This window comes from Marichromatium gracile (assembly GCF_004343155.1).
In the GTDB taxonomy this organism is placed as follows: domain Bacteria; phylum Pseudomonadota; class Gammaproteobacteria; order Chromatiales; family Chromatiaceae; genus Marichromatium; species Marichromatium gracile.
In genome coordinates this window covers 1-114,567 of sequence record NZ_SMDC01000002.1, presented here as the reverse complement: position 1 = coordinate 114,567, position 114,567 = coordinate 1, and the positions used below count along the sequence as shown (strand labels likewise).

The window sequence follows — 114,567 nt, the reverse complement described above, 5'->3', positions numbered from 1 at the left end:
CTTGGCGACACCGTCGGAGTTGAAGCTGCGCACATGGCTGCCGGCGATCCCGGCGTGCACCGAGTGGATCTCGCAGCCGGCCATCAGCTCGGCCTCCTCCACCGCACGCTGGATCGACTGCACCGTCGACTCGATATCGACCACCACCCCGCGCTTGAGTCCGCGCGAGGGATGGGCGCCGATACCGATGATCTCGATCTGGTCATCATCCTTGAGCTCGCCGATCAGGGCGGCGACCTTGGAGGTCCCGATGTCCAGGCCCACCAAAAGATTCTTGTCGTTACGTCGCGACATCCGGTTCTATCCTCGATTGTCGGGCCACTCCGGGCGACCCGAGTTCGCGCGGACCTGCGCCTGTCTCTCGTCCGCCCAGCGCACGGCGAACCCGTTGCTGTAGCGCAGATCCACGACCAACAGTTGTCCAACCGCCTCGAGCTGCGGGGCGTTGGCGATGAAACGGGCGAGCCGCTCCTCGACCTGCTCGGAACCGAGCCGCAGCTCGGTGCCCATGACCAGCTCGACGCGCCAGTCGCCGCGCGGATCGACCGCCAGGGTCTGGATCAGATGACCGACCAGCATCAGCCGGTCGCGCCAATCCTGATAGCGACTCGCCAGCTCGGCGGCACGCGCCTCCTCACCCACGAGCACCGGCAACCCCGCCGGCAGGGTCGCGGCACGCGGCCGGAACACCACCCCCTCGGCGGTCACCAGACCGTCGTCGTTCCAGCGCGCGATCGGTCGATGCTCCTCGACCAGCACCAGCAACCGATCGGGCCACACCCGACGCAGACTGGCGTGACCGACCCAGGCCAGCGACTCGGCCGCGCGCTTGAGCTCGACCAGGTTGGCGGTCAGGATGCCGCCGTCGAGCCGCTCGGTCAGGGTCTGGCTGAGCAGCGCCGAGGAGTGATGGTGCAGCTCGCCCTCGACCTCGACCACCCGCACCGGCAGCAGAAAGGGCTCCCAGCGCAGGAACAGCCAGCCGCCGACCGGCATCGCCAGCAGCAACAACACCCCGAGCAGCGTGCGCCAGCGCGAGCGCCCCAGCCGCTGCGACAGCGGACGCTTCCTGGTAGCCCCGCGACGGCGTCGTTCAGCCACGGTCGAAACTCGTCTCCAGGATGCGCCACACCAGCCGATCGAAGTCCATCCCCGCCGCCCGCGCCGCCATCGGCACCAGGCTGTGATCGGTCATCCCCGGCACCGTATTGATCTCCAGCAGGAAGGGGTCTCCTGCGGCGTCGAGCATCAGGTCGACCCGCCCCCAACCGCTCGCCCCGGCCTGTTCGAAGGCGTCGAGCGCGAGCGACTGCAGCGCGTGCTCGCGCGCCGGCTCCAGTCCGCAGGGGCAGAAATAGCGGGTGGTGTCGGCGCTGTACTTGGCCTCGTAGTCGTAGAAGACGTTGGGCGTCTCCAGCCGGATCAGCGGCAGCGCCTCCTCGCCGAGGATGGCACAGGTGTACTCCGCCCCGGCGATCCAGCGCTCGGCGAGCACCAGGGCGTCGAAGGCACTCGCCGCACGCCAGGCGGCGGCGAGCCCGGCGACGTCCTCGACCTTGGCCATGCCGATGCTCGAACCCTCGTGCACCGGCTTGACCATCAACGGGAAACCGAGCGCCGCGGCCGCCGGCAGGTCGTCCTCGTCGCGCAGCAGCACGGCGTCTGCGGTGGGCAGACCGCCCCCCGACCACAGCAGCTTGCAGCGATGCTTGTCCATGCCCAGCGCCGAACCGAGCACCCCGGAGCCGGTGTAGGGCATGCCGATGCGCTCGAGCGCGCCCTGGATCTGGCCGTCCTCGCCGCCACGTCCGTGGAGCACCACGAAGGCGCGCGCGAAGCCCCCGACCCGCAAGCGCTCGAGCACGTCGGCGCCGGGGTCGAGCGGCTCGGCGTCGACGCCCTGACGGCGCAGCGCCTCGAGCACCGCACGCCCGCTCCTCAGCGAGATCTCGCGCTCGGCCGCCTCGCCACCGAGCAACACCGCGACCCGGCCGAACTCGGCCGCGTCCTGAACCCGATGCCTGGTCATGACTCCCCCCCGACGACCCGCCGCACCTCGGGCATCAGCCGGACCCCGCTGGCGCGTTCGACCGTGGTCTGCACCAGCGCGATCAGCTCGGCGATGTCCCGGGCGGTGGCATCGCCCGTGTTGATGATGAAGTTGGCGTGACGCTCCGAGACCTGGGCCCCGCCGAGTCGTCGCCCCTTGAGCCCGTTGGCCTCGATCAGTCGCGCGGCATGGTCCCCCGGCGGATTGCGGAACACCGAGCCGCAGCTCGGCTGACCGATCGGCTGGGTGGCGGCGCGACGATCGAGCAGGGCGCGAATCCGCGCCATCGCCGCGGCGCCGTCGCCGGGTTCGAGCGCCAGATCGGCGCCGACGAACCACTCGCCCGCCGGCCCGCGCACCTCGCGATAGCCCGGGGTGAAGTCGCTCGCCGGGCGCTCGCGGACCCGCCCCCGGCGATCGATGGTGCGCACGCGCGCCACCCACGGCCAGGTCTCGCCGCCCCAGGCCCCGGCGTTCATCGTCAGGGCGCCGCCGAGGGTGCCGGGGATACCGGCGAGGAACTCGATCCCGACCAGGTCGGCGCGCGCGGCAACGCGGGCGAGCTTGGCGCAGGCGACCCCGGCGCCGACCCGCAGGCCGTGCTCGCCGTGACGCTCGAGCCCGTCGAGACAGCCCAGGGTGTGGATCACGGTGCCGGGGAACCCGGCATCGTCGATCAACACGTTGCTCCCCAGCCCCAGCCACAGCAGCGGCTCGTCGGGGTCGAGCGCGGCGAGGAAGACGGCGAGGTCGTCGAGATCGGCGGGACGGTAGAGCCTTCGCGCCGGACCGCCGACCCGCCAGCTGGTGTAGCGGGCCAGCGGCTCGTGTTCGAGCAGGGTGCCGCGCCAGGGTGTCGTCGTCTCGCTCATCGGCCCTGCTCCAGCAGCTGCGGCAGTCGCGCGGCCAGCCGACCGATGTCGCCGGCCCCGGCCACCAGCACGATATCGCCGTCCTCGAGCAGGTTGGGCAGCAGCTCGGGCACGGCCTCGGGGCCCTCGACGAACACCGGATCGCACTCGCCCCGGGTACGGATGGCGCGGCTCAGTGCACGCCCGTCGGCACCGGGGATCGGCTGCTCGCCGGCCGGATAGACCTCGCAGAGCACCAGGGCATCGACCCCCGAGAGCACCGCAACGAAATCATCGAACTGCTCCTGGGTCCGTGAATAGCGATGCGGCTGGAACACCAGCACCAGCCGCCGCCCCGGCCAGCCCGCACGCGCCGCCTCCAGGGTCGCGGCGAGTTCGCGCGGGTGATGGCCATAGTCGTCGACCACCAGCAGGTCGCGCCCCCAGGCGTCGCGCAGCTCGTGGGAGACGAAGCGCCGCCCCACCCCCTCGAAGCGTGACAGCGCGCGCGCGATCGCCGGCTCCTCGACGCCGAGCTCGAGCGCCACGGTGATCGCCGCCAGGGCGTTGAGCACATTGTGTCTGCCCGGCAGGTTGAGGGTCAGCTCGAGCGGTCCGTCGAGCGCGTCGCTCTCGACGCGGAAACTGGTGCGCATGCCGCACTGGCGCAGCGCGCTGGCGCGCACATCGGCCTCGGGGTGGGTGCCATAGGTCCGCACCGGCCGGGGGATGGTCGAGACCAGCTCGCGTACCACCGGGTCGTCGATACAGAGCACCGCCAACCCGTAGAAGGGCAGGTGATGGAGGAACTCGACGAAGGTGCTGCGCAGCCGCGAGAAGTCGTTACCGTAGGTGTGCATGTGATCGGCGTCGATATTGGTGACGATCGACACCATCGGCTGCAGATACAGGAAGGATGCGTCACTCTCGTCGGCCTCGGCCACCAGATACTTGGTGGTGCCGAGCTTGGCGTTGGCCCCGGCGCTGTTGAGCCGCCCGCCGATGACGAAGGTCGGGTCGAGCCCGCCCTCGGCGAGGATGCTCGCCACCAGACTGGTGGTGGTGGTCTTGCCGTGGGTCCCGGCCACCGCCACGCCGTAGTAGAAGCGCATCAGCTCGGCGAGCATCTCGGCACGGCGCACGATCGGGATGCGCGCGGCACGGGCGGCGCGGATCTCGGGGTTGTCCTCATCGATCGCCGTCGAGACCACCACCGCGTCGACGTCGACGACCTGCTCGGCGCGATGGCCGACATGGATCTCGACGCCGAGCCCGGCGAGCCGGCGGGTGACCTCGCTCTCGCGCAGGTCCGAGCCGCTGACCTCGTAGCCGAGGTTGGCCATCAGCTCGGCGATCCCGCTCATCCCCGCCCCACCGATACCGATGAAGTGCAGACGCCGGACCCGCCCCATGTTAGCGGCGGTATGTTGCAGATGTGCGTTCATCGACCGATCTCCTCGAGACACCGGGCGGCGATCCGCGCCGCCGCCTCCGGTCGGGCGCGCCCGCGCGCGGCCTCGGCCATCGCCAGCAGCGCGGCGCGATCACCGAGCAGCTCGGCGAGCAGCTCGCCGAGGCGTTCAGCGGTGAGCTCGGTCTGCGGCAGCAGCCGCGCCGCGCCGGCCTCGACCAGATAACCGGCATTGGCCCGCTGGTGGTCGTCGACGGCGTGCGGATAGGGCACCAGCACCGCGCCCACGCCGGCGGCGGCGAGCTCCGAGACGGTCAGCGCGCCGGCGCGACAGACCACCAGGTCGGCCCAGGCATAGGCCGCGGCCATGTCGTCGATGAAGGGCACCACCTCGGCCTCGACACCGGCCTCGCGATAGGCCGCGCGCGCCTCCTCCAGGGTGCGCGTGCCGGCCTGATGGCGGACCAGCGGACGCATCTCGGGGGCGAGCCGGGCGAGCGCCGGGGCCAGCGTGCGATTGAGCGCGAGCGCCCCGAGCGAACCGCCGAGCACCAGCAGCCGCGCCGCGCCGTCACGCTCGCGCCAGCGCGCGGCCGGGGTCGGCAGCGCGGCGATCTCGGCGCGCACCGGATTGCCACTGACCTCGGCGCGACCGGGGGCGAAGCTCCCCGGGAAGCCCTCGAAGACCCGGCGCGCGATCCGCGACAACCACTGGTTGGTCAGCCCCGGCACCCGGTTCTGCTCCTGTACCACCAACGGGATGCCGAGCACGCGCGCCATCACCCCGCCGGGACCCGAGACGAAGCCGCCCATGCCGAGCACCAGCGCCGGGCGCCGCCGGCGCAGGATGCGTGCGGCCTGCCACGAGGCGCGCGCCAGCCGCCAGGGGGCGAGCACGCGGGAGCGCCAGCCCTTGCCACGCACCCCCTCGATGCCGAGCCACTCGATCTCGAAGCCGTGCTCGGGCACCAGCCGCGACTCCATGCCGCGCCGGGTACCGATCCAGAACACCCGCGCGCCCTCGGCGCGCAGCCGCTCGGCCACCGCCAGCGCGGGAAACACGTGCCCACCGGTACCGCCGGCCATGACGCCTATGCACGGACCCATTTCAACCCCCGTCTTGGTCCCGCCTCGGACTGCGTCTGACGCACCGTGGCATCGATGCGCAGCAGCAGCCCCACCGCCATACAGGCGACGATCAGGCTGTTGCTGCCGTAACTGAGAAACGGCAGGGTCAGCCCCTTGGTCGGGAGCAGCCCCACATTGACCCCGATGTTGACGAATGCCTGCATCCCGATCCACAACCCGATGCCCTGCGCGGCATGAGCGGCAAAGGCCTTGCCCAGCGCCTGGGCGCGGGCGCCGATGGCGAAGGCGCGCCAGGTGACGAAGGCAAAGGCGGCCACCAGCAGCAGGGTGCCGAGCAGACCGAACTCCTCGCCGATCACCGAGGCGAGGAAGTCGGTGTGCGCCTCGGGCAGGAAGAACTGCTTCTGGATGCCGTTGCCGAGGCCGACCCCCAGCCACTCGCCGCGACCGAAGGCGATCAACGCCTGGCTGAGCTGGTAGCCGCTGTTGAAGGGGTCATCGAAAGGATCGAGGAAGGAGGTGACGCGCTGCATCCGATAGGGGGAGACGAGCACCAGGGTGATCAGCCCGGCACCGACCACCGCGATCAGCAGCACGAAGGGCAGCACGCTCACCCCGCCGAGGAAGAGCATCCCCATCACCGTGGCGAGCATCACCGCGGTGGTGCCGAAGTCGGGCTGCATCAGGATCATCGCGCCGGCCACCCCGACCAGGATCATCGGATGGATGAAGCCCGAGATCCGGTTGGCCACGGCATCGGCGTGACGCACCAGATAGCCGGCGACATAGACCACCGCGAACAGTTTCATGAACTCGGAGGGCTGGAGATTGAAGGGACCGAGCGGGATCCAGCGCGTCGCACCATTGACCGAGTAGCCGATCCCCGGCAACAGGACCAACATCAGCGAGGCCATGCCGAACAGGAACAGCCAGACCCCGTAGCGCTCCCACCACAGCAGCGGCAGGCGATAGGCGGCGACCCCGCCGATCAGCCCGAGCACGAGCGCGATGGTGTGACGGATCACGTAATAGAAGGGCGTGCCGCAGCAGCTCTCGGCGATCGACATCGACGCCGAGGCGACCATCACCAGACCGAAGCCGAGCAGCGCGAGCACGCAGATCAGCAACGCGTGGTCGAATGCGGGCAGCCGCTCGCGGCGACGACGCGGGTTGCGCACTGGACGGGCGGCGACGCTCATTGCGACAACCCCCGCACCGCCGCGGCGAAGACCCGGCCACGATGGGCATAGCCCTCGAACATGTCGAAGCTCGCACAGGCCGGCGAGAGCAGCACCCGATCCCCCGGCTGCGCCAGCTCGGCGGCCAGTCGCACCGCCTCGGCCATGTCGGCGGCATGGCACACCGGCACCACGCCGGCGAGCACCGTCTCGATCAGCGGCGCGTCGCGCCCGAGCAGCACCGCCGCGCGCGCGGCGCGCGCCACCGCCGGGCGCAGCGGCGTGAAGTCCGCACCCTTGCCGTCGCCGCCGGCAATCAGCACCACCCGAGCGGGGTCACCCGCGCCGACCAGCCCGTCGAGCGCGGCCACGGTGGCGCCCGGGTTGGTGCCCTTGGAATCGTCGTACCAGCGCACCCCGTCACGCTCGCGCACCAGTTCGCAGCGGTGCGCCAGCCCGGGGAAGTTGGTCAGCGCCTTGCAGCAGGCCTCGCGCGGCAGCCCGCAGGCCTCGGCGAGCGCCAGCGCGGCGAGCGCGTTGGCGAGGTTGTGGCGTCCGGCCAGGGCGAGGCGCGCGCACTCGAGCAGTGGCGTGTCGCCGCGACAGATCCAGTCCTCGCCGCGATGACGGCGTACCCCGTAGTCGTCCGCACCGGGCTCGCCGAGGGTGAAGCCGATCAGCGCGCGCGCCGGCTCGGCGGCGACCATCGCCATCACCTCGGGGTCGTCGCGGTTGACCACCGCCACCCGCGCGCCGCGGTAGATCCGCGCCTTGGCCGCGGCATAGCCGGCGAGATCCGGGTAGCGGTCCATGTGATCGGGCGAGAGGTTGAGCACCACCGCGACCTCGGCGCCAAGGCTGTGGGTGGTCTCGAGCTGGAAGCTCGAGAGTTCGAGCACATAGAGCTCGGCGCGCGCATCGAGCAGCTCCAGCGCCGGCTCGCCGAGGTTGCCGCCAGCCGCCGCGCGCCGCCCGGCCAGCCGCGCCATCAGCCCGACCAGCGAGGTCACCGTGCTCTTGCCGTTGGAGCCGGTGATGGCGCAGATCGGCGCGCGCGCGGCGCGGGCGAACAGTTCGATGTCGCCGACCACCTCGACCCCGCGGGCGATCGCCGCGGCGATCAGCGGCTCGGCGAGCGCCACCCCTGGGCTGACCACCAGCTGCTCGGCGGCCTCGAACACCTCGCGCTCGAAACCGCCGACGAACACCGCCAGCTCCGGCAGCGACTCGCGCAGCGCATCGAGCCCGGGGGGCTGGGCGCGCGAGTCGGTCACCGCCGTCGGCACGCCCTGGGCATGCAGGTAGCGCGCGCAGGACAGCCCGGTCTTGCCGAGGCCGACGACCAGGGTCTTGGGGGCTGGGGGCTGGGTGAGTCGCTCAGTCATGTCAACGGATCTTCAGGCTCGCCAGTCCGATCAGCACCAGCACCACGGTGACGATCCAGAAGCGCACGATCACCCGCGGCTCGGGCCAGCCCTGCAGCTCGAAGTGATGGTGCAGCGGCGCCATGCGGAAGATGCGCTTGCCGGTGAGCTTGAACGACATCACCTGGAGCATCACCGAGATGGTCTCGACCACGAACACCCCGCCCATCACGAACAGCACCAGCTCCTGACGCACCGCCACCGCCACGGTGCCGAGCGCGGCGCCGAGCGCGAGCGCGCCGACATCCCCCATGAACACCTGGGCCGGATAGGCGTTGAACCAGAGAAAACCGAGCCCGGCGCCGACCAGCGCGGCGCAGAAGATCACCAGCTCGCCGACGTCGGCGACATAGGGGATCAGCAGATAGTCGGCGATCTCGGCATGACCACTGGCGTAGACGAAGAGACCCAGCGCCCCGGCCACCAGCACCGTCGGCATGATCGCCAGCCCGTCGAGCCCGTCGGTGAGGTTGACCGCGTTGCTCGAGCCGACGATGACGAAATAGGTCAGCAGGATGAACCAGGGACCGAGCTGGATCGAGACGTTCTTGAGATAGGGGATCAGCAACGCGGTCTCGGCCGGGGTGGCGGCGCTGACATAGAGGGCGACGGCGGCGATGAAGCCGAACACCGTCTGCCACAGATACTTCCAGCGCGCCGGCAGCCCGCGCGGGTCGCGCTGCACCAGCTTCTTGTAGTCGTCGACCAGGCCGATGGCGCCGAAGGCCAGGGTGGTGAGCAGCACGATCCAGACGTAGTGGTTGCCGAGATCGGCCCACAGCAGGGTGCTGATGGCCACCGCCACCAGGATCAGCGCGCCGCCCATGGTCGGGGTGCCGGACTTCGACAGATGGCTCTGCGGGCCGTCGTCGCGCACCGTCTGGCCGATCTTGTAGGCGCGCAGCCGACGGATCATCGGCCGCCCCACCAGCAAGGCGATCGCCAGCGCGGTCAACACCCCGAGGATGGCGCGCAGGGTGAGATAGCGGAATACGCTGAACCCGCTATCGAGCCCGGCGAGCCAGTCAGTCAGATACAGCAGCAAACTCGTCTCCTCCAGCGGCGCAGAGCGCCTCTACGATGCATTCCATTCGCGCGGTGCGCGAACCCTTGATCAAGACCCGGTCATCCTCCCCCAACTCGGCGCGCAACGCGGCGATCAGCGCCGCCTGATCGGCGAAGTGCTCGCCCCCGGCGCCGAAGCTGTCGACCGCCGCGGCGCTCAGCGGGCCCACCGCGGCGAGGCGCTCGATGCCGGCGGCGCGCGCCTGCTCGCCGATCTCGCGGTGCAGCGACTCGGCCTCGGGACCGAGCTCGCCGAGATCCCCGAGCACCAGCCAGCGCCGTCCGGCAAAGGCCCTCAGCACCGCGATCGCCGCGGCAATCGAGTCGGGGTTGGCGTTGTAGGTGTCGTCGATCAGATGCAACCGCCCCGCCCCGCACAGCCGCGGGCAGAGTCGGCCGGGGACCGGGCGCAGCGCGGCCAGCCCGTCGCGGATCGCCTCGCCCTCGACCCCGAGGGCGAGCGCCACGGCGATCGCCGCCAGGGCATTGCGCACGTTGTGCTCGCCGGCGAGCGGCAGCGCGAGTGCATGCCTCTCGCCACCGTAGTGCGCGACGAAGCGGGTGCGGAATCCCCGCGCGTCCCATTCGGCGGTGATCTCGGGACGCTCGGCGCGAAGCGCCGGGCGCACCGTCGCCGCGGTACGCGGTCCGTCGTCGATGGCGAAGGTCGAGACCCGCTGGGCAAACGCCAGCTCACGCCACAACCCGGTGTAGGGCGAATCCTCGGGCACCACCAGGATGCCGTGCGGGAGCAGCCCGCGGGCGATCTCGCCCTTGGCGCGGGCGACCCCCTCGAGCGAGCCGAAACCCTCGAGATGGGCGCGACCGGCATTGGTGATCAGCGCCACGTCGGGGCGAGCGAGATCGGTCATGTAACCGATCTCGCCGGGGTGATTGGCGCCCATCTCGAGCACCAGGAAATCCTCGTCGCGCGCCCCGAGCAGGGTCAGCGGCATGCCGATGTCGTTGTTGAGGTTGCCGCGGGTGGCGTGCACCCGCCCGGCCTGGCCGAGGATCGCCGCGACCATCTCCTTGGCGGTGGTCTTGCCGTTGCTGCCGGTGATCGCCACCACCCGGGCGCGCAACCGCGCCCGCCAGGCATGCGCCAGCCGGCCCAGCCCGAGGCGGGTGTCGTCGACCACCCACTGCGGCAGATCGACCGCCACCGGATGATCGACCAGCGCCGCCACCGCGCCGGCGCGACGCGCCGCCTCGACGTGTTCATGACCGTCGAAGCGCGGCCCGCGCAGGGCCACGAACAGCTGGCCGCTGCAGTCGACCCGGCTATCGGTCCCAACCCCGTCGAAACGGCAGTCAGCGCCCTGGAGTCGGCCCCCGGCCTTGGCCACAGCCTCGCCTAGCGTCCACATCAGTGATGTCCCTCCCGCCACTCGCGCAACGCCTCGACGGCCTGTGCGCGATCGCTGAATCGTCTCTTCAAGTCACCCATGTCCTGATAGGTCTCGTGTCCCTTGCCCGCGACCAGCACCGCGTCGCCGCGACCGGCGAGCGCGATCGCCAGCCGGATCGCCAACCCTCGCTGGTGCTCGACGCGCACCCGCTCGCGCTCGCCAACGCCCTCGAGGATGTCGGCGACGATGGCCTCGGGCGACTCGGTGCGCGGATTGTCGTCGGTGAGGATCAGGCCGTCGCTGAGACTCTCGGCGATCGACCCCATCAGCGGGCGCTTGCCGCGATCGCGATCGCCGCCGCAACCGAACACCGTGATCAGCCGACCACTGATGTGTTCGCGGACGTTGACCAACGCCTTCTCGAGCGCGTCCGGGGTATGGGCGTAGTCGACCACCACCAGCGGCGCATCCCCGCCGCCGAAGCACTCCATCCGCCCCGGCACCCCGCGGATGCGCGCCAGCTCGCGCACCGCGCGCTCCAGCGGCAGCCCGCGCGAGCACATCACCGCCAGCACCGCAAGGAGGTTGGCGGCGTTGAAGCGACCGATCAGCCCGACCTCGAGCTCGGCGCGCTCGGTGCGTCGGGTGGTGCGCGACTCGACATGCAGATAGAGGCTGTGCGGACGCGGCTCGATGGCCAGGGCGCGCAACCGCAGCGCACAGCGCGACGGGGTCGGACCCTCGGGGTCGGTGCCGTAACCGGCGACCTGGACCTGCGGGGCCAGGGTCTCGAGCAGACGTGCGCTGAACGGATCGTCGAGATTGAGCACCGCCCACTGCAGTCCCGGGCTGAGGAAGAGCCGGCGCTTGGCCTCGCCATAGGCGGTCATGTCGCCGTGATAGTCGAGATGGTCGCGACTGAGGTTGGTGAAGACGGCATGGCTGAAACGCGCGGCGCTGGTGCGCCCCTGAGCGAGCGCGTGCGAGGAGACCTCCATCGCCACCGCACGCGCGCCCTGGGCGCGCAGCGACTCGAGCAGCGCCTGCAGCGAGATCGCATCCGGGGTGGTGTGGGTCGGCGAGCGCAGCGCCCCCGGGAAGCCGTTGCCGAGGGTGCCGATCACCGCACAGTCGAGCTCCGGAGCGAGCGCCTGGGCGAGGAAGTGGCTGACGCTGGTCTTGCCGTTGGTGCCGGTGACGCCGAACAGTTCGAGACGCTCGCTGGGCGCACCGTAGAAACGCGCGGCCAGCGCGCTGGCGCGCGCCGCGAGCCCCTCGACCGGGATCACCGGCAAGCCGAGACAGGCGCCGAGATCGAGGATGGCATCGACCGGCCAGTCGGCCGAGACCTCGGCGAGGATCGCCGTCGCACCACGATGCTTGGCCTCCTGGGCGAAGGCCAGCCCGTGCAGGCTGCCACCCTGGCAGGCGAGGAAGAGCCCGCCCTGCGACAGCAACCGGCTGTCGAGGGCGATCGAGCACACCGGGCGATCGGCGGCATCACCGGCCTCGGCAAAGCCGTCGATGAGATCACCCAGGCGCCAGGCGCAGGCCGTCGAGGAGAGCGCGATCACAGCCCCAGCCCTCCTCGTCCACTCAGCAACATCGATGGAGGCGGATTATCCGGCGGCACGTTGAACAGCCGCAGCGCACCCTCCATCACCTTCTGGAACACCGGGGCGGCGACGACCCCACCGTAGTAGGACTTGCCGCCCGGTTCATCGATCATCACCACCATCACCAGTCTTGGTCGGTCCACCGGGGCGAAACCGGCGAACACCGCCTGATAGCGCCGACCCGCATAGCCGTTGGGACCGGCCTTCTTCGCCGTCCCGGTCTTGCCCGCCACGCGATAGCCGGCGATCGCCGCGCGCCGGGCGGTCCCCTTCTCGGACACCACCTGTTCCATCATCGCGCGCACCATGCGCGCGGTCTCGGCACTGAGCACCCGGGTCCCCGGCACCGCCGCCCCGGGCTCGCGTCTGAGCAGGGTGACCGGGCGCTTGATGCCGTCGGCGGCGAGTGCGGCATAGGCCTGGGCCAGCTGCAGCGTGGTCACCGACAGGCCGTAGCCGAAGGCGAGCGTGGCGTGCTCGAAGACCCGCCAGTCGGAGTAGTGGCGCAGGTTGCCGGGGCTCTCGCCGGGGAAGCCGACCCCAGTGACACGACCGAAGCCGAGATGGTCGTAGAGGTTCCAGAGGTCGGCGTACTCCATCATCTGCGCGATCTTGACCACGCCGACGTTGCTCGACTTGGCGATCACCCCGGTGACATCGAGCAGACCGTAGTCGTGGACGTCGCGCACCAGGTTGCGCCCGACCCGGAAGTAGCCCGGCTCGGTGTCGATCTCGGTGGTGGGGGTGATCAGCCCGCGCTCGAGCGCCGCGGCCACCACCAGCGGCTTGACCGTGGAGCCGGGCTCGATCACATCGGTGACACAGCGGTTGCGGCGGCGCTCGCTGCCACCGTCGCGCAACGCATTGGGGTTGTAGCCGGGCTGGTTGACCATCGCCAGCACCTCACCGGTGTCGACGTCGAGCGCCACCAGGGTGCCGCCGACGGCCTTGTGCTCGCGCACCGCCGCCAGCAACTCGCGATAGGCGAGGAACTGCAGCCGCCGATCGAGACTCAGCACCAGATCGGTACCCTGACGCGGCGGGCGCAGCTGCTCGACCTCCTGGACGATGCGCTTGCGCCCGTCGCGGATCACCCGCCGCAGCCCCGGCTCGGACTGGAGCTGGGCGTCATAGGCGAACTCGATGCCCTCCTGGCCGCGGTCCTCGATGTCGGTGAAGCCGATGACGTGCCCGAACACCTCGGCGCCCGGATAGAAACGCCGGTACTCGGTCTCGAAGTCGACACCGCCGAGACGCTCGCGTGCGATCAGCTCGCGCACCGCACGCGCCTCGTCGAAGTCGACCCGACGCTTGAGATAGATGAAACCGCGATCGGATTTGGCCAGCACCCGCTCACGCAATGCCTGCGGATCAAGGTCTAGCGACGCCGCCAGCTCGGGGAGCACGTCGAGCCGCTCGACGAGCTTGCGCGGATCGGCCCACACCGTCTCGACCGGGGTGCTGACGGCCAGCGGCTCGCCGTTGCGGTCGCTGATCATGCCGCGGCGCGCGGCGATCTCGGCCACTCGCAGATAGCGCCGCTCGCCCTCGGTCTGGAGGAAATCGGTCTCGACCACCTGACGATAGAAGACCCCGGCGCCGAGCAGCACGAAGGCCCCCACCAGTGCCATCAGCAACAGCCGACGGCGCAACCCGATGTCGGGACGACGGGGCTTGACGGGTTCGAGCGGGCGGCGGGGGCGACGGCTAGGGTTGGCCATGGCCGGTCTCCTCGAGCAACAGCACGTCGCCGGGGCGCGGCGAGAACATGCCGAGCTGCTCGCGCACGATCCGCTCGATCCGCGAATGGGTGGAGAGCGCCGCCTCCTCGAGTCGCAGCCGGTTCCACTCGACGTCGATGGCGTCGCGCTGGGCGCGCAGGTCCTGGAGCTGGGCGAAGTGCACCCGGGTCAGATACTTGGTATGGACCACGGCGATGGCCGAGACCACCACCATGAGCCCCAGCACCGCGGCGACCCAGAACTCAGCTCGCGCCATCGGCTGGGCTCCGCTCGGCCACCCGCATGATCGCGCTGCGCGCGCGCGGGTTGGACCCGGACTCGATCGCCGAGGGACGCTGCGCCTTGCCGAGCAGGCGCAGCCGCCCCGGGGCCGGGGCGCCGGTCACCGGCACGCCCTTGGGCAACACCGCGCCGCGCGACTCGCGACGCATGAAGTGCTTGACGATGCGGTCCTCCAGCGAATGGAAGCTGATCACCACCAGCCGCCCGCCGGGGGCGAGCAGCTCGCAGACCTGGTCGAGACAGCGCTCGATCTCGCCGAGCTCGTCGTTGACCTGGATGCGCAGCGCCTGAAAGGTGCGGGTGGCCGGGTGCTTGCCCGGCTCGCGCCGCCCCGGCTGGGCGCGATCGACCAGCGCGGCAAGCTCGGCGGTGGTGCGCAGCGGGGCCTCGGCGCGACGCTCGCAGATCGCACGCGCGATCCGCTTGGCGAAGCGTTCCTCGCCGAACTCGCGCAATACGCGCGCGATCTCCTGCTGTTCGGCACGCATCAGCCAGTCCGCGGCCGACTCGCCCCGGCTCGGGTCCATGCGCATGTCGAGCGGCCCGTCGGCGCTGAAGCTGAAGCCGCGCTCGGCGGTATCGAGCTGCGGCGAGGAGACGCCGAGATCGAGCAGGATGCCGTTGAGCGGTTCGCTCTCGCCGGCCTCGGCAAGCGCCGCACCGATCCCGCCAAAGGCGCTGTGGAGGATGCGAAAGCGTGGGTCGTCGAGCGCGCGCGCGGCGGCGATCGCCTCGGGATCGCGGTCGAGCCCGATCAGCCGACCCGTCGGAGCCAGGCGCGCGAGCACGGCGCGACTGTGCCCGCCACGCCCGAAGGTGGCGTCGACATAGCGCCCGCCCGGTTCGGTCACCAGCGCGTTGACCGCCTCCTCGAGCAGCACCGAGCGATGAATGGTCTGGGAGTCCACGGGGACAGGGCGTGCAAGGGGCATGTGAGGGCTCACAGGGTGAAGGACCCGAGTCCGGCCGCGGCGGCCAGCTCGTCGATCGCGGTGTCATTCAGTGCCGCAGCGGTACGCGCGTTCCAGGCGTGCTCGTCCCACAGCTCGAACTTGGCCCCCTGACCGACGAAGGCGACCCGTTTGTCGAGCGTGGCGAAATCACGCAAATGCTGGGGCAACAGGATTCGACCCTGAGCATCCATTTCCACGTCTTGTGCATTCCCGATATAGAGGCGCTGGATGGCGCGTGCCGTGGCATCGAAGGCGGGGAGTGCGGCGAGTTTGTGCTCGATCGTCTCCCACTCGGGCTCCGGATAGAGCAACAGACAGCGGTCACGATCGACCGTCACGACCAGATGGGAATCACAGGCAGCACGCAGCCGTTCACGGTACCGGGCCGGTACCGCGAGACGCCCCTTGGCATCGAGATTGACGAGACTGACCCCCCGAAACACCGAGCGCCCCCGCGGCGAACCGCCTGGTTCCTGCTCCCTGATTCCCCACTCCCCCCCACTTGGCTCCCATGTTAGAGAGGGGTCTGGGGCCAGTCAAGGAAACGGTGGAGTTTATTCTTGGACAGTCAGCAACTTACGCCGGCAAGCTCGACCAGCGCCGAAGACCCGGTGAAAGGTTTTGATATCAAAAGGCTGGAGAATAAACTTCAGATCACGCTTTACCTTTCGACCAGGTCGAGCGCGAGCACTGAATGGGGACGGAGACGTAGATCGATGGAAGGAAGGGAGTCGGCCGATAAGCCGGGTTCTGTCGTGGACAGTCATTCATCTGGGACGCGCGTCGCCGCACGCCTCTAGCGACCTACCCGGGAACACGCGCGGGCCGCGCGCTGCGGTCGAAGCCGCGAGTTCCCCTATTTGGTCTTGCTCCGGGTGGGGTTTACCCTGCCACTGATGTTGCCACCAGCGCGGTGCGCTCTTACCGCACCATTTCACCCTTACCTCCCGTCCGAGGACGGGATCGGCGGTATCTTTTCTGCGGCACTTTCCGTGGACTCTCGCCCCCCAGGCGTTACCTGGCACCCTGCCCTATGGAGCCCGGACTTTCCTCCCCCGTCACCAGGACGGAAGCGACTGTCTGGCCGACTCCCAAGCAAGCAGTATACCCGAGAACCATGCCTTAGGTCGCGCGGGATCGAGCGATCAGCCGCCAGCCCCCAGCTCTCAGTCACCAGCCCCCAGTGGGCGCCTGCCCTCACCATCGGGGGCCGAAGACAATCCGCTGTTGGCTGTTGGCTGTTGGCTGTTGGCTGGCGGCTGGCGGCTGGCGGCTGGCGGCTGGCGGCTGGCGGCTGGCGGCTGGCGGCTGGCGGCTGAAAGCCGCCCCCTACCCCTTCCCGCCCAGCTCCAGTTCGACGCCGAGACGGTAGAGGGCGTTGGTCTTGGCGCCGGTGATCTGCGCGGCGAGTGCGGCGGCGCGGCGCAGCGGCAGGGCCTCGGCGAGGATGCGCAGTACCCGCTCCTGTTCGGCGCGATCCGGGGCGGCCTCGCCGCGCTGGCCCTCGACCAGGATCACCAGCTCGCCGAGACGCTGCTCGGCGTCGGCCTCCAGGCGCTCGGCCAAGGCCGCCGGGGTGGCCGAGAGGAAGGTCTCGAAGCGCTTGGTCAGCTCGCGCCCGACCACCGCCCGGCGCTCGCCGAGCACCGCGGCCAGGTCACGCAGCGTCGCCACCGCGCGTTTGCCGCTCTCGTAGAGGATCAGGGTGCCGGGCTCGGCGAGGAGCGACTCGAACAGCGCCACGCGCTGCGACTGACCGCGCGGCGGGAAACCGAGGAAGAGGAATCGATCGCTCGGCAGCCCGGCAGCCGAGAGCGCGCAGATCAGTGCGCTCGGACCCGGCACCGGCACCACCGTGAAGTCGGCCGCGCGTGCCGCATTCACCAGCTCGTAGCCCGGATCGCTCACCAATGGGGTACCTGCATCCGAGACCAGTGCGACATCGCGGCCCTCGCCGAGGGCCTCGAGCACCCGCGCGCAGCAGCCCTCGGCGTTGTGCTCGTGACAGGACACCAGGCGTGCCGAGATCCCCAGATGAGCGAGCAGCCGCCCGCTCTCCCGGGTATCCTCAGCGGCGATCAAATCGACCGCATTCAAGGTGTTACGCGCACGCTCCGAGATGTCGGCAAGATTGCCGATCGGCGTCGCCACCACGTATAGTACTCCGCGACCTCGTTCCATATCCCCCCACCTCCGCCGGCCACCGAGCGCAACGGAATCATGCAAAAGAACAAGAATCGCGCCCACCCCTCCCTGCTGTCCACCCCTGGCTTCCTGACCCTCCTGATCTTGCCACTGTTGCTCACCGCCTGTGCAGTCGATCCGATCTGGGAAGAGGGGCAGACGCTCTCCGAGGTCAGCGCCACCGAGCTCGGCCAGGCCAAGGCGCTGGCCGCCTCGGGGCGCTCGGCGCAGGCCGCCGAACGCTATCTGGCGCTGGCCGCCGAGTCCGAGCCGCCGGCCCGCGCCCAGCTGCGTCTCAAGGCCGCGCGCATCCTCCTCGCCGCCGGCGACACCGGCGCCGCGCGCAAGGCGCTCGCAGCCATCCGCCAGAGCGAGCTGAGCGCCGCCCAGCGCGAGCTGTTGCTGCTCACCGAGGCCGACCTGGAGCTGCTCGAGGGCCGACCGCGCGAGGCCGTCGCCCGGCTCGAACGGGTCCGTCACCGTGCCCTGCCCGAGGCGCTGCAGCTGCAGTACTACGGCATCCTGGCCTCGGCCGAGCGGCTGCTCGATCACCCGATCGCCGCGGCACGGGCGCTCGACATGATCGACACCCTGCTCGACCGACCGCAGGCACGGCTGGTCAACCAGGTCTCGCTGCTCTCGACCCTGTCACAAGCCGCCCCCGATCGGCTCGACACCCTCGCCCGCGAGGGCAAGGGCCGGATGCGCGGCTGGGTCGAGGTGCTGCGCCTGAGCGAGCGCTGGGGCAACGACGCCTCCGCGCTCGCCCGCGAGTACCGCGCCTGGCGCGCCGCGCACCCCAAGCACCCGGCACTGCCCGAGCTGGCCACCGCCTACGTCAGCCAGCTCGCCAGCGGCTATGCCAAGGACGACGTGCTGACCGTGCTGCTGCCGCGCGGCGGTCGCTTCGCCGGGGCGGCCACGGCGGTGCGCGACGGCATCGAGGCGGCGCGCGCGGCCGATGCCAGCGGACGCCGACCGGCGCTGCGCTTCGTCAACAGCACAGATCCCGGCGCGGTGCGCAGGCTCCATGCCCGCGCCGCCAAGGGCGGCGCCGACTATGTCATCGGTCCGCTGCAGAAGGCGAGCGTCGACGCGCTCTCGCGCGGCGGTCGGCTGAGCGTGCCGACCCTCGCGCTCAACGAGACCACCCATCGCGAGGGCCATGCCAGCGGCCTCTACCAGTTCTCGCTCTCGCCCGACGACGAGGCCGCCGAGGTCGCGCACAAGGCGCGCGGTGCCGGTCTCAGACGCGCCCTGGTGCTACGCCCCGAGGGACGCTGGGGCGAGCGTCTGGCGCGCGCCTTCAGCCATCAGTGGCAGGGACTCGGCGGCATCCTCGTCGCCGAGCGCACCGTCGACGCCAGCGACGCCGGCTATGCCCGACAGGTCACCGAGCTGACCCAAAACACCGCCGCCGATCTGGTGTTCCTGATCGCCACCCCGGATCTGGCGCGGCTGGTCAACCCGCTCATCACCAAGGCCAGCGCCGGACGGTTGCCGGTGATCGCCACCTCGCACGTCTACTCCGGCGGCTTCGAGCGGGTGCGCGACCGCGACCTGGTCGGGCTCTATTTCGTCGACATCCCCTGGATGCTCGGCGTCGGCGGCCAGGGACCGCTGTCGCGCTACCGGATGATGGCCGGGCTCGACAACACCCCGGACCCGCTCGCCAGGCTCTATGCCATGGGCATCGACGCCTACCGCCTGGCACCGCGCATGGAGGACCTCGCCCGTCATCCCGGCAGCCTCTATCCCGGCCAGACCGGCGGGCTCTCGGTCGACGCCTCGGGACAGATCCGCCGTCGTCTCAGCCTCGCGCGCTTCACCGTCGACGGGCCGCGCCCGGTCGAGGTCGAGGCCCTGCGCGCGGCGCGCTGAGTCCCCGATGGCGCTGCTCCCGGGCAGACTCGGCGCGGCCAAGGAGCGGCTCGCCGAGCGCTATCTGCGCGCTCGCGGACTCACCACCGAGGCCCGCAACCATCGCTGCCGCTACGGTGAGATCGACCTGGTGATGCGCGACGGCGACACCCTGGTCTTCGTCGAGGTGCGCTATCGCCGCAGCGAGCGCTACGGCAGCCCGGCGGCGACCGTCGACGCGCGCAAGCAACGCCGTCTGGCGGCGGCGGCCGCGCACTACCTGCAGCGTCATCCGACCATGCTATGCTGCCGCTTCGATGTGGTCGCCATCAGCGGCCAGGACCAGATCCAGTGGGTGAAACATGCCTTCTCGCTCGACGCCTGAGCGCGCGCGCACGAGGCGCGCGGCAACCCTAGCGCTCGTTCTCGCCAGCAGCCTGCTCGGCGGCTGTGGTGCCCTGGTGGTCGGCGGCATCACCGTCGGCGCCGCCGCGCTCTACGACCGCCGGCCCTATTACGTGGTCATCGACGACCAGCAGATCGAGATGAACGCGATCAGCGCCATCCAGCAGGACCGGGAGCTGCAGGACCACGCCCGCATCTCGGTCACCAGCTACAACTACACGGTGCTGCTCACCGGTCAGGCCGAGCGCGCCGAACTCGCCCAGCGCGCGGCCGACAAGGTCCGTCGTCTGGCCAAGGTGCAGCGGGTGGTCGACGAGATCACCATCGGCCCGCGGGTGAGCCTGGCGCGCAAGTCCGAGGACGCCTACCTGACCTCGCGGGTCAAGCTGGCGCTGACCAAGGTCGACCTCAAGGACTTCGACGCCACCCGGGTAAAGGTGATCAGCGAGGACGGCGTGGTCTATCTGATGGGGCTGGTCAGCCCCGCCGAGGCCGATGCCGCGACCGAGAAGGCGCGCTATGTGCGCGGGGTCAAGCGCGTGGTGAAGCTCTTTGAATACCGTCCCACCGGCAACTGAACTGCCGCGCACGCTGCGCGACCGGCTCGCCGCGATCGCCGGTCCCGGCAACCTGCTCACCGCCCCGGCCGACTGCTGGCCCTACGGCTACGACAACAGCCGCCGCCACGCCCTGCCCCAGGCGGTGGTGTTCGCCACCGACGAGGACCAGGTCGCCGCACTCGCCCGGCTCTGTCACGACACCGGCACGGTGCTGACCGCGCGCGGGCGCGGCACCGGCACCTCCGGGGCCACGGTGCCCGATCACGGCGGCGTGGTGCTGTCGTTCGAGCGCATGGACCAGATCCTGCAGATCGACCCCGACAACCGCCTCGCGGTGGTCCAGCCCGGGGTGACCAACGGCGCGCTGCAGCAGGCGCTCGCCGCGTCCGGCTTCTTCTGGCCGCCGGACCCCTCCAGCGCCGCCACCTGCACCATCGGCGGCAACCTCGCCTACAACTCCGCCGGACCGCGCGCGGTCAAGTACGGCACCCCGCGCGACAACACCCTGGGACTGCGCGCCGTCGACGGTCGCGGTCGGGTGCTGCGCACCGGGGTCAAGACCACCAAGGGCGTGGTCGGCTACGACCTCACCCGGCTGCTGATCGGCTCCGAGGGCACCCTGGGGCTGATCACCGAGGCGACGCTGCGTCTCACCCCGCTGCCCGAAACCAAGCGCACCCTGCGCGTCACCTACGGCGACATCCACGGCGCCGCGGCGGCGGTCTCGGCGATCATGGCGCAGCCGATCACGCCCTGCGCGCTGGAGTTCATGGACGCGCGCGCCCTGGAGATGGTCAGCCGCTACGCCGGACTCGAACTGCCGGCGGGCGCCGGCGCGCTGCTGATGATCGAGGTCGACGGCCCCGAGGCCGGGATCGAGGCCGCGCTCGCGGCGGTGGCCGAGGCCGCGCGCGCGGGCGCGCCGATCGAGCTGCGCCGGGCCAACGGCGCCGCCGAGGTCGCCGCGCTGTGGAAGACGCGCAAGGCGCTGTCGCCGGCGCTGCGTCATGTCGCGCCGAAGAAGATCAACGAGGACGTGGTGGTGCCGGTCTCGCGCATGGGCGCGTTCATCGACGGGCTCGACCGGCTCGGGCGCGAGCACGCCATCACCATCGTCAACTTCGGCCACGCCGGCAACGGCAACATCCACGTCAACCTGCTGATCGATCCCGACGACCCCGACGAGGTCGCCCGCGCCGCAACCTGTCTGGACGCGGTCTTCGCGCTGGTCATCGGGCTCGACGGCACCCTCTCGGGCGAGCACGGGGTGGGGCTGGAGAAGCGCGATTTCGTCGACCGCGAGCTCGACCCGGTGGCGCTCGCGCTGATGCGCGAGATCAAGCAGGTCTTCGACCCCGCCGGCATCCTCAACCCCGACAAGGGGCTGCCGCCCGTCGACTGAGCGAGACCGCTCAGACCTCCTCGATCGGTGCGGTCGCGACACGGTCGATGTCGCCCTCGCCGTCCGCGTCTGCGGCCGCCGCGCCGCCGGTCTCGTTCAAGACCCGCAACAGCACCTCGCGCTCGACGGCATCGAGACGCGTCTCCAGGGTCTCGAGATCGGCCGCGGCGCGCGCCTTGCGACAGACCGCACCGTGCAGCTCGATCAACAGTGCCTCGGCCAGCGGCGAACCACAGGCTGCGGCCTGACTCAGCCACAGCACCCCGCCGGCGTCATCGCGCTCGCCGCAGCGCCCGACCAACAGATCCCGCGCCAGCCAGCACATCGCATCGGCATACCCGGCACGCGCCGAGCGGGCGAACCAGTCGCGCGCGCTCCCCAGACGCTCGAGTTCGAGCAGCCGCAGCGCCAGGTCGCACTGCGCCTCGGCATCCCCGCGATCGGCGGCCAGCACCAGCGCCTGGGCCTCGGCATCGAGCACGCGGTCGGTCAGGGCCACCACCTCGGCCAGCGGCACCGAGGTGCGTCGACCCCGGCCCTCGCGAATCGCATGCAAGCGTCCGTCCTGGATATAGCGCCACAGGGTGCGCTTGGTCAGTCCGGTAATGGCGCTCGCGGTATCCAGACATACCGACGGCACAGCCCCTCCAAAACCTCAATTCAATAAACAAGGCGACCAGTTTAAATCGCCGACACAGAGGGGCGCCAACTCACCATCAGAGTCACACTTCGCAATAGCGACATCACCAGATGTCACACCTTTGAGTAGTGACAGGCACGATCCCGAAAAACCTCAAAATCCGCCAGCGACAATGGCAGACAACCAGCAAAAAAGCCATCAATCCATAGCGTCAAATAACAGATGAAGAGCAATTCAAACGACTCCTCATGAAAAATCACAACAACCAGGAACAGCCCTCTAGACAACCATAGAAACCAAATCCAATCATTCGAATGAAAATTCACAGCGACCACAAGGCTTAAAAACCCCGCCGACCAAGCCATTCGCGCTTCCCGCTCGCGAACGGTGACGCTCGATCGACTGTCTCACCCCGCACCCGGACATCGTGACATCGTCTCACCCAACGGCGATGACAGGCCGAGCAGCGAATACACGCAATCAATCGCTTAAGGCATCATTGGAACTGGCCCGAAAGTTGTCTTGCATGGAGCAGATGCCAAGGCTTGTCGAGCACGCATCGCAGAGCGAACTCAACCCACAGAATGGAGAGCAGGAATGAAAAGACAGCAGTCGGGATTCACGCTCATCGAACTGATGATCGTCGTGGCGATCATCGGCGTCTTGGCAGCGATTGCCATGCCCGCCTATCAGGACTATGTCGCCAAGTCCCAGGTCGCAGCCGGGCTTGCGGAGATCACCCCCGGCAAGACCGAGATGGAGCTGATGGTCAACGAGGGGCGCACCCCTGACTTTGGCGATGTCACCGACCTCGGTCTCAAGGCCACCACCTCGAGCTGCACGGTCACGGCGGCCATCGCCGACACAGGGGTCGGCACTATCACCTGCACCCTGACCGGCAACCCCAAGATCATCGGCGAGACCATCGTCTGGAGTCGTAGCGCAGACGGCGAGTGGAGCTGCGAGTTCAGCGGTGAGAAGAAGTTCGCCACCAAGGGTTGCCCGGCCAAGACCGAGACCAAGACCAAGACCTGACACCACACGCGTTAGAAGATCAGGTTCAGGGTTCAGAAGACACGCCCGCCTCGACCGCTCGGTCGAGGCGGGCGTCGTTTCAGCAAGCTCCCGTCTCCCCAATATGCACAGCCAACCACACACAGGCCAGATCGGCCGAGGTGGACTCGACCCGGTGCGGGGTCTGGGCGGGGATCAGTCGGTAGTCGCCGGCGCGCAGCCGCACCCGTTCGCCGTCGATCCACAGCACGGCCTCGCCCTGGAGCAGGCAGACCCACTCGTCGTGCGGCTGATCGTAGTCGACCGGCTCCGGGGTGGCGCTGCTGACGATACGCTCGATACGCGCCCCGGGACGGGCGAACAGGGTCTCGAAACGCTCGCCCTCGGCAGGAACCCGCAGGTCCTCGAGCAGGTTGCCCGCGCCGCTCACCCGCCGAGCACCATGGTCGCCAGCGCGCGCTGAATGGCGGCGACGTTCTCGCCGCCGCGGATCTCGCGCACCAGCGGCGTGGGGTCGCTGCCGATCCACAGCTTGAACTCGGCGTCGAGGTCGAAGTGGCCGGCGGTCTCGACCGCGAAGCGGGTGATCGAGCGATAAGGGATCGACTGATACTCGACCTTGCGCCCGGTCAGTCCCTGCTTGTCGATCAGGATCAACCGCGCGTCGGTGAAGACGAACTGGTCGCGCACCAGCTGGAAGGCCAGCTCGACCCGCTCCCCGTCGGCGAGGATCGGCGCCAGCTCCTCGCCGACGGCCTCGGCATCGCGACTGGCGGCATTGCCGGTGATGGCACTCAACAGCCCCATGATCTGATCTCCCCCTTGGATGCGTGCTACCGACCCGGACGCACCAGTGCGCCGAGCCCCATGGATTCGAGTTCGTCGAGCAGCAGTCGGCGCACCGAGGCGCCGTCCTCGCACTGCAGCGTCATCTGCAGCACCTCGCGCGCGCGGGCGCGACTGATGCTGCGGATCACCCGCTTGACCCGCAACAGGCTGCCCGCGCCCATGCTCAGGCTGTGCACGCCCATGCCGAGCAGCAGGAAGATCGCCAGCGGGTCGCCGGCCATCTCGCCACAGACGCTGACCTCGCGCCCGTGCACCCGCGCGCCGGAGACGATCTGCATCAGCGCGCGCAGCACCGCCGGGTGGAATTCGTCATACAGCTCGGCCACATGCGGGTTGTTGCGATCGACCGCGAGCAGGTACTGGGTGAGGTCGTTGGTGCCGACCGAGAGGAAGTCGACCCGGCGCGCCAGCGAATCGATCAGATAGACCGCCGCCGGCACCTCGATCATCACCCCCACCGGCGGCATGTGCACCTGGTAGCCCTCCTCGCGCAACTCGTCGTGGGCGCGATGGATGAGCTGCAGCGCATCCTCCAGCTCGGTGATGGTGCTGATCATCGGCAGCAGCAGCTGCAGGTTGTCGAGCCCCACGGCGGCGCGCAGGATGGCGCGCACCTGGGCGAGGAAGATCTCGGGGTGATCGAGGGTGATGCGTACCCCGCGCCAGCCGAGGAAGGGGTTGCTCTCCTGCATCGGGAAATAGGGCAGCGGCTTGTCGCCGCCGATGTCGAGGGTGCGGATGGTCACCGGGCGCGGCGCGAACAGCTCCAGCACCTGACGGTAGTTGGCCATCTGCGCCGCCTCGCCGGGGAAACTGTCGCGCACCAGGAAGGGCAGCTCGGTGCGGTAGAGCCCGACCCCGGCCGACTCCTCGATGCCCAGCGGACGGCTCTCGGAGACCAGACCGGTGTTGAGATAGAGCGGCACCTGATAACCGTCGGTGGTCTCGGCCGGGAGGTGGCAGAGCGCCTTGAGTTCATTGGTGAGGGCGACGTCGTCCTCGGCCAGACGCAGGTATTCGGTGCGCACCGCCGGTGTCGGCGAGACATAGACGCGACCGCGATAACCGTCGACGATCATCTCGCGCCCCTCGACCCGGCTCACCGGCAGGTCGGAGACCCCCATCGCCGCCGGGATGCCCATGCTGCGGGCGAGGATGCCGACGTGGGACGAGCCCGAACCCTTGGTCGAGACGATGCCGGCGAGGCGCTCGCGCGGCACCTCGGCGATCTGCAGCGCGCTGATCTCCTCGCCGACGAGGATGGTCTGCTCGGCATAACGCAAGGGATCGACGGTGCGGTTCTGCAGGTGCATGAGGATACAGCGCCCGAGATCGCGGATGTCCGAGGCGCGCTCGCGCAGATAGGCGTCATCCATGGCGTCGAACACCCGGGTGTGCTCGGCGATGGTCTCGCGCAGCGCGCCCGGCGCCCAGTTGCCGGCGCGGATGCGCCCGATGGTGCCGTCGACCAGGGTGTCGCTCTCGAGCATCAGCCGCCAGGCATCGAACAGCGCCATGTCCTCGGCGCCGAGATGACTGTGGGTGTGGCTGGCGAAGCGGTCGAGATCGGCCGCAACCTGATCGAGCGCCTCGCGGAAGTGGTCGATCTCACCCTCGACGCCCTCGGGGACGCGATCGGGCACGGCGTCGAGATCGGCCGGTGGATAGACCACCACCGCCTGCCCCAGCCCGACCCCCGGCGAGGCGGCCAGCCCGGGCAGGAAGCGCTGCGGGATGCCGTCGTCCTGCAACCGCGCCAGTTCGCCGCTGGTGCGGGCGAAGGTGATGGCGCCGGCGAGCTGCGAGGCCAGGGTGACGACGAAGGTGACCTCGGCGTCGTCGAAGTGACGCTTGTCGCGCTGGCGCAGCACCAGCACCCCGAGCACCTTGCGGTTCTGGATGATCGGGGCGCCGAGGAAGCCGTGATAGCTGGTCTCGCCGGTATCGGTGATGCACTGATAGCGCGGGTGGTTGAAGGCGTCGTCGAGGTTGATCGGCTCGGCGCGCTCGCTGACCAGACCGATCAGCCCGCGGCCCATCTCCAGGCGCACCCGACCGACCGCCGCGGCGCGCAGCCCGTCGCTGGCCTGGAGCACGTGGTGGCGTTTGTCGAAATCGTTGAGATAGACCGAGCAGACGTCGGCCCCGACGGCCAGCTTGACCCGCTGTACGATGATCCCCAGCGCCTGTTCGAGATCCCGGGCGTTGTTGACTTCCTGGACGATACGGCGCAGGGCTTCGAGCATAGAGGGAGCGGGACTCTAGAGAGATGGATGGATGAATCCGGGTCGGCAGACCCGTCGGCCGGGGTTGCAGAGACCTCCGGCCATGCCGCGGCCGACTCAGCGGCGTCGCTGACGCAGCAGCGCGCCGCCGGCCGACTGGCGCGGTCGCTGACGCAGCTCGCGGGTCGGCGCGCCCTCGGGGTAGAGCGCGGGGGCAAGCTCCTCGAGCGCCTGCAGATAGACGTGGCGCTTGAAGTAGACGACCTCGGTGAGCGGCTGCCAGTAACGGACCCAGCGCCAGGCGTCGAACTCGGGCTTGTCGGAGTGATCGAGGCGGAAGGCGCCCTCGTCGCAGTCGACGCGGAGCATGAACCACACCTGCTTCTGACCGATGCAGGTCGGGCCGCAATGACGGCGGATATAGCGCTTGGGGAGGTGATAGCGCAGCCAGCCGCGGGTGCTGCCGAGGATGGTGACCTGGTCGTGGTCGAGCCCGACCTCCTCCTGGAGTTCGCGGAACATCGCCTGCTCGGGGGTCTCGTCGGAGCGGATGCCGCCCTGCGGGAACTGCCAGGCGTTCTGTCCGATCCGCCGGCCCCAGAATAGACGGCGCTCCCGATTGCTCAGGATGATGCCTACGTTCGGTCTGAAGCCGTCGTGATCGATCACGTCACTCTGTCCCACTGGATCGCGCCTTCGCATTCTTCCATACCCCGTTGATAGCGGCAAGCGAAGACCCGAGTAAGCGTCTGCAAACCAAGGGCTTTCCCGTATACCGCGCACCGCCTCCCGGCACTGGCGCGGTGCGTGCTTGCAAGCATCCGGGGAATCCCGGACCATCGAGCGGCGGGCTCGCGCCCAAGGGGCGTCCCCTCTCCCGCCGCCCGCCCAACCCATCCACACCAACAGCCATCAGGATTCACCGCCCGATGCCACTAGCGATCTTCGATCTCGACAACACCCTGCTCGCCGGGGACTCCGATCACCTCTGGGGCGAGTACCTGGTCTCCCAGGGCATCGTCGACGGCGAGCATTACGCCCGTGAGAATACCCGTTTCTACCACGACTACCGCAACGGCACGCTCGACATCGACGCCTTCCTGCGCTTCACCCTGCGGCCACTGAGCGAGCTGCCGCGCGAACGCCTCGAGGCGCTGCGCGCCGACTTTCTCGACACCTGCATCGCCCCGATCATGCTCGAGCAGGCGCATGCGCTGATCGCGCGTCACCGCAACGCCGGCGACACCCCGATGATCATCACCGCCACCAACGCATTCATCACCGCGCCGATCGCCGCGCGCTTCGACATCCCGCACCTGCTCGCCACCCTGCCGGCCGAGCGCGACGGGCGCTATACCGGCGAGGTCGAGGGCACCCCGACCTTCCGCGAGGGCAAGGTCGAGCGACTCACCGCCTGGCTCGCCGAGCACGATCGCGACCTCGCCGGCAGCCACTTCTACAGCGACTCGCACAACGACCTGCCGCTGCTCGAGCAGGTCGAGCACCCGGTCGCGGTCGATCCCGACCCGCAACTGCGCGCCACCGCCGAGGCCCGCGGCTGGCCGGTGATCTCGCTGCGCGACTGACCCACCAAAGTCGTCCGGCGGTCTTCATGCTGGCGTCATCTCACCCACACCGCCCCGCAACAGTCGCGACCTACCATCACCCTCTCAGTCAATCAGGGAAACAGCAGAGGGTCTGCAATGGTCGCATCCGCGTCTGCGTCGGTCGTCAAGCGCACCGAACGTCTCTACGTCGAACTGGCCTCGTCCACACCAGAAATCCGCGAGGCCCTGGCCCTGCGTCATCGGGTGTTCGCCGGCGAGATGGGAGCGACGCTCGACAGCCTCACCCCAGGGCTCGACGAGGATGCCTTCGATGCCTATTGCCAGCATCTGCTGGTCCGCGAGGGGCGCACCGGACGCATCATCGGCTGCACCCGACTGTTGCTCGACAACCAGGCGGCCCGGCTCGGACGCTTCTACTCCGAGGGCGAGTTCCGGCTCGACCCGGTGTTGGCGCTGCCCGGGCGCAAGCTCGAGATCGGGCGCACCTGCATCGACCCGGCCTATCGCCAGGGTCCGGCGATCGCGGTGTTGTGGTCGGGACTGGCCGGCTTCATCCATCTCCATGGGGTGGACTATCTGTTCGGCTGCGCCAGCGTGCCGCTCGGCGAGCACGATCTGCAGGCGGCGGCGATCATGAACCGGCTGCGCCGCCAGGCGCTGGCGCCGGAGACGCTGCGGGTCACCCCGCGCGCGCCGCTGCACACCGAACACGCCTCGGACGACAACCTCGACGCCCCGCTGCCGGCGCTGCTGCGCGCCTATGTCAGGCTCGGCGCCAAGGCATGCGGCGAACCCTGTCGCGACCCCGACTTCGGCGTCGCGGACGTACTGATGCTGCTCAATGTCGATGAACTCAACCCAAGCTACTCCAGACACTTCCTCGAACGCGCCGCGCAATCCTGAGCGGGCCGGCGTGCTGACGACCGGCTGGCGCCTGCTGCGCCTGATCGAGCACCTGATCACCGGAACCATGATCGGTCTTTGGATCCATCTACTCGATCGCCTCGGCCATCCACCGGCCTGGACCGCGCGCGCGGTGCGCTGGTGGAATCGGCGGCTGTGCCGGGTGCTCGGCCTCACCCTGGAGGTCAGCGGCCGGGTCGCACCGGGCGCGCTGGTGGTCGCCAATCACGTCTCCTGGCTCGACGTGCCGGTGCTCGGCGCCCAGGGCGAGATGGGCTTCCTGTCGAAGTCCGAGGTGCGGCGCTGGCCGCTGATCGGCTGGCTGGCGCGCCTCGCCGGCACCCATTTCATCGTCCGCGGCGCCCACCAGACCGAACAGGTGATGCAGGGCATCGCCGATGACCTGCGCGGCGGTCGCGCGGTGGTGATCTTCCCCGAAGGCACCACCAGCGACGGCCAGGGACTGCGCCGTTTCCACCCACGGCTGTTCGCGCTCGCCCAGATCCCCGGCACCCGGGTTCAGCCGGTGGCCATCCGCTACCAGCACGCCGACCACCCGGCCCCCGAGCGCGCCGCCGCCTACACCGACGACGACAACCTGGTCCTCAGCCTGCTGCGCATCGTGCGTCACCCGGCGCTGCAGGTCAGGATCGAGTGTCTGGCGCCACTGGCGCCGGCGCCGAGCGCAAGACGTCATGAACTGGCCGAGCAGACCCGCACGGCCATTGCCCGATCACTGGACCTGCAGCCCGAAGCCGCCTGAGCCATGAACACCACCGCCCCCCGACCCACCGTGTTGAGTGTCGCCATCGTCACCGAGACCTACCCCCCGGAGATCAACGGCGTGGCGCACACCATGCGTCACCTCGCCGAGGGGCTGACGGCGCGCGGTCACCGGGTCAGGGTGGTGCGTCCGCGCCAACGCGACGAGTCGGGCGCAACCCCGATCGAGATCGTGGTCCCCGGACTACCGATCCCCGGCTATCGCGGACTGCGCTTCGGTCTGCCGGTCTACTGGCGGCTGCGCCGATTGTGGCGCCGCACCCGCCCGGACCTGGTCTATATCGCCACCCAGGGACCACTCGGACACGCCGCGCTCGCCGCGGCGCGCTCACTCGGGGTGGCGACGGTCACCGGCTTCCACACCCAGTTCCACCAATACAGCCAGCACTATGGGCTGGGCATGCTCACCCGCCCGATCGTCGCCACGCTGCGCCGCTTCCACAACCGCTCGCAGGCCACCCTGGTGCCCACCGAGGCGCTGCGCGAGACGCTCACCGTCTCCGGTTTCACCAATGTCCATGTGTTCGGGCGCGGGGTCGACATCGAGCGCTTCTCGCCGCGCTGGCGCGACCCGGCGCTGCGCCGCGCCTGGGGCTGCGAGACGGACGACCTGGCGGTGCTCTATGTCGGACGGATCGCCGCGGAGAAGAACCTCGAGCTGGCCTGCGCCGCCTTCGAGGCGATCCGCACCGAGCACCCGAGCGCGCGCTTCGTGCTCGTCGGCGACGGGCCGGAGCTGGCACAGCTACGCCGCAGCGCCCCCGACTATGTCTGCACCGGGGCAAAGACCGGCCAGGCGCTCTCGGCGCACTATGCCTCGGGCGACCTGTTCCTGTTCCCCAGCGAGACCGAGACCTTCGGCAACGTGGTCACCGAGGCGATGGCCAGCGGCCTGGCGGTGATCGCCTACGACGATGCCGCCGCACACACATACATTGACCCCTGGCGAAACGGCGTTACAGTGCCGTTAGGCGAGCGCGACGACTATCTCCGGGCCGCCCGCGAGGCGGCGAGCGATCGCGCGCGACTGCGCCGGATGGGCGAGGCGGCCCGTCACGACGCCGAGGGCATGAGTTGGGAACGCGTCCTCGAGGGGCTCGAGGAGCGACTGATCGAAGTCATCCATCGACAGCGTCGCAGCGGAGACTTGTCATGCAGATGTGGCTACAACACCTGAACGACCTGGAGACGACGCTCTGCCGAGCCTGCAGCCGCCCGAGCCGGCGGCAGTGGATCCAGCGCAGCTTCGCCCTGATCAGCCGGCTCGGCGACGGTATCTTCTGGTACAGCCTGATCGCACTGCTGCCACTGACCCACGGCACCTACGGACTGCAGACCAGTCTGCACATGCTGCTCACCGGCGGGGTGGCACTGGCGCTCTACAAGTCGCTCAAGCGTTTCACTCGCCGCGAGCGTCCCTGCAACCATGCCAGCGACATCGTCGCACTGGTGCCGCCACTCGACCGCTACAGCTTCCCCTCGGGGCACACCCTGCACGCGGTGGTCTTCACCATGGTGGCGATCCACTACTTCCCCCAACTCGCCTGGATCCTGGTGCCCTTCACCCTGCTGGTGGCCGGCTCGCGGGTGATCCTCGGGCTGCACTACCCGAGCGACGTGCTGGTGGCCACCGGCATCGGCCTGCTGCTCGCCGACACCAGCCTGGCGCTGCTCGGCTAGCCCGCGCCTCACGCCCCCCAGAACGCAAAACAGGACGCCGGGCTTGCGCCCGGCGTCCTGTCGTTCGCCCCGCCAAGGGGGCGATCAGGCTTGACCCTGCTTACTTCGAGGCGGGCTGAGCCGGCTGCGCGGGCTGAGCCGGCATGGGAGCGCCATAGGGGGCACCATAAGGTGCGCCGTAGGGCGCTGCGTAGGGGCCGCCATAGTAGGGCGCGCCGTAACCGTAGTAGGGGTAGCCGCCGTAGTAGGGGTTGTCGTAGCCATAGCCGTAACCACGACCATAGCCGCGACCGCGACCATAACCGCGACCACCGCCGCTCATGTTCATGTTGAAGTCGCCCCAGCCGTCACCGAACATGTCGTTGAACATGTCGCCGAAGCCGGAACCATAGCCCGGGCCGTAACCACCGCCCGGCCCCCACCAGGCAGAAGCGGAAGCGGAGGCACCCAGGAGGGCAGCGACTGCAGCGGCGGTAGCAAGCTTTTTCATTGATCTCTCCGGTCGTTGGAATTCGATCTGATGGCAAACCCGGTCGCCGCAAGCGGCGACGACGGAATGGATTATATTAGAAAATAATTAAATATGGAAATTATTTCCTCTCGGTCTCCCGCAACCGCCGCGCGACCGCGCTGAGATCTTCCCAGGACTTGGCCTTCTGCGCCGGCGAGCGCAGCAGATAGGCAGGATGATAAGTCACCCGCAGCGGAATGCGCGCATCGCCGACCTCGAACCAGCGCCCCCGCAGCCGACCCACGCTGACATCGGTATTGAGCAGGTGTTGGGCCGAGATCCGCCCCAGCGAGAGGATCAGTGTCGGCTCGATGAGCGCGATCTGACGTTGCAGATAGCCCTCGCAGCGGGCCATCTCCTCGGGGTGCGGGTCACGATTGCCGGGCGGGCGACACTTGAGCACATTGGCGATGAAGACCTCCTCGCGCGCCAGCCCGATCGCCTCGAGCATGCGCGTGAGCAGTTGCCCCGCCCGTCCGACGAACGGCTCGCCCTGACGATCCTCGTCGGCGCCCGGGGCCTCGCCGATCAGCATCAGCCGCGCATTGTGCGCGCCGCTGCCGAAGACGCTGTGCTGTCGGGTCTCGTGCAGCGCACAGCCACGACAGCCGTGCACCGCGCGCGCCAGCTGCTCCCAATCCATCGTGGCGACCGCCGGGACCGCAGCGGATGCGGCGGGCGCGAACAGATCATCGGCCGGCGGCTCGGGCGCGGGCGCGCGCGGCGCCACCGTGCGCTCGGTGAAGGGCGCCGGCTCGGACGAGGACGGTGCGCAGGGCGGCGGCATCGGTACCGGCGGCGGCTCGGGGGCGCGCGGCGCGGGCCGGGGCCGTGCCGGCTCGAGGGTCGCGGGCGGCGCCTGTGGCGGGACCGCCGGCGGCATCTCGAGCGGCGCCGCCGCGGCGCCGTCGTGCTCGTCCGCGCGCGGCTGCCAGGCATGCACCCCCATCCGCGCCAGATAGCTCAGACGACGTTGCTCGTCCATCCCGACTCAGACGTCCGCGCCCTGCGGGTGGGCGCGGCGGGCGCCGTGCAGCACCTTGTTGCAGGCGTTGACATAGGCCTTGGCCGAGGCGATGACGATATCGATGTCGGCGCCCTGCCCGTTGACCACGCGCCCGCCCTTCTCCAGTCGCACCGTCACCTCGCCCTGGGCGTCGGTACCGCTGGTGATGGCGTTGACCGAGTAGAGCTTGAGCTCGGCGCCGCTCTCGACCACCGACTCGATGGCGCGGAAGGCGGCGTCGACCGGACCGCTGCCGCTCGCCGCCGCGCTGCGCTCGGCACCGTCGATGGCGAGCACCAGCTCGGCGTTCGGGGTCTCGCCGGTCTCCGAGCACACCCGCAGCGAGACCAGCTTGACGCGCTCGTTGGCGGCATCGAGGTTGGCGTCGGTGACCAGTGCCTGGAGGTCCTCGTCGAAGATCTCGTGCTTCTTGTCGGCGAGATCCTTGAAGCGGGCGAAGGCGGCGTTGAGCTCCTCCTCGGAGGCGAACTCGATGCCGAGGTCGTGGAGGCGGCTGCGGAAGGCGTTACGCCCCGAGTGCTTGCCCAGCACCATGCGGTTCTCGCTCCAGCCGACGTCCTGGGCGCGCATGATCTCGTAGGTCTCGCGGTTCTTCAGCACGCCGTCCTGGTGGATGCCCGACTCGTGGGCGAAGGCGTTGGCGCCGACCACCGCCTTGTTGGGCTGGACGGTGAAGCCGGTGATCCCCGAGACCAGACGCGAGCAGGTGACGATCTGGGTGGTGTCGAGCCGGGTGTCGCAGTCGAAGAGGTCCTGACGGGTGCGCACCGCCATCGCGATCTCCTCGAGCGCGGCGTTGCCGGCGCGCTCGCCCAGCCCGTTGATGGTGCACTCGACCTGGCGCGCGCCGTTGCGCACCGCCGCCAGGGAGTTGGCCACCGCCAGCCCGAGGTCGTTGTGACAGTGCACCGAGAGCACCGCGCGATCGGCGTTGGGCACGCGCTCGCGCAGCGCCGCGATCACCGCGCCGAACTGGTCAGGGATGTTGTAGCCGACGGTGTCGGGGATGTTCACCGTGGTCGCCCCGGCCTCGATCACCGCCTCGGTGATGCGACAGAGGAAGTCGATCTCCGAGCGCCCGGCGTCCTCGGCCGAGAACTCGACGTCGTCGGTATAGCGCCGCGCCCGCCGCACCGCCGCCACCGCCTGCTCGATCACCTGCTCGGGCTGCATCCGCAGCTTCTTCTCCATGTGGATCGGCGAGGTGGCGATGAAGGTGTGGATACGTCCGGCGTTGGCCTTGGCCAGCGCCTCACCGGCGCGATCGATGTCCTTGTCGAGCGCCCGCGCCAGACCACAGACACGGCTGTCCTTGATCTGCTCGGCGACCGCCGCGACCGCCTCGAAGTCGCCCGGGCTGGCGATCGGGAAACCGGCCTCGATGACGTCCACGCGCAGCCGCTCCAGGGCCTTGGCGATGCGCACCTTCTCGTCGCGCGTCATCGAGGCCCCGGGGCTCTGCTCGCCGTCGCGCAGGGTGGTGTCGAAGATGATCAAGTGGTCTTTGTCGCTCATGGCTCTTCTCTCGCTACGCCTGGAGGCCCTGCCAGGCCGGTGCTGATGGCTGTTGGGGCCGCGTGCCCCGCCGTCGTCCACCACGGGACGACGCCCCGGCCCGCTCAGCGGGTGGAGCGGACTGCGGACCTGGGACGGGGTGGGGAGACAGGTCGACGCGGCGCGTCTCCGCATCTTCGCAGCCTCGCCCCGCGCTGTCACTGGGTTGTCGACGATGATGCTGGTAAATTTGCCGGAGACGTCGACGAGACGCCACCGAGCGGTCCCCGATCATGCCCGTCACCGACACCACCAACCTCCCCATGCCGGATCTGCACGATCTCGAGCTGCTGTTGCGCGCCGACACCCCGATCCTGATCATCGAATCGGTCGAGGAGGCGCGCGTGGTCGAGCTGTTCGCCGGGCTGGCGATCCGTCTCGGCCAGCCCGCCTTCCGCTGGACGGTGACCGAGGGACTGCGCCGGCTCGAGTTCGACGCCGAACCGCAACGCAACCTCGCCGAGCCGCGCCAGGCGCTGCGTCACATCCACGCGCTCGATCAGCCCGGGCTCTATCTGCTGCTCGACTTCCACCCCTATCTCGACGACCCGATCCACGTCCGTCTGCTCAAGGAGATCGCCCAGACCCACGCCACCTGCGCACGCACCCTGGTGCTGGTCAGCCACGGGCTCGAACTGCCCGCCGAGCTGCGTCATCTGAGCGTGCGCTTCCAGCTGCGCCTGCCCGAGCGCAAGCGCATCATGGAGCTGATCCGCGAGGAGGCCCGCGCCTGGCAGGAGGCCGCGCCCGGGCGCGCGCTGCGCGCCAGCCGCGAGGCCGTCGAGCAGCTGGCCAACAACCTGCTCGGTCTCACCGAGTCCGATGCCCGGCGGCTGATCCGCAACGCGGTGCGCGACGACGGCGCCATCACCCGCGACGACGTCGCCGCCCTGCGCCGCGCCAAGTACGCCCTGCTCAGCCCCGACGGCGTGGTCTCCTTCGAGTACGACACCCGCACCTTCGCCGACATCGCCGGGCTCGACAACCTCAAGGCCTGGCTCGACCGCCGCCGCGCGCCCTTCCTCGACGCCGACGAACGCCGCGACCGCCCGCGCGGCATCCTCCTGCTCGGGGTCCAGGGCGGCGGCAAGAGCCTCGCGGCCAAGGCCGTCGCCGGACGCTTCGGGGTGGCGCTGCTGCGTCTCGACTTCGCCACCCTCTACGACAAGTACATCGGCGAGACCGAGAAGAACCTGCGCCAGGCGCTGCGCACCGCCGAGGTGATGGCACCCTGCGTGCTGTGGATCGACGAGATCGAGAAGGGGTTGGCCAGCGGCTCGGGCGACGAGGGCGTCGGCCGACGCGTGCTCGGCACCCTGCTCACCTGGATGGCCGAACGGCGCGCCCGGGTCTTCCTGGTGGCCACCGCCAACGACGTCTCGCATCTGCCGCCCGAGCTGCTGCGCAAGGGCCGCATCGACGAGCTGTTCTTCGTCGACCTGCCCGATGCCGGGGTGCGCCGCGAGGTCTTCGCCATCCATCTCGCGCGCCGCGGCATCGACCCGACCGCACTCGACCTCGACACCCTCGCCGCGGCGAGCGAGGGCTTCACCGGCGCCGGGATCGAGCAGGCGGTGGTCGCCGCCTGCTATGCCGAGGACGGCGCCGAGCGCCGCCCCGACACCGAGGCGCTGCTCGCCGAGCTGGCCGCCACCCAGCCGCTGGCGGTGGTGATGGAGGAGCGGATCGCGGCGTTGCGCGCCTGGGCGCGCGAGCGCACCGTCCCGGCCCACAGCCCGGCGGAGACGGACTGAACCAGACGCACCCTCACCGCCACGCTTGACAATCGCCCCGCCGCAACGACTATCCAGCGATCAGACGACGATCGGCCCGCCGCCACAGACGCAGGCGCCATCACGGCGCGGTGCATGATCGGGCCCGTCCATTCCGCGAGAGCAGACGATGCAATACAAGGATTACTACAAGACCCTCGGGGTGGCGCGCGACGCCTCCCAGGACGAGATCAAGCGGGCCTATCGCAAGCTCGCGCGCAAGTACCACCCGGACGTCAGCAAGGAGTCCGACGCCGAGGCCCGCTTCAAGGAGATCAACGAGGCCAACGAGGTGCTGCACGATCCCGAGAAGCGCGCCGCCTACGATGCGCTCGGCAGCGGCTGGCGCGCCGGTCAGGACTTCCGCCCGCCGCCCGGCGGCGGGCGCCGCGGCAACTACCGCTTCGACGCCGATGACGTCGGCGACTTCAGCGACTTCTTCTCCAGCATCTTCGGGCGCGCCTTCGGCGGCGCCGAGCCGCCGCGACGCCGCGGCCAGGACCAGACGGTGCGCATCGCCCTCGATCTCGACGAGGCCTATCGCGGCGTCACCCGCCAGGTACGGGTCGAGTCCTCGGGCAACGCCCGCACCCTCAAGGTCCGCATCCCCGCCGGGGTCACCCAGGGCCGACAGATCCGGCTCGCCGGCCAGGGCGGCGCCGGGCTCGGCGGCGGGCCGGCCGGCGATCTCTATCTCGAGGTCGAGCTGAAGCCCCACCCGCACTTCACCCCGGACGGACGCGACATCCACCTGCGCCTGCCCCTGGCGCCCTGGGAGGCGGCGCTCGGGGCCGCGGTGAGCGTGCCCACCCTCGGCGGCACCGTCAGCCTGAAGATCCCGCCGGGCTCGCAGTCCGGGCAGCGGCTGCGGCTCAAGGGGCGCGGGCTGCCCGGCGATCCGCCCGGCGACACCCTGGTGACGCTCGAGATCCAGGCGCCGCCGGCAACCACCGAGGCGGCACGGCGCGCCTATCGCAAACTCGCCGAGCAGCTAGACTTCAACCCGCGCGCCGACCTCGGGGTGTAGCGCGCGGCTCAACGAGGGAGGACATCGCCGATGCAGCAGCTGGAGCGGATCTTCGAGGGCATCGTGCTCGACGAGGGCCTGAGCCTGTCGCTGGTCGAGCTGTGCGTGCTCTGCGACGCCGAGCACCACCTGATCGAGTGCATGGTCGCCGAGGGGCTGCTCAACCCCTGCGGCAGCCTCCCCGCCGAGTGGCGCTTCGACGGGATCGCGGTGCGCCGCGCGCGCCGCGCCGTGCGGCTGCGCCACGACCTCGACCTCAACCTCGCCGGAACCGCGCTGGCGCTCGACCTGCTCGAGGAGAACGAGCGCCTGCGCGAGCGGCTGCAGGTGCTCGAACAGCACCTCGGCGCCCCCGGCACGCCGCGCTGAGCGAGGCTCAGGCGACCTCCAGACGCATCGACAGATCGACCGCGGTCACGTCCTTGGTGAGCGCGCCGACCGAGATGCGGTCGACCCCGGTCTCGGCGATCGCGCGGATGGTCTCGAGGTTCACCCCGCCGGAGGCCTCCAACCGCGCCCGCCCGGCGTTCAGCGCCACCGCCTCGCGCAACTGATCGTTGTCGAAGTTGTCGAGCAGCACCGTCGGCGCGCCGGCGGCCAGCGCCTGCTCGAGTTCGGCGAGCGACTCGACCTCGACGATGATCTCCAAGCCGGTCTGCAGCGCCTGCGCCGCGGTCACCGCCGCGGCGATCGAGCCGGCGGCGAGGATGTGGTTCTCCTTGATGAGGATGGCGTCGTGCAGCCCCATGCGGTGGTTGGTGCCGCCACCGCAGCGCACCGCGTACTTCTGCTGCAACCGCAGCCCCGGCAGGGTCTTGCGGGTGTCGAGCACCGCCACCGGCAGCCCGGCGACGGCGTCGGCGAAGCGACGGGTGCGGGTGGCGGTGCCCGAGAGGGTCTGCAGCAGGTTCATCGCCGTGCGCTCGCCGGTGAGCAGCGCGCGCACCGGGCCGGTGATCACGCACAGCCGCTGCCCCGGCGCGACGCGCGCGCCGTCGGCCGCCTCCCAGTCGATGCGGATCGCCGGATCGAGTGCATGGAACACCGCCGCGAACCAGTCCCGACCGCAGAGCACCGCCGACTCGCGGGTGATCAGCTCGGCGCGCGCCTGCTGATCGGCGGGCAGCAGCGCGGCGGTGACGTCGCCACTGCCGAGGTCCTCGGCGAGCGCCGCGCGCGCCTGTTCACGGATCAGTGAGGGATCGAGGGGCTGGGGGCTGTGCATGGGTATCGGTGTCCTGTGTCGTCGGCGACCGGGCGCACCACCGGCGGGCGCCCATCGAGGGAGGCGATCATGCCACAGCCGTGCCGTCCGGGCGCAGCCAGGGCGCCGGGGTCATCACAGCGTTGACGCCGCCGGCGCGGCTCATTAACGTTCGTCGCGTACCTGATGCGCGCACGGCGCCGGTGACGACCCGAGGAGGCTGACGCGATGACACGAGTGGCATTGGTGACCGGCGCGGCGGGCTTCATCGGCGGGCATCTGGTCGAGTCGCTGCGCGCCGACGGGATCGCGGTGCGCGCCCTGGTGCGTCCCGGCGAGGACTGCGCGGCGTTGAGCGCCTGCGGCGCCGAGATCCGTCACGGCGACCTCCTCGACGCGACGAGCCTGGAGGCGGCGCTCGCCGGGGTCGGGCAGGTCTATCACCTCGCCGCCATCTCCAGACACGACGCCCGGGTCCCCGACGCCCGCTACCGGGCGGTCAACGTCGAGGGCACCCGGCTGCTGCTCGAGGCCGCGCGCCGCGCCGGCGCGCGCCGTTTCGTGTTCACCGGCACCATCGAGGCGGTGGGCACCTCGCGCGACGGGCACCCGCTCACCGAGGACAGCCCCCAGCACCCGCGCAACATCTATGGCCGGAGCAAGCTCGAGGCCGAGCGGCTGGTGCGCGAGGCCGCCGCCGACGGCACTCTGGAGACCGTGGTGGTGCGCCCGCCGATGACCTATGGCGAGCGCGAGCCGATCCTGCTCGGGCGGCTCTTCCGGGTGATCGAGAAGGGCGTCTACCCGCTGATCGGCCCGCGCGAGGTGCTCACCGAGTTCTGCTATGTCGGCAACCAGGTCGCCGGGCTGCGCCTGGCCGCCGAGCACGGCCGTCCGGGCGAGGTCTATTTCATCTCCGACGCGCGCTCCTACTCGCTCGAGGAGATCGTCCACGCCATCGCCGCCGAGCTGGGGGTGCGGGTGTGGACCCCGCGCCTCCCGATCCCGCTGGCGCGCGCCATCGGGCTCGGCTTCGAGGGGCTGGGCAAGGTGCTGCCCTTCTACCCCTTCCTCATCCCCCAGACCGGACGCCCGCCGTTCTCGCGCAAGACCGTCGAGTGGACCGCCGAGAGCCGGCTCTATGTCGACATCGGCAAGGCCCGCGCCGAGCTCGGCTACCGCCCGCCCCACTCGCTCGCCGCGGGCATCGCCCGCACCGTCGCCTGGTATCGCGACCAGGGCCTGCTGCGCCCGCCGCACGACTGACCTCAACCCACACCGCCACGGACCCCCGAGATGCCGCTACCGCTGTTCGACCGTCTGCGCCGCCGCCAGGAGATCATCGTCGTCTCCGGCCTGCCCCGCTCGGGCACCTCGATGATGACCGCCATGCTCGCCGCCGGCGGGGTGGAGGTGTTCAGCGACGCCGCGCGCGCGGCCGACGCCGACAACCCGCGCGGCTATTTCGAGCACGAACGGGTGAAACGGCTGCGCCAGGAGGATCCGGGCTGGCTGCGCGCGGCCCGCGGCAAGGCGATCAAGGTGGTCGCGCCGCTGCTCGACGCCCTGCCCCCGGGACACCGCTATCGGGTGCTGTTCATGCGCCGCGACCTCGGCGAGGTGCTGGCCTCGCAGCGCGCCATGCTGGTGCGTCGCGGCACCGACCCCGACAAGATCGACGACGCCACCCTGGAGACGCTCTACCGCCGCCAGCTCGCCGCGCTCGAGGGCTGGCTCGCCGTGCAGCGTCACATCCAGGTGCTCGACGTCGACTATGCCCGCGCCATCGCCGAGCCCGCCGTCGAGGCGGCGCGCGTGGCCGACTTCCTCGACCGCCCGCTCGACCGCGAGGCGATGGCCGCGGTCGCCGACCCCGGGCTCTACCGCCAGCGCCGGGGGGGCGCGCGATGATCGTGCACGAGCACCCGGCGCGCGACCTGCTGCGGCTGCTGATCTGGTACCCGCTGCGCTGGTTCTGCGCGCGCGCGCCGATCGCGCTCAACCTGCGGCTGTTCGCCGCCATGGGGCGCTTGCACCTGGCGCTCTCCGGCACGCGTCGCGCGCAACTGCGCGCGCTCTTCGGTCGCGCCTATCCCGCCGCCGACGCGGCGCGGATCGCCGCCTGGAGCCGCACCTATCTGATCAACCACTATGTCGACCGGCTGTCGATCTTCCACTACCACCGGCTGCGCGGGCGGGCGCTGTCGCGGGTGATCGAGATCGCCGGGCGCGACCGGCTCGACGCCGCGCTCGCCGAGGGTCGCGGCTGCGTGCTGGTGCACGCCCATCTCGGCCCCTCGCAGCTGCCGCTGGTCGCGCTCGGTCGTCTCGGCTACCCGATGACCCAGCTCGGGCTGCGCTCGGCGCGGGGGCTCTCCTTCATCGGTCGGCGCGTCCAGCTCCACCACCGGCTGCGCCTCGAGGAGGCCTTCCCGGCCGAGATGATCTATGTCGCGCGCTTCCAGCGTCAGCTCTACCGCAGCCTCGCCGCCGGGCGGGTGCTGATGATGGCCGGCGACGGCACCGGCACCGCCGAGCGCTACGGCCATCACCTGCCCCACGCCTGCTGCGGTCACACCCTGGAGCTGCCGCTCGGCCCCTTCCGCCTGGCACAACGCGCCGGCGCACCGCTGCGCTTCCTCTTCCTCGTCCGCGACGGCGCATACCGCTACCGCGCGGTGATCGAGTCGCCGCCGCCCGGGGCCGAGACCCCGGAGCAATTGCAGCAGGCCTTCGTCGCGCGGCTGCGTCACTGGATCGACAGCGATCCCGGGCTGTGGCAGTTCTGGGACCAGTTCGCCCCCGCCGCGGCCTCGGCGCCGAGCATCTCGCAGAGCACCGCGAACACCTGATCGACCCCGAGTTGGCGCATGCACCACTGTCGCTCGGGATGACGACAGCCGTGCTCGTCGCACTCGGCGCGACACCACAGCCCCGCGACCTCGACCACCCGGTGTCCGAGGCCGTAGGGACCGGTCTCGACGCTCGACGAGGGCCCGAACAGCGCCAGCGCCGGGGTGCCGACGGCCGCAGCCAGGTGCATCGGCGCGCTGTCGTTGCACACCAGCACCCGCGCCTCGCGCAGCAGCGCGGCCATCGCCCGCAGCCCGAGCCGGCCGCTGAGATCGTGCACCCGGGGCCCGCCGGCGCCGACCACCTCGGCCACCAGGGCGCGCTCGCCGGGGGCGCCGAGCACCACCACCGCGAGTCCCAGCCGACGTGCGACGCGCTCGACCAGCGCGGCATAGCGCGCCGCCGGCCAGCGCTTGAGCGCCAGGCGCGAGCCCGGGTGGACGGCGACGAAGGGCGCGGCGAGGCCCTGCTCGGCGAGCAGCCGCGCGAGCGCCGCGCGCTCGGCGGCGCTGTGGTGGACGTCCCAGTGCACGCCCTCGACCCGACAGCCGAGTGCGCGACAGAGATCGAGGTGATACTCCACCTTGTGTCGCACCCCCGGATAGGGCACCACCCGGGTGAGCATCCAGGCCCCGCCACCGACGCCGTAGCTGACCTTGTGGGTCGCCCGCAGCGGGCGCACCAGCATCAGGATCTCGCGGATGTCGGCGCGCGCCTCGATCACCAGATCGAAGCGCCGGCGGCGCATCCGCCAGCGCCAGCGCAGATAGTCGAGCGGACCGCTGCGATCGCTGAACCAGAAGGGGTCGTAGGTGATCAGCGCGTCGAGGTCGGGGTTGCCCTCGAGCAACGGCGCCGCGCCGGCGGCGGTGAGCAGGGTGATGCGCGCGCCGGGGAAGCGCTCGCGCAGCGGGCGCAGCATCGGCACCGTCATCATCACGTCGCCGAGATAGAGGGTGCGGATCAGCAGGATCTCGCGCACCTCGGCGGGGTCGAGCGGGCGCGCCCGGCGCCATTGCCGCCAGGGCAGGCTCAGGGTCGCGCCGATCAGGTCGGCGAGCCGGGTCAGACGCCGCTTGCGGGCGTTGACGATCTTGTAGGGACCGGTGCTCATGCGCCCTCCTCGGTGGGACTGCTGGCCGCGGCGGCGCGACGCGCGCGCAGCCGACCGATGCGCCCCTTGAGCCAGAGCAGGGCGTCGAAGGCACGGTCGAGATGACGGGTGCGCGGGTTGGTGTAGTAGCGCGGATAGAGCAGCGGGTCGTCGGGATCGACCACCCCCTCCTCCAGGGCGATGCGGTGCAGCCCGGTGTGCGGCTCGATGCGCAGCACGCTGAACTCGAAGTGCACCCGACGCCCCAGACGCAGCCTGGCGCGGAGCACGAAGAACAGGATCGAGAGCAGGTTGCCGAGGGTCTGGCCGGGCGGGTTGCGGAAGAAGTTGTAGCTCACCTCCAGCCCGGGGTGGCGCGAGAGCAGACGGTAGATGCGCAGGATGTCGGCGCGACGCATGTCCTTGCCGAGACGGCGCAGCGTCGGATCGGCGATGGCGTCGGGCGAGAAGATGGCGTGGACGCAACCGGCGCGCACCGCCAGCGCCATGAACGCGGCATCGGCGTGACGCTCGTTGATCCACGCCGACCAGCGCGCCCGCACCCCGCGCGCGATCAGCTCGCGACAGATGCGCTCGGCATGGGCGCGCGGCAGGTTGAACACCGAGTCGACGAAGGTGAAGCGCTCCACCCCGTGATCGCGCACCAGGGCCTCGATCTCGTCGACGATCAGCCGCGGGTCGCGCAGCCGCATCCGCTTGCCGTTGAGATAGCCGTAGATGCAGTAGACACAGCTCAGCGGGCAGCCGCGCTTGGTCTCCACCCCGATGGCGTCGACGAAGCCCGCGCGATAGTCGCCGACCCGCAGCGCGCCGCGCTCGGGCAACGCGATGGCGTCGAGATCGACCGGTCCCTGCAGCGGCCCGGAGAAGTGCAGCGCGCCGTCGCGCCGATAGAACACCGAGGGTACGGTCTCGGGACGATCGAGACGCTCGAGCAACAGTTGCAACGTCTCCTCACCCTCGAGGTGCACGCCGAGGTCGAAGCGCGGCTCGGCCTCCATGATCTCGCGCGCGAACATCGAGAAGCCCGAGCCGCCGATGATCACCGACGCGCGAGTGTGCCGCTCGATCACCTCCAGCAGCTCGCCGAGCAGCGGGTAGTAGAAGACCACCTCGCGCTTGTTGGTCGAGTCGATGTTGCGCAGCGAGATGCCGATCGCCTCGGGCGCGAACTCGGCCAGCGCCTCGGCGAGCGCGGCGCGCGGCGACTCGACCAGGTTGGTGTCGAGCACCCGCACCTGGTGGCCGACGAGGTTCGCCGCCAGGCTGCCGAGCCCGATGGGGAAGACCAGCGGCTCGTTGCCGCCGAGAAAGGCCTGGATCAGCAACACCCTCATGCCGCGCGCCCCCCGACAGGGCGCAGCCGCGCCTTGAGCGCGCGCAGCGCGCGATAGAGCCAGGCGAAGCCCGGGCGCAGCGGCGCGGCGCCGAGCACCCGCCCGAGCGGCCGGCTGGCGAGCAGTCGCAGCAGCGGCCCCGGCATGCGCCCGCCCTGGGCGAGCGCGAACAGCAGGTTGGGATAGCTGCCGGCGCGCATGTTGTAGCTCTTGGCATAGACGTCGCGATGGGCATCGCGCACATGACCGTCGCGCACCCCCATGCGATGCAGCTCGGTGCCCGGATAGAGCACCAGCGAGAAGGGCTGGAGACGGTAGGGCTTGGGCAGGCGGGCGATCAGACGCAGGCTCTCGAGGGTGTCCTCGGTGCGCTCGTAGGGCACGTCGAGTAGGAAGTCGTAGCTCGGCGGGAACATCCGCGCGCGATAGCGGTTGATGATCCGCGCCGCGCGCAGCACCCGGCGGTTGTCCATGCGGGCGCGGTTGTAGAGCGCCTGCATCCGCGCGCTGCCGCTCTCGATGCCCATCTGCACGTAGACCAGACCGGCGTCGACCAGCAGCGCCATCTTCTCCTCGGTCACCGTCAGCGGGCTGGCCAGACAGGAGAAGGGCAGCCCGATGCGTTCCTTGTAGGCGGCGCAGAAGGCCGCCAGCGAGGCGCTCGGGCGCGAGAAGAAGGCATCGTCCGAGATCCACACGAAGCCGATGTCCGGGAAGCGGCGCTTGACCTGCTCGAGCTCGTCGATGACGTGCTCGACGCTGCGCCAGCGCAGATAGCCGCGCTTGTCGTAGAGGTTCTTGAGCGCGTCGTTGGCGCAGTAGGAGCACTTGTGCGGACAGCCGCGCCCGGTCATGGTCTGGTAGCCCATCTTGCCGAGCAGGTTGGAGACGGTGCCGGTACGCAGGTGGCGCTCGGTGAGTTCGCGGGTGAAGGGGGTGATGGTGCCGTCGGCGACCATGAAGTGGTGGTCGGCGAGGCTGTAGTCGGGCGCCGGGTAGCGATCGAGATCGCGCAGCAGCGGGCGCGGCGGGTTGCGACTGATCGCCCCGTCCCCCGCCCGCACCCAGAGGTTGGCGAGGGCGTCGATGGCCGCGCCGCGACCGAGCGCGTCGGCGAGATCGAGCAGCGCCTCCTCGCCGTCGCCGACACAGACGATGTCGGCGTGGACGATGCACTCGTCGGGACAGATGGTGGCGTGCACCCCGCCCCAGACCACCGGCACCGAGGTCGCGGCATGGATCGCGTGGGTGATCTGGCGCGCGGCGGCGAAGTAGTTGGTCATCAGGGTGATGCCGACCAGATCGACGTCGCGACACAGTGCCACCAGCTGACGCAGGGTCTCGGGGCGATAGCGCTCCTCGCCGTAGTCCTCGTCGCAGGCCGGGTCGGGCAGAAAGATCATCCGCGTCCAGTGGCCGCGCTCGCGCAGATAGGCCGACATGGTGCGCAGACCGAACACGGTGATGTCAGGGAAGGGCGAGATCAACGCGATGCGCATCCGCGGGCTCCTCCTCGGTTGCCGGGTCGTGGTCACGCCCCGCCCTCCTGGCGCGGCGCGACCGGGGATGCGTCACGACGATGGCCGCGACGCCGTCCGGCCCTGGCGCACGGCCGGCTCCGCCGGCGCGCGCCTCAGTGCCGGCGTCCGGTCACCCCGGGGTCGACCGGGCGCAACCGCTGCAGATAGCGCGCGATGCGCCACCAGTCGCCGCGCGCCAGCGCCCCGCCCCCTTTGGCGAGCAGCCGTAGCCCCTCGCCGACCCGGGTGACCAGGCCCAGCGGCGCGAGCAGCGCCGGGCGCGAGAACAGCCGCACCGCGCGCTCGCTGATCAGCACCCGATAGACCCAGCGCGGCACGTGCTGGAAGGTGAACAGGTGCAGCAGGAAGTTGGGGTAGGTGCGACGGGGGGCGAAGAACGGCTTGCGATAGAGTGCCGGGCCGGTGTCGGTGAGCAGCCCCTCGGCGACGGCGCGGTCGTAGAGCGGGGTGTGGGGGTAGAACACCAGGTTCGAGACCGCCAGCCCGAACGGCTTGGGCAGCCGGTAGAGCAGCCGCACCGTGTCCATGGCGTCGGCCTCGGTCTCCCAGGGGTTGTCGGTGATGACGTGATAGTCCGGCGGCAGCAGGCGGTCGCGGTGACGGTGCAGCAGCTCGGCGGCGGCCACCACCCGCTCGTTGGACTCGGTGCGGTCGTAGAGACGCTTGATCCGCTCGCTGCCGCTCTGGATGCCGAACTCGACATAGACCAGCCCTGCATCGAGCAGCGCCAGCAGCTTGCGCTCGTTGAGCGTCGAGGGGCTGGCCTGGACGTAGAAGGGCAGACCGACGCGCTCGCGATAGCGCGCGGCGAAGTCCTCGATCTGGGCGCGGGGACGGGCGAAGAAGGTGTCGTCGAAGAACTGGAAGGCCTCGACGAAGGGGAAGCGCTCGCGCACCGCCACCAGCTCCGCGATCACCCGCTCGACACCGCGAAAGCGCAGATAGGGCACCCCGTCCTCGGCGCAGCGCGCCTTGATCGCCGAGACGCTGCAATAGGTACAGCGGTGCGGACAGCCGCGGTCGGTCATGGTGCGAAAGGCGCGTCTGAGGGTACCGCCCGGTCCCGGCAACAGCGGCAGGATCTCGCGCAGCAGCGCGTCGGTGAGCGGCCGGAGGCGCCCGGCGCGCGGATCGAGCACATAGTGATCGTCGTTGGAGAAGTCGAACGGCGGCAGACTGTCGAGATCGTCGATCAGCGGGCGCTGCGGGTTGCGGTGACGCTGCTCGCCCTCGCGCACCCAGAGCCCGCGCACCCGGCGGTGATCGGCGCCGCGCGCCAGACACTCGAGCAGCTCGACCAGGGTGTGCTCGCCCTCGCCGATCACCACCATGTCGGCGTGCTCGAGCGCCTCGTCGGGGCGACTCGAGGGGTGCACCCCGCCCCACACCAGCGGGGCGTCGTGGACCCGGCGCAGGTGCTCGGTGACCTGCAGCGCGCGGTCGAAGTACTGGGTCATGAACGACAGCCCGATCAGGTCGGCGTCGGCGCTCAGCGTCGCGAGATCGTCGAGCACCTCGGGCGGATAGTGATAGATCACCTCGCGATCGGCGCGCAGCCGGCCGATGCTGCCGGGCAGGAAGATCAACCGGCACTGGTGACCGCAGGCGCGGACATGGGCCGAGAGCGCGCGCACGTCGAAGGCGCTGATGTCGGGCGGGGTCGGGGTGATCAGGGTGAGCTTCATGCGGGCAGACCTCCGGGTGGGGCCGAGGGCGTCTCGAGCAGCAGCGGCGGCTCGCCCTCCTTGAGCGCGGTCATGCGACGCAGCGCGAGGAACGGCAGGTAATGACAGGGCTGCGCGATCACCCGCCGCTCGAGCAGCCGGGCATAGTCCTGGATCGCCGCGCCCAGCGCCGCCGGGTCGGCGGGGTCGGCGCCCCACTCGAGCGGCGCGCCGATCTCCAGCCGGCTGACCCCGGAGGGCTCGCGCACCAGAAAGGTCGGCAGCACCGCGCAACCGGTGCGCGCGGCGATGCGCAGCGCGCCGGTGGAGAAGCGCGCGCGCGCGCCGAGGAAATCGACCTCGGCCCAGTCGCTGCCGGCGGCGCCGTCGATGGCGATGCCGAGCACCTGATTGGCGCGCAGACAGGCGAAGGCCGGGCGCAACGAGCCGAAGGCGTCGATATGACGCACCGGCAGCGCGCACTCGTGCCGCCAGCGCAGCTCGAGGGTGCGCGCCTCCAGGGGCGAGAAGCGACGATGGCTGATGCGCTCGCGCCACACCAGCGGCGAGGCCCCCATCTGGCACATCCGGTAGCCGGCGTGACCGAGCGCGGGCATCGCCATCTGGTTGGCACCGAAGTGCGCGAGCAGCAGCATCGCGCCCTGACCGCGCGCCAGCGCGGCATCGAGTTCGGACCAGTCGTCGCAGCGCACGAAACCGGCCATCCGCGCCGGCCCGAGGCGCGGGAAGACCAGCACCTCCAGCTCGTTGCAGAGACGGTTCTGGAAGGCCCGGCGCACCCAGCGCCGGCGCCGCGGCAGCGCCGCCAGCGCCGGGGCGGCGGCCATCGCCGCGGCGAACTCGGCGGCCTTGCCGCGCGCCAGCAGCGCCACCACCGCGCCCAGCCCGCGCCCCAGCGCGTGCAGCCAGGACGGCGGCAACCGCTGCGCCAGCCAGCGCAGCGGATACCAGTGCAGCCACAGCAGCAGGTCCCGGATCAGCATCCGCGCCATCACAGATACCCCAGATCCTTGAGCCGTTCGTTGATACAGGCGCTCTCGGCCTCGCTGAAGGGCCGCGTCTCGCCGATGTCGAGGTCGTAGTCGGCGGTGCGCGGCGGGTGACGGGCGAGGAAATCCGCGCTCAGCGCCTCGGTCAGCACCCGCCCGTCCATGTGGCTCGGCACCGGCTCGCCGAGCAGCGCCATCAGCGTCGGGGCGACGTCGATGATGGCCGCCTCGTCGAATCCGGCGCCGGGGACGATGTCGGGACCGGCGAGCATCAGCACGCCGTTGGGCAGGTGGTTGCCCGACCAGCGGTGCGCGGTGGTCAGCGCGTCGGGCGCGGGACGGATGCCGAGAAAGCCGAGCTCCTGCTCGCCGACGCAGTAATAGCCGGGACTCCAGCGGATGATGATGTCCGGGGTCTGCGCCAGACAGTGCGGATAGACCTCCTCGCGCCGCCACACCCGCTCGATCAGGCGCGCCCCGGTGTCGGGGTCGCGCAGCCCCTCGAGCGCGGCGATCAGCCGCGCGCGCAGCGGCTCGTACTCGGACTCGGGCACCACCCCCTGCGGCTGACGTCCCTGCAGGTTGATCACCAGGTTGCCGTAACCGCCGACCGGGAAGACCTGGGTCCCGGCCATCGCGAAGGCATCCAGCCCCGGCGGCAGCGCGTCCCCGCCGCGCCGCCCGAGCAGCGCGCGCGCCAGGCGCCGCGCCGGCCCCGGGAGCAGCGCGCCGAGCCGCTCGCGCAGCGCCGGCGGGCGCGGCGCCCGGGGCGCGGCGGCGCGACGCAGATAGCCCTCGCGCGCCAGCCAGTGCTCGAGCCTGACCCCCTTGTAGAGCGGCCCGAAGCCGTGATCGGACATCACGCACAGGGTCACGTCCTCGGGCACCAGCGCCAGCAGCTCGCCGAGACGGCGGTCGAGATCCTCGTAGGCGCGCTCGACCAACTCGCCGTAACGGGCATGGTCGCGGGCGTTGTACTCGGGGTGGGCCGGATCACGGAACTTCCAGAAGTTGTGCTGGGCACGGTCGGTCGACTCGAACACCACCACGAACAGGTCCCAGGACTCGCGACCGAGCAGATGCGCGGCGGCGCGGAAGCGGTTCTCGGTGATCTCCTCGATGCTGCGCGCATAACGCCCGACGGCACGGCGCGAGAGCCGCCGCTCGACGCGTTCGAGACGGTAGCCGCCGGTGACCCGGTCGAGCTCCTCGCGAAACTCCGACGGATGGACGAAGGCGCTCTCCAGGCTCGGCGTGTCCATCCCCGAGACCATCACCCCGTTGATCGGGTCGGGCGGGAAGGTGAAGGGCACGTTGAGCACGCAGCTCCGACGCCCGCGCGCGCTCAGCAGGCTCCACAGCGGCGGTCGGCGACGGTAGGAGGCGTTGAAGAAGCGGGTCTCGTAGGAGCCGGCCTCGACCGGTCCGAAGAAGTCGTTGACCCCGTGCGCCCCGGGGGTGACCCCGGTCATGAACGAGGTCCAGGCCGGCGGGCTCAACTCGGGCACGCTGGAGTCGAGCGTGCCGCTCGCCCCGCGCGCGATCAGCCGCGCCAGATTGGGCAGCCGGCCGGCATCGAGCAGCGGCTGCATGATGTCGAAGGTGGCCCCGTCCATGCCGAAGACCATCACCCGGTTGTTGCTCTGCGTCATCTCGTCTCCCCCATGCCCCGGGCGCTCAGGCCCGGCTCAGTCGCCCGCCGCGAGCGAGCCGTCCGCCCAGCCCCCGCAACAGTCTCAGGTCCTCGGCCGCGAGACCGAGGCGCCAGCCCAGCGCCGCCAGCGCCAGCCCGACGCCCAGCCCGCACCACAGCGGCGCCAGCGCGCGCAGCCCGCTCAGCTCGCACCCCAGCACCACCACCACACCAGCCGCCGCCACCAGCAGCGGACGCCGGGCGAAGGGCTGCATCCCCAGCCGCGCCCGGACCATCAACAACCGCAGCCCGTTGAGCGCGACCAACGCGATGGCGGTCGCCAGCGCCGCGCCGAGCGGCCCGAGCAGCGGGATCAGCGCCAGGTTGAGCGCCAGGTTGAGCGCGATCGCGATCAGGTTGGCGAGCAGCTCCAGCCCCTGGTGACCGGTCATCGCCAGCACCTGACCGACCCCACCGCTGGCGCAGTTGAGCGCGTGACCGATCACCAGCACCGCCAGCACCCCGGCACCGGTGGCGACGAAGCCGGGGCCGAACAACGCCATCAACGGCTCGCGCGCGAGCACCGCCGCGCCCGCCAACGGCAACGCCAGCAGCGTCAGCCAGCGCGTGGTGGCACGATAGAGATGGGCGACGCGCGCCGGATCGGCGCCACCGTGGGCACTGGCGATCAGCGGCGCGAGGATGCTGTTGACCGAACTCATCAGCGTCGAGGACAACAGCCCGGCGAGGGCGAGCGCGGCGGCATAGACCCCGACCTCGGCGACCGACACCCAGTGACCGAGCAGCAGCAGGTCGAGCGAGCCCATCAGCATCGCGGCGAAGCCGCTCAAAAACAGCGGCAGCGAGTAGCGCAGCACCACCCCGGCGCCCGGCGCGGGCGCGACGGCGGCGGACGGCGTGCGCGGCGCGCGCAGCGCGGCGCCGAGCTGACGGCGCAGCGCCAGCAGGATCAGCGCCAGCGCCACGCCATAGGCCAGCACCATCCCCCAGATCACCGCCCCGAGGCTGCCGCCGAGCAGATAGCCGCCGAGCGCGGCGCACAACAGCAGCGCCGGCAGCGCGAGCTGCTCGACCAGGGTCGCGTAACGGGTGGTGTGGAAGCCGCGGCTGGTCTCGACCCCGACGCGCAGCAGCGCCAGCGCCGGGATGGCGAAGGCGATACGTTGCAGGTGCGGGGCGAGCGTGGGATCGCCGAACCAGCCGATGGCGAGGGCATCGGCGCCGTGGAAGAGGGCCAGGGCCCAGAGCAGCGAGAGCGCCAGCGGGATCGAGAACACGGTACGCAACAGCGCCGGGATGGTCTCGGGGCGACCCTCGCCGAGCGCCAGCGCGAGAAAGCGCATGCCGCCGCGCGCCAGCCCGGCCACCGCCAGGGTGCGGGCGAACTCGCCGACGAGCAGACAGAGCGCCAGCGCGCCGAAGGCCGCCTCGCCGAACAGTCGGGTGACCAGCACCCTGAGGGCGAAGCCCAGCCCCTTGCCGGCGAAGGTGCCGGCGAGGGTGATCAAGGAGCCGCGCGCGGCCACGCCCAACGCGCCGTCGCCCTGGTGCGAGCCGGTCACCGCACGACCACCCTGGATGGATCAATCCCGACCACTGCGTGTTCTCCCGACCGTTCAAGCCCTCACGCCAAGTCGGCCGCATCCTGACCGGCCCGCGCCGGCGGGATACCGACGGATCGCGACCTTGCGATAGATAGAAGGATAACAGCAGCGCCCCGGACCGACCTTGTTCCAGCGCAGCTCGCGCACACGCCGCGCAACCATCGCCACTGGACCTGACACCCGCAGCCGACCGACAATAGACCGATGCCACCCCGCTCTCGGGAGCGCCGATGACACCATCCAGCCGCCTCGCGACCCTGGCCCTGTTGCTGACGAGCCAACTGCTGCCGGCCTGCGCCCCCGAGAGCGGCCCCCGACCGCCACCCTGGGGCCGACCCGCCGCCCCCATGGCCGAGCGCCCGGCACAAGGTCAGGCTCAGCGCCCGGTCATGGCACGAGTGGAGCGGGTCGAGGGCGAGCGGGTGCACCTGATCAGCGCCGACGGGCGCGCCCTCACACGGACGCTCGGCGGACTGCGGCTGCTGCGTCACAGCCGCGTCGACCCCGCCGCGCTCACCCCGGGCGAGCGGGTGGTGGTCCCCCAGGGAGGCGCGGGACGGGGTCCGCTGCGCGGACGCGTGGTGGCCGGCACGCCGCCGCGGATCGAGACGCCCGGCGGCGAGACCCGAGCGCTCCCGACCGGCGCCCTGGTGTTGCGCGAACACGAGATCGGACGCGACGCGCTGACCCCGGGGACCCGGGTGCGCCTGACCCCGAACGCGCTGATCGTCGTCGACGGCGGCCCGGGAGGCGCACGCCCGCCAGGCGCGCCGAGCGTGCGCCCCGCCCTGGCCGGCGCACCGGCGCGGGCGGCGGCGCAACGCCCGACGGTCTCGCTGCCGATGCCCGAGACGGCGCCCGAGGACCACTTCGACCGGGCCCGGATGCAGGCCTCGCTGGACTCGCCCTTCGGCTTCTTCGACCCCAACATGCTGCGCTTCCGGCACACCTCCTGGAACCAGGGCTATGGCGAGACCATGCGCGCGCTCGGCGCCCACTGGGCGTCACAGGGCGCGACCTTCGCCTTCAGCTGGAACCTGGTGCAGGGGCGCGACGCCGACGGCGGCTGGGCCGGCTACGACTGGAGCCGGCTCGACGCCCTGGTGCGCTACAGCCAGGCCAACAACATCCATCTGGTGCCCATCCTCACCGCCTCGCCGCCGCAACCGACGGGCCAGCGCATGGCGCGCTCGATCCCGCGCAAGCCCGATGACACCGCCGCCTACAGCGCCTTCGTGCGCGCCGCGGTGGAGCGCTACGACGGCGACGGGCGCGCCGACATGCCCGGCCTGCGCGCGCCGATCCGGCGCTGGGCGGTGGAGAACGAACCCTATGCCAAGCGCTACTGGCAGGGCGACGGCGCCGACCTCGCCGACACCCTGATCCTCGCCCATCGCGCGATCCGCGCCGCCGACCCCGGCGCCGAGGTGATCGCCGGCATGGTGCGCGGTCCCGGCTGGCACGGCGACACCGACCCGCGCCGCTTCATGGATGCCTTCTTCGACCGGCTCGGCGCCCGCGCCGGGGGCGAGCGCCCCTATGACTATCTCGACCAGCACTGGATCGGCACCGCCCCGGGGGTGGCGCTCGAGCGCCAGTACGCCGAGCTGCGCACCTGGATCGACGACCTCGAGCGCGCCGCCGCGCGCAACGGCTTCGCGCCCGCGCCACTGGTCGCGCTCGAGCATGCCGGGCGCCATCAGGACGAGCGCGCCCAGGCCGAGGACGTGGTCAAGCGTCACGCCTATCTGCTCGGCTCCGGGTTCCGCCTGACCCTGTGGTCGGGGCTGCGCGCCGCCCCCGAGCGTGGCGCCAGCCCGGGCGACGGCTACTTCCGTCAGGTCACCCTGATCGACGCCGACGGGCGGCGCAAACCGGCCTATCACGCCTATCGGCGGATGACCGAGCGGCTCGACGGCTGCGACTGGCGGCGCACCCGGCTGCTGCGCGACGAACAGGGTCTGGTGGTGGTGCGCTTCCACTGTCACGACGCACCACTGCTGGTGGCCTGGAGCGACCGCTCGGGCGGCAGCGCAGCGGTACGCATCCCCATCGAGCACCCCGGGGTGAGGCGGGTGCGGGTCGAGTCGGCGCTGCCCGACAGCGGCCCCTCACCGCGCACCCTGGCGCTGGAGGACGGCGCGATCCGACTCGACCTCGACGCCACGCCACGCTACCTGAGCCCGGATGGACCGACTGGCGACGCCCCTTAACGCCACCCTGCAGCTCGCGCTCGCGCTACCCGCGGTGCTCGCCATCCTGATCTCGCCCTGGCTCGGGCTCGGGCTGGTCGCGCTGCTGTGGTTCTATGCCGCGAGCCTGCGCTGGCCGCTGACCGGTTTCCTGGTGGTCTATGGCGCGGCGCTGCTGATGAACATCAACCTGATCACCGACTCGCCGCTACGCGCGCTCGGCGAGCGCTACCCGCTGGCCCTCGGGCTCGCGCCGCTGCTGCTGCCGCTGCTTGCCGCGCGGCTGCTCGCCCGACGCGTGCCCGGCGCCGCCCCGACGATCGCCCCGCTCGACACCCTGCCGCCGCTGCTGCTGCTGTGGATGCTCGCCAGCTACGGTTGGAGCCTCGACCCGCTGCACGGCACGAGCATGGGGTTGAACCTCGCCTTCGGGGTCGGACTCTATTTCCTCATCCAGCTCTATGTCACCGACCGCCGCGCCCTCACCCTGACCCTCGGCTTCACCTTCGTCTGGGGCCTGGCGCTGGCACTGATGCTGGTGCTCTCCAACAAGATCGACACCAGCCCGCTGCAGGCGCTGCAGGTCCGGCTCGGCGCCGACTGGCGCTTCGAGCCCTCGCTGATCCTCTACGGCACCCGCGCCGGCGGCTTCGCGCCGCCGCAGATCGCCGGCACCGTCACCACCTTCGTGTTCATGGCCGGCTGCGCGCTCTGGCCCGAGTGCGGCGGGCGCGCCCGGCTGGTGCTCGCGCTGAGCGCCCCCTGGCTGATCTCCAACCTGCTGGCCACCGGCTCCAAGGGCGCCGCCGGCGCCTTCGTCATCGCCGTCTCGACCTTCATCGCGCTCTACCCCGGGTTGCGCGGGCGACGGTTGCTGACCGGGCTCGGCTTCCTCGTCGCGCTGGTCGCGATCATGGCCTTCAACGTGGTGGTGTTCAGCGCCGACCGGCTGGCCTCCGGGGCCGAGGTCAACGAGCTCTCCATCACCTTCCGGCTGGAGTTCTGGGAGGCCGGACTGGCGCTGCTCGGCGAGCGCTGGATCGGCGCCGGGCTCGGCGGCTTCGCCCATCTCGTCGACCCCTGGCCGGGGGCGCACAACTACTATTTCAGCATCCTCTTCGACGCCGGTCCGGTCGGCACCCTGTTGCTGCTCGGTTTCGTGCTCGGGGTGGTCGTCGAGCTGGCGCGCGCGCTGCGCGAGACCCGCGACCCGCGGCTGCGCCGCTATCTCTACTGTCTCGCCACCGCCCTGCTGGCACTGTTGATCCACGCCACCGTCGACTTCTCCTACGATTCGGCCTTCAGCTGGATGCTCTACGGGCTGATCGTCGCCACCGTGCGGATCGCGCGACGCGAGGCCGCCAGCCGCTATAATGGGCCGCCGCCGACCGCACACGCGCCGACAACCTCCGCCGCGGTCGTCCCCGACCCAGAGCATGACGACGCCACGAGATGGAGCTGATACAGATCCGCGACCTGCTGATCCGGCGTCGCCGCACGCTCGCCACCCTGTTCCTCGCCGTGGTGGCGCTGGTCGCGCTCTTCACCCTGGCGAGCGCGCCGACCTATCGCTCGACCGCGCTGGTGCTGGTACGCGAATCGCCCGGCGCCAACACCCTGCTCGCCGCGCTCGGCATCCCCACCGCCAGCCTCACCAGCAGCGACGACTTCGACGCCGACACCGAGATCTCGCTCGGCCAGCTCGAACCCTCGCTCGACCGGGTGATCGCCACGCTCGGGCTCAGCGATGATCAGGGCGAACCGCTCACCGCGCGGCGGCTGATCAAGGGCGGGCTGCTGCCGCGCCTGACCCCGCGTCCACACCTCGACATCGATCAGCTCGAGGACGGCCGGGTGGTCGAGATCGTCGGCTGGAGCGGTGAGCGCGATCAGGCCGCGGCACTGGCCAACGGACTCGCCGAGGCCTATATCGCCAGCCAGGTCGAGCTCCAGCAGGCCGATCTGGCGCGTGCCCGCGCCTTCGTCGACGAACGCCTCGGCGCGGTGCGCGACGACTATCTCGCCGCCCTCGCCGCCCAGCGCGCCTTCGTCACCGAGACCGGGGCGATCGACCTCGACGCCCAGATCGAGACCCTGGTCACCAAGCTCGGCGCACTGCGCACCCAGGCCGAGGAGAACCACACCGAGCAGGCCGCGCTCGCCGCCGAGCTGGCCGCGCTCGACACCGAGCTGGCGCGCACCGGGGCGGCACGCAGCGCCGATCAGGCCCAGGCCAACAGCGAGCACATCCGCACCCTCAAGGCCGACCTCAACGACCTGCTCCAGGAGCTTGCGGCGCTGCGCGTCGACAGCACCGAGGCATCCTCCGAGTACCGTCGGCTGTTCGCCCAGATCGAGCGGCTGCGCGAGCTGATCGTCGCCGAGGCACGGGCGGTGGTCGGCGGCGGCGGCGAGACCCTGGGCTTCTACGAGGAACTCGGCGCTCGGCGCACCGAGCAGCAGGTGGCGCTGGCGATCAGCGAGGCCGAGGGCCGCCAGATCGCCCACACCATCGCGGAGTACCGCAACCGGGTCGACACCCATGCCGCGCTGCTCGAGCGCCAGGCCGAGCTGGACAGCGAGCTGGAGGTGAGCGAGGCGATCCATGGCCGGATGCTCGAGGCACAGCGGCAGCTCGGGCTTGCCGCGGCGCTGGTCGCACCGACCCACGTGCTGGTCCAGCGGGCCACGCCGACCACCCGCCCGGCCAGGCCGAGCCTCGCGCTCAATGCCGTGGTCGCGGTGTTGCTCGGCGGCTTCTGGGCGCTCGGCATCGCCCTGATCGAGGACCTGTTCGACGACTCGGTACGCGACCCGGCGGCGCTGCGCGGCCCGCCCCTGCTCGCCCGGCTGGTGCGGGTACGCCGCGGCGCGCGTCCAGCGCGGGCGTGGCGCGAGCCGCTGCGCGCACTGCGCAACCGGCTGCGCGAGCGGCTCGACGGCCAGCTGCCCCGGCGGCTGGCGCTGGTCGGACCCTGTCGCGGCGACGGGCGCAGCACCCTGCTCGCCGCACTCGCCGAGCAGTGCGCCGGCGACGGGCTGCGGGTGCTCGCGCTGGAGCTCGACCTGCGCGCCCCCGACCTCGCCTCACGCCTCGATGCCGCACCGCAGCCCGGGCTGGTCGGGCACCTGTGCGAGGGCGTGGCGCTCGAGCGCTGCATCGTCCCCACCCGCGTGCCCGGGCTCGATCTGCTCCCCGCCGGCGCCGCCCTCGACGATCCGGCACCGCTCCTCGCTGAGGCCCGGCTCGGCGCGCTGCTCGCCCGTCTCGACGAGGACTACGACCTGATCCTGATCGACACCCCGCCGCTGCGCGCGAGCGAGGACGCCATCCAGGTGCTGGCGCTGGTCGAGCACGCGCTCCTGGTGGTCGCCGCCGGTCGCACCCCGCTGCGCGCGGCGCGCGCAGCGCTCGAGCGGCTCTCGCGACGCGCGCCGCTCGGCCTGGTGCTGACCGCCGTCGACCCACTCGAACACCGTTATCTGCACTGAGCCCGGATGCACCGATGACCACCACTCACACGCCTTCGCCCCGTGCCCGCTGGAGCGCCGCGCTCGCGCTGATCGGCCTGATCGCGCTCGGCGCCGGCTGCGCGCTGGTCCCCGGCACCCGGATGGTGACCTTCGACAAGCCACGCAGCGCCGCCGAGGAACCCCCGGTCGCCGCCCAGGCCGAGATCCACCCGATCACCTTCAAGCTGATCCGGCAACTCAGCACACCGCCACCCAGCCCGCTCGACAACCCGGCGCTGGAGCGCGAGATCGCCGACTATGCCTATCGCGTCGGCAAGGGCGATATCCTCAACATCATCGTCTTCGAGCACGAGGAGCTGACCATCCCCGCCGGCTCCTATCGCAGCGCCGCCGAGTCCGGCACCTGGGTCCACAGCGACGGCACCCTCTACTTCCCCTATGTCGGCAAGCTCGCGGTCGCGGGACTGACCCTGGAAGAGGTGCGCCTGCGTCTCACCGAGGCGCTCTCGGAGTACATCGAGGAGGTCAAGGTCGAGGTCAACGTCGCCGCCTTCAACGCCAAGCGGGTCTATGTCACCGGCGAGGTCAGGGAGCCGGGACCGCGCCCGCTCACCAACATCCCGCTGACCCTGCTCGATGCCATCAACCACGCCGGCGGCCTGACCGAACACGCCGACTGGGACAACGTGGTGCTGAGCCGCCGCGGCGCGGAGCAGCGGATCTCGCTGCAGGCGCTGCTCCAGCACGGGGTGCTCACCGAGAACCGGCTGCTGCGCGCCAACGACATCATCCACGTGCCGCGCAACGACACCCTCAAGGTGTTCGTGCTCGGCGAGGTGCGCCAACCGACCACCCTGGTCATGGGCCGCAACGGCATGCGCCTGACCGAGGCGCTGAGCAGCGTCGGCGGGCTCAACGAGGGCAGCGCCGACGCCACCGGGGTGTTCGTCATCCGCCCCGGCGGCGAGACGCGACCGATCCAGATCTATCAGCTCGACCTCCGCGACGCCACCGCAATGGTGCTCGGCGCCCAGTTCCGGCTCGCGCCGCGCGACGTGGTCTATGTCACCGCCGCGCCGCTGGCACTGTGGACCCGGGTGGTCGACAACCTGCTGCCCTCGCTACAGGGCTACGACCTGATCAACCGCAACATCAACGTCAACACCCGCTGACCCCGGCGCCCCATTCGCGATAGCTGCGACGGATCTCGGGGAGATACGCGGTCACGCCCCGCGCAAGGTCGTACTCGGGGGCGTAGCCGAGCGCCGCGCGGGTGGTCTCCAACTCGGCCCGGGTATGGGTCTGGTAGGCGTGGTGGGGGTTGTCGATGTAGTCGATCGGCAGCGCCGTGCCCAGACCCTGCTGGAGCAGCTCGAGCACCCGGGCGAAGGACTCGGCACGACCGCTGCCGACGTTGAACACCCCGCTGACGCGACCCGCGGCGGCGGCGAGCACCGCGCGCACCACGTCCTCGACATGGACGAAGTCGCGCAGGATGTGCTCCGAGCCGTGGAACAAGCGGGGCGCGCGCCCGGCGAGCAGCTGGTGGCCGAGCTGCAGCACCATCGAGGCGGTGGTGCCCTTGAAGTACTCGCGCGGCCCGTAGACGTTGAAGAAGCGCAGCCCGGCGACGGCCAACCCGGGATGCTCCTGACGGAAGCGCGCCGCCATCTGGTCCATCTTCAGCTTGCTGAAGCCATAGGGGGTGTCGGGGGCCTCGTGACCGATCCGCTGCGGCGCCGGAGCGGCACCATAGGTCGCGGCCGAGGAGGCGTAGACCAGATCGGCGCCGCGGCGCGCGGCCAGACCCAGCAGGTCGGCGAAGACATTGACGTTAGCGCGCAGGATCGCCGCCTGGTCGTAGACCCGGGTGTCGGAGACGGCGGCGAAGTGCAGGATCAGGTCGTAGCGCAGGCGCTGCAGCCGGGCGAGGTCGCGCGGCTCGGTGAGATCACCGCAGATCAGCTCGCCGGCGAAGTCGATCAGGTTGAGATAGTGCCCGAAGGCGCGCGGGCCGGGGGCGTCGGCGGCGGCGCCGAAACAGTCGACCACCACCACGCGACACCCGGGGTGGTGGCGCTGCAGGTGCAGCGCGACATTGCTGCCGATGAAGCCCGCCCCACCGGTTACCAGCACCGTCTTGCCGTCGAGACCGCGCGGCGATTGTCCCTGTGCCATGCTCACCTCCACTCAGCCGATCCGCACCATCACCTTGCCGTCGGTCCGCTGCACCGAGGTCGCCAGCGCGCTGATCGCCTCGGCGAACGGGTAGCGCGCGGTGATCATCGGCGCGACCTCGAGCCGACCACTAGCGAGCAACCGGATGATGCCGTCGTAGATGCCGTAGCCGGCGTGACCGCGCCCGCCCTGGATGGCGTTGGCACCGCTCACCAGCCCGTTGAGCTGTACCGGGGTCTCGGTGGCGGCGCGCCCGAGATAGACGATCTGGCCGCCGGGGGCGAGCGAGGACTGCATCTCGGGGACGGTCTCCCCGGCCGCACCCGCCGCCTCGACCTGGATCTCGGCACCGCGCCCGGCAGTGTGCTCGCGCACCAGGTCGCGCGGCCTGACGCCGTCGCGACGCAGCGCCGCGGTGTCGTAGACGCGATCGGCCCCCAGCGTCTCGGCGATCGCCAGGCGTTCGACGATGGGGTCGAAGGCGATCACCTGACTGGCCCCCGCCAGGCGCGCCAGGGCGATGGCGCCGAGTCCGATGGGACCGGCGCCATGGACCACCACCACCGCCCCGGGACGGAAGCCACCGGCACAGACGAACAGCCCGTTGTAGGCGCAGCCCAGCGGCTCGATCAGCGCCGCCACCTCGAACAGTCGGGTGTCGTCATAGCGCCCGGCGAGCGCGGCGAGCGACCAGCACTGACGCTCGTCGACGGCGACGTACTCGGCCAGCGCGCCGTCGGTGGTGATCCCGGTCAGCTCCACCCGATCGCACTGGTTGAAGGCGCCGCTGCGACAGGGCGTGCAGCAGCCGCACCAGACGATGCTCTCGGCGGCGACCAGATCGCCCTCGCGCAACCCGCGCACCGCGCGCCCGACGCGCTCGACCACCCCGGCGTACTCGTGGCCGATGATGCAGGGCAGCGCCGCCGGCCCGGAGAACATCAGATAGCCCTCGGCGTCGGTCTGGTAGAGATGGCTGTCCGAGCCGCAGATGCCGCAGCACACCACCCGCACCAGCACCTCGGTGTCGCCGATCTCCGGGACCGCGACCTCGGCGAGCGCGAAGCTCGGATCGCGCCACACCTGGCTGGCGCAGTCGGCGCGACGCCGCTCCAGCTCGCGCGCGCTCGGCGCGTACCCCGGTCTGGGATCCCAGACCGCCGTTGCCATCAATGCCTTCATCGTCGTCACCCGTCGGTCAGGGACCCGCGTTCCACCAGGGTCCGCAGGGGCCGCTTGTCGATCTTGCCACTGCCGATACGCGGCAGGTCGTCGACCAGCTCGAAGCGTCTCGGCACCATGTAGTTGGGCAACCCCTGGGCGCGGCAGTGCGCGCGCAGTCGGGCCGCGTCGAGCTCGGCTCCCGGCTCGGGCACGACGAAGGCCACCGGCACCGCGCCCTTGCGGCGGTCGGGGCGACCGAGCACCGCCGCCTCGCGCACCCCGGGATGGGCGCCGAGCAGCAGCTCGAGCTGCAGCGGATAGACCTTGAGCCCGGCGACCTTGATCATGCCGCTGATCCGCTCGACGTAATAATAGAAGCCGTCGTCGTCACGCCGGACCAGATCGCCGCTGCGATACCAGCCCTGGTGGCCGGCCAGCGCGATCCCGCCGTCGTAACCCGAGACCAGCCCCGGACCGCGCAGCAGCAGCTCGCCGACCTCGCCCGGCGGCAGCTCGCGCCCCTGCTCGTCGACGACGCGCGCCTGATAGTGCGGACACACCCGCCCCATGCTGCCGTCGAGCCGATAGCCCTCGGCGGTGTTGGCCAGCGCCACCCCGCTGGTCTCGGTGCTGCCCCATACCGACATGACCGGCACCCCGCCGCGCGCGGCGAAGGCGGCGTTGATCTCCGGGCTGGTATACATCCCCCCGCTCTCGGCCAGACGCAGGCTGGCGAGATCGGCGCGCGCGCAGGCCCCGGCCATCATCCGGTACATCGGCGCCAGCCCCATCATGCAGGTCACCCCGAACGCGCGGATCGTCCCGGCGATGGCGCGCGGGCTGATCTCCTCGAGCAGCACCAGCGCGCCGCCGGTCTGGAGCGCGCGACAGAACAGCTCGTGGGGATGGGCGAAGGCGGCGAACATGCACAGATGGACGTCGTCCGAGCCGAGCGCGAAGGCTTCGATCGCGGCGCGGGTGTTCCAGTAGAGATTGGCGTGGGTCGCCAGCGCGCCCTTGGCCCGTCCGGTGGTGCCGGTGGTGAAGTTGAGATAGGCGACCTGCCCCGACTCGGGCTCGGGCGGGGAGGCGATGGGCGTGGCGCCGAGCAGCTCGGGCCAGGAGACGCAGCCGGGATGACGGCCGGCGCGGTCGATCAGCGCCATCCCCTCGGGCACCTCCCCGGCGGCCAGCGCCGCCAGCGTCTCGCCCTCGGCGAGCAGCGCGGCGAGCCGCTGCGCGCGCGCGAAGTCGAGCAGCAGACGCGGCTCCAGCGCCGGGTTGAGCGCCACCGGCAGGGCGCCGATCCGGGTCGCGGCGAGGAAGGCGAGCACCCCCTCGGGCCGCCGCCCGAGCGCGATCCCCAGCCGCGCCCCCGGCCCCAGTCCGAGCGCGTGCAACGCGCCGGCGAGACACTCGACCAGCGCCTGGGTCCGGCGATAGTCGAGCGTGCCGTCGCGATGATGGATGAAGGGGCGCTCCGGGGTGCGCCTGGCGTGCTCGGCGAGCAGGGCGTTGAGGGTTGGGGTCGCGGTCTCCATGGCGGCTCCGGTGGCGCGGCTAGCAGGTACGCATCGCCGAGACGGCGAACAACAGGGTGCGTACCAGGATGATGGCGTCGAGCAGCAGCGAGCGGTTCTCGACATAGAACAGGTCGTAGGAGATGTTCTCGTGGATCTGCTTGTCGCGGTCGCCGCTGATCTGCCAGACCCCGGTGATCCCCGGTTTCACCCGCAACCGCTCGCGATGGATCTCCTCGTACTCCTGTTCGACGATGAAGGGCATCTCGGGGCGCGGGCCGACCAGGCTCATGCTGCCCTCGAGCACGTTGAACAGCTGCGGCAGCTCGTCGAGGCTGGTGCGGCGCAGGAAGCGCCCGGCGCGGGTGATCCGCGGGTCGTCCGAGACGGTCGGCGAGTAGGCGAACCTGGGGCTGTCGAGGTGCATGGTGCGGAACTTGTACATCGGGAAGCGCGCGCCGTCCTTGCCCACCCGCTCCTGCACGAAGAGCACCGGCCCCGGCGAGTCGCGACGGATCCACAGCGCGATCGCGATCATCAGCGGCGCGAGCAGCAACAGCGCCACCCCCGCCAGCGTCAGGTCGAGCAGGCGCTTGCTGATCTGCTCGGCGGGCCGGGGGCGGATCGCGCCCAGGGTCACCATGGGGATGCCGTTGATGTCCATGAACTGGATCTGCTTGGCGAAATAGCCGCTGAGATAGGGCATGAAGCAGATCCGCACCGCCAGCCCCTCGGTCAGGCGCATCAACTGCTGGAGGTGACACTCGCCGGCGCTGCGGATCGGGGTGCTGATCAGCACCAGCGTGACCTGCTCGCGCTCGATGAAGGCGCGCAGCGCGTCGGCCTCGGCGATCAGCGCCGGCGCCTCGGGCCCGGCGGCGGCCTCGCCGGCGAGCGCCAGGGTGCGGCGGTCCTCGTCGTAGAACCCCGAGACCCAGTAGCCGAGCTCGGGGGCCTCGCGGATGTGCTTGTAGAGCATCCGCCCGGCCTCGCCGGCGCCGACGATCAGCACCCGGCTGACGTTGAAACGACGCGAGTAGAGCGACTGCTGCAACCGGTAGACCAGGGCGCGCGCGCCCAGCAGGGTGACCAGCAACCAGCCCATGGCGTGGAGCAGCGCGAGCCGCGCCGCCTGCTCGCCGGTGTAGAAGGCGAAGGCGGTGAGCACCAGGGCGAGGATCACCACCGCGCGGATGATCTTGCGGATCTCCACCAGCCGCATCATGCTCGGCTCGTAGCGATAGAGTCCGACGCGCTCGAACACCAGGGCACCGAGCAGCATCCCGACCAGCCCCAGCGTGGCCCCGTCGACCGGCCCGCCCCCGCCGATACGGTGCGAGAGACAGCCCAGCCACAGGCTGAGTGCGAGACAGCCGAGGTCGGTGACCACCAGCGCGAGCACGAACCAGCGCACCCGCTGGCCGCCGACCCGCGCGCCGAGGAAGAGGTTGAGACGCTCAAGCGCGTGCTGGATCATCGTCGGGCTCGTCGATCTCGTCGGCGGCGGGCGCGCTCGCGGGGGCGAGGCGACACAGGAGTCCGCGCAGCTGATAGGTGCCGAAGGCCGGGTCGTAGGGCGGCGCGTCGGAGGTCAACAGATTGGCATTGGCGCGCCACGCCCCGGCGAGCGCGCTCGGCGCCTCCGGGAACCACCAGCCGTGATCGATGCTCACCACCTCGGGATTGATCTCGGGGGTGACCTCGGCGCGCATGCGGATGCGACCGCGCGGCGTGGCGATCGCGATCCAGTCGCCGTCGGCGATACCCTCGGCGCGCGCCACCTCGGGGTGGAGCTGGGCGCGCGGGTCGGGCGCGCGGCGACGCAGCCCGGCGACCTGACGGTGCTCGCTGTTGAAGAACTCGCGCCGACGGCTGCCGGTGATCAGCACATAGGGATAGTCGCGCGCCAGGTCGGGGCGGCTGCGCGGGCTCTCGGGCGGTTCGACATGGCTCGGCAACGGATCGTAGCCGAGTCGTTCGAGCGCCTTGCTGTAGAGCTCGATGCGCCGCGACGGGGTGCGGAAGCCGCGTGTCTCGTACTTGCGGTAGCGATGCGGCAGCCGCAGCACGCCCTGGCGACGCAGCTGATCGAGACCGACCCCGGTCGGCTCGAGCTGATGGGCCATCACCGCCTCGAAGGGACGCTCGCTGTCGGGCAGGCCGAGCCGCCGCGAGAGCTGGTCGATGATCCACTCGTCCGGTCGGCACTCGCCGCGTCGGGTCAGCGCCGGTTGGTGGTAGACCAGGTTGCCGGTGGCCAGCGGATAGCCGATCACCTGCTCGACCTCGGGCCAGAAGGCCGCCGGCAGCACGAAGTCGGCCAGCTCCGCCGTCGGCGTCATGAACAGCTCGCTCACCACCAGCAGGTCGAGACACTCGAGGCTGCGGCGCACCGCGCGGGCGTTGGCCACGGTCGCCAGCGCGTTGTTGCCGAACACCAGCAGCCCCTTGACCGGATAGGGTTCGCCGGTGCGCATCGCGGCGAACAGCGTGGGGATGTGCGCCGAGGGCATGTAGGCGCGCCAGCCACCGAGCAGCTTGAAGCGCTCGGCGCCGAGCCGCTTGCGCGCCTGCTCGCGCGGCAGTTGCTCGGCCAGGGTCGGATAGGCGCGCATCCGCTGCATCGACAGCAGCTCGCCGCCGGGCACGTCGATGCTGCCGACCAGGGCGCGCAGACAGGCCAGCGCGCGCACCGTCTGCAGGGCGTTGACGTTCTGCTCGATCCCCACGCCCCACTCCAGCACCGCCGGACGGAGCGCGGCATAGCGGCGCGCCGCCTCGACGATCAGCTCGGGGGCGACCCCGGTGATCGGTGCCGCCCAGGCCGGGGTACAGTCGGCGACATGGGCGGCCAGCGCGTCGAAGCCCTGGGTCCAGCGCGCGACGAACTCGGCGTCGTAGCGCCGCTCGGCGATGATCACCTGGATCATCGCCAGCGCCAGCGCCGCGTCGGTACCCGGGCGCAGCCCCAGCCACAGCTCGCAGCGACGCGCCGTCTCGTGCCGACGCGGATCGACGGCGATGCCGACCGCACCGCGATCGAGGGCGCGACGGATGGCGATGCCGATCTTGCCGTCGGGGTTGGAGACCAGCGGGTTGCTGCCCCAGAAGAGGATGCAGGCCGGCGGGGTGTCGCCGTAGTAGTCGCCGGTGACATAGCCGCCGTAGGTGAGGTTGCTCACCGTCACCCGCGGGATGAAGCACTGCGCCAGCCCCGGCTCGTACCAGTTGGGGGTACCCAGTGCGTTGGCAAAGCGCACCACGTGCATGTAGTGATGACGCCCGGTGCCCTGCCCCAGGGCGATCGCCTCGGGGCCGAGGCGATCGCGGATCGCGGCGACGCGCTCGGCGATCTCGTCGAGCGCCGCCTCCCAGCTCACCCGCTCCCAGCCGCCGGCCTTGCCCGCGCGGCGGCGCCGCGGCCACTCCAGCCGGTCGGGGTGGTTGGCGATCTCCGGGGTGCGCAACCCCTTGACGCACATCCAACCCTGGTTCATCGGTGAGTCGCGATCGCCGACGACCTTGACCACGCGTCCGTCCTCGACGGTCACCAGGGCACCGCAGCCGCCGTGACAGATCCGGCAGACACTGCGGTGGGTGCGTCTCATCGAGCCGTCCCCGCGCCCGCGCCGAGACGCCCCAGCAGACTCCCGGCGACGGCGCCGCCGCCGAGCGCGGCGGCGCGTACCAGCAGCAGTGCCGGCGCGGCCAGCGCCAACCGGCGATCGCGCCGCCAGGCGGCGGCGAGGAAGGGCGTGGCGCTGAGCAGGAAGGCGGCGAGCGTCGCACCACCGAGCGCCAGCGCCGCCCTCGGCCACCAGGGCGCGAGCGCCAGCGCCGGGGCGAGCGCAAGGATGGCGAGGATCTGCAGCTTGAGCGTCTGCGGGGTGTAGCTGTCGGCGACCATCTTGCCGGGGTGGCGCTTGTAGACCACCATCCGCCAGTAGCCGCGCGAGAACTTCAGCCGCGCATAGCGCCAGACCGAATCGGGGTGACCGAGATGGCTGACCACCGCGTCGGGAGCGAACACCATGCGCATGCCGCGCGCGGCCATCCGGTAGGAGAGTTCGGTGTCCTCGTTGTCGGCCTTGGGGAAGCGCGGATCGAAGCCGCCGAGCGCGACGAAGACCGCGCGCCGATAACCGGCGGAATAGGTGTCGACCATGTCGATGCGCGCGCGTCGGCGCAGCCGCGCGAAGCGTTGCTCGAACTCGAGCTGGACGAAGCGCGCCACCAGTTGCGGCTGATCGCTGCGATAGGCCCCCTTGACCGCCATCACCTCGGGATCGGCGAAGGGCGCGCGCATCCGCTCGATCCAGTCCGGCGCCGGCACGCAATCGCTGTCGGTGAACAACAGCAGCTCGCCACGGGCCAGCCGCGCGCCGTGGTTGCGCGCCGCCGCCGGACCGGCGTTGGCCTGATGGACGTAGCGCAGCGGATAGCGCCGGGCGATCTCGGCGGTGCGATCGCGCGAACCGTCGTCGACCAGGATCACCTCGTAGTCATCGGCGGCGGTGTGCTGGGCGAGGAGTGCGTCGAGACAACGCCCGAGGGTCGCCTCGGCCTGATAGGCGGGGACCACCACCGAGACCCGCGGCGCGGCCTCAGCCATGGCCGGCCTCGATGTCCGAGCCGCGCAGCAGATGGCGCAGGAAGGTGCGCCCGGCACGCCAGGTACGGCGGAACTCCTCGCGATCGCGCGCCACCAGCCCGAGCCGCCGCCACAGATAGCGCGGACGCAGATAGAAACGCCGCCGCGCCTGGTCGCAGAAGGCGACCAACGCCTCGGCGTCGAGCGCTGCGCTGCGCACCACGGTGTTGTGCAGCCCGGCGGGGGTGAGCCAGCGCGAGAAGTCCTCGGTCACCAGCATCCCCTCGCGCGCATACCAGTCGTAGGCGGCGGTCCCCGGATAGACCATGATCGGGTAGAACTGGGCAGTGTCCGGGGCCAGCTCGATGGCCAGCTCCAGGGTCCGGCGCATGGTCTCCGGGGTCTCGCCCGGCAGCCCGACCATGAAGCAGCCGTGGACGATCAGCCCGAGCGCGCGGGCCTCGCGCATGAAGGCGCGCGACTGCGCCAGGGTGATACGCTTGCGCACGCGATCGAGCAGCGCCTGGTCACCGCTCTCGAAGCCGACGCAGAGGTTGCGACAGCCGGCGCGACGCATCAGCCGCAGGGTCTCGGGCTCGACATCGACGCGCACGTTGGCCGACCACGGCAGGTCGAAGCCGCGACGGATCATCTCCTCGCAGATCTCGGCGCAGCGGGCGCGGTCGGCGGGAAATGTGTCGTCCTCGAAGAACACCGAGCGCGCCTCGGGGAAAGCTCTGCGGATGTACTCCAGCTCGTCGACCACGTGGCCCGCCGAGCGCCGTCGCAGCCGGTGCCCGGTGATGGTCTGCGGGTAGACGCAGAAGGTGCAGTGGTTGGGACAGCCGCGACTGGTGCTGATGGTCACCATCGGGTGGATGGCGTTGGGGTTGAAGTAGTCGCGGATGTCGAGGAAGCGACGATAGATCGGGCTGATCGGCGGCAGCCGATCGAGGTCCTCGAATACCGCGCGCGCGACACCGAGACGCGGCCTGTCGCCGTCGCGATAACAGAGCCCGGCGACCGTGGAGAGCGGCTCGTCGCACGCGAGCGCCGCGGCCAGGTCGCGCACCCCGAGGTCGTACTCGCCGAGCACCACCAGATCGACCGCCGGCTCATCGCGCAGACACGCCTGCGGTCGCGCCGAGGCATGGGTGCCGACCAGCGCCACGCAGGTCGCCGGCAGGCGCTCGCGGGCGCGGGCGCAGAAGGCCAGGTCGCTGGCGATGCTCGGGGTACTGGTCTCGACCACCAGCAGCCGCGGGGCGAAGCGCGCCAGACGCGCCAGCACCGCCTCGGTGTCGGCACCGCTGGCCGGGGCGTCGATGAGATCGATCTCGTGGCCCGACTCGGCGCAGAGCGCGGCAGCGGCGGCGAGCCACATCGGGAAATAGAGGGTGCCGCTCTTGGTCACCGCCGGAGAGCGTTGGGTACGCGAGAACCGCTCCAGATAGGGCGGGTTGACGAAGGCGATCTTGAGCGCGGGTGCAGTCTGCTGCACGGCGGTTCCCTATCGGATCAGGACGAGACGGCTCCCCGACGACCATCCCTGAGACCTAACGGGGCTTCGTATACAGCTTGGCCACTATAGCACGCCAAGGTACACGGCACCGCCAACACAGAGGCTTTTCAAGCGCCCCAATGACCAGGATCAGTGCTTCGCGTACACCGAACACGCAGTCACCGGACACGAACAGAAGACAGACAGCAACCATGGACACCGACCCCGAGATCGACACCGACGGCTGGTTCGACGGCGCCCTCGCCCGCCCCTCGCCCAACTGCGACGAGCGACCGCCGGCGACCACCATCGACCTGCTGGTGATCCACAACATCAGCCTGCCGCCGGGCGAGTTCGGCGGGGAGTGGATCGACGCACTGTTCCGCAATCGACTCGACCCCGACGCCCACCCCTATTTCGCTGCCATCGCCGGATTGCGCGTCTCCGCCCACCTGCTGATCCGGCGCGACGGCGCCCTGGTGCAGTACGTGCCCTGCGAGCGCCGCGCCTGGCACGCCGGACGCTCGCGCTTCGGCGAGCGCGAGGCGTGCAACGACTTCTCCATCGGGATCGAACTCGAGGGCACCGACACCCAGCCCTTCACCGCCGCTCAGTACCACCAGCTCGGACGTTGTGCGCGTGCGCTGCGGCGGCGCTATCCGGGGATCACCCCCGAGCGTGTCGTCGGGCATGCCGACATCGCCCCGGGGCGCAAGACCGACCCCGGTCCGGCCTTCGACTGGGCACGGTTGCGCCGCGCGCTCTGAGCCGCGCGCCGCGCCAGCACGCGCGAGCGCCGCGCGCCGAACGAGCGTGGCCGCGGCTGCATCCACACACGATAGCGGGCAAAGGTCGCACGCCAGCCAGTGGCCACGACCTCGTGCCGCTCGACGCCGCCGAGCTGGTGCTCGTATTCGAGCAGCGCGCCGCCACGCCAGCGCGGCCGCCCGCCGAGGCGCGCAGCCAGCGCGCGCATGCCGACGTTGGCCGCCAGCACCTCGCAGCGCAGCCGGCGGATGCCGACGGCACGGGCGTGACCGATGAGCGCCTGCAGGAGCGCGGTGCCGACGCCGCGACGCTGCGCCGCGTCGATCACCTCGACGGCCAGCTCGCCGCTGTCGGCGCCGGGCGCGGTGCGGATACAGCGCGCCACGCCCAGCGGCTCGCCCGGCATCCCGCGCTCGTCGAGACGGATGGCGCCGATGGCTAGATGATGGTGTCCGTCGATGGCCGCGAGCACCGCGAGGTCGCGCTCGTTGAGCTCGCGCTTGATGCCGCAGAAGCGCAGCCGACGCGACCCCGGCGACAACCCGGCGAAACAGGCGAGCAGAAAATCGCGATCCTCCGGGCCGAGCGCGCGCAGCAGACAGCGACTGCCGTCGCGCAACCGCACCAGGTGGCGACCGGGGCCCCGGTCGGACAGTTCGCGGGCCTCCATGACTCCACTCCTCCATCGCAAGGATCGGCAGGGACCGCCCGGGGTGGGCGGGGGATAGCCCCGGGCATCGCGGCGGGGCGGGCGAGACGGGGCGGCGCGGGCGACAATCGTGCCGATCGCCGCAACCGAGCTACACCGCATCTATTAGATGCTTGCTGGATGACGGCGGTTCAATGGCGCGCGGAGATGGCGGCAAGGGTCAGTCGCGACGCGGGTCCTGGAAGGTCCCGCCGTTCCAGCCGAAGAGATGGCGCGGCGGCGAGCGGAAGTCGATATAGACGCGTCGCTCGGGGACGCCGAGCAGCGTCTCGCAGAGCGCGCAGAGCGCGCGCGCATGGCGTGGGGTCTCGGACTCGGGCAACCCGAGGCTGAGCAGCTCGAGCAGCGCCGTCGGCTCGGTGCTGCCGCCGAAGCTCAGTGCGCAGCCGTCATCGAGCAGGACCATCACATAGGACTCGGGCTTGCCGAGCAACTCGGCTACGGCGGCCGAGAGCCGGGCGAGCAGCTCGGCGCGACGCTCGGGGGCGACGGTGACATTGGTGTGCAGTTGCAGTGTGGGCATGGCGCATCTCCTCTGGTCGGGATCTCGCCCCATGATAGGCCAGGGTCGGCGGGTCAGCCGACCCGCGCCAGCGCCACCGCCGGACGCCCCTCCTCGTCGCCGAGCGACTCGGCACAGGCATCGGTCCAGCGCAGCAGTTCGAGCCGACCGTCGTGATGCTCGACCAGCGCGGTACAGCTCTCCACCCAGTCGCCGCAGTTGCAATAGGCCACGCCGGCGATGTCGCGCATCTCGGCATGATGGATATGACCGCAGATCATGCCGTCGAGCGCGCGGCGCACGGCCTCCTCGGCCACCACCCGCTCGAAGTCGCCGATATAGTTGACCGCATTCTTGACCTTGCGCTTGAGATAACCGGCCAGCGACCAGTAGCGCAGCCCCAGCAGCCGCTGCAACCGACTGAGCTGGGCGTTGAGCGCGAGCAGCCGGTCGTAGGCGTGCGAGCCCAGACGTGAGAGCCAGCGGGCGTGCTCGATCACACCGTCGAAGCGATCGCCGTGCAGCACCAGGAAACGGCGCCCGTCGGCGGTGGTGTGGACCACCTCGTCGCGCACCGCCACCCGCCCGAAGTCGAGCCCGAGATGGGCGCGCAGCACCTCGTCGTGGTTGCCCGGCACATAGATCACCTCGGTGCCGGTGCGCGCCTTGTCGAGGATCGCGGCGACCACCCGGTTGTGGGCCTCCGGCCAGTAGAGTCCGCCGCGCAACGCCCACAGATCGACGATGTCGCCGACCAGATAGAGCTGCCGGCACTGGGTGGCGGCGAGGAAATCGAGCAGGAACTCGGCCTGACACCCCTTGAAGCCCAGATGGACGTCGGAGATGAAGATGCTGCGATATTTCAGAGGGGACATGCGGGTGATCTCGGTCATCGCATCGCCTGCCTGGATGAGCTTGGCGCACAGGATCACCGAACACTGTTGCCGCGGCGTTGATGGCGAGTGAAGATGGGGTGAAGGGGCGGTGACCAATGTGGGAACCGGCGCAATCGCGACCGGTCCGATGGGGAGAGAGCGACCCATCCGAGGTGGACCATGGACCGACCCTGCAGCCCGCCCAACCCCAGGAGCACCCTCGAGCCGCACACCGGCGGACATGCCGATGAGCGATGACCTCTTCCTGCAGATGGGTCTGATCCTCGGTGTCGCCGCCATCACCGGCGCGCTCGCGCGTGGCCTGCGCCAACCGTTGATCGTCGCCTTCATCGCCGTCGGCATCCTGCTCGGACCGGCAGGCTTCGGGCTGGTCGCGCACAGCAGCGAGATCGAGCTGTTCGCCCGACTCGGCATCGCGCTGCTGCTGTTCGTCGTCGGGCTCAAGCTCGACCTGCACATCATCCGCACCGTCGGCCCGGTGGCGCTGGCCTCCGGCCTTGGCCAGGTGCTGTTCACCTCGGCGGTGGGCTATGTCATCGCCCGGCTGCTCGGGCTGGAGCCGGTGGCCGCGCTCTATGTGGCGGTGGCGCTGACCTTCTCGAGCACCATCATCATCGTCAAGCTGCTCTCGGACAAACGCGAGGTCGACGCGCTGCACGGGCGCATCGCCGTCGGCTTCCTCATCGTCCAGGACATCGTGGTGGTGCTGGTGATGATCGCGCTGACCGCCGTCGGCCAGGCCGAGGGCGACGTCCACCCGGTGCGCGAGGCGCTCGCCATCCTGCTCAAGGGGGCGGCGATGCTCGCCACCGTGGCGCTGCTGATGCGCTATGTGCTGCCCTGGCTGCTGCACCGACTGGCGCGCTCGACCGAGCTGCTGATGCTGTTTGCCATCGCCTGGGCGGTGCTCGGCGCACTCGCCGGCGACGCCCTCGGCTTCAGCCGCGAGGTCGGCGCCTTCCTCGCCGGGGTGTCGATCGCCTCGACCCGCTATCGCGAGCAGATCGCCGCGCGGCTGGTGACGCTGCGCGACTTCCTGCTGCTGTTCTTCTTCATCGAGCTGGGCGCGACGCTCGAACTCGGGCTGATCGGCGGCCAGCTCGGCGCGGCGGCGGTGTTGTCGCTGTTCGTGCTGATCGGCAATCCGCTGATCGTGATGGCGATCATGGGCTACATGGGCTATCGCCGCCGCACCGGCTTCCTCGCCGGGCTGACGGTGGCGCAGATCAGCGAGTTCTCGCTGATCCTCGCCGCGCTCGGACTCGCCCTCGGGCATCTCGCCCCCGAGACCCTGGGACTGATCACCCTGGTCGGGCTGGTCACCATCAGCGTCTCCACCTATCTGATCCTCTACTCGCACCCGCTCTACGAGCGGCTCGCGCCCTATCTGGTCTGGTTCGAGCGCCGGGTGCCGCATCGCGAGATCGTGCAGGAGTCGGAGGAGACCGGCGAACCCGAGATCCTGCTGTTCGGCCTCGGGCGCTTCGGCGCGGTCATGGCCGACGGGCTGCGCGAGCGCGGTCGCCGGGTGCTCGCCGTCGACTTCGATCCCGACGTGGTGCGCCGCCAGGCACGCGCCGGCTACCACGTCCACTACGGCGACATCGAGGATCCGGAGCTGATCGCCACCCTGCCGCTGAGCCGCGCACGCTGGGTGGTGAGCACGGTGCGCGAACGCGCGATCAACCGCCTGCTGCTCCAGGGACTGCGCCAACAGGGCTATGGAGGCCGGGTCGCGCTCTCGGCCACCAGCGACGCCGACGCGCAATGGTTCGCACAACAGGGGGCGGATCTGGTATTCATCCCCTATGCCGACGCCGCGCGCAGCGCGGCGCAACGGCTGAGTGAGGATTGCGCGCCGGGACAACCTGCGGGCGGAGCTGCCGAGGGCATGTGATGAAACGATTCAAGAACATCCTCTATGTCATCGCCGATGGCGTCGGGCCGGAGCATGCGCTGGCGCGCGCACTGACGCTCGCGCACAACAACCAGGCCCGGCTCAGCGTGCTCGCGGTGCTGACCGCACCACCGGCGAACGAACCCGTGCAGGAGACGATCGCGCGCATCGAACGGGCGCTGAAGGTCCGTCTGGCGGCCCACCACGACTGCTGCGCGCTGCGCATCGAGGTACGGGTCGGCGCCCTCGCGCGCGAGGCACTGCGCGAGATCGAGCAGCGCGGTCACGACCTGGTGATCAACCCCGCCCAGCCCCCGGAGCGGCTCGAACGCTTCCTCGGCGGCGACGATCGCCAGCTGCTGCGCAACAGCCCCTGCCCGGTGTGGCTGATGCAGCCACGCGAGCGCGACAACTACGACAATATCCTGCTCGCGCTCGACTACGATCCGGCGCAGCCCGACTCGATCGACACCCCGCTCAACCGCCGGCTGCTCACCCTCGCCGGCTCGCTGGCACTCTCGGACTTCGCCGCGCTCCACCTGGTACACGTCTGGGACGCCCCGGCCGAGCTGCTGTTCCGTGTCTGGTCCGATGCACCGGACCATTCTCCGCGCGACTATGTCGAGAGCGAGCGTATACGTCACCGGCGCGGACTCGAGGCGCTCAACATGATGCTGCGCGAGATCCTCGGCACCGAGGCCCACGACTATCTCACCCCCCGTCTGCATCTGCCCCGCGGACTGGCCACCGAGCAGGTCCGCCTGCTCGCCGGTCAGCTCGACGCCGACCTGGTGGTGATGGGCACCGCCGCACGACGCGGCCTCACCGGCCTGCTGATCGGCAACACCGTCGAGTCCATCCTCGACCAGCCCCCCTGCTCGGTGCTGGCGGTGCGGCCCTAGAGAGAGCCGCCAGCCACCAGCTCCCAGCCTCCAGTCGTCAGCCACCAGCTTCCAGCCTGCCGTCTCCTGCCAACGGCGCCAAGCCTTCCCCACTGGAGGCTGACGGCTGGTAGCTGGAGGCCGGCGGCTGGCCGCAAGCACCTTGCCAACCGAACATCCCCTTCGCGCCCCTTTGGGCCTTTGCGGTTCAATCCCCCTGACGACTGACGACTGACGACTGACGGCTGGCGGCTGGCGGCTGGTAGCCGGAGACTGACGACTGAACCGAAGCCGCCCTCCGCCCCTCCCCTTGATCCCGCTCGACGTTCTATACTGGCGGATTACCCGGGACGCGACCGTCGGGCCGATCATGGCACCGCGCGCCACTGGTATCCGCCACCGGGGAGGGCGAGTCGCTCGCCCGGCCCCTGCAAACACCCCTTCACGATTCTGGAGCAAGACGATGGCGCAAAGCGCAGTCAAGAAAGTCGTTCTGGCCTATTCGGGCGGACTCGACACCTCGGTGATCCTCAAGTGGCTGCAGGAGGAGTACGGCTGCGAGGTCGTGACCTTCACCGCCGACATCGGTCAGGGCGAGGAGCTCGAGCCGGCGCGCGCCAAGGCCGAGGCGGCGGGCGTGAAGGAGATCTATATCGACGACCTGCGCGAGGAGTTCGTCCGCGACTTCGTCTACCCGATGTTCCGCGCCAACGCCGTCTACGAGGGCGAGTACCTGCTCGGCACCTCGATCGCGCGTCCGCTGATCGCCAAGCGCCTGATCGAGATCGCCGCCGAGACCGGTGCCGACGCCATCTCCCACGGCGCCACCGGCAAGGGCAACGATCAGGTCCGCTTCGAGCTCGGCGCCTACGCGCTCAACCCCGAGATCAAGATCATCGCCCCCTGGCGCGAGTGGGACCTGCTCTCGCGCGAGAAGCTGATGGCCTACGCCGCCAAGCACGGCATCGGCGTCGAGCAGAAGCGCGAGGGCAACAAGTCGCCCTACTCGATGGACGCCAACCTGCTGCACATCTCCTACGAGGGCTACGACCTCGAGGACCCCTGGACCCAGCCCGGCGATGCGATGTGGCGCTGGAGCGTCTCGCCCGAGCAGGCCCCGGACCGGGCCACCGAGATCGAGCTGACCTTCGAGCGCGGTGACATCACCGCCATCGACGGCAAGGCGATGAGCCCGGCCGAGGTGCTCGCCGAACTCAACCGCATCGGCGGGGCCAACGGCATCGGGCGCGCCGACATCGTCGAGAACCGCTATGTCGGCATGAAGTCGCGCGGCTGCTACGAGACCCCCGGCGGCACCATCATGCTCAAGGCGCACCGCGCCATCGAGTCGCTCACCCTCGATCGCGAGGCCGCGCACCTCAAGGACGAGCTGATGCCGCGCTACGCCAGCCTGGTCTACAACGGCTACTGGTTCGCCCCCGAGCGGCGCATGCTGCAGGCGGCGATCGACGAGAGCCAGCAGGTGGTCAACGGCGTGGTCCGTCTCAAGCTCTACAAGGGCAACGTCAGCGTGCTCGGCCGTCGCTCCGAGACCAACAGCCTGTTCGACGAGTCGATCGCGACCTTCGAGGAGGACGCCGGCGCCTACGACCAGACCGACGCCACCGGCTTCATCCGCCTCAACTCGCTGCGCCTGCGCGTGGCCGGCCGCAAGCGCGGCTGATCCCCCACCCGGCCCCTCGGGCCGGGCCACCGTCGCCGCGCCCCGCGGCGACGGTCTCCAGAGAGAAAGGCCCTCAGCCTCCAGCTACCAGCCGCCAGCCGCCAGCCACAAGCGCCAAACCCTCCCCGCTGGATCAAAGCTGAAGGCTCATATCAGTGCGTAGGCTGGGCAAAGCGTCGCGTGCCCAGCGAAAGGCGCGACCAGCGACCAGCGACCAGCGACCAGCGACCAGCGACCAGCGACCAGCGACCAGCGACCAGCGACCAGCGACCAGAAGATTGAACCGCCAAGGCGCGAAGGACGCAAAGCAAGCGGACGGTCTGCAGATCCGCAGACCGGGCAAGGCGCAGTCTCCCCGACTGGAGGCTGGAAGCTGGTTCGAACCGCCAGCCTCCAGTGAGGGGGCAGGGTTATCTCGTCGCGTCGTGGTTGACCGCATACCGACACTGGAGGCTGTTTGCTGGAGGCTGGTCGCTTTCTTCGTGTCCTTTGGGTCTTTGCGGTTCAATCCCCTGGCGGCTGGCGGCTGATCGCTGAACGCTAGCCCCGCGCGCTATCCATCCGGGACGATCCGCAGCAACGCGCCGTCGGGCGCATCGGTGAGGACGTAGAGGTGGCCATCGGGGCCCTCGCGCACGTCGCGTACCCGAGTGCCGATGGTCAGCCGTTCCTCGCCCACCACCGCGCCGTCCTCCAGGTCGATACGCCGCACCTCGCCGAACTTGAGCGCGCCGCTGAACAGGTCGCCGCGCCAGGCCGGGAAGTGCCGTCCGCTGTAGTAAGCGAGCCCGCTCGGCGCCTTGGAGGGGGTCCATTCGAGCAGCGGCGCGGTGACGTCGACGCGCTGGTGGACGCTGGAGATCGCCGGTCCCCAGTACTCGTGGCTGGTGGTGACCTCGGGCCAGCCGTAGTTGGCGCCGGGGATGATGCGATTGAGTTCGTCACCACCGCGCGCGCCGTGCTCGTTGGCCCACACCCGCCCGCTCGCCGGGTCGCGGGCGAGACCCTGGATGTTGCGATGCCCGAGGCTGTGGATGGCCGCGCGCGCGCCGCCGGCGGCGAACCAGGGGTTGTCGGGATGGGGGCTGCCGTCGGCGCGCAGCCGCAGGATCTTGCCGAAGTGGCTGTCGAGACGCTGCGCCTGCTCGCGGATCAGTCCGCCGGCGAAGCGAATCGGCGGGTTACCGCCGTCACCGATGCTGAGCAGCAGGCTGTCGTCGTCGAGCCAGAGGATGCGCGAGCCGAAGTGCTGGGTGTCGCGCTTGGTGTCGGGGTTGGCATAGAGACGTTCAAGATCGCGCAGCGCGCCGTCGACCAGTCGCGCGCGCGCCAGGGCGGTGCGATTGGCGCCGGTCGTACCCTCGGCATAGCTGAGATAGACCAGCCGGTTGCGACGGAAGTCGGGGTGTGGGGCGACGTCGAGCAGACCGCCCTGCCCCTCGGCGAGCACCTCGGGCACGCCCTCGATCGGCCTCGGGTCGAGCCGGCCGTCGGTCGCGAGCCGACGCAGCCGGCCCGGTCGCTCGCTGATCAGCGCCGTGCCGTCGGGCAGCCAGGCGATCGCCCAGGGGTGTTCGAGCCCGCGCGTCACCACCTCGGCGCGCCAGCCCTGGGCCTCGGGTGGCGCGGCCTCGACCGCGAGGGCGCCGAGCAGCGCGCACAGCACCACTGTCCAGCGACGCATCAGGCCTCCATCCATGTGCCTCCACTCCTGCGGGCCGCGCCCGCTCCCGGGTGTCAGTCGCGCGCCGTCGCCGCCGTCTCTGCCGGTACCTCGCCGCGCGCCTGCAATTGTTCGAAGGGGTCGGGACCCTCACGGTGCGCGCCGGCCTCCTCCAGCTGCTTGAGATAGTCCTGCCACAGCGGCTGCCAGGCGCGACCGAGGCGATGGAGATAACCCCAGTCGTAGAGCCCGGAGTCGTGACCGTCGTCATAGCGGATCTTGAGCGCATAGGCGCCGATCTGCTCGATCGCGGTGATGTTCACCCGCTCCTTGCCGAGCTGCAGCTTGGCGCTCGCCGGGGAGTGACCGCGCACCTCGGCCGAGGGCGAGTAGACCCGCAGGTACTCGCACGGCAGCCGGAAGCGCGCCCCGTCGTCGAAGGCCAGCTCCAGCACCCGCGAGCGCTGGTGCAGGCGGATCTCGGTGGGCAGTGGATGGGCGTCGTCCATGGGGACCTCCGCGGTCAGTACTCGGCGCCGAGCGCGCGGGCGCGGGCCAGACGCTCGGCGAGCGCCTCGGCATCCTGGGCCGGGGCGTCGAGCCCGGGCCAGCCGGCGCAGTGGCGCAGGATCAGCTCGGTGAGCAGATCGAGATGCGCCGGGGCGTCGTTGAGACAGGGGATGTAGCCGTAGTGCTCGCCGCCGGCCTCGAGGAAGTACTCGCGGTTCTCCTCGTCGATCTCCTCGATGGTCTCCAAGCAGTCGGCGGAGAACCCGGGCGAGAGCACGTGGACCGACTTCACCCCGGCCGCGCCCCATTCCTTGAGGGTGGTCTCGGTATAGGGCTGGAGCCACTCGCTCGAACCGAGACGCGACTGGAACGACATCCCCCAACGATCCTCCGCCAGCCCCAGCGACTCGATCACCAGCCGCGCGCTCTTGCGACACAGACAGTGATAGGGGTCGCCCTTGTCGAAGTAGTCCTTGGGGATGCCGTGGAAGGAGAACAGCAGCCGCTCGGGCTCGCCGTGCTCGGCCCAGTACGCGCGGATACTGGCGACCAGGGCATCGATATAGGCCGGATCGTCGTGGTACTGGTTGATGAAGCGCAGCTCCGGCAGCCAGCGCCAGCGCCGCAGCTCGGCGGTGACGGCGTCGAAGGCCGAGCCGGTGGTGGTGGCCGAGTACTGCGGATAGAGCGGGAGCACCAGGATGCGTCGGGCATTGGCCGCGCGCAGCTCGGCCAGCGCCGAGGCCACCGAGGGGTTGCCGTAACGCATCCCCAGCGCAACCTTGACCGGCCCCCCGAGCCGCGCGCCCAGCCGCTCGGCGATGCCGTCGCGCTGCCGCCGCGAGATCGCCAGCAGCGGCGAACCGTCCTCGGTCCACACCGACTCATAGGCACGCGCCGAGCGCGCCGGGCGGGTGCGCAGGATGATGCCGTGGAGCAACGGCAGCCACAGCGCGCGCGACATCTCCACCACCCGCGGATCGGAGAGGAACTCGGCGAGATAGCGGCGCACGTCCGGCACGCTGGTGCTGTCGGGCGTGCCCAGGTTGATCAGCAGCACCCCGAGCGACTCGGGGGTGTCATGGCGGTAAGCGGGGGTATCGACGAACTTCATCAAGGGGTCTCGGACTGGGCCTGTTCGGAAAGGAGTCGGTAGAGTGCCTGGAAGCGCTCGGGATCGGGGGCGCCGAACAGCGGATCCTCGGCGGAGGGCGCCTCGGCCGCCACCGCGTCCCAGTCGGCCTCGTCGAGCACCTCGAGGGCGATCGGGAAGGCCTCGCGATCCTCGAGCGAGAGGTGTGCGCGCATGGTCGCGACCAGCTCGCGACCATTGGCCTCGACGTCCTCGCGCAACAGCACCTCCTCGTTGAGGATGCCGTCGAGCGACTGACGGAAGCGCTTGTTGATCTGGCTGAGGCTCGCGTGCTGACGCATCAGCACGTCGAACACCTCGTGCTGCCCGGCGCCCTTGTCGAGGACTCGACGAAAGATGATGTCCTCGGTCGGGTGATGGACGGTATCGGCATAGCCGTCCATGTACTCGAGCATCTCGGACATCAGGTCGTAGTCGGGCTCCTCACCCGCGTGGAAGCGGTCGAGCAGGGTCTCGAACAGGTCGAGCAGCTTGACGAGACGGGCATGGTCCTGGCCCAGTCGGGTCATCACCGGGTGCATAGGCCTTTCTCCTAGTCGGTGGCAATCGTCTCAATCGATCCAGTATGCCATCATCTCCAGCCGAGCCAAGGCACGCGCGATCCGTCCCCGGGCTCTCGTCCAGCATCAGACGAGCGGCATCGGTCGGGGTTCCCGGCGCGGCGGTCAATGATCGCGGGCGCGCCGCAGCAATGGGGCCAGCAACTGCCAGACCGGCCCTTCGCGCCAGCTCTCGCGACCACACACATAGTCGAGCGCATGCAGGTTCTGCAGCGTCCAACCCATGCGCCTGCTCGCCCACTCGCGACCGCAGCAGAGCAGCCGGTCGCCGGCCTCGAGTTCGGTCTCCGGCCCCGGGAGCAACCACCGGGCGCCGTCGCGCGCCAGCAGCAGGGGGATCACCGGCAGGCGTTCGTCGCGCGCCTGCGGGTCGCGCAACAGGATCTCCAGGGTCGGCGGCTCGCCGCGCGCAATCGCGTCACACACGGCGAAGGCGCGCCCGGGTTCGAGGACGATCTCCCAGACGTGCGGGGCGCACTCCCCGACCAACCCCAGCACCCGGCTCACCAGCTCGCAGGCCCAGGGCTCGTCCTCGAGCCGTGCCAGGGTGGCGAAGTCGGAGAGCAGCGGGTTGACCAACCGGATACCGATGCGATTGGCGACGATCAGACTGGGGTGCATGATCGCATGGGCACCGACCCGGGCGAACAACTGATGGTTGTGGTGCTGGTTCTCGCGCGCGATCACGAACAGCCCGCGGTTGAGCATCAGCGCGGTCATCACGATCGAGAGGTTGTCGGCGTCGTGATCGGTGCCCGCCACCAACCCCACGGCACGACGGATCCCGGCCTGCTCCAGGGTCACCGCCTCGGTGCCGCGGCCCTGCACCACACCCTCCTCGGGGATCCCGGTCTTGTGTGGCAGCGCCTCGATCACCTGCACCTCCATCCCCTGCTCCTTGAGATGCTTGTACATCGCCTTGCCGAAGCGACCATAGCCACAGATCACCCAGCGCCCCCGAGTCGGCGGGAACAGCGGCTCCTTGAGCCGTTCGCCGCCGAAGCCCGAGAGCCAGTCGAACAGCAGGGTGAGACAGGGCGCCTGGATGGCGGTGGCCATGTAGAGCGCGAAGGTATCGAAGGGGTCGTAGATGTGGTCGGTGCCGAAGGAGGCCATGTTGGCCTCGACCTCGTGCGAGTCGGCGCGACAGATCACCGTCACCTCGGGGTGCATCAGCTTGGCGGCGATGGCGATCTTGAGGTTGGTCTCGTTGACATTGGTCAGCGCCACCACCCCCTGACACAGCGGATGCCTGAGCCCGGCCGCCTCGAGGTGCGCCGGACTGCGCGCGTCGGCGCAGAACGCGGGGACGTATTCGCGCTGGTTCTCGAGCTGGAGCAGATTGATGCGCTCGGGATCGATATCGACCACCACCGCATGCAGATGACGATCGGTTAGCCCCCGCACCAGGGCGCTGCCGGTCTGGCCATAGCCGCAGACCAGATAGAAGGGGGTGCACAGCCCGCGCACCCGGGCGCGAAAGCGGCGCTCGCGGATCGCGCGCTGAAAGGTCGCGTCCTGCAGCAGCGCGATCAGGGTGCCGATGGCATAGATCCACACCGCCACGGTGGCGAACACGCAACCCGAGACCCACAGCCGCTGGGCATCGGTGAAGGTATTGGGCAGCTCGCCGAAACCGATGGTGGTCGACATGTAGCTGACGAAATAGAAGGCATGGAACAGGCTCATCGTCGCCGGCTCGCCGGCGGCGTCCTGCGCCGGGATCAACGCCAGCCCGGCCATCGCCACCGCATAGACCAGGATCAGCGACAGCAGCGGCGCGCGCATCCGCCGGAAGACGAGAAAGACGATGGTATCCATGCGACGGCTCCCCCGGTCGCGGCGCCGCACCGCTCAGCGGCGCAGCATCACCGTCTCGATCAGCAACAGCACCACCGAGACCACGTTGGCGATCATCGCCCCGCCGGCGAGCGAGACGATGCTGGCCATCGCCGAGGGGGTCATGCCGCCCTCACCGACGTGCACCACCGCCGTCCACACCAGCGCCGCGGCGACGAGCTGCAGGATCGCCACCAGACTGGTGGCGAGCAGCACCGCGCCGAGCTGGGTGCGGTCGCCGAACTTGAGCACGGTGGCAACGAGGTTGACCACGATCACCGCGAACAGCTCCCAGGCGTGATGATGGTCGGGATTGTCGATCTCGCCGACGAAGAACCCGAAGTTCAGCGTCAGGGCGAGCACGATGAAGAAGCCGAAGACGACCTTTTCCGGATTCATCCGTCTCTCCGCAACAAGGGGCCCGAGCGGGCGCGAACACGATGGCGGCCAGACCGCCGGCGCATCATAGCAGTTTGCCGGCGGGTAGCTACCAGTCGCCAGCCGCCAGCCGCCAGTGAAAGGGCGGACAGTCCTTGACCACCGTCGTTGAGCACAAGCGTCCACTGACAGCTGGCGACTGGCGGCAACGGCTGACGACTGGTGGCTGGTGGCTGGTAGCTGGTAGCTGGTAGCTGGTGGCTGATAGCTGGTGGCTGATAGCTGCCGCCCCGATTGCCCCGCTCCGAGCGCCGGGCTAACGTGTCGGCATACACGGCGGTACGAGGAACCCGGCATGGCCCTGACCCTGATCCTGACCCTGGTCGGTCTCGCCGGCGGGCTGTGGCTGGCGGAGGCCGGGCTCGACGGGCTCGCCGCGCCGCTGATCGGCGCACTGTTCGGTTTCGTGCTCGCCCGCCAGCAGTTGCTCGAGCGGATGCTGCGCGAGCAGCTGGGGCGTGCGACCCCGTCGCCCGCAGAGCCCCAGCCGGAACCGGCGCAAGCCCCCGACTCCGAGCCGCTGTCGCTCGACCTGCCCGCCCCGCCGCCAACCCCGCCCTGCCCGACGCCTGCCCCACGCGCCCCCTGGCGCCTGCGCGAGCGCCTGCTCGGTGCCAATCCGCTGGTGCGCATCGGCATCCTGTTGGTGTTCGTCGGCACCGGCTTCCTGATCAAGTATGCGGTCGACCAGCAGTGGCTGCGGCTGTCGCTGGAGCTGCGTCTCGGCGCCATCGCGCTGGCCGCGTTGGGGCTGCTCGGGCTCGGCTGGCGGATGTGCGCGCGCAATCGCGACTACGGACTGCTGCTCCAGGGCGCAGCCATCGGCATCCTCTATCTCGACGTCCACGGCGCCCATGTGCTTGCCGGGCTGCTCGGGCCCGTGGCCGCCTTCGCGCTGCTGGCACTGATCGCGCTCGTCTGTCTCGCCCTGGCGCTCACCCAGGAGGCGCGCAGCCTCGCCTGGTTCGGCCTGATCGGCGGCTTCCTCGCGCCACTGATCAGCGCCGACGGCGGCGGCGACCCGGTGGTGCTGTTCGGTTACTACGCCCTGCTCGACACCCTGGTGCTGGCGCTGGCCTGGGCGCGCGGCTGGCGCGCGCTCAACCTGCTCGGCTTCGCCTTCACCTTCGTCATCGGCATCGTCTGGGGCGTGCTGCGCTACGAGCCGGCACTGTTCCATCGGGTCGAGCCCTTCCTGATCTACTTCTTCCTCGTCTATGTCGCCGTGGCGGTGCTCCACGCCCGGCACCGACCGCCGGGCTCCGCCCCCCCGGTCGACGCCACCCTGGTGTTCGGCACCCCGCTGCTGACCCTTGCCTGCCAGCTCGCGCTGGTCGCCCACCTGCCCTGGGGCGAGGCCTACTCGACCCTGGCGATGGGGCTGTTCTATCTCGTCCTCGCCGGTTGGCTGCGACGCGACGGACATCCAGCCACGACGCTGCTCGCCCAGACCTTCCTCGCGCTCGCGGTGATCCTGCTGTCGCTGACCCCGGCCTTCGCCCTCGAGGCCGAACTCACCGCCGGTTTCTGGGCGCTCGAGGGCGCGGCCATGGCCTGGATCGGCGCCCGTCAGGAGCAGACGCGGGTGTTGGTCTTCGCGCTGTTGCTCCAGCTCGGCGCGGCACTGACGCTGCCCTTCGCCGAGACCGCCGCCGACCCGCGCCCCTTCCTCGGCGCCGAGGTGCTCGGCGCGCTGACGATCGCCCTCGCCGGGCTGGTGAGCGCCTACTGGTTCGAGCGCGCCCGCCCCTGGTGCCGCGCCCTGGCGCCCTGGCTGCTCGGCTGGGGGGCGCTGTGGTGGCTCGGCGCCGGGAGCGCCGAGCTGTGGCGTCTCGACCCCGGCGCGGTGCTGCCGGCGCGACTCATCGGCTATACCCTGCTCGGCGCGCTGCTCGCCGAACTCGCCGCCACCCGGCTGCGCTGGGCGCGACTCGACGCCCTGCTCGGCGGGCTGCCGCTGCTCGGGCTGGTCGCGCTGGCGGCCAGCGCCGAGCGGCTGGAGCAACCGTTCGGCGCCGGCGGCGCGCTCGCCTGGCCGGCCTTCGTCGGCCTCGGCTATCTGCTGCTGTGGCGGGTCGAGCGCCGCGCACTCGCCCCGCGAATCGGCTGGGGCCTGTTCGCCCAGGGGCTGACGACCCTGCTGGTGCTCGACTGGGGCTGGCTGTGGTGGGCGCTGGTCGCGCACCAGCCAGCCCCCGGCTGGCACGCCGCGGCGCTGGCGCTGCTCCCGGCCGTGGCGCTACTGCTGGCCACGCGGGCGCGACCCTGGCCGCTGACCTGGGCGCGGGTCCATGTCGGCGCGCTCGGCGTGCCGCTCGCGCTCGGGCTGATGATCTGGTCGGTCTGGTCAGTCGGGATCGCCGGCGGTAGCGCGCCCTGGCCTCGGCTGCCGCTCGTCAACCCGCTCGATCTCGTCACCGCGCTGGTGCTCGTCGCGCTGTGGCGCTGGTGGCACGCGCTCGAGACGCACGGGCTGATCGCCCCCGGCGCGCCGGGCCGGCGGGCCGTCACCGCGCTGTTCGGGGTGCTCGGCTTCGGCTGGCTCAATCTGGTGCTGCTGCGCGCGCTGCACCATGCCTGGGGGGTGGACTACCGGGTGGCGGCGCTGCTCGACTCGGCACCGACGCAGATGGTGCTGTCGGTGAGCTGGGGGCTGTGCGCGGTGGTGCTGTTGCTGGGGGCGCGGCGCTGGCGCTCGCGCGCGCTCTGGTTCGGCGCGGCGGCGGTGCTGACGCTGGCGGTGGTGAAGCTGTTTGCGATCGATCTGGCCGCGCGCGGCGGGGTGGAGCGCATCGTCTCCTTCCTCGCCGTCGGCGGGCTGATGATGGGGATCGGCTGGCTGACGCCGCTGCCGCCGCGCGCGACGACAGCCGACGAGACAGGGCTCAGTCGCCCGTCGTCGCGGACTCGGCAGCCGCCGCCTGCTTGAGTGCGCGGTGGATGACGATGTTGAGCATGCGCAGCGTCGCTGCGATCGAGGCGAACACCTGGTTGGCATGTACCCCGCGGGTGCGTAGCTCGCCCAGGTCGGTCTGCCAGACGATGCTGCACTCGGTGAGGGCATCGGTGCGCCCGCCCTTGGGGATGCGCACCTCGTAGTCGGTCAGCCGCGGCAGGGTCAGGCCGCGCTTCTTCACCACCCGCGCGAGCGCGCTCATGAAGGCGTCGAAGCCACCGTTGCCGCTGCCCACGGCGTTATAGACGTCGCACTCGATACGGACCTTGATGCTCGCGGTCGACTCCAGGTCCATGGTCGAGGCCACCGAGCAGGCGAGCAGCTCGGCATGGTCGTAATCCTTGCTCTCCAGCACCTCGGCGATGATGAAGGGCAGATCCTCGGTGGTGATGGTCTTCTTCGAGTCGCCGAGCTCGATGATACGGCGCAACACCGTCTGCTGCTGCTCCTCGGAGAGCTCGATGTCGAGTCGTTCGAGGTTCTTCGCCAGCGAGGCCTTGCCGGCGAGCTTGCCGAGCGCGTACTTGCGTCGCCGGGCAAAGCGCTCGGGCGAGAGCCGCGAGTGGTAGAGACTGCCCTTGCGATCGCCGTCGGCATGGATGCCGGCGGTCTGGGTGAAGACGTCGGCGCCGACGATCGGCGCGTTGTCGGCGATGCGCTTGCCCGAGAAGTACTCGACCAGCTCGCTGGCGCGGGCGAGATGGGTCTCGTCGATGCCGGTGCGATAGCCGAGCTGATCGCGCAGGTTGACCGCGACCTCGGCCAACGAGGCATTACCGGCGCGCTCGCCGAGACAGTTGACGGTGCAGTGCAGCGCGCTCACCCCGGCGCGCGCGGCGGCGAGCACGTTGGCGGTGGCCAGGCCGTAGTCGTTGTGGGGGTGGAAGTCGAAGCACAGCCGGGGGAAGCGCGCGACCATGTCGGCGATCGCCGCCTCGACCTGCTCCGGGGTCATCACCCCGAGGGTGTCGGGCAGCATGAAGTGCCCCACCCCGCTGTCGGCGAGCTGCTCGACGAAGCGATAGACATAGTCCGGGGTGTCGCGATAGCCGTTCGACCAGTCCTCGAGATAGAGGTTGACGGCAAGCCCCGCCTCCTGGGCGCGGGCGACACAGGCGCGCACATCACCGACGTGCTGCTCCAGGGTCTTGCCGAGCTGGCCGTGACAGTGACGCTCGCTGCCCTTGGTCAGCAGGTTGAGCACCCGTCCGCCGGCATCACGGATCCAGTCGATGCTGCGCCCCTGGTCGACGAAGCCGAGGACCTCGACCCGCTCGGCGAGTCCGCGCCCCTCGGCCCAGCCGAGGATCTGACGCACCGCGTCGGCCTCGCCGCTGGAGACCCGCGCCGAGGCGACCTCGATGCGATCGACCCGCACCTGTTCGAGCAGGGTCTTGGCGAGATTGAGCTTCTCCGCCGGCGAGAAGGACACCCCCTGGGTCTGTTCCCCGTCGCGCAGGGTGGTGTCCATGATCTGGACATAGCGTTCGGCCGACTCGCTCATGCACCCGCCCCCGTGGCGGCGAGGGTGCGCTCGATCTCGGCCTTGATCGCCTCGACCGTGGCCGGCAGCTCGACACAGCGCTGCTCGCGCTCCATCAACCCCTGCAGCGACGGCGGCAGTGGCGCGCCCTGGCCGATCGCCTGCTCGACGGCCTCGTTGAACTTGGCCGGATGCGCGGTGGCCAGGCAGATGGCGTCGTCCATGCCACGCGCGGCATGGAGGCCGACGGCGGTGTGCGGGCAGCAGATATAGCCGTCGCACTCGTAGCTGGCGCGGATCTGCTCCAGGGTCTCGGCGTCGCTCGCGGCGCGGGCGTCGAAGTCGGCGCGCACCCGCGCGTGGCGCTCGGCGTCGAGTTCGATGCGACCGTGCTCACGCAGCCCCTCGAACAGCGCGCGCACCCGTGCGCAGTCGCCGTCGTGGAGGAAGTAGAGATAGCGCTCGAAGTTGGAGGCGAGCTGGATGTCCATCGCCGGGCTGAGGGTGCGGTGGACCTGCGACTCGGCGGCGTAGACCCCGCTGTCGACGAAGCGGGTGAGGATGTCGTTGCGGTTGGTGGCGATCACCAGCCGGCGCACCGGCAGCCCCATGCGGCGGGCGAGATAGCCGGCGAAGACGTCGCCGAAGTTGCCGGTGGGCACGGAGAAGCTGACCGCGCGCTCGGGATCGCCGCCGCTGACCCGACCCCAGGCGTAGAAGTAGTAGACCATCTGGGCGAGGATCCGCGCCCAGTTGATCGAGTTGACCGCGCCGAGGTGGTGGCTGCGCTTGAACGGCAGGTCGCTGAACAGCGTCTTGACGATGCGCTGGGCGTCGTCAAAGGTCCCCTCGACGGCGATGTTGTGCACGTTGTCGTCGAGCACCGTGGTCATCTGGCGCGCTTGGATCGGCGACACCCGGCCCTTGGGGTGGAGGATGAAGACCCGGATGCGCGCCTTGCCGCGCACCCCGTAGATCGCCGCCGAGCCGGTATCGCCCGAGGTGGCGCCGACGATGTTGAGCTCACCGCCGTCACGCGCCAGCAGGTATTCGAAGAGATTGCCGAGAAACTGCAGCGCCACGTCCTTGAACGCGGCGGTGGGGCCATGGAAGAGCTCGAGGATGCGCGCCCCGCCGGCCTCGACCACCGGGGTGACCTCGGGGTGGGAGAAACCGGCATAGGAGCGATCGATCAGCGCGCGCAGGTCCTCGCGCGGGATCTCATCGCCGACGAAGGGGGTGAACACCTCGAGGGCGAGTTCCTGAAAGCTCAACTGCGACCAGGCACGCAGGGTCGCGGCATCGACCCGGGGCAACTCGGCCGGGACCAGCAGACCACCGTCGGTGGCCAGGCCCATGGTGACCGCGTCGGCGAAACCGATGGAGGTGACACCCCCGCGGGTACTCAAGTAGTGCATCTCGTTCTCTGTATTGACTGGTTGCTGTAGACGAGCGGGCGCCGGCACCCGCGCGCGGCCTCGGACGTGCGCTCCGTGCAGGCGTCGGGAGACGATGGACGAGACGGGCAGACACCCCGGTGGTGGCGAGGCGGCGTGCCCGGAGCGTGCTCGGAGGAGCGGGCGCGGTGCAGTCCGTCCCCTGCTCCCAGCGAACGCCGGGGAAATGGTTGAGAGTAAAAAACCTGGCCACGCTTGGCAACCGTGGCGTGGTCTCGGCCACGATCACCAGCGTGCCGTGATGAATGCTGCACCCGCGTCACAATGATCACCATTGAATCCGATGTCACTTCGAATCGTTGACATTGCGGCAAAGGCAACCAGACAATGCAAAGCGTGCGCCTGAACTGACAGATACGGCACACACACACTAGAAGAAAGAGAATGAGGGGGCATCTGTCGCGGTCTGACCATCGGGCCCGTGCTTGCGCGCGGCTGCCGGTCAACGCCCCGTCACCCCGAGCAATTACGCAATCCACTTGTCGATTACGGAGTGACATCGAAATGACACCTGAAAAACGGGCAGATTACTGGCGGGCGAATCTACGCCTGCTGGCGGTACTGCTGACCATCTGGTTCGTGGTCTCGTATGGGTTCGGGATCATCCTCGTCGAACCCCTGAATGCCATTTCCCTTGGGGGCTACAAGCTCGGCTTCTGGTTCGCCCAGCAAGGCTCGATCTATACCTTCGTGGTACTGATCTTCGTCTATGCGGCGAACATGAACAGGCTCGACAAGAAGTTCGACGTCGGCGAAGAGTAAGGAGCACAGATCATGACGCCTCTTGATATGTGGACCTACGGCGTTGTCGGCGCGACCTTTGCGTTGTACATCGGCATCGCCATCTGGGCCCGCGCCGGTAGCACCGGCGAGTTCTACGTCGCCGGCGGCGGCGTTCACCCGGTTGCCAACGGCATGGCCACCGGCGCCGACTGGATGTCGGCGGCATCCTTCATCTCCATGGCCGGGCTGATCGCCTTCAACGGCTATGGCGCATCCGTCTTCCTGATGGGCTGGACCGGCGGCTATGTGCTGCTGGCGCTGCTGCTCGCACCCTATCTGCGCAAGTTCGGCAAGTTCACCGTGCCCGAGTTCATCGGTGATCGTTACTACTCGCAGTCGGCGCGCATCGTCGCGGTCATCTGTCTGATCCTCGCCTCGATCACCTATGTCATCGGCCAGATGAAGGGGATCGGCGTGGCCTTCTCGCGTTTCCTCGAGGTGCCCTACGACACCGGTCTCTATATCGGTATGGGCATCGTCGCCATCTACGCCGTGCTCGGCGGCATGAAGGGTATTACCTATACCCAGATCGCCCAGTATGTGGTAATGATCTTCGCCTACACCGTGCCGGCGGTGTTCATCTCGCTCAATCTCACCGGCAACCCGCTGCCCCAGCTGGGGCTCGGCAGCGAATACATTCAGAACGGTGTCGCCACCGGCATGTCGCTGCTCGACAAGCTCGATCAGGTGGTCACCGACCTCGGGTTCAAGGAGTACACCACCCAGACCATGGGCAACTCCCTGAACATGTTCGCCTACACCCTGTCGCTGATGATCGGCACCGCCGGTCTGCCGCACGTCATCATCCGCTTCTTCACCGTGCCCAAGGTGCGTGACGCGCGCTATTCGGCCGGCTGGGCGCTGGTCTTCATCGCCCTGCTCTACACCACCGCCCCGGCCGTCGGCGCCATGGCGCGACTCAACCTGATGGACACCATCCAGATCGGTCCGATCGGCAGCGTCGAGGGCAACCTGCTCTATGACGAGCGTCCCGAGTGGTTCAAGAAGTGGGAGGAGACCGGCCTGCTGCAGTTCGAGGACAAGAACGGCGACGGTCGCATCCAGTACTACAACGACGCCGACCCCGAGTTCGCCGCCGAGGCCGAGTCCTACGGCTGGGCCGGCAACGAGATGGTCAAGGTCGACCGCGACATCATGGTGCTCGCCAACCCCGAGATCGCCGGCCTGCCGGCCTGGGTGATCGCACTGGTGGTCGCCGGTGGTCTGGCCGCGGCGCTCTCAACCGCAGCGGGACTGCTGCTGGCGATCTCCTCGGCGATCTCCCACGACCTGCTCAAGGGCGTGATGATGCCGAAGATCTCGGAGAAGAACGAGCTGATGGCCGGACGCGTGTCGATGCTGGTGGCGATCATGGTCGCCGGCTATCTCGGCCTCAATCCGCCGGGCTTCGCCGCCGGTACCGTGGCCATCGCCTTCGGGCTCGCCGCCTCCTCCCTGTTCCCGGCGCTGATGATGGGGATCTTCGCCACCCGGATGAACAAGGCCGGGGCGGTCGCAGGCATGATCGCCGGTATCACCGTGACCCTGCTCTACGTGTTCCAGCACAAGGGCATCTTCTTCGTCCCCGGGACCTCCTTCCTGATGCCCGAGATGGGCATGGGTCAGGACTGGTTCTTCGGGATCTCGCCCAACGCCTTCGGCGCGGTCGGCGCGGTGGTCAACTTCACCGTGGCCATCATCGTCGCCAAGCTCACGGCACCGCCGCCGGAGCACATCCAGCACCTCGTCGAGGACGTGCGCATCCCGCGTGGCGCCGGCGAGGCCGGCGGCCATTGATGGACGCCGCGCTCAATCCCTGAGCGTTGACTCAAGCCCCGCTTCGGCGGGGCTTTTTCGCCCTGTCGCGGCATCCTGCGACAGGGCGGCCCAGCACGGACACCGACAACGCCGGGCCGGCGCACGCCGCCAACCACCCGGCCGAGCCACTCAGATCACGGGCACGGGACATCGACCATGGACATCGAACTGATCGAGATCCAGGAATTCCTCGCCGGCCGGCCGCCCTTCGACCAGCTGCCCGAGGAGGCGCTGGTACAGCTTCCGCGCCGCCTCCAGGTACGCTATTTCCGTCGTGACAGCGCCTTTCCGCCGGAAGACGAGGACAGCCCCCGGCTCTATATCCTGCGACGCGGCGCGATCGAGCTGCGCAACGACGATGACGAACTGATCGGCAAGCTCGCCGAGGGCGATCTGTACGACCTGCGCTGTCGCGACGACGGCGATCACTACCGCGCCACCGCCGTCGAGGACACCCTGGTCTACGCCCTGCCCTGCGGTGAACTACAGGCGTTGCGCGAGCGCCATGCCGGCTTCGCCGAACACTTCGAGCAGTCGATCTCCAACCGCCTGCGCAAGGCCCTCGACGTAGTGTGCGACACCCCGCCGGCGGGCACCGGACTGATGACGGTGCGGGTGCGCAGCATGATCAACCGCGCACCGATCAGCACCGGCCCGGAGACCAGCATCCGCGAGGCGGCGGGGATCATGTCCGAGCACCGCGTCTCCTCGCTGCTGATCATGGAGGGCGAGCACCTGGCGGGGATGATCACCGATCGCGACCTGCGCAGTCGCTGTCTCGCCGCCGGGCTGTCGAGCGAGCGACCGGTGCGCGAGATCATGACCGAGCGACTGCACAGCATCGAACCCGACACCCTGGGCTTCGAGGCACTGCTGACCATGACCCGGCTCAACGTCCATCACCTCCCGGTGATCGAGCGCGGGCGGGTGATGGGACTGGTCTCGAGCACCGACCTGACCCGCTTCCAGAGCGCCAACGCCGTCTATCTGGTCGGCGACATCCATCGCGCCGAGTCCCTCGAGACCCTGGTGGAGATCGGCTCGCGCATCCCCGAGTTGCAGGTCCACCTGGTCACCGCCGGGGCCACCGCCAACCAGACCGGGCAGGCGATCAGCACCATCACCGACGCCATCACCCGGCGCCTCCTAAAGCTGGCCGAGGCCGAACTCGGCGCGCCGCCGGTCCCCTACTGCTGGATGGTCGGCGGCTCCCAGGCCAGGCGCGAGCAGTCCTCGCACTCCGATCAGGACAATGCCCTGCTGCTCGCCGACGAGGCCGGCCCCGAGCACGACGCCTACTTCGCCGCACTCGCCCGCTTCGTCAACGACGGTCTGCACGCCTGCGGCTTCATCTACTGCCCGGGCGACGTGATGGCCTCCAACCCCAAGTGGCGCCAACCACTGCGGGTCTGGCACGACTATTTCGCCACCTGGATCGTCAAACCCGAGCCGCTGGCGCTGATGCTCGCCAGCGTGTTCTTCGACCTGCGCCCGCTGCACGACCCGGCGGGCCTGTTCGAGCCGCTGCAGCAGCGCATGCTCGAGCGCACCCGCGCCAACCGCATCTTCATCGCCTACATGGCCGCCAACGCACTCAAGTACCGCCCGCCGCTCGGTTTCTTCCGTAACATCGTGCTGATCCACGGCGGCGACCACGACCATACCTTCGACATCAAGCATCGCGGCACCGTGCCGATCATCGATCTGGCGCGGGTCTATGCGCTCTCGGCCGGACTCGCCGAGACCAACACCCGCGAGCGACTACGCGCGGCGGCCGAGTGCGGCGCGCTGAGCCGCGACGGCGCGGCCAATCTGGTCGATGCCTCGGAGTTCATCGCCACCCTGCGCATGCGCCACCAGGCCCATCAACTGCGCAACGGCACCAAGGCCGACAACTTCCTCTCGCCCGACGAGCTCTCGCCGCTCGAACGCGGTCATCTCAAGGACGCCTTCCTGCTGATCAACACCATGCAGGAGTCACTCGGACAACGCCATCAGGCGGGCCGCTTCACCTGAGGACGCCGGATGCCAGGACTGATCGAATGGCGCCGGCGCTGGCGACTGCGCCGCGCGCCCCAGGGGCCGCTGCGCGAGCACCTCGCCCAGCCGACGCCACGCCCACGCACCGACTGGCGCGAGGTCGAGTATCTCGCGGTGGACCTCGAGACCACCGGACTCGATCCGCGCAACGACCAGATCCTCAGCGTCGGCCATGTGGTGGTACGCGGCGCGGCCATCGACCTCGCCACCGCGCGCCGTCATCTGGTGCGCGTCGGCGGCGCGATCCCCGAGGCCAGCGCGGTGATCCATCAGATCACCGACGATCAGGCGGCCTGCGGCGGCGAGCTCGAGCCGGTCCTCGCCGAGCTGCTCGCGGCGCTCGCCGGACGGGTGCTGATCGCGCACCACGCCAGCATCGAGCTCGGCTTCCTGTCGAGCGCCTGCAGACGACTGTGGCGCCAGGGGCTGCTGACCCCGGTGGTCGATACTCAGGTGCTGGCGCATCGCACCTTCGAGCGTCGCCAGATCCCCTTTCGCGGCTCGGACCTGCGTCTCTACGCGCTCTGCGACCGCTACAACCTGCCCCGTCACGGCGCCCACGACGCGCTCGGCGACGCGCTCGCCGCCGCCGAGCTGTTCCTCGCCCAGGCTGCCTACCGCGACGACGGCAAGGGGGTGGCGCTCGGCACCTTTCTGTGCTGAGTCCGGGACGAGACAGTGGCGAGGCAGAGAACACGAAAGGAACATGACATCGCGCAAGGGTCCACGATCGTCATCCGCGCTGGAGCACATGACAGACGCGCCCCAGCGAATGGCTAGATGCCTCAGGTGTGACCGTTTACCATGTGCCCACAACAAGACGCCGGCCTCACGGTATCGACGCTGCTTCAAGCAGTTCGCCGGCACCGAATCACCCTACAAGAAGAGACCACGATAAGAGGAGACGACATCCATGTCGGAGCAAAAGGTCTATCCAGTGCCGGCGGAGACTGCCGCCAACGCCCACATCGACGCTGCCACCTACGAGGCGATGTATCGACGTTCCGTCGATGACCCCGAGGGTTTCTGGGGCGAGCACGCCGAGCAGTTCGTCACCTGGTTCAAGAAGTGGGACAGCGTCCTCGACTACAGCTACCAGGCCGACGACCTGCACGTCGAATGGTTCAAGGGCGGCAAGCTCAACGTCACCTACAACTGCCTCGACCGCCATCTCGACACCCGTGGCGATCAGGTCGCCATCATCTGGGAGGGCGACGACCCCAACGAGGATCGCAGCATCACCTATCGTGAGCTGCACGAAGAGGTCTCGCGGCTCGGCAACGCGCTCAAGGCGCGCGGCGTCGAGAAGGGCGATCGGGTGTGCATCTATCTGCCGATGATCCCCGAGGCGGCGGTGGCGATGCTCGCCTGCGCGCGCATCGGCGCCGTGCACTCGATCGTCTTCGGCGGCTTCTCGCCCGACTCGCTGCGCGACCGCGTGCTCGACTCCGAGTGCAAGGTGGTGATCACCTCCGACGAGAGCGTGCGCGGCGGCCGCCACATCCCGCTCAAGCGCAATGCCGACACCGCGCTGCAGGAGTGCCCCAACGTCGACACCGTGGTGGTGGTGCGACGCACCGGCGGCGAGGTCGAATGGGTCGAGGGTCGCGACATCTGGTACCACGAGGCCATCGCCGCGGCCGCGCCGACCTGCGAGCCGACCGAGATGGACGCCGAGGACCCGCTGTTCATCCTCTATACCTCAGGGTCGACCGGCAAGCCCAAGGGCGTGCTGCACACCACCGGCGGCTATCTGGTCTATGCCGCGATGACCCACAAGTACACCTTCGACTACCAGGAGGGCGAGGTCTACTGGTGCACCGCCGACGTCGGCTGGGTCACCGGTCACACCTACATCGTCTATGGTCCGCTGGCCAACGGCGCCACCTCGCTGATGTTCGAGGGCATCCCCAACTACCCCGACATGTCGCGCTTCTGGCAGGTCGTCGACAAGCACCAGGTCAACAGCTTCTATACCGCGCCCACGGCGATCCGCTCGCTGATGCGCGCCGGCGAGGAGCCGGTCAAGCAGACCTCGCGCAAGTCGCTGCGCATCCTCGGCTCGGTCGGCGAACCGATCAACCCCGAGGCCTGGGAGTGGTACTACCACATCGTCGGCGAGGAGCGTTGCCCGATCGTCGACACCTGGTGGCAGACCGAGACCGGGGGTCATCTGATCACCCCGCTGCCGGGCGCCACCGCGCTCAAGCCGGGCTCGGCCACCCGTCCCTTCTTCGGCGTGGTGCCGGCGCTGGTCGATCCCGCCGAGGGCACCCCGATCGAGGGCGAGGGCGAGGGCGCGCTGGTCATCACCCGTCCCTGGCCGGGGCAGATGCGTACCGTCTACGGCGATCACCAGCGCTTCATCGACACCTACTTCAAGCAGTACCCGGGGTACTACTTCTCGGGTGACGGCGCACGCCGCGACGCCGATGGCTACTACTGGATCACCGGACGTATCGACGACGTGCTCAACGTCTCCGGCCACCGTCTCGGCACCGCCGAGATCGAGTCGGCACTGGTGCTGCACCCGCACGTGGCCGAGGCCGCGGTGGTCGGCTACCCCCACGAGGTCAAGGGTCAGGGCATCTATGCCTATGTCACCCCGATGGCCGGGGTCGAGCCGACCGATGCGCTGAAGAAGGAGCTGGTGTCGCTGGTGCGCGGCGAGATCGGCCCGATCGCCATCGTCGACCTCATCCAGTGGGCGCCGAGTCTGCCGAAGACCCGCTCGGGCAAGATCATGCGCCGCATCCTGCGCAAGATCGCCGCCAACGAGATCGACTCGCTGGGCGATACCTCGACGCTCGCCGACCCGACCGTGGTCAACGAGCTCATCGACGGCCGACTCAACCGCTGAGGACCGCCGCCGAGGCGCATGGACGCGCCGCGCCCGGGAGCACCGGGCGCGTTCGGGGCGGCGTCCGGGAACACGATTGCCGGACGCCGTCTTGATTCATTCGAGCAAACACCACACCATCGGTCCGTCTGCCCAGTTGGACGACCGCCCCTCGGGGCACGACCCCAGCCCCTGCGCTGTGACCCGATGCACCCGGGTGCCAGGCACCCTGGAAGCATCCCCGAGCCCGCGGAGGTGACTCGGGGGCGGATGGCGTCTTGCCGTCCCGAACCAGCCGCGCCCTCACCCGGCATCACGGTCACAGGCCTCCAGCGGCCTCTCACCGCAGCGGGTCGTCCACCATACCCTCGCCGCTTTGCAGGGCGACTTCACGGATGCACCCAAGCGCCGTGCCCGGCGTCCACGAAGGGACTCAGCACTCACACCTGAGACCATTCAAACAGTTGGTCGAGACAACGAGCAAACCATCCAACATGAGCCCACAACCCAGGGTCGGTGTCTTCATCGACGCGGAAAACATCCGCTACAACGGCGGCTACCAGATGCGCTACGATGTGCTGAGACGGTTTGCCGCGCGCGAAGGAGGGAGACTGCAGCGCCTCAACACCTATATCGCCTATGATATCGAGCGCGCGGACAAGGATGGTGACGAGGACTACAAGCGCAAGTGTCATGAGTACCATCAGCTGATCCGGGAGTTCGGCTACAAGGTCAACCTCAAGCACGTGCGTCACTATCGCGACGAAGACGGCAACATCACCAACAGCAAGGCCGATGCCGATCTCGACCTGGCTGTCGATGCCATGCTGCAGGCCGAGCGACTCGACCACATCCTGCTGGTCACCGGAGACGGCGACTTCCTCCCGCTGGTGCGGGCACTGCAGAACCAGGGGTGCCGGGTCGAGCTGATCGGCTTCAAGCACATCTCGGAGGAGCTGCAGCAACAGGTCGACGCCTTCTACTCAGGCTTTACCATCCCCGACCTGCTGCCGATCCACTACGAGAAGGACAATCAGTGGGGCGAGGCCGGCTCGTGCGTGCGCGGCGTCTGCGTCAACTGGCTGAAGGACAAGGGCTACGGTTTCATGCGGGTACTCAACCGGATCTCCGCCGATCTGTGGGTCACCGACACCCGCAACCCACAATCCCCCTATAGCTCGGTGTTCTTCCACAAGAGCGAGGTCGATCACGGGATCGAGGACAGACACCTGATGAGTCGGGATTTCGTGTTCGAGTTCTACCTCCAGCCGAGCGAGCAGAAAGACGGCCTGATCGCAACCAACATCAGGGACGCTTACAAGGTCAACCAGGACCACAAGAACAAGTGATCCCGCGCCCTCCCGCCCGCCACCAGCCTCGTTCGCCGCACCGTCCGAGCACGCGCGGGCGACGGTGCCACCATCCCATCGGAGCCTCGATCCCATGTCGCTAGATGCCGCCAACGTCAAGCTCTCGGGACTGGCCTTGCGTCTGGTCAGGGACGAGCTGCTCAGCGAGCAACAGGCGACCGACGCCCAGGAAGAGGCGATCCGTCAGCGGCGGACCTTCGTCGGCCACCTGGTCGGCCAGGGGCTGCTCTCGAGCCGGGCGATCGCGGTTGCGGCGGCACACGAGTTCGGCGTCCCCCTGCTCGACCTCGGCTCGGTCGAGGTCTCCGAGCTGCCGACCAATCTGGTCGACGAGCGACTGATCCGCAAACACCACGCACTGCCGCTGTTGCGGCGCGGCAACCGGCTGTTCCTCGCCGTCTCCGACCCCACCAACGACCAGGCGCTCGAAGAGATCCGCTTCAACACCGGGCTGGCCACCGACGCGGTGCTGGTCGAGGAGGACAAGCTCCAGGCGGCGATCGACAGCGCGATCGAGGCCCAGGACACGACCATGAGCGAGATCATGGACGCCGACCTGGAAAAGCTCGAGATCGCCCCGGACGAGGACGAGGAGCGCGACGACGGCAGCGAGGCCAATATCGACGAGGCGCCGATCGTGCGCTACGTCAACAAGATCCTGGTCGACGCCATCACCGCCGGGGCCTCGGACATCCATTTCGAGCCCTACGAGAAGTTCTTCCGTGTGCGCTTCCGCCAGGACGGCCTGCTCCAGGAGGTGGCCAACCCGCCGCAGACCATCGCCAACCGCCTGATCGCCCGACTCAAGGTGATGTCGCGGATGAACATCGCCGAGCGGCGCATTCCCCAGGACGGGCGCATCAAGCTCAAGCTCAGTCGCTCGCGCGACATCGACTTTCGCGTCAACACCCTGCCCACCCTCTACGGCGAGAAGGTGGTGCTGCGTATCCTCGACTCCTCCTCGGCACAGGTCGGCATCGATGCGCTCGGCTTCGAACCCGAGCAGCGCGACACCTTCCTCAAGGCGATCAAGAAACCCTACGGCATGATCCTGGTCACCGGCCCGACCGGTTCGGGCAAGACCGTCTCGCTCTACACCGCGCTCAACATCCTCAATGAGCCGGATATCAACATCTCCACCGTCGAGGATCCGGTCGAGATCCAGGTGCCTGGCATCAACCAGGTCAACATGAATCCCAAGACCGGGCTGACCTTCGCCGCGGCGCTGCGGGCCTTCCTGCGCCAGGACCCGGACATCGTCATGGTCGGCGAGATCCGCGACCTCGAGACCGCCGAGATCGCCGTCAAGGCCGCCCAGACCGGCCATCTGGTGCTCTCCACCCTGCACACCAACGACGCCCCCCAGACCCTCACCCGTCTGGCCAACATGGGTGTGGCGCCATTCAACATCGCCTCCTCGGTGCTGTTGATCATGGCCCAGCGACTGGCGCGCCGGCTCTGTCTGCACTGTCGCGAGCCGCACGAGTTGCCGCCCGAGGCGTTGCGCGCCGAGGGCTTCAGCGACGAGGAGGTCGAGGCCGGGCTGACCATCTACAAGCCGGTCGGCTGCGAGCGCTGCACCAAGGGCTACAAGGGGCGCGTTGGCATCTTCCAGGTGATGCCCATCTCCGAGGAGATCAGCCGGCTGATCCTCGAGGGCGGCAACTCGATGCAGCTCGCCGACCAGGCGCGGCGCGAGGGCGTCGCCGATCTGCGCAAATCGGGGCTGCGCAAGGTCAAGAACGGTCTCACCAGCCTCGAAGAACTCAACCGCGTCACCAAAGAGTAAGCACCCATGGCGCTGGCAGCGAAACAGAAACCCAAGCCCCCCCAGAACAAGGCCAAGGACAAGGACAAGGACAAGGCCAGCGTCTTCCTCTGGGAGGGGGTCGACCGCAAGGGCGCCCGCATCAAGGGCGAGAGCCGCGCGGCGACGATGAACCTGGTGCGCGCCGAGCTGCGCCGTCAGGGCGTCAACCCGACCAAGGTGCGCAAGAAGCCCCAGCCGCTGCTCGGCGCCCGCAAGAAGAAGATCACCACCGCCGACATCGCCGTGTTCACCCGCCAGCTCGCCACCATGATGGCCGCGGGCGTGCCCCTGGTGCAGGCCTTCGACATCGTCGGTCGCGGTCACGACAACCCCTCGATGCAGGACATGATCCTGGCGATCAAGCAAGACATCGAGAGCGGCACCGCGATGGCCCTGGCGCTCGGCAAGCATCCGCTCTATTTCGACGATCTGGTGTGCAACCTGGTCGCCGCCGGCGAGCAGGCCGGCGTGCTCGACGTGCTGCTCGACAAGATCGCCATCTACAAGGAGAAGACCGAATCGATCAAGGGCAAGATCAAGAAGGCGATGTTCTATCCTGCGGCGGTGATCGCCGTGGCGGTGATCGTCACCGTGGTGATCCTGCTGTTCGTCATCCCTCAGTTCAAGGACCTGTTCTCGAGCTTCGGCGCCGATCTGCCGGCCTTCACCCTGCTGGTGATCAGCCTCTCCGACCTGTTGCAGCAGTGGTGGTGGGCGGTGTTCCTCGGCCTCGGCGGCGCCGGCTACGGCTTCGCCGCGCTCTATAAGCGCAGCCGCGGGCTGCGCGAGGGGATCGACCGACTGGTGCTGCGCATCCCGGTGATCGGCCCGATCCTCAACAAGGCCGCGCTGGCCCGCTTCGCCCGTACCCTCTCGACCATGTTCGCCGCCGGCGTGCCGCTGGTCGACGCACTCGAGTCGGTCTCCGGGGCCACCGGCAACATCGTCTACCAGGACGCGGTGCTGAAGATGCGCGAGGAGGTCGCCACCGGTCAGTCGCTGCAGCTGGCGATGCGTCAGCGCGACCTCTTCCCCCACATGGTGATCCAAATGACCTCGATCGGCGAGGAGTCGGGCGCGCTCGACACCATGCTCGGCAAGGTCGCCGACTTCTACGAGGAGCAGGTCGACAACGCCGTCGACAGCCTCAGCAGCCTGCTCGAACCCATGATCATGGTGATCATCGGCGGCCTGGTCGGCAGCCTGGTGGTGGCCATGTACCTGCCGATCTTCAAGCTCGCCTCCGTCGTCTGATCCCGTGGCGACGCCCCGGCGTCGCCTCTCCCGACCCGCCCCAGCAAGGACTCGACCATGCCCTGGCTAGAGCCATTCCAGCAGTCCCCCATGCTGCTCTATGTCACCGTCACGCTGCTCGGACTGATCCTCGGCAGCTTCCTCAACGTCGTCATCCTGCGTCTGCCACGGATGCTCGAACACGAGTGGCGCGCGCAGTGCGCCGAACTCGCCGGCGAGTCCGACGACGCGACACCGCCGCCCGGACTGGCACGCCCTCCATCGAGCTGTCCGCACTGCGGTCACCGCATCCGCGCCCACGAGAACATCCCGCTGCTGAGCTTCCTGCTGCTGCGCGGACGCTGCAGCGCCTGCAAGACGCCGATCGGTTGGCGCTATCCGGCCGTCGAGCTGCTCACCGCGTTGCTCGGTCTCGTCGCGGCGCTGCACTTCGGCGCCAGCGTGCAGCTACTCGCCGCGCTGGTGCTGACCTGGGGCCTGGTCGCACTGGCGGTGATCGACCTCGACACCCAGTTGCTGCCCGACCGCATCACCCTGCCGCTGCTGTGGCTCGGGCTGATCCTCAGCCTGTTCGGGGTGTTCACCGATGCCCAGGCGGCGATCATCGGCGCGGCGGCCGGCTACCTGCTGCTGTGGAGCCTCTATCACGCCTTTCGGCTACTCACCGGCAAGGAGGGCATGGGCTATGGCGACTTCAAGCTGCTGGCCCTGTTCGGGGCCTGGCTCGGCTGGCAGGCGTTGCCCCTGGTGATACTGCTCTCGGCGGTCTCCGGAGCGCTGATCGGCGGTGCACTGATCGCACTGCGACGCCAGGGGCGCGACAGCGCCATGCCCTTCGGTCCCTTCCTCGCCGTCGCCGGCTGGGTCGCACTGCTGTGGGGCGAGCAGATCACCGGCGCCTACCTGCGCCTCAGCGGACTGGGATGAGCGCCATGCTGACCATCGCCCTCACCGGCGGCATCGGTAGCGGCAAGAGCACCGTCGCCGCGCAGCTCGAGCGACTCGGCGCCGGCGTGATCGATGCCGACCACATCTCCCACGCCCTCACCCGTGACGACCCCGAGACCCTGGCGGCGATCGCCGCGACCTTCGGTCGCGAGATGATCGCCGCCGACGGCAGCCTGGATCGCGCCGCGATGCGCGCGCTGGTGTTCTCCGACGCCGAGGCCCGCCAGCGGCTCGAGTCCATCCTGCACCCGCGCATCGAGGCGCGGATGTGTGCCGAGCGCGCCGCGCTGCGCACCCCCTACGCGGTGCTGGTGATCCCGTTGCTGTTCGAGACCGGACAGCAGCGTCTCGCCGATCGGGTGCTGGTGGTCGACCTCGCCGAGTCGGCACAGATCGAGCGCGTGCGGGCGCGCAGCGGCCTTGCCGACGACGAGATCGCCCGCATCATCGCCGCGCAGATCCCGCGCGCCCGGCGCCGCGCGCTCGCCGACGACCTGATCGACAACAGCGGCGACCCGCAGGATCTCGCCGAGCAGGTACGGCATCTGCATCAGCGCTATCTGACGCTGACCGCCGGGAAGAGCGACTTGCAAAGCGGTTGAGCGCGACCTAGCTTTGCTCACGCCACGTGCAAGGCAGGGAGTCTCACTCAAACCGACACGCACCGGAGGGAAGCATGCGCATCAACCCGCGTCTCGTGCTGTCCATCGCCACCGCCACACTCGTGCTCGGGGCCGCCCCGACGAGCCATGCCGCCTCGGCCTGCAAGGGTCTCGACAAGGGCGCCTGCGAGCGCAAGGGCGAATGTCACTGGGTCGATCCCTATACCCGCAAGGACGGGGTCAAGGTCTCCGGTCACTGCCGCACCAGCGGCAGCGGCAAAAATCAGGGGACGAGCAGCGGCTCGGGCGCGCGACCGGCCAGTTCGTGACCACGCCCCCGGTGCGATCCTGATCCGTCGCAAAGGAAGCGGGTATCGCACCGCTCGAGCGTCCGCAGCGGGGTCGATTTGGTGTAGGCTCCACGCCTATCGATCCCGTTGCGGCAAGATCCGAGCACTTGTCCAGCCTCCCTTGCCCAGAAAACCCAGATTGGAGCCAGCAATGCGCGTTTCCGGACGTCCGAACAGCGACCACCCGCTCGAACAACACGGCCTCTACAACCTCAACGCCGTCCATTGGAACCTCCCCACCGCGGAGCTCTACGAGCAGGCGCTCGCGCGCTACGAGGGCCAGGTCGCCCACATGGGTCCGCTGGTGGTCCGCACCGGCCATCACACCGGACGCTCGGCCAACGACAAGTTCATCGTCGAGGAGGCGGGCAGCCGCGACGACATCTGGTGGGGCGATGTCAACCGCCCGATCGACATCGAGCACTTCGACCTGGTCCATCATCGTCTCGCCTCCTACCTGCAGATGAAGGACGTCTACGTCCAGGACTGCTTCGTCGGCGCCGACCCCAACTACCGGCTGCCGGCGCGCGTGATCACCGAAAAGGCCTGGCACAGCCTGTTCGCGCGCAACCTCTTCATCCAGCCCAAACCCGAAGAGCTGGAGCACTTCGCGCCCGAGTTCACCGTCATCGCCGCGCCGCACTTCCACTCCATCCCCGGACTCGACAAGACCAACAGCGAGACCTGCATCCTGGTCAACTTCGAGAAGCGCCTGGTGCTGATCGGCGGCACCAGCTATGCCGGCGAGATCAAGAAGTCGCTGTTCACGGTGATGAACCACCTGATGCCGGGGCGCGGCGTGCTGCCGATGCACTGCTCGGCCAACATCGGCGAGGACGGTCGCACCGCGCTCTTCTTCGGTCTCAGCGGCACCGGCAAGACCACCCTCTCGGCCGACGCCTCGCGCACCCTGATCGGTGACGACGAGCACGGCTGGAGCGACGAGGGGGTGTTCAACTTCGAGGGCGGCTGCTACGCCAAGATGATCCGGCTCTCGGCCGATGCCGAGCCCGAGATCCACGCCACCACGCGCCGCTTCGGCACCGTCCTCGAGAACGTCACCATGGACATGGAGACGCGCCGGCTCGACCTCGACGACGACTCGCTGACCGAGAACACCCGCGGCGCCTATCACATCAGCGCCATCCCCAATGCCAGCGAAACCGGCATGGGCGGACACCCCGACGCCATCCTGTTTCTCACCTGCGACGCCTTCGGCGTGCTGCCGCCGATCTCGCGGCTGACCCCGGAGCAGGCGATGTATCACTTCATCTCCGGCTACACCGCGCGCGTGGCCGGCACCGAGAAGGGCGTCACCGAGCCCTCGCCGGTGTTCAGCGCCTGCTATGGCGCGCCCTTCATGCCGCGCCACCCGCAACGTTACGCCGAGCTGCTCGGCAAGCGCCTAGCCGAGCACGGCACCCAGGTCTGGCTGATCAACACCGGCTGGAGCGGCGGCCCGTATGGCGTCGGCAAGCGCGTCGCCATCCCCCACACCCGCGCCATGGTGCACGCGGTGCTCGATCGCAAGCTCGAGGGCGTGGCCACCCGTCCCGACCCGATCTTCGGGCTCAACATCCCCGAGAGCTGCCCCGGGGTGCCGACCGAGATCCTCGACCCGCGCGCCACCTGGTCCGATCCGGCCGCCTACGATGCCCAGGCACGCAAGCTCGCCGGGATGTTCCGCGACAACTTCACCAAGTTCACCGACGAGGTCGATGCCGCGATCCTCGCCGCCGGCCCGCAGGCGGGCTGATCGCGATGACCGAGACGATCGAGATCACCCGCCCCGACGACTGGCATCTGCACCTGCGCGACGGCGCGGCGATGGCCGATGTGGTGGGACACAGCGCGCGCCAGTTCGCGCGCGCCATCATCATGCCCAACCTCAAGCCGCCGGTGACCGACACCGCGCTCGCGCTCGCCTATCGTGAGCGCATCCTGGCGGCACTGCCGCAGGGGAGCGGCTTCGAGCCGCTGATGACGCTCTATCTCACCGACCTCACCCGGCCCGAGGAGATCGACAGGGCACGCGCCAGCGGCGCGGTGGCCGCCTGCAAGCTCTACCCGGCCGGCGCCACCACCAACTCCGACAGCGGCGTCACCGACATCGCCCGCATCGCCCCGGTCCTCGAGGCGATGCAGCGCAACGCCATGCCGCTGCTGGTGCACTGCGAGGTCACCGACCCCGAGGTCGACATCTTCGAGCGCGAACAGCGCTTCATCGATGACAAGCTGGTGCCGCTGCTGCGCGACTTCCCCGAGCTGAAGGTGGTCTTCGAGCACGTCACCACCGCCGACGGCGTGGCCCTGGTGCGCGAGGGCCCGGAGACCCTGGGCGCCACCATCACCCCGCACCACCTGCGCTACAACCGCAACGCCCTGCTCGCCGGCGGCATCCGTCCGCACTTCTACTGCCTGCCGGTGCTCAAGCACGAGCGTCACCGCGAGGCGCTGGTCGAGGCCGCCACCAGCGGTCATCCGCGCTTCTTCCTCGGCACCGACAGCGCCCCGCACCCGCGCACGGCCAAGCTCAGCGACTGCGGCTGCGCCGGCGCCTACAGCGCGCACGCGGCGCTGGAGCTGTATGCGGAGGTGTTCGACGAGGCCGGCGCGCTGGATCGGCTGGAGGGCTTCGCCAGTCATCACGGCGCCGACTTCTACGGACTGCCGCGCAACCAGGAACGGGTGCGGCTGACCCGCACGCCCTGGCAGGTGCCGGCGCACTATCCGTTCGGCGAGGACTGTGTGGTGCCGCTGCGCGCCGGGGAGACCCTGGGCTGGCGGCTCGAGACGGCCTGATCGGGCCGTCCTGGAAGAGGCTCCGGCGTCCCCGGACGGGGACGCCGGATGGCGGGATCAGATCTCGGCGGGACTGTCGAAGTCGATCTCGTCCCAGACGTCGTCACCGCCTGCACCACTCGGCGGATTGCCGTCGTGGACCAGGCTCTCGCGACGCTGCAGATAGGTCTCGCGCAGGAAGCTGTAGGGATCGAGCGCGGCCTCCTCGAGGATATCGCTGGCATCGAGCAGGTCGGCACGCTGATCGATCGCGCGCAACGCGATCGCCCCCCAATAGACCTGATTCTTCTCGAGGTTGAAGAAGGGGTCGAGCGCCACGTCACCGGCGAAGCCGAAGGTGTCGCGGATACTGCTCGGACCGACGATCGGCAACATGAAGTAGGCGCCGGACTCGAGCCCCCAGTAACCGAGCGTCTGACCGAAGTCCTCCTTGTAGCTCGGCAGCCCGACGTTGGTGGCGACGTCGAACACCCCGAGGATACCCACGGTGGAGTTGATGAACACCCGGCCGACATCGCTGCCGGCGCGCGACATCTTGAACTGCAGCACGTTGTTGACCGCCGAGGTCATGTCGGCGACGTTGGCGAAGAAGTTGGTCACGCCGCGATCGACCGGCTCCGGCGTGACCTTGCGATAGGCGCGCGCGGCGGGTTGGATGAAGGCCTTGTCGAAATCGCTGTTGAAGCGATAGACGGCCCGGTTGTAAGGCTCGAGCGGGTCGCGTGGATCGCTCACGCGCGCCGCGCCGGAGGCGCAACCGGCCAGCAGCAGTGCCGCTCCGAAGATTCCCAGCCACTTGAACCCGCGTGTGTCCATCTCGACGTCCTTCACCTGATTCAACGCAACGAGTCGCGATCCTACCACAGCGCAGCCCCCTGACGGGGCCGGCATGGGCAACAGGATTGGCGTTGCCGACCAAACCACTTATGCTGTCGCGATGAACGGTGAAGAACAGATTCCAGACGGCATCGCACAGCGCTTTCGCGGCTTCCTGCCGGTCGTCGTCGACGTCGAGACCGCGGGCTTCGACGCCCAGCGCCACGCCCTGCTCGAGATCGCCGCGGTGGTCATCCGCATGGCGCCCGATGGCCGGCTCGAACCCGCGCCCGCGGTTCATTGCCATGTGCTGCCCTTCGTCGGCGCCGAACTCGACCCCAGGGCGCTCGCCTTCAACGGCATCGACCCGGACCATCCGCTGCGCGAAGCCGTGCCCGAGCACGAGGCGCTCAACCGCATCCTCTCCCCGGTCCGCAAGGCGGTGAAGAACACCGGTTGCACCCGCGCCATCCTGGTCGGGCACAACGCCCACTTCGACCTCGGCTTCATCAAGGCGGCGGTCGATCGTACCGAGTTCAAGCGCAACCCCTTCCATGCCTTCAGCGTCTTCGACACCGTCAGCCTGAGCGGGCTGATGTTCGGCCAGACCGTACTCGCCAACGCCGCACGCGCCGCCGGGCTCGGCTGGAGCAACAGCGACGCGCACTCGGCGCTCTACGACGCCGAGCAGACCGCGCGACTGTTCTGCACCATCATCAACCGCTGGAACGAGTTCGATCCACTGCGCTTCTGGGAGAGCGGCGAGCGACTGCCCGCCCCCGAGTAAGGGCTCGGACAACGCTAGTCGGCGCCGCCCTCGGCGCGCGCCGCCGCCTGCTCCATCATCGGCTTGAGTTCACCCCCGGCATGCAGCTCGAGGGTGATGTCGCAGCCACCGACCAACTCGCCGTCGATATAGAGCTGGGGGAAGGTCGGCCAGTCGGCATAGCGCGGCAGGTGCTCGAAGATCTCCGGGTCCTGCAACACGTTGACATAGGCGAAGGGCACGCCGCATTCCTGGAGTGCCTGCGCCGCACGCATCGAGAACCCGCACTGCGGGAACTGCGGCGTGCCCTTCATGTAGATCACCACCGGGTTGTTCTTGACCTGCTCGCCAATACGCTCCAACACGTCCATCGCTCACCTCGCACCGGATTTGATCCTGTCATCGCTGGCACGAGGATCGGGCCGACCGGGCCGATTTCAACCGGCGTCGGCGCCATCGACATTGCGCTGCAGCCACAGCTCGAGCGCCGCGAGATGCCACAGCTTGTTGCCCTGGATGCGGGTGTGGTGCATGTCGGGAGCGGCGAGCAGCTGCTCGATGTAGTCGCGCCTGTAGAGCCCGCGCTCGCGACAGGCGCGTGAGTCGAGCAACTCACGCATGAAGGCGAGGAAGGGGCCGCGCACGTACTTGAGCGCCGGCATCGGGAAATAGCCCTTGGGGCGATCGATCACCGCTGCCGGCAGCAGCCCGCGCGCCAGCGCCTTGAGCGGGTACTTGCCACCCTCGCGCAGCTTCAGTTCGGGCGGGCAGCGCGCGGCCAGCTCGACGAGCCGATGATCGAGGAAGGGTACCCGCGCCTCCAGCCCCCAGGCCATGGTCATGTTGTCGACCCGCTTGACCGGGTCATCGACGATCAGGGTGGTCACATCGAGACGCAGCACCGCGTCCATGAAGGTGTCGGCCCCAGGCGCGGTGAGCGCCGGACCGATCAGCTCGGCGGTGTGATCGGCGCCGCCGTGGGCGGCCGCGACCAGCCGCAGATACTCCGCGTGATCGCGGTCGAAATAGTGCTTGGCGAAGCGTTCGAGCCGGCTGCCCGCGCCCTCGGCCTGCATCCGCGGATACCAGAAGTAGCCGCCGAAGACCTCATCGGCGCCCTGCCCCGACTGCACCACCTTGATCTCGCGCGAGACCTGCTCGGCGAGCAGATAGAAGGCCACTGCGTCCTGGCCGAACATCGGCTCGGCCATGGCGTCGATCGCCTCGGGCAGGCGCTCGAGCACCTGGTCGTTGGGCACCTGAAAGCGCTGATGACGGGTGGCGTAATGGGCGGCGACCTGATCGGAGTAGAAGAACTCGCTGCCCGACTCCTCCGGGGTGTCCTCGAAACCGACCGAGAAGGTGCGCAGATCGCTCACCCCGGTCTCGGCGAGCAGCGCCACCAGCAGGCTGGAGTCGAGCCCGCCGGAGAGCAGCACCCCGACCGGCACGTCGGCGACCTCGCTGCGCACCCGCACCGCGCGGCGCAGTTCGGCATGGATCGCCTCCAGCCACTCGCCCTCGTCGCGCGGCTGCGCCGGACGCGTCGCCTCCAGCTGCCAGTAGGCCCCGCCGCTGCGTCGGCCATCGGCCTCGAGACGCAGCCAGTGGCCCGGCTCGATCTTGCGCACCCCGCGCAGGATGGTGCGCGGCGCCGGCACCACCGCGTGCAGGGTGAAGAGATGATGGAGCGCCACCGCATCGACCGCGGTATCGACCCCGCCGGCGGCCAACAGCGCCTGGGAGTTGGAGGCGAAACGCACCCGCCCGGTCTGTTCCGACCAATACAGCGGCTTGATGCCGAAGCGGTCGCGCGCGAGGATCAGCGCCCGCTCGCGCGCATCCCACAGACCGAAGGCGAACATGCCGTGGAGGCGCTCGAAGCAGCCCTCGCCCCAGGCGTGCCAGGCCTTGAGGATGACCTCGCCGTCGCCCTCGGAGAAGAAGCGGTAGCCGCGCCCGACAAGCTCGGCGCGCAGTTCGCGATGGTTGTAGATGGTGCCGTTGAACACCAGCGCGAGGCCCAGCTCGGCATCGACCATGGGTTGATTGGCGCGCACCGAAAGGTCGATGATGGAGAGACGGCGATGCCCGAGGGCCAGGGCACCGTCGCTGTAGCTGCCCCCATGATCGGGACCACGCCGGGTCAGGCGCGCCATCATCGTCTCGATCGCGCCGAGGTCGGCCGGGGCGCCGTCGAGGCGCAACTCACCGCAGATTCCGCACATCCGTGCTCACTCCATCGTGTTCTTTTCGGTTCACAGTCGGGGCGCCCGGAATGCGGGCGCAGCGCGCCCCCGGGCCATCCACAGCGATGGTCACACAGCGACGCCGACCGTTGCAAAAGCGCCCGCCCGACCTCAGTTTGGGCCGCAAGGCGAAGCCAAGTCCAGGTCGGGCCCGCCAGCCGCGACCGAGACACGCAGGATTCGGTCACGGGGTTCATGCCCCGTGACGGCCCACGCATCTATCGACAAGCCGCACCCATACAGGAGGGGAACCCCAATGGCACACGAACTCCCACCCTTGCCCTATGCCAAGGACGCGCTCGAGCCGGTGATCTCGGCCGAGACCATCGACTACCACTACGGCAAGCATCACCAGACCTACGTCACCAAGCTCAACGACCTGATCGCCGGCACCGAATTCGAGTCGGCATCGCTCGAGGAGATCATCAACAGCGCCCAGGGCGGCGTCTTCAACAATGCCGCCCAGGTGTGGAACCACACCTTCTACTGGCACTGTCTCTCGCCCAACGGCGGTGGCGAACCGGCAGGCGCCCTGGCCAGCGCGATCGAGTCGACCTTCGGCTCCTTCGATGCCTTCAAGCAGCAGTTCGAACAGTCGGCCGCGGGCAACTTCGGCTCCGGCTGGACCTGGCTGGTGAAGAACGCCGAGGGTGCGCTGGAGATCGTCAACACCTCCAACGCCGCCAACCCGATGACCGAGGGCAAGACGCCGCTGCTGACCGTCGACGTCTGGGAGCACGCCTACTACATCGACTACCGCAACGCCCGTCCGAAGTATCTGGCGGCCCTGTGGGAAAAGGTCAACTGGGACTTCGTCGCGGCCAACTATTCGGCCTGATCGCCCCGCGCCCGGCGTCGCCGGGCGCGCACCGACCTCAAGCACCCACGTTTTCCCGATAGGATTCATGGGCTTGCAAAGATTTCACATCTCCCACGCGCACCGAGTGGTTTCCTTGTAACCACCACTGCATTCGCGTTATATTCACTCACTTCGCCTTTGTTTGGAGGCGGTTTCCGCACCGAGGAACCGCCTCTTTTCGTTTTTTCACCGGAGACCGAGCGGGGCCCTGCCGCAATGAGCGATTCCTTGATGGCCACCTACAACCGTCTGCCCGTCACCTTCGCCCGCGGCGAAGGTGTCTGGCTGTGGGATACCGAGGGCAGGCGATACCTGGACGCGCTCGCGGGGATCGCCGTCTGCGGGCTCGGCCATGCCCACCCGGCGGTGCGCGACGCGCTCTGCGACCAAGCCGCAACCCTGGTCCACACCTCCAACCTCTATGGTGTCCTCGAGCAGCAGCGCCTCGGCGATCTGCTCATCGAGCAGACCGGGATGGACCGGGTGTTCTTCGGCAACTCCGGTGCCGAGGCCAACGAGGCGGCGATCAAGCTTGCCCGGCTGCACGCCCATCGCAAGGGCATCGACAACCCGGCGATCCTGGTCACCGAGGGCAGCTTCCACGGTCGCACCTTGGCGACCCTCTCGGCGACCGGCAACCGCAAGGTACAGGCCGGCTTCGAGCCACTGGTCCAGGGCTTCCTGCGTGTCCCCTATAACGACATCGAGGCGATCGAGACGGCGGCGGCCAACCGCTCCAATATCGTCGCCATCCTGGTCGAGCCGATCCAGGGCGAGGGCGGCATCAATGTCCCCGCCGCAGACTACAACGCCCGGCTGCGCGCAATCTGCGATCGCGAGGGCTGGCTGCTGATCCACGACGAGATCCAGACCGGCATGGGCCGGACCGGACACCTGCTGGCGCACCAGCACGACGGTGTCCAGCCCGATGTCGTCACCCTCGCCAAGGGGCTGGCCAACGGCGTGCCGATCGGTGCCTGTCTGGCGCGCGGCGAGGCCGCCGACACCTTCGGCCCCGGCAGCCACGGCTCGACCTTCGGCGGCAATCCCCTGGCCGCGCGCGCAGCGCGCGCGGTGCTCGAGACGCTGCGCGACGAGGACCTCTGCAGCCACGCCGGCGAGATCGGTGAGTGGCTGATGGGCGCCCTGCGCGAGGCCTTCGCCGGGACCCCGGGGGTGGTCGAGGTGCGCGGTCGCGGACTGATGATCGGCATCGAACTCGATCGCCCCTGCGGCGCACTGGTCGGCCAGGCGCTCGAGGCCGGTTTGCTGATCAATGTCACCGCCGAACGCGTCATCCGTCTGCTGCCGCCGCTGATCCTGCAGCAGTCCGAGGCCGAACAACTGCTCGAAACGCTGACGGGGCTCGTCCAGCGTTTCCTGGAAACCGATTGAGCGCCACGGCGCTGGAGAGCTGAAACCATGGATGCCGGTCATACCCCGCACTGCAGACACCTTCGCTCGCTGCTGGACCTGAGCAGCGATGAGGCCCGGGCGCTGATCGCCCGTGCCATCGAACTCAAGCGCATGCAGCGGGCCGGAGAGGAGCATCGAACCCTGGCCGGCAAGGCGCTGGGGATGATCTTCGAGAAGTCCTCGACGCGCACCCGAGTCTCGTTCGAGACCGGGATGTTCCAGCTCGGTGGGCATGCCCTCTTCCTCTCCCCACGCGACACCCAACTCGGGCGCGGCGAGCCGATCGAGGACAGTGCGCGGGTACTCTCGCGCATGGTCGATGCGGTGATGATCCGCACCTTCGATCAGGAGACGGTGGAGCGCTTCGCCGAGTACTCCTCGGTGCCGGTGATCAACGCCCTCACCGACCGCTTCCACCCCTGCCAGCTGCTCGCCGACATCCAGACCTTCGTCGAGCATCGCGGCGACATCCGTGGCAAGCGCGTCGCCTGGATCGGTGACGGCAACAACATGTGCCACTCCTTCATCAACGCCGCACGGCTGTTCGACTTCGAGCTGCGCATCGCCTGCCCCGAGGGCTATGCCCCGGACGGTGCCATCTACGCCGCCGCCAGCGACCGTTGCACCATCGTCCACGACCCGGCCAAGGCCGCCGAGGGTGCCGACCTGATCGCCACCGATGTCTGGGCGAGCATGGGCCAGGAGGACGAGCAGGCGCACCGTCAGGCGTTGTTCGCCCCCTTCCAGGTCGATGACGCGATCATGGCGCGGGCGGCCAAGGACGCGCTCTTCATGCACTGCCTGCCGGCGCACCGTGGCGAGGAGGTCTCGGCCTCGGTGATCGATGGCCCGCAATCGGTGGTCTGGGACGAGGCCGAGAACCGGCTCCACGCCCAGAAGGCACTGCTCGAATTCCTGCTCGGGCCCGCGGCCTGAAGCCAACCCGTGCTGTCGGTCGAACACCGCCCCCGTCGGGCGCGATCACCAGCCATCGAAGATGTCGGGCAGGCGCCCGGCGTACAGCAGATCAACCCCAGCCGAGTCGAGGACGCCTCGTGATACGCATCGCGCTCCTATCCCTTACGCTCCTGGCCACGCTGCTCGGTCAAGCCGCCATCGCCCAGGCCGAGACCCGCTATGTGACCGACGAGCTCGAGATCACCCTGCGCACCGGCGAGAGCACCCGCTATCGCATCATCCGCATGCTGCCGAGCGGCACCCCGCTCGAGGTGCTGAGCGTCAACCGGGCCACCAACTATGCCCGCGTGCGCACCGAGGACGGCACCACCGGCTACGTGCTGGAGCACGAGCTGCAGGACGAGCCGGCGGCGCGTGAGCGCGTGGCCACGCTCGAGGCCAAGCTCGCCGAGCTGCAACAGAAGCCCGATGCGCTCGCCGCCCAGCTGAGCAAGCTGCAGACCGAGCACGAGCAGGTGAGCGACGACAATGCGGCACTGCGTCAGGAGAAACAGCGCCTGGAGCAGGAGCTGGCGACCGTCCGTCACGCCTCGGCCAACATCCTCGAGATCACCGAAGACCGCGATCGGCTGCGCATCCAGGTCAGCGAACTCACCCGCGAGCGCGCCGACCTGCAGCAGGAGAACCGCGATCTCAAGAACCAGACCCACCAGCGCTGGTTCCTGATCGGCGCGGGCGTGGTCACCGGCGGCGTCTTCCTCGGGTTGCTGCTGCCGCACCTGCGCTGGCGACGGCGGCGGAGTTCCTGGGCCTCGCTGTAAGGCGATACGCGCGAGCGCCCTGGCGGTGATCGCGCGACCTCCCCTCCCGCCCGGACGCCAACGCGCGCCCGGGCACACGTCCCCTGCCATGCTGGCCACTCACGCCACCCCGACCGTGCTCGCCGCGGCCAATGCGCCCGCGCCTCAGCCGTGGCTGATGAGGGGCGTATAATCGAAGCGTGTCAAGTTCAACCCTTCAGGTCTGTCCCACTATGCCCCAATACCGTTCCAGAACCTCGACCCAGGGCCGCAACATGGCCGGCGCGCGCGCGCTGTGGCGTGCCACCGGCATGAAGGATGGCGACTTCGAGAAGCCGATCATCGCGGTCGTCAACTCCTTCACCCAGTTCGTCCCCGGACACGTGCACCTGAAGGACCTCGGTCAGCTGGTCGCCCGCGAGATCGAGGCCAACGGCGGCGTGGCCAAGGAATTCAATACCATCGCCATCGACGACGGCATCGCCATGGGGCATGACGGCATGCTCTACTCGCTGCCCTCACGCGACATCATCGCCGACTCGGTCGAGTACATGGTCAACGCCCACTGCGCCGACGCCATGGTCTGTATCTCCAACTGCGACAAGATCACCCCCGGGATGCTGATGGCTGCGATGCGCCTCAACATCCCCACGGTGTTCGTCTCGGGCGGGCCGATGGAGGCGGGCAAGGTGCTGCGCGACGGCGACGAGCTGCGACTCGACCTGGTCGATGCCATGGTCGCCGCGGCCAATCCCGAGGAGAGCGACGAGGCGGTCGCCCAGATCGAGCGCTCGGCCTGTCCCACCTGCGGCTCCTGCTCGGGGATGTTCACCGCCAACTCGATGAACTGTCTCACCGAGGCGCTGGGCCTGAGCCTGCCGGGCAACGGTTCGCTGCTCGCCACCCACGCCGCACGCAAGGGCTTGTTCCTGGAGGCCGGGCGGTTGATCGTCGAGCTGGCCCGGCGCCACTATGAGCAGGACGACGCCAGCGTACTGCCGCGCGCGATCGCCGACCGCCGCGCCTTCGAGAACGCGATGAGTCTCGACATCGCCATGGGCGGTTCGACCAACACCGTGCTGCACCTGCTGGCGACCGCGCACGAGGGCGAGGTCGACTTCACCATGGCCGACATCGACCGGCTCAGCCGCAAGGTGCCGAACCTGTGCAAGGTCGCGCCGGCGACCCAGCGCTATCACATGGAGGACGTGCATCGCGCCGGCGGCATCATGGGGATCCTCGGCGAACTCGACCGTGCCGGACTACTCCACCGCGAGGTCGCCACCGTGCACAGCCCCAGCCTGGGCGAGGCGCTGGAGCGTTGGGACCTCAAGCGCAATGCCGCCCCCGAGGCCGAGCGCCTGTATCGCGCCGCGCCCGGCGGCGTGCCGAGTCAGCAGGCCTTCAGTCAGGACCAGCAGTGGCCCGAGCTCGATCTCGACCGCACCAACGGCTGCATCCGTGAGCATGAGCACGCCTACAGCCAGGACGGCGGACTGGCAGTGCTCTTCGGCAACCTTGCCGAGGCCGGCTGTATCGTCAAGACCGCGGGGGTCGACGCCTCGATCCTCCGCTTCACCGGCCCGGCGCGGATCTTCGAGAGTCAGGACGCCGCGGTCGCGGCCATCCTCGGCGACCGGATCCAGGCCGGCGATGTGGTGCTGATCCGCTACGAGGGTCCCAAGGGCGGACCGGGGATGCAGGAGATGCTCTATCCCACCAGCTATCTCAAGTCCAAGGGGCTCGGCAAGCAGTGCGCGCTGATCACCGACGGACGCTTCTCCGGCGGCACCTCAGGATTATCGATCGGTCACGTCTCGCCGGAGGCCGCAGAGGGCGGTCTGATCGGGCTGGTCGAGGAAGGCGACCAGATCGAGATCGACATCCCCGGCCGCAGGATCCACCTCGCCGTCGACGAGCAAACCCTGGCCACACGTCGTCAAGCGATGGAAGCCCGAGGCGAGGCCGCCTGGCAGCCGGGCGAGCGCGAGCGCAAGGTCTCCAAGGCCCTGCAGGCCTATGCCGCCCTGACCACCAGCGCCGCCTACGGCGCCGTGCGTGATCTCAGCCAGCTCAAGCGCTGATCCCCGCCCACGCTCACCCCGCCGTCGTCATTCGGCGCGGCGGGGGCTCCAGCCTCCAGCCTCCAGCCTCCAGCCTCCAGCCTCCAGCCTCCAGCCTCCAGCCTCCAGCCTCCAGCCAGATGGTGAACCGCAAAGGCGCCAAGCACACAAAGGATTGTGAGTGTAGATGACGGTCTAACAGACTTCAGTCGCCAGCGATCAGCCGTCAGTCAGACGGTATTGATACCCTTAACGAAGTCGGTTTACCTCGTGCAGCGCCGTCGGTAGGGCTACCGTTTTGTGGCAACCCAACACTCGCGTCAACGTCTGCTGAGGAACGGCGCGCCGGGACAAGAACCGAACGCCGGCGATGCACTCGCGCGCGCCGCGGCGTCAGCCGCACATTCGCGATACTCCTTCGCGTCCTTTGAGCCTTTGCGGTTCAATCCTACTGACCGCTGGCGGCTTTCAGCTGCCGGGACAGGAACCGAGCGCAGATCATGCACTCGCACGCGCCGCGGCGTCAGCCGCACATCCCCGACGCCCCTTGGCGTTCTTTGGGCCTTTGCGGTTCAATCTTTCCGGCTGGCGGCTGGCGGCTGGCGGCTTTTTTCGGCGCACAAAGTAAAACCCCCGAGCACAGGGTGCTCGGGGGTTTTGGGATAAGGTCCTGGCAGTGACCTACTTTCGCATGGGGAGGCCCCACACTATCATCGGCGAGGTCCTGTTTCACTTCTGAGTTCGGGATGGGATCAGGTGGTTCCAGGACTCTATGGCCGCCAGGAAAACTGCTTTGTCTTGCCCGATATCTCGGACAGGACCAATTCGGTTCAGATCGTTGTCGGCAGTTGCGTGAGCCGAGGCCCGTACAACGCACTTGGGTGTTATATGGTCAAGCCGCACGGTCAATTAGTACAGGTTAGCTTCACACGTTACCGCGCTTCCACATCCTGCCTATCAACGTCGTGGTCTTCGACGGACCTTCAGGGGCATCAAGTGCCCAGGGAGACCTCATCTTGGGAGGGGCTTCCCGCTTAGATGCTTTCAGCGGTTATCCCGTCCGTACATAGCTACCCGGCAATGCCACTGG

The 114,567-nt window shown here is 69.6% G+C and carries 97 protein-coding genes, 2 rRNA genes and 1 other RNA gene (1 of these 100 only partly in view); 44 read left to right on the top strand and 56 right to left on the bottom strand.

Features of this window, described 5'->3' with window-relative positions; translation table 11 throughout:
- From ftsA to rsmI, 17 genes are all read right to left on the bottom strand, one after another.
- Nucleotides 1-294, bottom strand: partial view of a cell division protein FtsA gene (gene ftsA / locus EDC29_RS03545; RefSeq protein ID WP_123140013.1) — the 5' portion only. 942 nt of this gene lie to the left of the window's left edge; 294 of the gene's 1,236 nt are visible here — the first part of the coding sequence; it begins with the start codon at nt 292-294; its stop codon lies off the left edge, out of view.
- A 6-nt stretch (nt 295-300) separates the two neighbouring features.
- On the bottom strand, nt 301-1,101 hold the full coding sequence (locus EDC29_RS03540; RefSeq protein WP_223806021.1) for a cell division protein FtsQ/DivIB: 801 nt from the start codon (nt 1,099-1,101) through the stop codon (nt 301-303).
- Nucleotides 1,094-2,029, bottom strand: a complete 936-nt coding sequence (locus EDC29_RS03535; RefSeq protein WP_123140014.1) for a D-alanine--D-alanine ligase — start codon at nt 2,027-2,029, stop codon at nt 1,094-1,096. Before EDC29_RS03535 ends, EDC29_RS03540 begins: the two co-directional genes overlap by 8 nt.
- Nucleotides 2,026-2,922, bottom strand: a complete 897-nt coding sequence (murB, locus tag EDC29_RS03530) for a UDP-N-acetylmuramate dehydrogenase (protein WP_132228591.1) — start codon at nt 2,920-2,922, stop codon at nt 2,026-2,028. Before murB ends, EDC29_RS03535 begins: the two co-directional genes overlap by 4 nt.
- A complete protein-coding gene (gene murC / locus EDC29_RS03525) occupies nt 2,919-4,346 on the bottom strand; it encodes a UDP-N-acetylmuramate--L-alanine ligase (protein ID WP_123140016.1) in 1,428 nt (475 codons plus the stop codon). Before murC ends, murB begins: the two co-directional genes overlap by 4 nt.
- Nucleotides 4,343-5,419 carry an undecaprenyldiphospho-muramoylpentapeptide beta-N-acetylglucosaminyltransferase gene (murG, locus tag EDC29_RS03520; RefSeq protein ID WP_132228589.1) on the bottom strand — a complete coding sequence of 359 codons (1,077 nt, stop codon included), beginning with the start codon at nt 5,417-5,419 and terminating at the stop codon, nt 4,343-4,345. The genes murC and murG overlap by 4 nt, the downstream gene beginning before the upstream one ends.
- Nucleotides 5,404-6,600 carry a putative lipid II flippase FtsW gene (gene ftsW, locus EDC29_RS03515; protein WP_123140018.1) on the bottom strand — a complete coding sequence of 399 codons (1,197 nt, stop codon included), beginning with the start codon at nt 6,598-6,600 and terminating at the stop codon, nt 5,404-5,406. Before ftsW ends, murG begins: the two co-directional genes overlap by 16 nt.
- Complete coding sequence (murD, locus tag EDC29_RS03510; RefSeq protein WP_123140019.1) at nt 6,597-7,964, bottom strand: UDP-N-acetylmuramoyl-L-alanine--D-glutamate ligase; 1,368 nt, start codon at nt 7,962-7,964, stop codon at nt 6,597-6,599. The genes ftsW and murD overlap by 4 nt, the downstream gene beginning before the upstream one ends.
- Before the next feature lies 1 nt (nt 7,965).
- Nucleotides 7,966-9,048 (bottom strand): phospho-N-acetylmuramoyl-pentapeptide-transferase, encoded by a 1,083-nt coding sequence (mraY, locus tag EDC29_RS03505; protein ID WP_123140020.1) that lies wholly within the window; start codon nt 9,046-9,048, stop codon nt 7,966-7,968.
- Entirely contained in the window at nt 9,029-10,438 is a 1,410-nt protein-coding gene (locus EDC29_RS03500; protein WP_132228587.1) for a UDP-N-acetylmuramoyl-tripeptide--D-alanyl-D-alanine ligase, read from the bottom strand. Before EDC29_RS03500 ends, mraY begins: the two co-directional genes overlap by 20 nt.
- Nucleotides 10,438-11,994, bottom strand: a complete 1,557-nt coding sequence (locus EDC29_RS03495; protein WP_190287898.1) for a UDP-N-acetylmuramoyl-L-alanyl-D-glutamate--2,6-diaminopimelate ligase — start codon at nt 11,992-11,994, stop codon at nt 10,438-10,440. Before EDC29_RS03495 ends, EDC29_RS03500 begins: the two co-directional genes overlap by 1 nt.
- Nucleotides 11,991-13,757, bottom strand: coding sequence for a peptidoglycan D,D-transpeptidase FtsI family protein (locus EDC29_RS03490; protein WP_123140022.1), 1,767 nt, complete (start codon nt 13,755-13,757; stop codon nt 11,991-11,993). The genes EDC29_RS03495 and EDC29_RS03490 overlap by 4 nt, the downstream gene beginning before the upstream one ends.
- Nucleotides 13,744-14,034: a cell division protein FtsL gene (ftsL, locus tag EDC29_RS03485; RefSeq protein WP_123140023.1), complete on the bottom strand. Its 291-nt coding sequence runs from the start codon at nt 14,032-14,034 to the stop codon at nt 13,744-13,746. Before ftsL ends, EDC29_RS03490 begins: the two co-directional genes overlap by 14 nt.
- Nucleotides 14,021-14,992, bottom strand: coding sequence for a 16S rRNA (cytosine(1402)-N(4))-methyltransferase RsmH (gene rsmH, locus EDC29_RS03480; protein WP_123140024.1), 972 nt, complete (start codon nt 14,990-14,992; stop codon nt 14,021-14,023). Before rsmH ends, ftsL begins: the two co-directional genes overlap by 14 nt.
- An 8-nt stretch (nt 14,993-15,000) precedes the next feature.
- Nucleotides 15,001-15,456 (bottom strand): division/cell wall cluster transcriptional repressor MraZ, encoded by a 456-nt coding sequence (mraZ, locus tag EDC29_RS03475; protein WP_062277283.1) that lies wholly within the window; start codon nt 15,454-15,456, stop codon nt 15,001-15,003.
- A gap of 280 nt (nt 15,457-15,736) precedes the next feature.
- An RNA gene (gene rnpB / locus EDC29_RS03470) (RNase P RNA component class A) lies at nt 15,737-16,105 on the bottom strand.
- A gap of 237 nt (nt 16,106-16,342) precedes the next feature.
- The gene (gene rsmI, locus EDC29_RS03460; protein ID WP_132228585.1) at nt 16,343-17,194 is read right to left on the bottom strand and encodes a 16S rRNA (cytidine(1402)-2'-O)-methyltransferase; all 852 of its coding nucleotides are present in this window, start codon (nt 17,192-17,194) and stop codon (nt 16,343-16,345) included.
- 39 nt (nt 17,195-17,233) lie between these two features.
- Here rsmI and EDC29_RS03455 point away from each other — a divergent pair, with 39 nt between their 5' ends.
- Genes EDC29_RS03455 through EDC29_RS03440 form a run of 4 tightly spaced genes read left to right on the top strand, consistent with a single transcriptional unit; the run spans nt 17,234 to nt 21,424 of the window.
- Nucleotides 17,234-19,078 carry a penicillin-binding protein activator gene (locus EDC29_RS03455; RefSeq protein ID WP_123140026.1) on the top strand — a complete coding sequence of 615 codons (1,845 nt, stop codon included), beginning with the start codon at nt 17,234-17,236 and terminating at the stop codon, nt 19,076-19,078.
- A gap of 7 nt (nt 19,079-19,085) precedes the next feature.
- On the top strand, nt 19,086-19,442 hold the full coding sequence (locus tag EDC29_RS03450; RefSeq protein ID WP_123140027.1) for a YraN family protein: 357 nt from the start codon (nt 19,086-19,088) through the stop codon (nt 19,440-19,442).
- Nucleotides 19,420-20,040: a BON domain-containing protein gene (locus EDC29_RS03445; RefSeq protein ID WP_123140028.1), complete on the top strand. Its 621-nt coding sequence runs from the start codon at nt 19,420-19,422 to the stop codon at nt 20,038-20,040. Before EDC29_RS03450 ends, EDC29_RS03445 begins: the two co-directional genes overlap by 23 nt.
- Complete coding sequence (locus EDC29_RS03440; RefSeq protein ID WP_242465993.1) at nt 20,015-21,424, top strand: FAD-binding oxidoreductase; 1,410 nt, start codon at nt 20,015-20,017, stop codon at nt 21,422-21,424. The genes EDC29_RS03445 and EDC29_RS03440 overlap by 26 nt, the downstream gene beginning before the upstream one ends.
- A gap of 10 nt (nt 21,425-21,434) precedes the next feature.
- Here EDC29_RS03440 and EDC29_RS03435 read toward each other — a convergent pair whose 3' ends face one another.
- Nucleotides 21,435-22,064 carry a sel1 repeat family protein gene (locus EDC29_RS03435; protein ID WP_132228583.1) on the bottom strand — a complete coding sequence of 210 codons (630 nt, stop codon included), beginning with the start codon at nt 22,062-22,064 and terminating at the stop codon, nt 21,435-21,437.
- 597 nt (nt 22,065-22,661) lie between these two features.
- Between EDC29_RS03435 and EDC29_RS03430 the strand changes: the two genes are divergently transcribed.
- Nucleotides 22,662-23,099, top strand: coding sequence for a pilin (locus tag EDC29_RS03430; RefSeq protein ID WP_132228581.1), 438 nt, complete (start codon nt 22,662-22,664; stop codon nt 23,097-23,099).
- A 79-nt stretch (nt 23,100-23,178) separates the two neighbouring features.
- On the opposite strand, the gene EDC29_RS03425 is transcribed toward EDC29_RS03430, so the two are convergent.
- The 4 genes from EDC29_RS03425 to EDC29_RS03410 all read right to left on the bottom strand — a co-directional run bounded on the left by EDC29_RS03425 (nt 23,179) and on the right by EDC29_RS03410 (nt 26,821).
- Nucleotides 23,179-23,508 (bottom strand): cupin domain-containing protein, encoded by a 330-nt coding sequence (locus EDC29_RS03425; RefSeq protein ID WP_132228579.1) that lies wholly within the window; start codon nt 23,506-23,508, stop codon nt 23,179-23,181.
- Entirely contained in the window at nt 23,505-23,885 is a 381-nt protein-coding gene (locus EDC29_RS03420) for a PH domain-containing protein (RefSeq protein WP_123140032.1), read from the bottom strand. Before EDC29_RS03420 ends, EDC29_RS03425 begins: the two co-directional genes overlap by 4 nt.
- Before the next feature lie 26 nt (nt 23,886-23,911).
- The gene (gene ptsP / locus EDC29_RS03415; protein WP_123140033.1) at nt 23,912-26,173 is read right to left on the bottom strand and encodes a phosphoenolpyruvate--protein phosphotransferase; all 2,262 of its coding nucleotides are present in this window, start codon (nt 26,171-26,173) and stop codon (nt 23,912-23,914) included.
- A gap of 96 nt (nt 26,174-26,269) precedes the next feature.
- Nucleotides 26,270-26,821: an RNA pyrophosphohydrolase gene (locus tag EDC29_RS03410; RefSeq protein WP_123140034.1), complete on the bottom strand. Its 552-nt coding sequence runs from the start codon at nt 26,819-26,821 to the stop codon at nt 26,270-26,272.
- Nucleotides 26,822-27,081: 260 nt separating this feature from the next.
- Here EDC29_RS03410 and EDC29_RS03405 point away from each other — a divergent pair, with 260 nt between their 5' ends.
- The 5 genes from EDC29_RS03405 to EDC29_RS03385 all read left to right on the top strand — a co-directional run bounded on the left by EDC29_RS03405 (nt 27,082) and on the right by EDC29_RS03385 (nt 31,086).
- Nucleotides 27,082-27,738, top strand: coding sequence for a histidinol-phosphatase (locus EDC29_RS03405; RefSeq protein ID WP_123140035.1), 657 nt, complete (start codon nt 27,082-27,084; stop codon nt 27,736-27,738).
- A gap of 117 nt (nt 27,739-27,855) precedes the next feature.
- A complete protein-coding gene (locus EDC29_RS03400; RefSeq protein ID WP_123142004.1) occupies nt 27,856-28,623 on the top strand; it encodes a GNAT family N-acetyltransferase in 768 nt (255 codons plus the stop codon).
- A 10-nt stretch (nt 28,624-28,633) separates the two neighbouring features.
- Entirely contained in the window at nt 28,634-29,386 is a 753-nt protein-coding gene (locus EDC29_RS03395; protein WP_223806016.1) for a lysophospholipid acyltransferase family protein, read from the top strand.
- 3 nt (nt 29,387-29,389) lie between these two features.
- Nucleotides 29,390-30,583, top strand: a complete 1,194-nt coding sequence (locus EDC29_RS03390) for a glycosyltransferase family 4 protein (RefSeq protein WP_132228577.1) — start codon at nt 29,390-29,392, stop codon at nt 30,581-30,583.
- On the top strand, nt 30,559-31,086 hold the full coding sequence (locus tag EDC29_RS03385) for a phosphatase PAP2 family protein (protein ID WP_132228575.1): 528 nt from the start codon (nt 30,559-30,561) through the stop codon (nt 31,084-31,086). The genes EDC29_RS03390 and EDC29_RS03385 overlap by 25 nt, the downstream gene beginning before the upstream one ends.
- A gap of 100 nt (nt 31,087-31,186) precedes the next feature.
- Here EDC29_RS03385 and EDC29_RS03380 read toward each other — a convergent pair whose 3' ends face one another.
- From EDC29_RS03380 to EDC29_RS03370, 3 genes are all read right to left on the bottom strand, one after another.
- Nucleotides 31,187-31,576 carry a sulfur globule family protein gene (locus EDC29_RS03380; protein WP_062277246.1) on the bottom strand — a complete coding sequence of 130 codons (390 nt, stop codon included), beginning with the start codon at nt 31,574-31,576 and terminating at the stop codon, nt 31,187-31,189.
- A 100-nt stretch (nt 31,577-31,676) separates the two neighbouring features.
- A complete protein-coding gene (locus EDC29_RS03375; protein WP_132228573.1) occupies nt 31,677-32,582 on the bottom strand; it encodes a uracil-DNA glycosylase in 906 nt (301 codons plus the stop codon).
- 6 nt (nt 32,583-32,588) lie between these two features.
- Nucleotides 32,589-34,139, bottom strand: coding sequence for a 2-isopropylmalate synthase (locus tag EDC29_RS03370; RefSeq protein WP_123143288.1), 1,551 nt, complete (start codon nt 34,137-34,139; stop codon nt 32,589-32,591).
- Nucleotides 34,140-34,411: 272 nt separating this feature from the next.
- Here EDC29_RS03370 and EDC29_RS03365 point away from each other — a divergent pair, with 272 nt between their 5' ends.
- The 3 genes from EDC29_RS03365 to EDC29_RS03355 all read left to right on the top strand — a co-directional run bounded on the left by EDC29_RS03365 (nt 34,412) and on the right by EDC29_RS03355 (nt 37,346).
- Nucleotides 34,412-35,932, top strand: a complete 1,521-nt coding sequence (locus EDC29_RS03365) for an AAA family ATPase (protein WP_123141760.1) — start codon at nt 34,412-34,414, stop codon at nt 35,930-35,932.
- A gap of 148 nt (nt 35,933-36,080) precedes the next feature.
- Nucleotides 36,081-36,977 carry a DnaJ C-terminal domain-containing protein gene (locus tag EDC29_RS03360; protein WP_123143286.1) on the top strand — a complete coding sequence of 299 codons (897 nt, stop codon included), beginning with the start codon at nt 36,081-36,083 and terminating at the stop codon, nt 36,975-36,977.
- 30 nt (nt 36,978-37,007) lie between these two features.
- Nucleotides 37,008-37,346, top strand: a complete 339-nt coding sequence (locus EDC29_RS03355; RefSeq protein ID WP_123141758.1) for a chaperone modulator CbpM — start codon at nt 37,008-37,010, stop codon at nt 37,344-37,346.
- Between the two features lie 7 nt (nt 37,347-37,353).
- On the opposite strand, the gene nadC is transcribed toward EDC29_RS03355, so the two are convergent.
- Nucleotides 37,354-38,202 carry a carboxylating nicotinate-nucleotide diphosphorylase gene (gene nadC, locus EDC29_RS03350; RefSeq protein ID WP_132228570.1) on the bottom strand — a complete coding sequence of 283 codons (849 nt, stop codon included), beginning with the start codon at nt 38,200-38,202 and terminating at the stop codon, nt 37,354-37,356.
- A gap of 207 nt (nt 38,203-38,409) precedes the next feature.
- Between nadC and EDC29_RS03345 the strand changes: the two genes are divergently transcribed.
- The 3 genes from EDC29_RS03345 to EDC29_RS03335 are packed head-to-tail and all read left to right on the top strand — an operon-like array spanning nt 38,410 to nt 41,033.
- Entirely contained in the window at nt 38,410-39,447 is a 1,038-nt protein-coding gene (locus EDC29_RS03345; RefSeq protein ID WP_132228568.1) for an NAD-dependent epimerase/dehydratase family protein, read from the top strand.
- 30 nt (nt 39,448-39,477) lie between these two features.
- Nucleotides 39,478-40,092, top strand: coding sequence for a sulfotransferase domain-containing protein (locus EDC29_RS03340; protein WP_132228566.1), 615 nt, complete (start codon nt 39,478-39,480; stop codon nt 40,090-40,092).
- Nucleotides 40,089-41,033: a lysophospholipid acyltransferase family protein gene (locus tag EDC29_RS03335; protein WP_132228564.1), complete on the top strand. Its 945-nt coding sequence runs from the start codon at nt 40,089-40,091 to the stop codon at nt 41,031-41,033. The genes EDC29_RS03340 and EDC29_RS03335 overlap by 4 nt, the downstream gene beginning before the upstream one ends.
- On the opposite strand, the gene EDC29_RS03330 is transcribed toward EDC29_RS03335, so the two are convergent.
- The 7 genes from EDC29_RS03330 to EDC29_RS03300 form a co-directional block, all read right to left on the bottom strand.
- The gene (locus tag EDC29_RS03330; RefSeq protein ID WP_123143281.1) at nt 40,931-42,148 is read right to left on the bottom strand and encodes a glycosyltransferase family 9 protein; all 1,218 of its coding nucleotides are present in this window, start codon (nt 42,146-42,148) and stop codon (nt 40,931-40,933) included. The genes EDC29_RS03335 and EDC29_RS03330 overlap by 103 nt on opposite strands.
- Entirely contained in the window at nt 42,145-43,485 is a 1,341-nt protein-coding gene (locus EDC29_RS03325; protein ID WP_132228562.1) for a B12-binding domain-containing radical SAM protein, read from the bottom strand. The genes EDC29_RS03330 and EDC29_RS03325 overlap by 4 nt, the downstream gene beginning before the upstream one ends.
- Nucleotides 43,482-44,984, bottom strand: coding sequence for a B12-binding domain-containing radical SAM protein (locus EDC29_RS03320; protein ID WP_062277216.1), 1,503 nt, complete (start codon nt 44,982-44,984; stop codon nt 43,482-43,484). The genes EDC29_RS03325 and EDC29_RS03320 overlap by 4 nt, the downstream gene beginning before the upstream one ends.
- 134 nt (nt 44,985-45,118) lie before the next feature.
- The gene (locus tag EDC29_RS03315) at nt 45,119-46,711 is read right to left on the bottom strand and encodes a B12-binding domain-containing radical SAM protein (RefSeq protein ID WP_132228560.1); all 1,593 of its coding nucleotides are present in this window, start codon (nt 46,709-46,711) and stop codon (nt 45,119-45,121) included.
- Complete coding sequence (locus EDC29_RS03310) at nt 46,708-47,703, bottom strand: lysophospholipid acyltransferase family protein (RefSeq protein ID WP_132228558.1); 996 nt, start codon at nt 47,701-47,703, stop codon at nt 46,708-46,710. Before EDC29_RS03310 ends, EDC29_RS03315 begins: the two co-directional genes overlap by 4 nt.
- Entirely contained in the window at nt 47,703-49,352 is a 1,650-nt protein-coding gene (locus tag EDC29_RS03305; protein ID WP_132228556.1) for an alkaline phosphatase family protein, read from the bottom strand. Before EDC29_RS03305 ends, EDC29_RS03310 begins: the two co-directional genes overlap by 1 nt.
- Nucleotides 49,353-49,377: 25 nt before the next feature.
- Nucleotides 49,378-50,916: a lipopolysaccharide biosynthesis protein gene (locus EDC29_RS03300; RefSeq protein WP_165913428.1), complete on the bottom strand. Its 1,539-nt coding sequence runs from the start codon at nt 50,914-50,916 to the stop codon at nt 49,378-49,380.
- Between the two features lie 272 nt (nt 50,917-51,188).
- Here EDC29_RS03300 and EDC29_RS03295 point away from each other — a divergent pair, with 272 nt between their 5' ends.
- The 4 genes from EDC29_RS03295 to EDC29_RS03280 are packed head-to-tail and all read left to right on the top strand — an operon-like array spanning nt 51,189 to nt 57,796.
- Entirely contained in the window at nt 51,189-53,171 is a 1,983-nt protein-coding gene (locus EDC29_RS03295) for a glycoside hydrolase family protein (protein ID WP_132228551.1), read from the top strand.
- Entirely contained in the window at nt 53,146-54,612 is a 1,467-nt protein-coding gene (locus EDC29_RS03290) for an O-antigen ligase family protein (RefSeq protein ID WP_132228549.1), read from the top strand. Before EDC29_RS03295 ends, EDC29_RS03290 begins: the two co-directional genes overlap by 26 nt.
- The gene (locus EDC29_RS03285) at nt 54,603-56,642 is read left to right on the top strand and encodes a GumC family protein (protein WP_132228547.1); all 2,040 of its coding nucleotides are present in this window, start codon (nt 54,603-54,605) and stop codon (nt 56,640-56,642) included. Before EDC29_RS03290 ends, EDC29_RS03285 begins: the two co-directional genes overlap by 10 nt.
- A 14-nt stretch (nt 56,643-56,656) precedes the next feature.
- On the top strand, nt 56,657-57,796 hold the full coding sequence (locus tag EDC29_RS03280) for a polysaccharide export protein (protein ID WP_123143353.1): 1,140 nt from the start codon (nt 56,657-56,659) through the stop codon (nt 57,794-57,796).
- On the opposite strand, the gene rfaD is transcribed toward EDC29_RS03280, so the two are convergent.
- From rfaD to EDC29_RS03245, 7 genes are read right to left on the bottom strand one after another with little or no spacing between them, the layout of a single operon-like run.
- Complete coding sequence (gene rfaD / locus EDC29_RS03275; protein WP_132228545.1) at nt 57,783-58,802, bottom strand: ADP-glyceromanno-heptose 6-epimerase; 1,020 nt, start codon at nt 58,800-58,802, stop codon at nt 57,783-57,785. The genes EDC29_RS03280 and rfaD overlap by 14 nt on opposite strands.
- Before the next feature lie 12 nt (nt 58,803-58,814).
- Nucleotides 58,815-59,984, bottom strand: a complete 1,170-nt coding sequence (gene iolM / locus EDC29_RS03270; protein ID WP_132228543.1) for a scyllo-inosose 3-dehydrogenase — start codon at nt 59,982-59,984, stop codon at nt 58,815-58,817.
- Between the two features lie 5 nt (nt 59,985-59,989).
- Complete coding sequence (locus tag EDC29_RS03265; protein ID WP_165913427.1) at nt 59,990-61,507, bottom strand: class I adenylate-forming enzyme family protein; 1,518 nt, start codon at nt 61,505-61,507, stop codon at nt 59,990-59,992.
- Between the two features lie 19 nt (nt 61,508-61,526).
- A complete protein-coding gene (locus EDC29_RS03260) occupies nt 61,527-62,963 on the bottom strand; it encodes a sugar transferase (RefSeq protein WP_132228539.1) in 1,437 nt (478 codons plus the stop codon).
- A complete protein-coding gene (locus tag EDC29_RS03255; protein ID WP_132228537.1) occupies nt 62,944-65,094 on the bottom strand; it encodes a molybdopterin-containing oxidoreductase family protein in 2,151 nt (716 codons plus the stop codon). Before EDC29_RS03255 ends, EDC29_RS03260 begins: the two co-directional genes overlap by 20 nt.
- Entirely contained in the window at nt 65,091-66,098 is a 1,008-nt protein-coding gene (locus tag EDC29_RS03250; RefSeq protein ID WP_123141146.1) for a glycosyltransferase family 2 protein, read from the bottom strand. The genes EDC29_RS03255 and EDC29_RS03250 overlap by 4 nt, the downstream gene beginning before the upstream one ends.
- A complete protein-coding gene (locus EDC29_RS03245) occupies nt 66,091-67,578 on the bottom strand; it encodes a B12-binding domain-containing radical SAM protein (protein ID WP_132228535.1) in 1,488 nt (495 codons plus the stop codon). Before EDC29_RS03245 ends, EDC29_RS03250 begins: the two co-directional genes overlap by 8 nt.
- A 212-nt stretch (nt 67,579-67,790) precedes the next feature.
- Between EDC29_RS03245 and ampD the strand changes: the two genes are divergently transcribed.
- The gene (gene ampD, locus EDC29_RS03240) at nt 67,791-68,345 is read left to right on the top strand and encodes a 1,6-anhydro-N-acetylmuramyl-L-alanine amidase AmpD (RefSeq protein WP_123141148.1); all 555 of its coding nucleotides are present in this window, start codon (nt 67,791-67,793) and stop codon (nt 68,343-68,345) included.
- Here the strand turns inward: ampD and EDC29_RS03235 are convergent.
- From EDC29_RS03235 to EDC29_RS03225, 3 genes are all read right to left on the bottom strand, one after another.
- On the bottom strand, nt 68,234-69,016 hold the full coding sequence (locus tag EDC29_RS03235) for a GNAT family N-acetyltransferase (RefSeq protein ID WP_123141149.1): 783 nt from the start codon (nt 69,014-69,016) through the stop codon (nt 68,234-68,236). The two genes, ampD and EDC29_RS03235, sit on opposite strands and share 112 nt — an antisense overlap.
- A 199-nt stretch (nt 69,017-69,215) precedes the next feature.
- Nucleotides 69,216-69,578 carry a phenylpyruvate tautomerase MIF-related protein gene (locus EDC29_RS03230; RefSeq protein ID WP_123141150.1) on the bottom strand — a complete coding sequence of 121 codons (363 nt, stop codon included), beginning with the start codon at nt 69,576-69,578 and terminating at the stop codon, nt 69,216-69,218.
- Nucleotides 69,579-69,631: 53 nt separating this feature from the next.
- Nucleotides 69,632-70,450 carry a UDP-2,3-diacylglucosamine diphosphatase gene (locus tag EDC29_RS03225; protein WP_132228531.1) on the bottom strand — a complete coding sequence of 273 codons (819 nt, stop codon included), beginning with the start codon at nt 70,448-70,450 and terminating at the stop codon, nt 69,632-69,634.
- A gap of 229 nt (nt 70,451-70,679) precedes the next feature.
- Here EDC29_RS03225 and EDC29_RS03220 point away from each other — a divergent pair, with 229 nt between their 5' ends.
- The 3 genes from EDC29_RS03220 to EDC29_RS03210 all read left to right on the top strand — a co-directional run bounded on the left by EDC29_RS03220 (nt 70,680) and on the right by EDC29_RS03210 (nt 74,915).
- The gene (locus EDC29_RS03220; RefSeq protein WP_132228529.1) at nt 70,680-72,350 is read left to right on the top strand and encodes a cation:proton antiporter; all 1,671 of its coding nucleotides are present in this window, start codon (nt 70,680-70,682) and stop codon (nt 72,348-72,350) included.
- Nucleotides 72,350-73,252 carry a universal stress protein gene (locus EDC29_RS03215; RefSeq protein WP_123141151.1) on the top strand — a complete coding sequence of 301 codons (903 nt, stop codon included), beginning with the start codon at nt 72,350-72,352 and terminating at the stop codon, nt 73,250-73,252. Before EDC29_RS03220 ends, EDC29_RS03215 begins: the two co-directional genes overlap by 1 nt.
- Before the next feature lie 442 nt (nt 73,253-73,694).
- The gene (locus EDC29_RS03210; protein WP_123141152.1) at nt 73,695-74,915 is read left to right on the top strand and encodes an argininosuccinate synthase; all 1,221 of its coding nucleotides are present in this window, start codon (nt 73,695-73,697) and stop codon (nt 74,913-74,915) included.
- 553 nt (nt 74,916-75,468) lie between these two features.
- Here the strand turns inward: EDC29_RS03210 and EDC29_RS03205 are convergent.
- The 6 genes from EDC29_RS03205 to EDC29_RS03180 all read right to left on the bottom strand — a co-directional run bounded on the left by EDC29_RS03205 (nt 75,469) and on the right by EDC29_RS03180 (nt 81,039).
- The gene (locus tag EDC29_RS03205; protein WP_132228527.1) at nt 75,469-76,599 is read right to left on the bottom strand and encodes a PQQ-dependent sugar dehydrogenase; all 1,131 of its coding nucleotides are present in this window, start codon (nt 76,597-76,599) and stop codon (nt 75,469-75,471) included.
- Between the two features lie 53 nt (nt 76,600-76,652).
- Nucleotides 76,653-77,087 (bottom strand): gamma-butyrobetaine hydroxylase family protein, encoded by a 435-nt coding sequence (locus EDC29_RS03200; RefSeq protein WP_123141154.1) that lies wholly within the window; start codon nt 77,085-77,087, stop codon nt 76,653-76,655.
- Between the two features lie 14 nt (nt 77,088-77,101).
- Nucleotides 77,102-78,202 carry a ferrochelatase gene (gene hemH / locus EDC29_RS03195; RefSeq protein WP_132228525.1) on the bottom strand — a complete coding sequence of 367 codons (1,101 nt, stop codon included), beginning with the start codon at nt 78,200-78,202 and terminating at the stop codon, nt 77,102-77,104.
- Nucleotides 78,202-78,762, bottom strand: coding sequence for a hemerythrin domain-containing protein (locus EDC29_RS03190; protein WP_123141156.1), 561 nt, complete (start codon nt 78,760-78,762; stop codon nt 78,202-78,204). The genes hemH and EDC29_RS03190 overlap by 1 nt, the downstream gene beginning before the upstream one ends.
- A 144-nt stretch (nt 78,763-78,906) precedes the next feature.
- A complete protein-coding gene (locus tag EDC29_RS03185) occupies nt 78,907-80,622 on the bottom strand; it encodes a potassium channel family protein (protein ID WP_123141157.1) in 1,716 nt (571 codons plus the stop codon).
- Nucleotides 80,623-80,655: 33 nt separating this feature from the next.
- Complete coding sequence (locus tag EDC29_RS03180) at nt 80,656-81,039, bottom strand: DUF6394 family protein (protein ID WP_062277143.1); 384 nt, start codon at nt 81,037-81,039, stop codon at nt 80,656-80,658.
- 334 nt (nt 81,040-81,373) lie between these two features.
- Between EDC29_RS03180 and EDC29_RS03175 the strand changes: the two genes are divergently transcribed.
- Nucleotides 81,374-84,007, top strand: a complete 2,634-nt coding sequence (locus EDC29_RS03175; protein ID WP_132228523.1) for a DUF2339 domain-containing protein — start codon at nt 81,374-81,376, stop codon at nt 84,005-84,007.
- Here EDC29_RS03175 and EDC29_RS03170 read toward each other — a convergent pair.
- Both EDC29_RS03170 and thrC read right to left on the bottom strand, forming a co-directional pair.
- The gene (locus EDC29_RS03170) at nt 83,964-85,538 is read right to left on the bottom strand and encodes an alpha-isopropylmalate synthase regulatory domain-containing protein (protein ID WP_123141159.1); all 1,575 of its coding nucleotides are present in this window, start codon (nt 85,536-85,538) and stop codon (nt 83,964-83,966) included. The genes EDC29_RS03175 and EDC29_RS03170 overlap by 44 nt on opposite strands.
- Nucleotides 85,535-86,935, bottom strand: coding sequence for a threonine synthase (gene thrC, locus EDC29_RS03165; protein WP_123141160.1), 1,401 nt, complete (start codon nt 86,933-86,935; stop codon nt 85,535-85,537). Before thrC ends, EDC29_RS03170 begins: the two co-directional genes overlap by 4 nt.
- Before the next feature lie 543 nt (nt 86,936-87,478).
- Here thrC and EDC29_RS03160 point away from each other — a divergent pair.
- The 13 genes from EDC29_RS03160 to pyrC all read left to right on the top strand — a co-directional run bounded on the left by EDC29_RS03160 (nt 87,479) and on the right by pyrC (nt 103,590).
- Complete coding sequence (locus EDC29_RS03160; RefSeq protein WP_123141161.1) at nt 87,479-87,736, top strand: DUF4212 domain-containing protein; 258 nt, start codon at nt 87,479-87,481, stop codon at nt 87,734-87,736.
- A gap of 12 nt (nt 87,737-87,748) precedes the next feature.
- Complete coding sequence (locus EDC29_RS03155; protein ID WP_123143060.1) at nt 87,749-89,554, top strand: sodium:solute symporter family protein; 1,806 nt, start codon at nt 87,749-87,751, stop codon at nt 89,552-89,554.
- A gap of 177 nt (nt 89,555-89,731) precedes the next feature.
- On the top strand, nt 89,732-91,591 hold the full coding sequence (locus tag EDC29_RS03150) for a DUF294 nucleotidyltransferase-like domain-containing protein (protein WP_123141163.1): 1,860 nt from the start codon (nt 89,732-89,734) through the stop codon (nt 91,589-91,591).
- 9 nt (nt 91,592-91,600) lie between these two features.
- Complete coding sequence (locus EDC29_RS03145) at nt 91,601-92,278, top strand: 3'-5' exonuclease (RefSeq protein ID WP_123141164.1); 678 nt, start codon at nt 91,601-91,603, stop codon at nt 92,276-92,278.
- Nucleotides 92,279-92,528: 250 nt separating this feature from the next.
- A complete protein-coding gene (gene acs / locus EDC29_RS03140) occupies nt 92,529-94,475 on the top strand; it encodes an acetate--CoA ligase (protein ID WP_123141165.1) in 1,947 nt (648 codons plus the stop codon).
- Between the two features lie 473 nt (nt 94,476-94,948).
- Nucleotides 94,949-95,803 (top strand): LabA-like NYN domain-containing protein, encoded by an 855-nt coding sequence (locus EDC29_RS03135; RefSeq protein ID WP_123141166.1) that lies wholly within the window; start codon nt 94,949-94,951, stop codon nt 95,801-95,803.
- 94 nt (nt 95,804-95,897) lie between these two features.
- Nucleotides 95,898-97,613: a type IV-A pilus assembly ATPase PilB gene (pilB, locus tag EDC29_RS03130; protein ID WP_123143059.1), complete on the top strand. Its 1,716-nt coding sequence runs from the start codon at nt 95,898-95,900 to the stop codon at nt 97,611-97,613.
- Between the two features lie 6 nt (nt 97,614-97,619).
- Entirely contained in the window at nt 97,620-98,888 is a 1,269-nt protein-coding gene (locus tag EDC29_RS03125) for a type II secretion system F family protein (protein ID WP_132228521.1), read from the top strand.
- Nucleotides 98,889-98,945: 57 nt separating this feature from the next.
- The gene (locus EDC29_RS03120) at nt 98,946-99,815 is read left to right on the top strand and encodes a prepilin peptidase (RefSeq protein WP_132228519.1); all 870 of its coding nucleotides are present in this window, start codon (nt 98,946-98,948) and stop codon (nt 99,813-99,815) included.
- Nucleotides 99,812-100,438: a dephospho-CoA kinase gene (coaE, locus tag EDC29_RS03115; RefSeq protein WP_123141170.1), complete on the top strand. Its 627-nt coding sequence runs from the start codon at nt 99,812-99,814 to the stop codon at nt 100,436-100,438. The genes EDC29_RS03120 and coaE overlap by 4 nt, the downstream gene beginning before the upstream one ends.
- A gap of 74 nt (nt 100,439-100,512) precedes the next feature.
- Complete coding sequence (locus EDC29_RS03110) at nt 100,513-100,767, top strand: hypothetical protein (RefSeq protein WP_123141171.1); 255 nt, start codon at nt 100,513-100,515, stop codon at nt 100,765-100,767.
- 172 nt (nt 100,768-100,939) lie between these two features.
- The gene (locus EDC29_RS03105; RefSeq protein ID WP_123141172.1) at nt 100,940-102,544 is read left to right on the top strand and encodes a phosphoenolpyruvate carboxykinase; all 1,605 of its coding nucleotides are present in this window, start codon (nt 100,940-100,942) and stop codon (nt 102,542-102,544) included.
- A gap of 5 nt (nt 102,545-102,549) precedes the next feature.
- Nucleotides 102,550-103,590, top strand: a complete 1,041-nt coding sequence (gene pyrC, locus EDC29_RS03100; RefSeq protein WP_123141173.1) for a dihydroorotase — start codon at nt 102,550-102,552, stop codon at nt 103,588-103,590.
- Between the two features lie 57 nt (nt 103,591-103,647).
- On the opposite strand, the gene EDC29_RS03095 is transcribed toward pyrC, so the two are convergent.
- Nucleotides 103,648-104,406, bottom strand: coding sequence for an MlaA family lipoprotein (locus tag EDC29_RS03095; protein WP_123141184.1), 759 nt, complete (start codon nt 104,404-104,406; stop codon nt 103,648-103,650).
- 121 nt (nt 104,407-104,527) lie between these two features.
- Between EDC29_RS03095 and rnt the strand changes: the two genes are divergently transcribed.
- Nucleotides 104,528-105,193: a ribonuclease T gene (gene rnt, locus EDC29_RS03090; RefSeq protein WP_123141174.1), complete on the top strand. Its 666-nt coding sequence runs from the start codon at nt 104,528-104,530 to the stop codon at nt 105,191-105,193.
- Between the two features lie 14 nt (nt 105,194-105,207).
- Here rnt and grxD read toward each other — a convergent pair whose 3' ends face one another.
- A complete protein-coding gene (gene grxD, locus EDC29_RS03085; RefSeq protein WP_005224048.1) occupies nt 105,208-105,543 on the bottom strand; it encodes a Grx4 family monothiol glutaredoxin in 336 nt (111 codons plus the stop codon).
- A gap of 66 nt (nt 105,544-105,609) precedes the next feature.
- The gene (locus EDC29_RS03080) at nt 105,610-107,400 is read right to left on the bottom strand and encodes an N-acetylglutaminylglutamine amidotransferase (RefSeq protein WP_132228517.1); all 1,791 of its coding nucleotides are present in this window, start codon (nt 107,398-107,400) and stop codon (nt 105,610-105,612) included.
- 277 nt (nt 107,401-107,677) lie between these two features.
- Here EDC29_RS03080 and EDC29_RS03075 point away from each other — a divergent pair, with 277 nt between their 5' ends.
- The 5 genes from EDC29_RS03075 (at nt 107,678) to ilvD (ending at nt 113,498) form a co-directional block, all read left to right on the top strand.
- Nucleotides 107,678-108,259: a superoxide dismutase gene (locus EDC29_RS03075; RefSeq protein WP_123141176.1), complete on the top strand. Its 582-nt coding sequence runs from the start codon at nt 107,678-107,680 to the stop codon at nt 108,257-108,259.
- Between the two features lie 237 nt (nt 108,260-108,496).
- Nucleotides 108,497-109,675 (top strand): aspartate aminotransferase family protein, encoded by a 1,179-nt coding sequence (locus tag EDC29_RS03070; RefSeq protein WP_123141177.1) that lies wholly within the window; start codon nt 108,497-108,499, stop codon nt 109,673-109,675.
- A gap of 27 nt (nt 109,676-109,702) precedes the next feature.
- On the top strand, nt 109,703-110,632 hold the full coding sequence (gene argF / locus EDC29_RS03065; protein ID WP_123141178.1) for an ornithine carbamoyltransferase: 930 nt from the start codon (nt 109,703-109,705) through the stop codon (nt 110,630-110,632).
- Between the two features lie 119 nt (nt 110,633-110,751).
- Nucleotides 110,752-111,435 carry a TIGR04211 family SH3 domain-containing protein gene (locus tag EDC29_RS03060; RefSeq protein WP_123141179.1) on the top strand — a complete coding sequence of 228 codons (684 nt, stop codon included), beginning with the start codon at nt 110,752-110,754 and terminating at the stop codon, nt 111,433-111,435.
- Nucleotides 111,436-111,647: 212 nt separating this feature from the next.
- On the top strand, nt 111,648-113,498 hold the full coding sequence (gene ilvD, locus EDC29_RS03055; protein WP_132228515.1) for a dihydroxy-acid dehydratase: 1,851 nt from the start codon (nt 111,648-111,650) through the stop codon (nt 113,496-113,498).
- Nucleotides 113,499-114,145: 647 nt separating this feature from the next.
- Here ilvD and rrf read toward each other — a convergent pair.
- Both rrf and EDC29_RS03040 read right to left on the bottom strand, forming a co-directional pair.
- Nucleotides 114,146-114,261: ribosomal RNA gene (gene rrf, locus EDC29_RS03045) — 5S ribosomal RNA — on the bottom strand.
- A gap of 104 nt (nt 114,262-114,365) precedes the next feature.
- Nucleotides 114,366-114,567, bottom strand: a 23S ribosomal RNA gene (locus EDC29_RS03040); the annotation flags it as partial.

Excerpts from the sequence above, each read along its gene's own strand:
- EDC29_RS03535 (WP_123140014.1), bottom strand. The coding sequence starts at position 2,029 with ATGACCAGGCATCGGGTTCAGGACGCGGCCGAGTTCGGCCGGGTCGCG.
- murB (WP_132228591.1), bottom strand. The coding sequence starts at position 2,922 with ATGAGCGAGACGACGACACCCTGGCGCGGCACCCTGCTCGAACACGAG.
- murC (WP_123140016.1), bottom strand. The coding sequence starts at position 4,346 with ATGAACGCACATCTGCAACATACCGCCGCTAACATGGGGCGGGTCCGG.
- murG (WP_132228589.1), bottom strand. The coding sequence starts at position 5,419 with ATGGGTCCGTGCATAGGCGTCATGGCCGGCGGTACCGGTGGGCACGTG.
- ftsW (WP_123140018.1), bottom strand. The coding sequence starts at position 6,600 with ATGAGCGTCGCCGCCCGTCCAGTGCGCAACCCGCGTCGTCGCCGCGAG.
- murD (WP_123140019.1), bottom strand. The coding sequence starts at position 7,964 with ATGACTGAGCGACTCACCCAGCCCCCAGCCCCCAAGACCCTGGTCGTC.
- EDC29_RS03500 (WP_132228587.1), bottom strand. The coding sequence starts at position 10,438 with ATGTGGACGCTAGGCGAGGCTGTGGCCAAGGCCGGGGGCCGACTCCAG.
- EDC29_RS03490 (WP_123140022.1), bottom strand. The coding sequence starts at position 13,757 with ATGGCCAACCCTAGCCGTCGCCCCCGCCGCCCGCTCGAACCCGTCAAG.
- ftsL (WP_123140023.1), bottom strand. The coding sequence starts at position 14,034 with ATGGCGCGAGCTGAGTTCTGGGTCGCCGCGGTGCTGGGGCTCATGGTG.
- rsmH (WP_123140024.1), bottom strand. The coding sequence starts at position 14,992 with ATGCCCCTTGCACGCCCTGTCCCCGTGGACTCCCAGACCATTCATCGC.
- rsmI (WP_132228585.1), bottom strand. The coding sequence starts at position 17,194 with ATGGAACGAGGTCGCGGAGTACTATACGTGGTGGCGACGCCGATCGGC.
- EDC29_RS03455 (WP_123140026.1), top strand. The coding sequence starts at position 17,234 with ATGCAAAAGAACAAGAATCGCGCCCACCCCTCCCTGCTGTCCACCCCT.
- EDC29_RS03450 (WP_123140027.1), top strand. The coding sequence starts at position 19,086 with ATGGCGCTGCTCCCGGGCAGACTCGGCGCGGCCAAGGAGCGGCTCGCC.
- EDC29_RS03445 (WP_123140028.1), top strand. The coding sequence starts at position 19,420 with ATGCCTTCTCGCTCGACGCCTGAGCGCGCGCGCACGAGGCGCGCGGCA.
- EDC29_RS03430 (WP_132228581.1), top strand. The coding sequence starts at position 22,662 with ATGAAAAGACAGCAGTCGGGATTCACGCTCATCGAACTGATGATCGTC.
- EDC29_RS03420 (WP_123140032.1), bottom strand. The coding sequence starts at position 23,885 with ATGGGGCTGTTGAGTGCCATCACCGGCAATGCCGCCAGTCGCGATGCC.
- ptsP (WP_123140033.1), bottom strand. The coding sequence starts at position 26,173 with ATGCTCGAAGCCCTGCGCCGTATCGTCCAGGAAGTCAACAACGCCCGG.
- EDC29_RS03405 (WP_123140035.1), top strand. The coding sequence starts at position 27,082 with ATGCCACTAGCGATCTTCGATCTCGACAACACCCTGCTCGCCGGGGAC.
- EDC29_RS03400 (WP_123142004.1), top strand. The coding sequence starts at position 27,856 with ATGGTCGCATCCGCGTCTGCGTCGGTCGTCAAGCGCACCGAACGTCTC.
- EDC29_RS03390 (WP_132228577.1), top strand. The coding sequence starts at position 29,390 with ATGAACACCACCGCCCCCCGACCCACCGTGTTGAGTGTCGCCATCGTC.
- EDC29_RS03385 (WP_132228575.1), top strand. The coding sequence starts at position 30,559 with ATGCAGATGTGGCTACAACACCTGAACGACCTGGAGACGACGCTCTGC.
- EDC29_RS03380 (WP_062277246.1), bottom strand. The coding sequence starts at position 31,576 with ATGAAAAAGCTTGCTACCGCCGCTGCAGTCGCTGCCCTCCTGGGTGCC.
- EDC29_RS03375 (WP_132228573.1), bottom strand. The coding sequence starts at position 32,582 with ATGGACGAGCAACGTCGTCTGAGCTATCTGGCGCGGATGGGGGTGCAT.
- EDC29_RS03370 (WP_123143288.1), bottom strand. The coding sequence starts at position 34,139 with ATGAGCGACAAAGACCACTTGATCATCTTCGACACCACCCTGCGCGAC.
- EDC29_RS03365 (WP_123141760.1), top strand. The coding sequence starts at position 34,412 with ATGCCCGTCACCGACACCACCAACCTCCCCATGCCGGATCTGCACGAT.
- EDC29_RS03360 (WP_123143286.1), top strand. The coding sequence starts at position 36,081 with ATGCAATACAAGGATTACTACAAGACCCTCGGGGTGGCGCGCGACGCC.
- EDC29_RS03355 (WP_123141758.1), top strand. The coding sequence starts at position 37,008 with ATGCAGCAGCTGGAGCGGATCTTCGAGGGCATCGTGCTCGACGAGGGC.
- nadC (WP_132228570.1), bottom strand. The coding sequence starts at position 38,202 with ATGCACAGCCCCCAGCCCCTCGATCCCTCACTGATCCGTGAACAGGCG.
- EDC29_RS03345 (WP_132228568.1), top strand. The coding sequence starts at position 38,410 with ATGACACGAGTGGCATTGGTGACCGGCGCGGCGGGCTTCATCGGCGGG.
- EDC29_RS03340 (WP_132228566.1), top strand. The coding sequence starts at position 39,478 with ATGCCGCTACCGCTGTTCGACCGTCTGCGCCGCCGCCAGGAGATCATC.
- EDC29_RS03335 (WP_132228564.1), top strand. The coding sequence starts at position 40,089 with ATGATCGTGCACGAGCACCCGGCGCGCGACCTGCTGCGGCTGCTGATC.
- EDC29_RS03330 (WP_123143281.1), bottom strand. The coding sequence starts at position 42,148 with ATGAGCACCGGTCCCTACAAGATCGTCAACGCCCGCAAGCGGCGTCTG.
- EDC29_RS03325 (WP_132228562.1), bottom strand. The coding sequence starts at position 43,485 with ATGAGGGTGTTGCTGATCCAGGCCTTTCTCGGCGGCAACGAGCCGCTG.
- EDC29_RS03320 (WP_062277216.1), bottom strand. The coding sequence starts at position 44,984 with ATGCGCATCGCGTTGATCTCGCCCTTCCCTGACATCACCGTGTTCGGT.
- EDC29_RS03315 (WP_132228560.1), bottom strand. The coding sequence starts at position 46,711 with ATGAAGCTCACCCTGATCACCCCGACCCCGCCCGACATCAGCGCCTTC.
- EDC29_RS03310 (WP_132228558.1), bottom strand. The coding sequence starts at position 47,703 with ATGGCGCGGATGCTGATCCGGGACCTGCTGCTGTGGCTGCACTGGTAT.
- EDC29_RS03305 (WP_132228556.1), bottom strand. The coding sequence starts at position 49,352 with ATGACGCAGAGCAACAACCGGGTGATGGTCTTCGGCATGGACGGGGCC.
- EDC29_RS03295 (WP_132228551.1), top strand. The coding sequence starts at position 51,189 with ATGACACCATCCAGCCGCCTCGCGACCCTGGCCCTGTTGCTGACGAGC.
- EDC29_RS03290 (WP_132228549.1), top strand. The coding sequence starts at position 53,146 with ATGGACCGACTGGCGACGCCCCTTAACGCCACCCTGCAGCTCGCGCTC.
- EDC29_RS03285 (WP_132228547.1), top strand. The coding sequence starts at position 54,603 with ATGGAGCTGATACAGATCCGCGACCTGCTGATCCGGCGTCGCCGCACG.
- EDC29_RS03280 (WP_123143353.1), top strand. The coding sequence starts at position 56,657 with ATGACCACCACTCACACGCCTTCGCCCCGTGCCCGCTGGAGCGCCGCG.
- rfaD (WP_132228545.1), bottom strand. The coding sequence starts at position 58,802 with ATGGCACAGGGACAATCGCCGCGCGGTCTCGACGGCAAGACGGTGCTG.
- iolM (WP_132228543.1), bottom strand. The coding sequence starts at position 59,984 with ATGAAGGCATTGATGGCAACGGCGGTCTGGGATCCCAGACCGGGGTAC.
- EDC29_RS03265 (WP_165913427.1), bottom strand. The coding sequence starts at position 61,507 with ATGGAGACCGCGACCCCAACCCTCAACGCCCTGCTCGCCGAGCACGCC.
- EDC29_RS03260 (WP_132228539.1), bottom strand. The coding sequence starts at position 62,963 with ATGATCCAGCACGCGCTTGAGCGTCTCAACCTCTTCCTCGGCGCGCGG.
- EDC29_RS03255 (WP_132228537.1), bottom strand. The coding sequence starts at position 65,094 with ATGAGACGCACCCACCGCAGTGTCTGCCGGATCTGTCACGGCGGCTGC.
- EDC29_RS03250 (WP_123141146.1), bottom strand. The coding sequence starts at position 66,098 with ATGGCTGAGGCCGCGCCGCGGGTCTCGGTGGTGGTCCCCGCCTATCAG.
- ampD (WP_123141148.1), top strand. The coding sequence starts at position 67,791 with ATGGACACCGACCCCGAGATCGACACCGACGGCTGGTTCGACGGCGCC.
- EDC29_RS03235 (WP_123141149.1), bottom strand. The coding sequence starts at position 69,016 with ATGGAGGCCCGCGAACTGTCCGACCGGGGCCCCGGTCGCCACCTGGTG.
- EDC29_RS03230 (WP_123141150.1), bottom strand. The coding sequence starts at position 69,578 with ATGCCCACACTGCAACTGCACACCAATGTCACCGTCGCCCCCGAGCGT.
- EDC29_RS03225 (WP_132228531.1), bottom strand. The coding sequence starts at position 70,450 with ATGACCGAGATCACCCGCATGTCCCCTCTGAAATATCGCAGCATCTTC.
- EDC29_RS03220 (WP_132228529.1), top strand. The coding sequence starts at position 70,680 with ATGAGCGATGACCTCTTCCTGCAGATGGGTCTGATCCTCGGTGTCGCC.
- EDC29_RS03215 (WP_123141151.1), top strand. The coding sequence starts at position 72,350 with ATGAAACGATTCAAGAACATCCTCTATGTCATCGCCGATGGCGTCGGG.
- EDC29_RS03210 (WP_123141152.1), top strand. The coding sequence starts at position 73,695 with ATGGCGCAAAGCGCAGTCAAGAAAGTCGTTCTGGCCTATTCGGGCGGA.
- EDC29_RS03205 (WP_132228527.1), bottom strand. The coding sequence starts at position 76,599 with ATGCGTCGCTGGACAGTGGTGCTGTGCGCGCTGCTCGGCGCCCTCGCG.
- EDC29_RS03200 (WP_123141154.1), bottom strand. The coding sequence starts at position 77,087 with ATGGACGACGCCCATCCACTGCCCACCGAGATCCGCCTGCACCAGCGC.
- hemH (WP_132228525.1), bottom strand. The coding sequence starts at position 78,202 with ATGAAGTTCGTCGATACCCCCGCTTACCGCCATGACACCCCCGAGTCG.
- EDC29_RS03190 (WP_123141156.1), bottom strand. The coding sequence starts at position 78,762 with ATGCACCCGGTGATGACCCGACTGGGCCAGGACCATGCCCGTCTCGTC.
- EDC29_RS03185 (WP_123141157.1), bottom strand. The coding sequence starts at position 80,622 with ATGGATACCATCGTCTTTCTCGTCTTCCGGCGGATGCGCGCGCCGCTG.
- EDC29_RS03180 (WP_062277143.1), bottom strand. The coding sequence starts at position 81,039 with ATGAATCCGGAAAAGGTCGTCTTCGGCTTCTTCATCGTGCTCGCCCTG.
- EDC29_RS03175 (WP_132228523.1), top strand. The coding sequence starts at position 81,374 with ATGGCCCTGACCCTGATCCTGACCCTGGTCGGTCTCGCCGGCGGGCTG.
- EDC29_RS03170 (WP_123141159.1), bottom strand. The coding sequence starts at position 85,538 with ATGAGCGAGTCGGCCGAACGCTATGTCCAGATCATGGACACCACCCTG.
- thrC (WP_123141160.1), bottom strand. The coding sequence starts at position 86,935 with ATGCACTACTTGAGTACCCGCGGGGGTGTCACCTCCATCGGTTTCGCC.
- EDC29_RS03160 (WP_123141161.1), top strand. The coding sequence starts at position 87,479 with ATGACACCTGAAAAACGGGCAGATTACTGGCGGGCGAATCTACGCCTG.
- EDC29_RS03155 (WP_123143060.1), top strand. The coding sequence starts at position 87,749 with ATGACGCCTCTTGATATGTGGACCTACGGCGTTGTCGGCGCGACCTTT.
- EDC29_RS03150 (WP_123141163.1), top strand. The coding sequence starts at position 89,732 with ATGGACATCGAACTGATCGAGATCCAGGAATTCCTCGCCGGCCGGCCG.
- EDC29_RS03145 (WP_123141164.1), top strand. The coding sequence starts at position 91,601 with ATGCCAGGACTGATCGAATGGCGCCGGCGCTGGCGACTGCGCCGCGCG.
- acs (WP_123141165.1), top strand. The coding sequence starts at position 92,529 with ATGTCGGAGCAAAAGGTCTATCCAGTGCCGGCGGAGACTGCCGCCAAC.
- EDC29_RS03135 (WP_123141166.1), top strand. The coding sequence starts at position 94,949 with ATGAGCCCACAACCCAGGGTCGGTGTCTTCATCGACGCGGAAAACATC.
- pilB (WP_123143059.1), top strand. The coding sequence starts at position 95,898 with ATGTCGCTAGATGCCGCCAACGTCAAGCTCTCGGGACTGGCCTTGCGT.
- EDC29_RS03125 (WP_132228521.1), top strand. The coding sequence starts at position 97,620 with ATGGCGCTGGCAGCGAAACAGAAACCCAAGCCCCCCCAGAACAAGGCC.
- EDC29_RS03120 (WP_132228519.1), top strand. The coding sequence starts at position 98,946 with ATGCCCTGGCTAGAGCCATTCCAGCAGTCCCCCATGCTGCTCTATGTC.
- coaE (WP_123141170.1), top strand. The coding sequence starts at position 99,812 with ATGAGCGCCATGCTGACCATCGCCCTCACCGGCGGCATCGGTAGCGGC.
- EDC29_RS03110 (WP_123141171.1), top strand. The coding sequence starts at position 100,513 with ATGCGCATCAACCCGCGTCTCGTGCTGTCCATCGCCACCGCCACACTC.
- EDC29_RS03105 (WP_123141172.1), top strand. The coding sequence starts at position 100,940 with ATGCGCGTTTCCGGACGTCCGAACAGCGACCACCCGCTCGAACAACAC.
- pyrC (WP_123141173.1), top strand. The coding sequence starts at position 102,550 with ATGACCGAGACGATCGAGATCACCCGCCCCGACGACTGGCATCTGCAC.
- EDC29_RS03095 (WP_123141184.1), bottom strand. The coding sequence starts at position 104,406 with ATGGACACACGCGGGTTCAAGTGGCTGGGAATCTTCGGAGCGGCACTG.
- rnt (WP_123141174.1), top strand. The coding sequence starts at position 104,528 with ATGAACGGTGAAGAACAGATTCCAGACGGCATCGCACAGCGCTTTCGC.
- grxD (WP_005224048.1), bottom strand. The coding sequence starts at position 105,543 with ATGGACGTGTTGGAGCGTATTGGCGAGCAGGTCAAGAACAACCCGGTG.
- EDC29_RS03080 (WP_132228517.1), bottom strand. The coding sequence starts at position 107,400 with ATGTGCGGAATCTGCGGTGAGTTGCGCCTCGACGGCGCCCCGGCCGAC.
- EDC29_RS03075 (WP_123141176.1), top strand. The coding sequence starts at position 107,678 with ATGGCACACGAACTCCCACCCTTGCCCTATGCCAAGGACGCGCTCGAG.
- EDC29_RS03070 (WP_123141177.1), top strand. The coding sequence starts at position 108,497 with ATGAGCGATTCCTTGATGGCCACCTACAACCGTCTGCCCGTCACCTTC.
- argF (WP_123141178.1), top strand. The coding sequence starts at position 109,703 with ATGGATGCCGGTCATACCCCGCACTGCAGACACCTTCGCTCGCTGCTG.
- ilvD (WP_132228515.1), top strand. The coding sequence starts at position 111,648 with ATGCCCCAATACCGTTCCAGAACCTCGACCCAGGGCCGCAACATGGCC.